Annotated in this window: 110 protein-coding genes, 1 other RNA gene and 1 pseudogene (2 of these 112 running past the window's edge); 50 read left to right on the forward strand and 62 right to left on the reverse strand. The window is 52.4% G+C overall.

The features are described from left to right. Together KU854_RS08410 and KU854_RS08415 are read right to left on the reverse strand one after the other, a co-directional pair. A protein-coding gene (locus KU854_RS08410) for a GGDEF domain-containing protein (RefSeq protein WP_218358002.1) crosses the window boundary here: on the reverse strand, positions 1-1,262 show its 5' portion. 43 nt of this gene lie to the left of the window's left edge; the window shows 1,262 of its 1,305 coding nt (coding positions 1-1,262); its start codon is at positions 1,260-1,262; the stop codon falls past the left edge of the window. A 9-nt stretch (positions 1,263-1,271) separates the two neighbouring features. After that, positions 1,272-2,273: an ABC transporter substrate-binding protein gene (locus KU854_RS08415; protein WP_218358004.1), complete on the reverse strand. Its 1,002-nt coding sequence runs from the start codon at positions 2,271-2,273 to the stop codon at positions 1,272-1,274. Between the two features lie 230 nt (positions 2,274-2,503). Between KU854_RS08415 and nadC the strand changes: the two genes are divergently transcribed. The 8 genes from nadC to yacG all read left to right on the forward strand — a co-directional run bounded on the left by nadC (position 2,504) and on the right by yacG (position 9,544). After that, positions 2,504-3,403 (forward strand): carboxylating nicotinate-nucleotide diphosphorylase, encoded by a 900-nt coding sequence (gene nadC / locus KU854_RS08420; protein WP_218358005.1) that lies wholly within the window; start codon positions 2,504-2,506, stop codon positions 3,401-3,403. A gap of 229 nt (positions 3,404-3,632) precedes the next feature. Next, positions 3,633-4,061, forward strand: a complete 429-nt coding sequence (locus KU854_RS08425) for a pilin (RefSeq protein ID WP_218358006.1) — start codon at positions 3,633-3,635, stop codon at positions 4,059-4,061. A gap of 5 nt (positions 4,062-4,066) precedes the next feature. Beyond that, positions 4,067-5,761: a type IV-A pilus assembly ATPase PilB gene (gene pilB / locus KU854_RS08430; protein WP_218358008.1), complete on the forward strand. Its 1,695-nt coding sequence runs from the start codon at positions 4,067-4,069 to the stop codon at positions 5,759-5,761. A gap of 11 nt (positions 5,762-5,772) precedes the next feature. Next, positions 5,773-7,002 carry a type II secretion system F family protein gene (locus KU854_RS08435; RefSeq protein ID WP_218358009.1) on the forward strand — a complete coding sequence of 410 codons (1,230 nt, stop codon included), beginning with the start codon at positions 5,773-5,775 and terminating at the stop codon, positions 7,000-7,002. 104 nt (positions 7,003-7,106) lie between these two features. Continuing rightward, entirely contained in the window at positions 7,107-7,976 is an 870-nt protein-coding gene (locus KU854_RS08440; RefSeq protein ID WP_218358010.1) for a prepilin peptidase, read from the forward strand. Then, the gene (gene coaE, locus KU854_RS08445; protein ID WP_218358011.1) at positions 7,977-8,600 is read left to right on the forward strand and encodes a dephospho-CoA kinase; all 624 of its coding nucleotides are present in this window, start codon (positions 7,977-7,979) and stop codon (positions 8,598-8,600) included. After that, on the forward strand, positions 8,590-9,330 hold the full coding sequence (zapD, locus tag KU854_RS08450; protein WP_218358012.1) for a cell division protein ZapD: 741 nt from the start codon (positions 8,590-8,592) through the stop codon (positions 9,328-9,330). The genes coaE and zapD overlap by 11 nt, the downstream gene beginning before the upstream one ends. 16 nt (positions 9,331-9,346) lie before the next feature. Next, entirely contained in the window at positions 9,347-9,544 is a 198-nt protein-coding gene (gene yacG, locus KU854_RS08455; RefSeq protein ID WP_054779414.1) for a DNA gyrase inhibitor YacG, read from the forward strand. A gap of 169 nt (positions 9,545-9,713) precedes the next feature. On the opposite strand, the gene mutT is transcribed toward yacG, so the two are convergent. Further along, complete coding sequence (mutT, locus tag KU854_RS08460; protein ID WP_218358013.1) at positions 9,714-10,118, reverse strand: 8-oxo-dGTP diphosphatase MutT; 405 nt, start codon at positions 10,116-10,118, stop codon at positions 9,714-9,716. A gap of 63 nt (positions 10,119-10,181) precedes the next feature. Beyond that, positions 10,182-12,902, reverse strand: coding sequence for a preprotein translocase subunit SecA (gene secA / locus KU854_RS08465; RefSeq protein WP_218358014.1), 2,721 nt, complete (start codon positions 12,900-12,902; stop codon positions 10,182-10,184). 441 nt (positions 12,903-13,343) lie between these two features. Between secA and KU854_RS08470 the strand changes: the two genes are divergently transcribed. Next, positions 13,344-13,802, forward strand: coding sequence for a DUF721 domain-containing protein (locus KU854_RS08470; protein WP_218358015.1), 459 nt, complete (start codon positions 13,344-13,346; stop codon positions 13,800-13,802). An 83-nt stretch (positions 13,803-13,885) separates the two neighbouring features. Here KU854_RS08470 and lpxC read toward each other — a convergent pair whose 3' ends face one another. From lpxC to rsmI, 17 genes are all read right to left on the reverse strand, one after another. Beyond that, a complete protein-coding gene (gene lpxC / locus KU854_RS08475) occupies positions 13,886-14,803 on the reverse strand; it encodes a UDP-3-O-acyl-N-acetylglucosamine deacetylase (protein WP_054779411.1) in 918 nt (305 codons plus the stop codon). 118 nt (positions 14,804-14,921) lie between these two features. Beyond that, the gene (ftsZ, locus tag KU854_RS08480) at positions 14,922-16,100 is read right to left on the reverse strand and encodes a cell division protein FtsZ (RefSeq protein ID WP_218358016.1); all 1,179 of its coding nucleotides are present in this window, start codon (positions 16,098-16,100) and stop codon (positions 14,922-14,924) included. Between the two features lie 33 nt (positions 16,101-16,133). Beyond that, the gene (gene ftsA / locus KU854_RS08485; RefSeq protein ID WP_054779442.1) at positions 16,134-17,390 is read right to left on the reverse strand and encodes a cell division protein FtsA; all 1,257 of its coding nucleotides are present in this window, start codon (positions 17,388-17,390) and stop codon (positions 16,134-16,136) included. 11 nt (positions 17,391-17,401) lie between these two features. Next, positions 17,402-18,172 (reverse strand): cell division protein FtsQ/DivIB, encoded by a 771-nt coding sequence (locus KU854_RS08490; protein WP_218358018.1) that lies wholly within the window; start codon positions 18,170-18,172, stop codon positions 17,402-17,404. Positions 18,173-18,381: 209 nt separating this feature from the next. Beyond that, positions 18,382-19,845, reverse strand: coding sequence for a UDP-N-acetylmuramate--L-alanine ligase (murC, locus tag KU854_RS08495; RefSeq protein ID WP_218358019.1), 1,464 nt, complete (start codon positions 19,843-19,845; stop codon positions 18,382-18,384). Positions 19,846-19,856: 11 nt separating this feature from the next. Next, a complete protein-coding gene (murG, locus tag KU854_RS08500; protein ID WP_218358020.1) occupies positions 19,857-20,927 on the reverse strand; it encodes an undecaprenyldiphospho-muramoylpentapeptide beta-N-acetylglucosaminyltransferase in 1,071 nt (356 codons plus the stop codon). Then, on the reverse strand, positions 20,899-22,110 hold the full coding sequence (ftsW, locus tag KU854_RS08505) for a cell division protein FtsW (protein WP_218358021.1): 1,212 nt from the start codon (positions 22,108-22,110) through the stop codon (positions 20,899-20,901). The genes murG and ftsW overlap by 29 nt, the downstream gene beginning before the upstream one ends. After that, positions 22,107-23,444, reverse strand: a complete 1,338-nt coding sequence (murD, locus tag KU854_RS08510; RefSeq protein ID WP_218358023.1) for a UDP-N-acetylmuramoyl-L-alanine--D-glutamate ligase — start codon at positions 23,442-23,444, stop codon at positions 22,107-22,109. The genes ftsW and murD overlap by 4 nt, the downstream gene beginning before the upstream one ends. Beyond that, on the reverse strand, positions 23,444-24,526 hold the full coding sequence (mraY, locus tag KU854_RS08515; RefSeq protein ID WP_218358024.1) for a phospho-N-acetylmuramoyl-pentapeptide-transferase: 1,083 nt from the start codon (positions 24,524-24,526) through the stop codon (positions 23,444-23,446). The genes murD and mraY overlap by 1 nt, the downstream gene beginning before the upstream one ends. Next, entirely contained in the window at positions 24,520-25,881 is a 1,362-nt protein-coding gene (murF, locus tag KU854_RS08520) for a UDP-N-acetylmuramoyl-tripeptide--D-alanyl-D-alanine ligase (protein ID WP_218358025.1), read from the reverse strand. The genes mraY and murF overlap by 7 nt, the downstream gene beginning before the upstream one ends. After that, entirely contained in the window at positions 25,878-27,377 is a 1,500-nt protein-coding gene (gene murE, locus KU854_RS08525; RefSeq protein WP_218358027.1) for a UDP-N-acetylmuramoyl-L-alanyl-D-glutamate--2,6-diaminopimelate ligase, read from the reverse strand. The genes murF and murE overlap by 4 nt, the downstream gene beginning before the upstream one ends. Beyond that, positions 27,377-29,128: a peptidoglycan glycosyltransferase FtsI gene (ftsI, locus tag KU854_RS08530; RefSeq protein WP_218358028.1), complete on the reverse strand. Its 1,752-nt coding sequence runs from the start codon at positions 29,126-29,128 to the stop codon at positions 27,377-27,379. Before ftsI ends, murE begins: the two co-directional genes overlap by 1 nt. Then, on the reverse strand, positions 29,128-29,439 hold the full coding sequence (ftsL, locus tag KU854_RS08535) for a cell division protein FtsL (protein WP_054779408.1): 312 nt from the start codon (positions 29,437-29,439) through the stop codon (positions 29,128-29,130). Before ftsL ends, ftsI begins: the two co-directional genes overlap by 1 nt. After that, positions 29,439-30,392 carry a 16S rRNA (cytosine(1402)-N(4))-methyltransferase RsmH gene (gene rsmH / locus KU854_RS08540; RefSeq protein ID WP_218358029.1) on the reverse strand — a complete coding sequence of 318 codons (954 nt, stop codon included), beginning with the start codon at positions 30,390-30,392 and terminating at the stop codon, positions 29,439-29,441. Before rsmH ends, ftsL begins: the two co-directional genes overlap by 1 nt. Positions 30,393-30,404: 12 nt before the next feature. Then, entirely contained in the window at positions 30,405-30,863 is a 459-nt protein-coding gene (gene mraZ, locus KU854_RS08545; RefSeq protein WP_054779406.1) for a division/cell wall cluster transcriptional repressor MraZ, read from the reverse strand. 252 nt (positions 30,864-31,115) lie between these two features. Next, positions 31,116-31,495: RNase P RNA component class A (rnpB, locus tag KU854_RS08550), an RNA gene on the reverse strand. A gap of 53 nt (positions 31,496-31,548) precedes the next feature. Further along, the gene (gene rsmI / locus KU854_RS08555) at positions 31,549-32,412 is read right to left on the reverse strand and encodes a 16S rRNA (cytidine(1402)-2'-O)-methyltransferase (protein WP_218358030.1); all 864 of its coding nucleotides are present in this window, start codon (positions 32,410-32,412) and stop codon (positions 31,549-31,551) included. A 55-nt stretch (positions 32,413-32,467) separates the two neighbouring features. Between rsmI and KU854_RS08560 the strand changes: the two genes are divergently transcribed. From KU854_RS08560 to KU854_RS08575, 4 genes are read left to right on the forward strand one after another with little or no spacing between them, the layout of a single operon-like run. Then, entirely contained in the window at positions 32,468-34,309 is a 1,842-nt protein-coding gene (locus KU854_RS08560; protein ID WP_218358031.1) for a penicillin-binding protein activator, read from the forward strand. Continuing rightward, entirely contained in the window at positions 34,293-34,661 is a 369-nt protein-coding gene (locus KU854_RS08565) for a YraN family protein (protein WP_218358033.1), read from the forward strand. Before KU854_RS08560 ends, KU854_RS08565 begins: the two co-directional genes overlap by 17 nt. A gap of 3 nt (positions 34,662-34,664) precedes the next feature. Continuing rightward, entirely contained in the window at positions 34,665-35,255 is a 591-nt protein-coding gene (locus KU854_RS08570; RefSeq protein WP_218358035.1) for a phosphoheptose isomerase, read from the forward strand. Between the two features lie 2 nt (positions 35,256-35,257). After that, on the forward strand, positions 35,258-35,818 hold the full coding sequence (locus KU854_RS08575; RefSeq protein ID WP_218358037.1) for a BON domain-containing protein: 561 nt from the start codon (positions 35,258-35,260) through the stop codon (positions 35,816-35,818). A gap of 45 nt (positions 35,819-35,863) precedes the next feature. Here the strand turns inward: KU854_RS08575 and sspB are convergent, their stop codons facing one another. The 8 genes from sspB to zapE form a co-directional block, all read right to left on the reverse strand. Beyond that, positions 35,864-36,334 (reverse strand): ClpXP protease specificity-enhancing factor, encoded by a 471-nt coding sequence (gene sspB / locus KU854_RS08580; RefSeq protein WP_218358038.1) that lies wholly within the window; start codon positions 36,332-36,334, stop codon positions 35,864-35,866. Continuing rightward, positions 36,334-36,969, reverse strand: coding sequence for a stringent starvation protein SspA (gene sspA, locus KU854_RS08585; protein ID WP_218358039.1), 636 nt, complete (start codon positions 36,967-36,969; stop codon positions 36,334-36,336). Before sspA ends, sspB begins: the two co-directional genes overlap by 1 nt. Before the next feature lie 86 nt (positions 36,970-37,055). Beyond that, positions 37,056-37,793, reverse strand: a complete 738-nt coding sequence (locus KU854_RS08590; RefSeq protein ID WP_218358041.1) for a cytochrome c1 — start codon at positions 37,791-37,793, stop codon at positions 37,056-37,058. Further along, positions 37,790-39,055, reverse strand: coding sequence for a cytochrome b (locus KU854_RS08595; protein ID WP_218358043.1), 1,266 nt, complete (start codon positions 39,053-39,055; stop codon positions 37,790-37,792). Before KU854_RS08595 ends, KU854_RS08590 begins: the two co-directional genes overlap by 4 nt. After that, complete coding sequence (gene petA, locus KU854_RS08600) at positions 39,055-39,645, reverse strand: ubiquinol-cytochrome c reductase iron-sulfur subunit (protein ID WP_218358044.1); 591 nt, start codon at positions 39,643-39,645, stop codon at positions 39,055-39,057. The genes KU854_RS08595 and petA overlap by 1 nt, the downstream gene beginning before the upstream one ends. A 380-nt stretch (positions 39,646-40,025) precedes the next feature. Beyond that, a complete protein-coding gene (gene rpsI, locus KU854_RS08605; RefSeq protein ID WP_218358046.1) occupies positions 40,026-40,415 on the reverse strand; it encodes a 30S ribosomal protein S9 in 390 nt (129 codons plus the stop codon). A gap of 12 nt (positions 40,416-40,427) precedes the next feature. Continuing rightward, entirely contained in the window at positions 40,428-40,856 is a 429-nt protein-coding gene (gene rplM, locus KU854_RS08610; protein ID WP_005502163.1) for a 50S ribosomal protein L13, read from the reverse strand. A 232-nt stretch (positions 40,857-41,088) separates the two neighbouring features. After that, positions 41,089-42,192 (reverse strand): cell division protein ZapE, encoded by a 1,104-nt coding sequence (zapE, locus tag KU854_RS08615; RefSeq protein ID WP_218358047.1) that lies wholly within the window; start codon positions 42,190-42,192, stop codon positions 41,089-41,091. Positions 42,193-42,372: 180 nt separating this feature from the next. Here zapE and zapG point away from each other — a divergent pair, with 180 nt between their 5' ends. The 3 genes from zapG (at position 42,373) to degS (ending at position 45,444) form a co-directional block, all read left to right on the forward strand. Continuing rightward, complete coding sequence (gene zapG, locus KU854_RS08620; protein ID WP_218358049.1) at positions 42,373-42,786, forward strand: Z-ring associated protein ZapG; 414 nt, start codon at positions 42,373-42,375, stop codon at positions 42,784-42,786. A gap of 87 nt (positions 42,787-42,873) precedes the next feature. After that, positions 42,874-44,241, forward strand: coding sequence for a Do family serine endopeptidase (locus tag KU854_RS08625; RefSeq protein WP_218358050.1), 1,368 nt, complete (start codon positions 42,874-42,876; stop codon positions 44,239-44,241). A gap of 141 nt (positions 44,242-44,382) precedes the next feature. Beyond that, the gene (gene degS, locus KU854_RS08630; RefSeq protein ID WP_218358051.1) at positions 44,383-45,444 is read left to right on the forward strand and encodes an outer membrane-stress sensor serine endopeptidase DegS; all 1,062 of its coding nucleotides are present in this window, start codon (positions 44,383-44,385) and stop codon (positions 45,442-45,444) included. A gap of 74 nt (positions 45,445-45,518) precedes the next feature. Here the strand turns inward: degS and murA are convergent, their stop codons facing one another. Genes murA through mlaF form a run of 7 tightly spaced genes read right to left on the reverse strand, consistent with a single transcriptional unit; the run spans position 45,519 to position 50,085 of the window. Continuing rightward, the gene (gene murA, locus KU854_RS08635; RefSeq protein WP_218358052.1) at positions 45,519-46,775 is read right to left on the reverse strand and encodes a UDP-N-acetylglucosamine 1-carboxyvinyltransferase; all 1,257 of its coding nucleotides are present in this window, start codon (positions 46,773-46,775) and stop codon (positions 45,519-45,521) included. Positions 46,776-46,792: 17 nt separating this feature from the next. Continuing rightward, complete coding sequence (gene ibaG / locus KU854_RS08640; RefSeq protein ID WP_255555476.1) at positions 46,793-47,056, reverse strand: BolA family iron metabolism protein IbaG; 264 nt, start codon at positions 47,054-47,056, stop codon at positions 46,793-46,795. Beyond that, positions 47,053-47,376, reverse strand: a complete 324-nt coding sequence (locus KU854_RS08645; RefSeq protein ID WP_218358054.1) for an STAS domain-containing protein — start codon at positions 47,374-47,376, stop codon at positions 47,053-47,055. The genes ibaG and KU854_RS08645 overlap by 4 nt, the downstream gene beginning before the upstream one ends. Further along, positions 47,373-48,020 (reverse strand): phospholipid-binding protein MlaC, encoded by a 648-nt coding sequence (gene mlaC, locus KU854_RS08650; protein ID WP_218358146.1) that lies wholly within the window; start codon positions 48,018-48,020, stop codon positions 47,373-47,375. Before mlaC ends, KU854_RS08645 begins: the two co-directional genes overlap by 4 nt. Positions 48,021-48,026: 6 nt before the next feature. After that, entirely contained in the window at positions 48,027-48,503 is a 477-nt protein-coding gene (gene mlaD, locus KU854_RS08655) for an outer membrane lipid asymmetry maintenance protein MlaD (RefSeq protein ID WP_218358056.1), read from the reverse strand. Between the two features lie 5 nt (positions 48,504-48,508). Next, entirely contained in the window at positions 48,509-49,291 is a 783-nt protein-coding gene (gene mlaE, locus KU854_RS08660) for a lipid asymmetry maintenance ABC transporter permease subunit MlaE (RefSeq protein WP_218358057.1), read from the reverse strand. Next, the gene (mlaF, locus tag KU854_RS08665) at positions 49,288-50,085 is read right to left on the reverse strand and encodes a phospholipid ABC transporter ATP-binding protein MlaF (protein ID WP_218358058.1); all 798 of its coding nucleotides are present in this window, start codon (positions 50,083-50,085) and stop codon (positions 49,288-49,290) included. The genes mlaE and mlaF overlap by 4 nt, the downstream gene beginning before the upstream one ends. A gap of 397 nt (positions 50,086-50,482) precedes the next feature. On the opposite strand from mlaF, the gene KU854_RS08670 reads away from it, so the two are divergent. From KU854_RS08670 to mgtE, 12 genes are all read left to right on the forward strand, one after another. Beyond that, on the forward strand, positions 50,483-51,445 hold the full coding sequence (locus KU854_RS08670; RefSeq protein WP_218358059.1) for a calcium/sodium antiporter: 963 nt from the start codon (positions 50,483-50,485) through the stop codon (positions 51,443-51,445). A gap of 11 nt (positions 51,446-51,456) precedes the next feature. Continuing rightward, positions 51,457-52,425: a KpsF/GutQ family sugar-phosphate isomerase gene (locus KU854_RS08675; RefSeq protein WP_218358061.1), complete on the forward strand. Its 969-nt coding sequence runs from the start codon at positions 51,457-51,459 to the stop codon at positions 52,423-52,425. Beyond that, a complete protein-coding gene (gene kdsC, locus KU854_RS08680; protein ID WP_218358062.1) occupies positions 52,425-52,982 on the forward strand; it encodes a 3-deoxy-manno-octulosonate-8-phosphatase KdsC in 558 nt (185 codons plus the stop codon). Before KU854_RS08675 ends, kdsC begins: the two co-directional genes overlap by 1 nt. Further along, complete coding sequence (gene lptC, locus KU854_RS08685) at positions 52,979-53,545, forward strand: LPS export ABC transporter periplasmic protein LptC (protein WP_054779396.1); 567 nt, start codon at positions 52,979-52,981, stop codon at positions 53,543-53,545. The genes kdsC and lptC overlap by 4 nt, the downstream gene beginning before the upstream one ends. Beyond that, on the forward strand, positions 53,526-54,044 hold the full coding sequence (gene lptA, locus KU854_RS08690) for a lipopolysaccharide transport periplasmic protein LptA (RefSeq protein ID WP_218358064.1): 519 nt from the start codon (positions 53,526-53,528) through the stop codon (positions 54,042-54,044). The genes lptC and lptA overlap by 20 nt, the downstream gene beginning before the upstream one ends. A 6-nt stretch (positions 54,045-54,050) precedes the next feature. After that, positions 54,051-54,776: an LPS export ABC transporter ATP-binding protein gene (lptB, locus tag KU854_RS08695; protein WP_054779395.1), complete on the forward strand. Its 726-nt coding sequence runs from the start codon at positions 54,051-54,053 to the stop codon at positions 54,774-54,776. 72 nt (positions 54,777-54,848) lie between these two features. Next, positions 54,849-56,324 carry an RNA polymerase factor sigma-54 gene (locus tag KU854_RS08700; protein WP_218358065.1) on the forward strand — a complete coding sequence of 492 codons (1,476 nt, stop codon included), beginning with the start codon at positions 54,849-54,851 and terminating at the stop codon, positions 56,322-56,324. Positions 56,325-56,350: 26 nt separating this feature from the next. Further along, positions 56,351-56,638, forward strand: coding sequence for a ribosome hibernation promoting factor (gene hpf / locus KU854_RS08705; protein WP_218358067.1), 288 nt, complete (start codon positions 56,351-56,353; stop codon positions 56,636-56,638). A 2-nt stretch (positions 56,639-56,640) separates the two neighbouring features. Next, entirely contained in the window at positions 56,641-57,084 is a 444-nt protein-coding gene (gene ptsN, locus KU854_RS08710) for a PTS IIA-like nitrogen regulatory protein PtsN (protein WP_218358068.1), read from the forward strand. 19 nt (positions 57,085-57,103) lie between these two features. Then, positions 57,104-57,955 carry an RNase adapter RapZ gene (gene rapZ / locus KU854_RS08715; protein WP_218358069.1) on the forward strand — a complete coding sequence of 284 codons (852 nt, stop codon included), beginning with the start codon at positions 57,104-57,106 and terminating at the stop codon, positions 57,953-57,955. Further along, complete coding sequence (locus KU854_RS08720) at positions 57,952-58,227, forward strand: HPr family phosphocarrier protein (protein WP_054779394.1); 276 nt, start codon at positions 57,952-57,954, stop codon at positions 58,225-58,227. The genes rapZ and KU854_RS08720 overlap by 4 nt, the downstream gene beginning before the upstream one ends. Positions 58,228-58,404: 177 nt before the next feature. Further along, positions 58,405-59,772 (forward strand): magnesium transporter, encoded by a 1,368-nt coding sequence (gene mgtE / locus KU854_RS08725; protein WP_054779393.1) that lies wholly within the window; start codon positions 58,405-58,407, stop codon positions 59,770-59,772. A gap of 187 nt (positions 59,773-59,959) precedes the next feature. On the opposite strand, the gene pmbA is transcribed toward mgtE, so the two are convergent. After that, positions 59,960-61,300 carry a metalloprotease PmbA gene (pmbA, locus tag KU854_RS08730; RefSeq protein ID WP_218358070.1) on the reverse strand — a complete coding sequence of 447 codons (1,341 nt, stop codon included), beginning with the start codon at positions 61,298-61,300 and terminating at the stop codon, positions 59,960-59,962. Between the two features lie 137 nt (positions 61,301-61,437). Here pmbA and yjgA point away from each other — a divergent pair, with 137 nt between their 5' ends. Then, positions 61,438-61,968, forward strand: coding sequence for a ribosome biogenesis factor YjgA (gene yjgA / locus KU854_RS08735; protein WP_218358071.1), 531 nt, complete (start codon positions 61,438-61,440; stop codon positions 61,966-61,968). Between the two features lie 52 nt (positions 61,969-62,020). Here the strand turns inward: yjgA and tldD are convergent, their stop codons facing one another. The 24 genes from tldD to csrD form a co-directional block, all read right to left on the reverse strand. Beyond that, positions 62,021-63,466 (reverse strand): metalloprotease TldD, encoded by a 1,446-nt coding sequence (tldD, locus tag KU854_RS08740; RefSeq protein WP_218358072.1) that lies wholly within the window; start codon positions 63,464-63,466, stop codon positions 62,021-62,023. Positions 63,467-63,547: 81 nt separating this feature from the next. Further along, positions 63,548-64,366, reverse strand: coding sequence for a carbon-nitrogen hydrolase family protein (locus KU854_RS08745; protein ID WP_218358073.1), 819 nt, complete (start codon positions 64,364-64,366; stop codon positions 63,548-63,550). Further along, on the reverse strand, positions 64,363-68,250 hold the full coding sequence (locus KU854_RS08750; RefSeq protein ID WP_218358075.1) for a YhdP family protein: 3,888 nt from the start codon (positions 68,248-68,250) through the stop codon (positions 64,363-64,365). Before KU854_RS08750 ends, KU854_RS08745 begins: the two co-directional genes overlap by 4 nt. A gap of 16 nt (positions 68,251-68,266) precedes the next feature. Then, positions 68,267-69,736, reverse strand: a complete 1,470-nt coding sequence (gene rng / locus KU854_RS08755) for a ribonuclease G (RefSeq protein WP_218358076.1) — start codon at positions 69,734-69,736, stop codon at positions 68,267-68,269. Further along, positions 69,733-70,320 carry a Maf family protein gene (locus KU854_RS08760; RefSeq protein ID WP_218358077.1) on the reverse strand — a complete coding sequence of 196 codons (588 nt, stop codon included), beginning with the start codon at positions 70,318-70,320 and terminating at the stop codon, positions 69,733-69,735. Before KU854_RS08760 ends, rng begins: the two co-directional genes overlap by 4 nt. 12 nt (positions 70,321-70,332) lie before the next feature. Further along, positions 70,333-70,821, reverse strand: coding sequence for a rod shape-determining protein MreD (gene mreD / locus KU854_RS08765; RefSeq protein ID WP_218358078.1), 489 nt, complete (start codon positions 70,819-70,821; stop codon positions 70,333-70,335). After that, the gene (gene mreC, locus KU854_RS08770; RefSeq protein ID WP_218358079.1) at positions 70,814-71,773 is read right to left on the reverse strand and encodes a rod shape-determining protein MreC; all 960 of its coding nucleotides are present in this window, start codon (positions 71,771-71,773) and stop codon (positions 70,814-70,816) included. Before mreC ends, mreD begins: the two co-directional genes overlap by 8 nt. Positions 71,774-71,813: 40 nt before the next feature. Continuing rightward, complete coding sequence (gene mreB, locus KU854_RS08775) at positions 71,814-72,857, reverse strand: rod shape-determining protein MreB (RefSeq protein WP_054779391.1); 1,044 nt, start codon at positions 72,855-72,857, stop codon at positions 71,814-71,816. A gap of 116 nt (positions 72,858-72,973) precedes the next feature. Continuing rightward, positions 72,974-76,018 (reverse strand): DUF6701 domain-containing protein, encoded by a 3,045-nt coding sequence (locus KU854_RS08780; RefSeq protein ID WP_218358080.1) that lies wholly within the window; start codon positions 76,016-76,018, stop codon positions 72,974-72,976. After that, positions 76,015-76,455 (reverse strand): MSHA biogenesis protein MshP, encoded by a 441-nt coding sequence (locus tag KU854_RS08785; RefSeq protein WP_218358081.1) that lies wholly within the window; start codon positions 76,453-76,455, stop codon positions 76,015-76,017. Before KU854_RS08785 ends, KU854_RS08780 begins: the two co-directional genes overlap by 4 nt. Continuing rightward, a complete protein-coding gene (locus tag KU854_RS08790; RefSeq protein WP_218358082.1) occupies positions 76,445-77,206 on the reverse strand; it encodes a PilW family protein in 762 nt (253 codons plus the stop codon). The genes KU854_RS08785 and KU854_RS08790 overlap by 11 nt, the downstream gene beginning before the upstream one ends. Further along, positions 77,206-77,814 (reverse strand): type IV pilus modification PilV family protein, encoded by a 609-nt coding sequence (locus KU854_RS08795; RefSeq protein WP_218358083.1) that lies wholly within the window; start codon positions 77,812-77,814, stop codon positions 77,206-77,208. Before KU854_RS08795 ends, KU854_RS08790 begins: the two co-directional genes overlap by 1 nt. Further along, complete coding sequence (locus tag KU854_RS08800) at positions 77,801-78,274, reverse strand: type II secretion system protein (protein WP_218358084.1); 474 nt, start codon at positions 78,272-78,274, stop codon at positions 77,801-77,803. Before KU854_RS08800 ends, KU854_RS08795 begins: the two co-directional genes overlap by 14 nt. Positions 78,275-78,280: 6 nt before the next feature. Continuing rightward, positions 78,281-78,736 carry a type II secretion system protein gene (locus KU854_RS08805; RefSeq protein WP_218358086.1) on the reverse strand — a complete coding sequence of 152 codons (456 nt, stop codon included), beginning with the start codon at positions 78,734-78,736 and terminating at the stop codon, positions 78,281-78,283. After that, positions 78,733-79,332: a hypothetical protein gene (locus tag KU854_RS08810; protein ID WP_218358087.1), complete on the reverse strand. Its 600-nt coding sequence runs from the start codon at positions 79,330-79,332 to the stop codon at positions 78,733-78,735. The genes KU854_RS08805 and KU854_RS08810 overlap by 4 nt, the downstream gene beginning before the upstream one ends. Beyond that, a complete protein-coding gene (locus tag KU854_RS08815) occupies positions 79,333-80,550 on the reverse strand; it encodes a type II secretion system F family protein (RefSeq protein ID WP_218358089.1) in 1,218 nt (405 codons plus the stop codon). Further along, the gene (locus KU854_RS08820; protein ID WP_218358090.1) at positions 80,550-82,265 is read right to left on the reverse strand and encodes a GspE/PulE family protein; all 1,716 of its coding nucleotides are present in this window, start codon (positions 82,263-82,265) and stop codon (positions 80,550-80,552) included. Before KU854_RS08820 ends, KU854_RS08815 begins: the two co-directional genes overlap by 1 nt. Next, the gene (locus KU854_RS08825; RefSeq protein ID WP_218358091.1) at positions 82,255-83,409 is read right to left on the reverse strand and encodes a tetratricopeptide repeat protein; all 1,155 of its coding nucleotides are present in this window, start codon (positions 83,407-83,409) and stop codon (positions 82,255-82,257) included. Before KU854_RS08825 ends, KU854_RS08820 begins: the two co-directional genes overlap by 11 nt. Positions 83,410-83,415: 6 nt before the next feature. Continuing rightward, the gene (locus tag KU854_RS08830) at positions 83,416-84,249 is read right to left on the reverse strand and encodes an ExeA family protein (RefSeq protein ID WP_218358092.1); all 834 of its coding nucleotides are present in this window, start codon (positions 84,247-84,249) and stop codon (positions 83,416-83,418) included. Positions 84,250-84,274: 25 nt separating this feature from the next. Then, positions 84,275-85,894 (reverse strand): pilus (MSHA type) biogenesis protein MshL, encoded by a 1,620-nt coding sequence (gene mshL, locus KU854_RS08835; RefSeq protein WP_218358093.1) that lies wholly within the window; start codon positions 85,892-85,894, stop codon positions 84,275-84,277. 8 nt (positions 85,895-85,902) lie between these two features. Beyond that, positions 85,903-86,241, reverse strand: coding sequence for an MSHA biogenesis protein MshK (locus KU854_RS08840; protein ID WP_218358094.1), 339 nt, complete (start codon positions 86,239-86,241; stop codon positions 85,903-85,905). Beyond that, positions 86,225-86,881 carry a type 4a pilus biogenesis protein PilO gene (gene pilO / locus KU854_RS08845; RefSeq protein WP_218358095.1) on the reverse strand — a complete coding sequence of 219 codons (657 nt, stop codon included), beginning with the start codon at positions 86,879-86,881 and terminating at the stop codon, positions 86,225-86,227. Before pilO ends, KU854_RS08840 begins: the two co-directional genes overlap by 17 nt. Beyond that, positions 86,878-88,332: a type IV pilus biogenesis protein PilM gene (locus KU854_RS08850; RefSeq protein ID WP_218358096.1), complete on the reverse strand. Its 1,455-nt coding sequence runs from the start codon at positions 88,330-88,332 to the stop codon at positions 86,878-86,880. The genes pilO and KU854_RS08850 overlap by 4 nt, the downstream gene beginning before the upstream one ends. A 141-nt stretch (positions 88,333-88,473) precedes the next feature. Further along, positions 88,474-90,426, reverse strand: a complete 1,953-nt coding sequence (gene csrD, locus KU854_RS08855; RefSeq protein WP_218358097.1) for an RNase E specificity factor CsrD — start codon at positions 90,424-90,426, stop codon at positions 88,474-88,476. A gap of 176 nt (positions 90,427-90,602) precedes the next feature. Between csrD and KU854_RS08860 the strand changes: the two genes are divergently transcribed. Further along, positions 90,603-91,481 (forward strand): LysR family transcriptional regulator, encoded by an 879-nt coding sequence (locus KU854_RS08860; RefSeq protein ID WP_218358099.1) that lies wholly within the window; start codon positions 90,603-90,605, stop codon positions 91,479-91,481. Positions 91,482-91,531: 50 nt separating this feature from the next. Here the strand turns inward: KU854_RS08860 and KU854_RS08865 are convergent, their stop codons facing one another. After that, positions 91,532-92,059: a single-stranded DNA-binding protein gene (locus KU854_RS08865; protein WP_218358101.1), complete on the reverse strand. Its 528-nt coding sequence runs from the start codon at positions 92,057-92,059 to the stop codon at positions 91,532-91,534. A 364-nt stretch (positions 92,060-92,423) separates the two neighbouring features. Between KU854_RS08865 and KU854_RS08870 the strand changes: the two genes are divergently transcribed. From KU854_RS08870 to galU, 20 genes and pseudogenes are all read left to right on the forward strand, one after another. Further along, positions 92,424-93,101 carry a LuxR C-terminal-related transcriptional regulator gene (locus KU854_RS08870; RefSeq protein WP_218358103.1) on the forward strand — a complete coding sequence of 226 codons (678 nt, stop codon included), beginning with the start codon at positions 92,424-92,426 and terminating at the stop codon, positions 93,099-93,101. 242 nt (positions 93,102-93,343) lie between these two features. Beyond that, positions 93,344-93,961: a calcium-binding protein gene (locus KU854_RS08875; protein WP_218358104.1), complete on the forward strand. Its 618-nt coding sequence runs from the start codon at positions 93,344-93,346 to the stop codon at positions 93,959-93,961. 280 nt (positions 93,962-94,241) lie between these two features. Further along, the gene (locus KU854_RS08880) at positions 94,242-94,859 is read left to right on the forward strand and encodes a calcium-binding protein (protein ID WP_218358106.1); all 618 of its coding nucleotides are present in this window, start codon (positions 94,242-94,244) and stop codon (positions 94,857-94,859) included. 141 nt (positions 94,860-95,000) lie between these two features. Next, positions 95,001-96,710: a type I secretion system permease/ATPase gene (locus tag KU854_RS08885; protein WP_218358107.1), complete on the forward strand. Its 1,710-nt coding sequence runs from the start codon at positions 95,001-95,003 to the stop codon at positions 96,708-96,710. Between the two features lie 44 nt (positions 96,711-96,754). Then, a pseudogene (locus KU854_RS08890) lies at positions 96,755-97,851 on the forward strand (HlyD family type I secretion periplasmic adaptor subunit); the annotation flags it as partial. Positions 97,852-97,857: 6 nt separating this feature from the next. Then, positions 97,858-97,986, forward strand: a complete 129-nt coding sequence (locus KU854_RS24830; RefSeq protein WP_255555478.1) for a hypothetical protein — start codon at positions 97,858-97,860, stop codon at positions 97,984-97,986. Positions 97,987-98,468: 482 nt separating this feature from the next. Continuing rightward, on the forward strand, positions 98,469-99,866 hold the full coding sequence (locus KU854_RS08895; protein ID WP_218358108.1) for an undecaprenyl-phosphate glucose phosphotransferase: 1,398 nt from the start codon (positions 98,469-98,471) through the stop codon (positions 99,864-99,866). Between the two features lie 10 nt (positions 99,867-99,876). Then, positions 99,877-101,085: an outer membrane beta-barrel protein gene (locus tag KU854_RS08900; RefSeq protein ID WP_336245238.1), complete on the forward strand. Its 1,209-nt coding sequence runs from the start codon at positions 99,877-99,879 to the stop codon at positions 101,083-101,085. Beyond that, positions 101,082-101,606 carry a polysaccharide biosynthesis/export family protein gene (locus KU854_RS08905; protein WP_336245239.1) on the forward strand — a complete coding sequence of 175 codons (525 nt, stop codon included), beginning with the start codon at positions 101,082-101,084 and terminating at the stop codon, positions 101,604-101,606. The genes KU854_RS08900 and KU854_RS08905 overlap by 4 nt, the downstream gene beginning before the upstream one ends. A 51-nt stretch (positions 101,607-101,657) precedes the next feature. Further along, positions 101,658-103,886: a GumC family protein gene (locus KU854_RS08910; RefSeq protein ID WP_218358109.1), complete on the forward strand. Its 2,229-nt coding sequence runs from the start codon at positions 101,658-101,660 to the stop codon at positions 103,884-103,886. A 22-nt stretch (positions 103,887-103,908) separates the two neighbouring features. Next, positions 103,909-104,880: a DHH family phosphoesterase gene (locus tag KU854_RS08915; RefSeq protein ID WP_218358110.1), complete on the forward strand. Its 972-nt coding sequence runs from the start codon at positions 103,909-103,911 to the stop codon at positions 104,878-104,880. Between the two features lie 14 nt (positions 104,881-104,894). After that, positions 104,895-105,812 (forward strand): sulfate adenylyltransferase subunit CysD, encoded by a 918-nt coding sequence (gene cysD, locus KU854_RS08920; protein WP_218358111.1) that lies wholly within the window; start codon positions 104,895-104,897, stop codon positions 105,810-105,812. A gap of 55 nt (positions 105,813-105,867) precedes the next feature. Then, a complete protein-coding gene (gene cysN, locus KU854_RS08925; protein ID WP_218358112.1) occupies positions 105,868-107,286 on the forward strand; it encodes a sulfate adenylyltransferase subunit CysN in 1,419 nt (472 codons plus the stop codon). Between the two features lie 63 nt (positions 107,287-107,349). After that, positions 107,350-108,402: a glycosyltransferase gene (locus KU854_RS08930; RefSeq protein ID WP_218358149.1), complete on the forward strand. Its 1,053-nt coding sequence runs from the start codon at positions 107,350-107,352 to the stop codon at positions 108,400-108,402. Further along, positions 108,395-109,648, forward strand: coding sequence for an O-antigen ligase family protein (locus KU854_RS08935; RefSeq protein ID WP_218358114.1), 1,254 nt, complete (start codon positions 108,395-108,397; stop codon positions 109,646-109,648). The genes KU854_RS08930 and KU854_RS08935 overlap by 8 nt, the downstream gene beginning before the upstream one ends. A 3-nt stretch (positions 109,649-109,651) precedes the next feature. After that, positions 109,652-110,467, forward strand: coding sequence for a putative capsular polysaccharide synthesis family protein (locus tag KU854_RS08940; protein WP_218358116.1), 816 nt, complete (start codon positions 109,652-109,654; stop codon positions 110,465-110,467). Next, positions 110,464-111,504 carry a glycosyltransferase family 4 protein gene (locus tag KU854_RS08945; RefSeq protein ID WP_218358118.1) on the forward strand — a complete coding sequence of 347 codons (1,041 nt, stop codon included), beginning with the start codon at positions 110,464-110,466 and terminating at the stop codon, positions 111,502-111,504. Before KU854_RS08940 ends, KU854_RS08945 begins: the two co-directional genes overlap by 4 nt. 2 nt (positions 111,505-111,506) lie before the next feature. Then, entirely contained in the window at positions 111,507-113,228 is a 1,722-nt protein-coding gene (locus KU854_RS08950; RefSeq protein WP_218358120.1) for an SLC13 family permease, read from the forward strand. A 9-nt stretch (positions 113,229-113,237) separates the two neighbouring features. Next, the gene (locus KU854_RS08955) at positions 113,238-114,548 is read left to right on the forward strand and encodes a flippase (RefSeq protein WP_218358122.1); all 1,311 of its coding nucleotides are present in this window, start codon (positions 113,238-113,240) and stop codon (positions 114,546-114,548) included. Between the two features lie 150 nt (positions 114,549-114,698). Continuing rightward, positions 114,699-115,343 carry the 5' portion of a UTP--glucose-1-phosphate uridylyltransferase GalU gene (gene galU / locus KU854_RS08960; protein ID WP_218358124.1) on the forward strand. Its footprint extends 222 nt past the window's final position, so 645 of the gene's 867 nt are visible here — the first part of the coding sequence; the start codon lies at positions 114,699-114,701; its stop codon lies beyond the right edge, outside the window.

Below are 115,343 nucleotides of genomic sequence, written 5' to 3' on the forward strand. Positions count from 1 at the left end.
TTCATCGACTTGGCTTTGTACATAGACTCGTCCGCCAGCTTCATCAGGCCGTCAAAGTTTTCACTGTGATTAGGGTACAGTGCGACACCGATACTCAGTTTCACACGAAGGGTATCCCCTCTCAGGGTAATGGGTTTATCAATATTCTGGACGATTCGTGCCACGGCAATGTCGACATTTATGTCTTCATCAAGCAGATCCAGCCAGACGATAAACTCATCACCACCAAGACGCGCGACCAAGTCGGTTTCCCGGACACTTTCCGTCAGCCGCTCAGAGACAGTTGTTAGCAACATATCACCCGCTTCATGACCATAAGTATCATTGATGGCTTTAAAGTCATTGAGGTCGATAAACAGCAGGGCGGCATGTGTGCCTGTCCGTCTTGCCCGAGCCATGGCACTTTTCACCTGGATATCAAAGGCGCGGCGGTTCAGCAGTCCGGTAAGGCTGTCAGTGTTAGCCAGTCTTCTCAGGGTGTCGTGTTGCTCTTTAAGCTGGCGGGTTTGTTTATCCACCTCACGCTGTAACCCATCGCGGGACACCATGGTCTCATTCAGCTTAAATTTCATGTCTGACAATTCGTCAGCGATCAACTGCAGTTCATCGTCATACTTTGCCTCAACCAGTCCGACTAACTCCCCCTGTCGCACTTTGCGGATACTTTCTATCAGGGATGCCAGCCCACCTTTAAAGCGGTGGCGGAACACCAACATTAAGGCGGTGACACTTAATGACAATAACGCCAAAGCAATTCCCGAACTCATCGAAAGCTTGGCCTGCACTTCATTCACATGCGCCTGCACCCGCTGGTGCAAAACCAGAACCTCTTCAGACATGGAGAGAAGCAACATATTGATGCGCGATGTCACCAGACTCTGGCTGGAATCCATGGAAATGTCATTGGGCTGGGAAATGTTTTTCTGGCTGAGGACCAACAATCTGTCTACTGCGCGCTGCATGTGTTGCAGGTTGGATATCGCCCCTTGAGAGGCGTCAGCAGACACAGAGGTATCCAGCGTGTCTTTCATTCGGGCGCTGGCGCGCTGACTCTCTTTTAGTGACGTTTCATCGTTGTAGCGTTGCAACAGCCACAGACGGCTTCGGAGCACATCAATCGAGCCCTGCACAGTCATGATGTAATTGAGTTGGGCGCGTGCTTCATCCTGCGCCTGCTTTTGAAACAACTGAAGCACGAGAATGGTTGCTGAAAGAAGCAAACTGCAGGCGACCAGTGCGGTGAGTAATCGGTTCAGTTTCATCTGCTTTCCTTACTGGGATGCCTGATTAGCAGGCACATGGGGAAGCAGGGGAGATGACGCAAACAAGTCCCGGAAATCCGGCGGTTCTGCCCGGGATGTTTTTCCTGAGCCGATCGCCCAGTTCGCCTGCATGGTCAGACTGAGGAACATCGCATCACTGATGGTCAGCCGGAAAGTGTAATCAGACCAGAGATACGCCAGTTGCGCCTCCGGCATGGAGAGAAAATCTGCCACCAGTTTTTTGGCCTTTCCCGGATAAAGGCTGATAAAACGGTTTGCCTCCTCCAATGCATCAATAACCCTGACGCTCACTTCCCTGTCAATGGTGCTCTCGCCGTTTTCATCTGTTCTGTGGCTGAGCAGGAAGTGGAGGTTATTGATACCGCGGGTTTCATAGCTGAATACCCTGTCAGGGTAATCACGCGACAACATGTAGCTGTAGGGCTCCCACACGGCTATGTAGTCCACCTCTTTGCGAAGCAACGCCTCGCCCAGTTTGTGGGGCTGATAGCCACGTTTTTCTATCCCTCGCGTGTTCATACCTTCCATTGCCATATAGGCATCAAGGAAAAACTCGCTGGCACTGTCTATGACAACCCCTGCCGTTCCATTTTCCAAAGCAGGAGACGTAGAATCCGGCGAGGCAGCAAGGGTCAGAATTTTCACGTCGTTGTCAGACTCAGCAAAACTGGTCAGCACACCAAAGTCGTCCCGTTCAAAGCGGGTAAACATCACCACGGAGTCAGACGTGGTTGCCAGGTCAACTTCATCGTTCAGCAGCATCTGCATGCAGTTGACGCCACCGCGCGCTTTGATCAGTTTGATCTTAAGGTCATGCTTTTGGAAATACCCATTGCTACTCGCAATGATCAAAGGGGCTGACAGCGGTGTTTCTGATACCGCAATACGTATCTCCGGCCACGACGTGCTCTTTGATGGCACAAACAATACCACCAGCAAGATACCGGTCACCGCGACCAAAGCAGAAACAGCGCGAACAGATACTTTCATTGCACACCTTGTCTTGTAATTAAGACAAGCATAGTCCGAAATATCTAACTTTTCACAGAGCGCAGTTTTAACTGTTTTTTCAAAGCCGAACCTGACACGCCGCCAGCCAGCCCAACCCAATCGGTAGATGCCTTTTGCCACTTTAGAAATGCGCGTAGAAGGGTTAGCTTTCTGTTACGACAACGGTATCATTGTCAGCAACTTTGGATCATGTGAATGGATTTTCCCTTATGACTTCATCTTCAAGCGGTGTTCATAACGCCGAAGAGCGCCGCCAACGCCTGCAGGAACTGCTGGGCGAAGACATAAAAGAGAGCGTTTCCCGCACCCTGAAAGAGGATTTAGGCGGCACACTGGATGCGTCCAGCGATATCACAGCGTCGCTTATTCCAGCTGAAACCTTGGCAGAAGCGACCATTATTACCCGTGAAGCAGGGGTATTCTGTGGCCGCGCTTTTGCGAATGAAGTCTTCCGCCAACTGGGCGATGTGGTGGCCATTCACTGGCAGGTTGAAGATGGCGATAAGGTGTCACCCAATCAGGTGTTGTGTGAACTGAAAGGCCCTGCGCGAACCCTGTTGACCGGTGAGCGCAATGCGATGAACTTTATCCAGACCTTGTCAGGCTGCGCCACTGAAACCGCACGCTATGTGGAAAAACTGGCGGGCACAAAAACCCGCCTGCTGGATACCCGCAAAACCATTCCCGGCCTTCGCAACGCGCTGAAGTATGCCGTCTCCTGTGGCGGTGGCTATAACCACCGTATTGGCGTTTACGACGCCTACCTAATCAAGGAAAACCACATTATCGCCTGTGGCGGCATTCAGGCCGCGGTAGACACCGCCAAGCGCCTTAACCCCGGCAAACCGGTTGAAGTGGAAACAGAATCCTTGGAAGAACTGCAACAGGCGATTGATGCCGGTGCAGATATCGTCATGCTGGATAACTTCACCACTGACATGATGCGCGAAGCGGTGGAACTGAACCAAGGTCGCGTTGCTTTGGAAGTTTCCGGCAATGTTACCTTGGATACACTGCGCGAATATGCCGAAACCGGTGTGGATTTTATTTCCGTCGGTGCGCTGACCAAACATATTAAAGCGATGGACCTTTCCATGCGCCTGAAATAAGTTGCAAAATAAGACCAAATAACAAATTTCACTACAGCAAATGCAGACAATAAGTCTGCATTTTTTTTTGCTTCACTCACAATCAATGTAACTGTCATTCATATCAATTACACAAATGACGATTAACCCCTCGAAACTCCAATTTTATCCACTATTTTCATTGGATTATCGGTCGTATCTTAGTGCCACTTTCAAGCCATGTTGGCAAAAACTTCTGGAGAGAATGGATATGAAAAAACAAAAGGGTTTTAGTTTAATTGAACTGCTGATTGTAGTTGGGATTATTGGTGCGCTAACGGCGATTGCTGTTCCCGCTTATTCAGAATACAAACGCCAATCTGACGTAGCAGCAGCAGTGGCTTCCGTTAAAACACTTCTGACAAAAGCAGAAGAACATCTATCAGAAAAAACTACTAACACCCTAAAAACATTTATAACTGCAGCAGATACAGCCGGTGGTCTAAATGCTCCTGCCACTGGATACGCTGTTGGAGAGCTTGGAGTAATAACTGCAGGCACTGACAACAGCTTAGTGTTCACTATGGGTAAGAACGTTTCATTCCCCGATGAGACTATCACTTACACAAGAACCAATGTTGTATGGGGCTGTGCCATGAGCGCTGGTATTACCGGTGTTGAAGTAAAAGGTTGTAATTAATAACAATGCAGACAAATCTTGCTGCAGCTTTGTGCCAGGCTAAATTTATTTCTCCGGCGCAAGAGCAAGAGGTCGTTCTAAAAACTAAAGCCGACGGGATTAATGTCCCTTCGGCTTTGCTTGCCCTGAATATATTTACCAGCGCTGATCTGGCAAAAATCATTGCCGAACTGTTCGGTGAGCCGTTAAGACATATCAAGCAATACCCCTGGGAAAAAACTAACGCCTTTATTAATCAACAGGATTTGGTGCTTTCGTCCCAGACGCTTCCCCTTGAGCTTCGCAATAACCAGTTGTTTCTCGGTATCAGCGATCCCACCCGCATCGACATTCAGGATGATTTCCAGTTCGCTACCGGGTATTCGATTGTGCCGGTATTGCTGGAAGTGGACCAAATTGAGGGGGCGATACGCCGCCTATACGGGAAAAACGTCACTGAAAACATACGCACTGTTAATGTTACAGATTCAGAGCTGGAAGCACTTGGCAACACCAACGAAGAAATCTTAGCCAGCGATGAGCTTTTTTCAGACGATGCACCAGTCAGCCGCTATATCCAGCAGGTGCTGTTAGAAGCCGTTCGCAAGCAGGCGTCAGATATTCATTTCGAACCGTTTGAGCAGAGCTATCAAATCCGATTTCGTCTAGACGGCATCCTGCAAACCCACAGCACGCCACCGGCGGGTATTTCACGCCGCTTGTCTACTCGGCTGAAAATCATTTCCAAGCTCAATATTGCCGAACGCCGTTTGCCGCAGGATGGTCGGATTAAGCTAAACCTTTCCGAAAACAAAGCCATCGATATGCGGGTGTCTACCCTGCCTACCTTGTGGGGCGAAAAGGTGGTGCTGCGGATATTGGATGGTGGCAGCGTTGCGCTGGATATCGACGCCCTGGGCTATAACGAAAAACAGAAAAAAGACTACCTCGAAGCCCTTGATAGACCCCAAGGGATGATTTTAATGACAGGCCCAACAGGGAGCGGTAAAACCGTTTCACTGTATACTGGCCTGAAATACCTCAATACTGCCGAGCGCAATATTTCCACCGCTGAAGATCCGGTGGAGATCAACCTGCCCGGCATTAATCAGGTCAACATCAACAACGATATCGGACTCGATTTTGCCAAAGCGCTACGGGCTTTTTTACGTCAGGATCCGGATGTAGTCATGGTAGGTGAGATCCGGGATTTGGAAACCGCTGAAATCGGAATCAAAGCCGCCCAGACTGGCCACCTCGTGCTGTCTACCCTGCACACTAATTCGGCGGCAGAAAGCATCACCCGTCTGGCAAACATGGGGGTCGCCCCCTACAACCTGGCTGCATCACTGCGCTTGATTATCGCCCAACGTCTGGCGCGCCGTCTTTGCCCGCACTGCAAAGTGCCACATCCAAGCGATGACCCGCACCTTGCGGCGCTGACCACCCACTACCCTTCGCTGAAAACCGACCAGGTTTTTAAATCTTCGTCTGAGGGGTGTGACCATTGTAATCACGGTTATCTGGGGCGCGTGGGTATCTACGAAGTGATGCCCATCGACCGTGAACTTGCAGAAGCAATTGGCAACGGCGCGGCAGCAATGCGCCTTGAAACCCTTGCCATGGGCAGTGGCATGTTAACCCTTCAACTTTCCGGTATTGAAAAACTGAACGAAGGCATCACCAGCCTCGCTGAATTACAGCGTGTGATCAGTCTGTAAAAGGAAATTTTATGGCTGCTAAAACCAATAAGAACAAGCTCTCTTCCTATCAGTGGCGTGGCACCACAGTAAAAGGCAAAAAAGTAAAAGGCCATACACTGGCGTATTCAGAGCAGGAAGCACGCCAGACACTGAATGAGCAGAAAATACGCCTCGAAAAGATAAAAAAACGCTCGCCCTCTTCCTGGGTTAAGCGCCGCAATGCAGCGACAGAAAAAGACATTACCCTGTTTACGCGCCAGATGGCCACCATGCTGGAAGCTGGCGTGCCCCTGGGGGAAACGCTCCAGCTGCTCAAATCCAGCGCCAAGAAAGCAGAAATGAAATGGATTGCCTCGCAGATATACAGCCATATCGAAGCGGGCTCTTCTCTGGCACAGGCGATGAAAGCAAGTTCCCATATGTTTGATCAGTTCTACTGTGATTTGGTGGCAACCGGCGAACAAACCGGTCGCCTTGAGCAAATCTTCGCCCGTATCTGTGTGTACCGTGAAAAAAGCGAAGCGACTCGCTCCAAAGTGATCAAAGCGATGATCTACCCGACTATTGTCTGCACCGTTGCTCTTGCAGTCACAATAGGTATGCTGATTTTTGTCATCCCCACATTTAAGGATGTTTTCAGCTCCTTTGGCGCTGAACTGCCCTGGTTTACCCAGAAAGTGCTGAACGTGTCTGATGCAGTGCAGCACTACGGCCTTTACATGCTGTTGGCCGTTTTCCTTGGCATTTTGATTTTCAAAGCGAGCATTGATAAAAGCTACAGCTTTCGCCGTAAGGTCAGTCACTACTCACTTCATATTCCTGTGGTCGGTGATGTATTGACCAAAGCCACGATTGCCCGCTTTACACGCACACTGGCGACTACCTTCAACGCCGGTATTCCCCTGTTAAGCGGCCTCTCTGCAGCAGGCAAAACGGCCAACAATACCCACTACAAAGCGGTCATTGAGGAGGTACACAAACAAACCGCCGGTGGCCGTCCGCTTCATCATTCCATCCGGGAAACCGGACAGTTCCCCGACATGATGATCCAGATGGTGATGATCGGCGAAGAGTCCGGTGCGTTGGATGACATGCTGAACAAAGTCGCAGGGATATATGAAGCAGACGTAGACAACACCGTCGATAACCTTGGCAAGATTTTAGAGCCCATGATTATCGTCGTGCTGGGCTTGTTGATTGGCTCTTTGGTTGTCGCTATGTACCTGCCGATGTTTAACCTGATGAGTGTAATGGGATAGTTCTTCGCCTTAAAAGGAATGTGCGCCGCTAACTGCTTCATTGTGCATGGAGCACAGCGGCGCAACTCGTTATTATACCTGCAACGAAATTACAGGATTTTCACATGGAATGGCTTTTTGACTCTCCGGGTCTCTACCTTTTTCTGGCATCACTGTTTGGTTTGATTGTGGGCAGCTTTCTCAACGTCGTGATCTACCGCTACCCAAAAATGATGGAATACCAATGGCGGGTGGAATGCCATGAATGTTTCCCGGACGAAATAGCAGCGCCGGAAAAACGTGAGCGATTCAACTTGAGCCTACCGGCGTCCCACTGCCCATCATGCCTGGAGCCCGTAAAGGCTTACGACAATATTCCCGTTGTCAGTTGGCTGCTGCTTCGCGGTAAATGCCGTAACTGTGAAACCAAAATCAGTGCCCGTTACCCGATCATTGAACTGCTGACAGCATTCATGGCTGGCAGTGTCGCGTATGTGCTTTCCGGCTACTGGTCGCTGGCAGTTATTGGTGCGACCTTTGTGTTGATCGCCCTTTGCTTTATCGACCTAGATACCATGCTGCTGCCGGATCAGATGACACTGCCACTGATGTGGGCAGGTATATTACTGGCCCTGGTTGGCATCTCCCCCCTTACACTCGAGCAGTCTGTCATTGGTGCCATGGTGGGATACCTGTCGCTGTGGAGCGTATTCCAGGTATTTAAAGTCATCACTGGCAAAGAAGGCATGGGCTATGGCGACTTCAAACTGCTCGCCGCGCTGGGCGCCTGGCTGGGCTGGCAACCCATACCGCTTCTTGTCCTTCTGGCTTCTTTTGCCGGCGCACTTGGCGGCATCATCATGATGCGGGTTAACAACTCAGGAAAAGACACACCGTTCTCATTTGGACCTTATCTTGCGATGGCAGGCTGGATCTGTTTGCTCTGGGGCAATAAGATCATTGACTGGTATCTGACGTCCTATCTGGGGTTCTAAATGACGTTTGTTGTAGGCATCACCGGGGGTATCGGTAGCGGTAAAACCACGGTAGCCAACCTGTTTGCGGAAAAAGGCATCGACATTGTTGATGCGGATATTATCGCCCGAGAAGTGGTCGCGCCCGGCTCTGAAGGCCTTAGAGCTATCATTGCCAAGTTTGGCAACGAAGTACTTTCTGCTGATGGCACACTCAACCGCGCAGTTTTGCGGGAAAGAATCTTCTCTAATCCGGATGACAAGCTTTGGCTGAACAGCCTGCTGCACCCTATGATCCGTGAACAGATGATTGCCCAAACCCAACAGACAACCTCAACATACTGCCTGCTGGTTATTCCTCTGCTGGTCGAAAACAAGCTTAACGCACTTTGCCAGCGCGTTTTGGTTGTCGATGTCAGAGAAGAAACCCAGATAGCGCGCACCACCCGGCGTGATGACGTGTCTGAGCAGCAGGTCAGGAACATTCTTGCCTCTCAGGCAACCCGCGCCCAAAGACTTTCAGTGGCTGATGATGTTATCCTCAACGAAGGTGACAGCGCAGCACTGAACAAAGACGTTGAGTTGCTGCACCGCCGTTATTTGGCCATGGCAACCCAATCGATCGAGAGTGACAATGAACAGTGAGACGCTATACGAACACCCGTTGAATGAGCAGGTTCGCGTCTACCTGCGTCTGGAGTTTTTGCTTGATCAGCTGACCCATTCAATGTCGTTCAACGATGATGTGCAGTGGCGGAACTTTTTCCGCAACCTGTTTGAACTGGTAGAAATCCTTGAACAGGTTCAGGTGAAAGGTGATCTGGTCAAAGATCTGGAAAAGCAGCGCACCAAACTTTCAGCATGGCTGGATGTGCCTCAGGTAGATACCCAGCAGCTCAATGCATTGCTACTCGAAAGCAGACAGTTGCAACAAAGACTGCTGCAAGCGCCAAGGCTGGGTCAGTCATTGCGTGAAGATAAATTCCTGTCTTCTATCCGCCAGCGCTTTTCCATTCCGGGAGGCACTTGCAGTTTTGACTTGCCAGCCCTTCACTTTTGGCTGAACTTGCCGCTGGCGCACCGACAGTCCAATGCAGAACAATGGCGAAAGCCCCTGGCAGCGCTCGATGATGCGCTCAGCTTTTGGCTCCGCTTAACCCGTGGCAGTGCGGTGATGCAGCAATGCGATGTCGTTAACGGCTTTTACCAACAAGACGTGGAAAGTGCCAACCTGCTTCGTTTGAAGGTTTCACCGGAGTACAACGTCTTTCCTTTGGTGTCGGGACATAAATCCCGTATTGCCATTCGCTTTATGCCATTTGATGAAAATCAGCCAGTACCTGAAAATATGTCACTGTCTCTGGCGGTTTGTTAGTTTTTGAGAGGTTTCAGTGAGTCAAGATAATCCAACCATCGTAAATTGCCCACAGTGCGGAATGCCGGTTGTTTGGGGAGAGGTAAGCCCATACCGTCCATTTTGCAGCAAAAAATGCCAGCTGATCGATCTGGGCGAATGGGCAGATGAAGAGAAGCGCATTGCCGGCGCACCGGATATGTCAGACAGCGACGGCTGGTCGGAAGACCAATAAGACGAGAGACGAGAGACGAGTTTTAGCCATTCACCACGCAATGCCACTCCTTGTCTCTTATCTTCTTCCCACTTTTTTCTCTTATCTTCTGTCTGCTATTTCTCTTATCTTCTATCTGCTCTTATCTTCTATCTGCTTTTATCTCTAATCTCTACTCAAGATTCCGCTGTTACAGCAATACTTCTCTGATTTTCGCTAACACCGGGTCGTTTGCTTCAGGGAAGGTGTAGTTCCCTAGCTCACAAATAGGTACCCAATTCCCCGGTTGCCCCTCTTTGCCAAACGGCTCACCGTTAAAGCTTTTCACCAGATAAAAATCGAACGACAGCGCTTTTTCCGGATACTCGTGGGACAAGGAAATGAAATGTTCCAGTTCTGTCGCTTCAATACCGACTTCCTCGTGAAGCTCTCGGATCGTCGCTTCTAGCGCTGACTCACCCAGCTCTACCTTGCCACCGGCAAATTCCCAGAAGCCGCCTTTGTGTGATTTGGCCAGACGCTGGGTGATAAAAATCTCGCTACCGTCTTGATTCAAAATGATCCCGGCAGCGATATGAATGTGTTTTTTGTTCATCGCGTTTGATTCTCTTATGCATAAAAAAGGCCGCTAAGCGGCCTTTTTCCGGAGTGCCGGTGATCAGTCGATCTTACCGTGGCACTGCTTGAATTTCTTGCCAGAACCACAAGGGCAAGGCTCGTTACGGCCAACTTTACGGCCGTCACGCACGACAGTTTCAGAAGCGTGTTCATGACCATCGCCCAGCTGGTTCTCTGCTTCAGCATGGTTCATCTGCTGACGACGCGCAGCTTCTTCAGCCAACGCGCGACGCTGCTCTTCCATGCGGTCTACTTCTTCCGGCTGCTGAACACGCACCTTGCTCAGGGTCATGATCACGTCCGACTTCAGCGCTTCCAGCATATCCTCAAACAGTTCAAACGATTCGCGCTTGTATTCCTGTTTCGGGTTCTTTTGTGCGTAGCCACGCAGGTGAATACCCTGACGCAGGTGGTCCATCGCTGCCAGGTGCTCTTTCCACAAGGTATCCAGCGTTTGCAGCATGACCGCTTTTTCGAAGTTGCGCAGGGTGTCAGCACCCACAGCCGCTTCTTTCGACTTATACACATCAATGATGTGGTTCAGGATGCGTTCACGCAGTTGCTCTTCATACAGCTTGTCGTCAGCTTCCAGCCATTCACGCAATGGCAGGTCTGCATCGAAATCCGCTTTCAGGCGGTTTTCCAGGCCTTCCACATCCCACATTTCTTCCAGAGATTGTGGCGGAATATACTGATCAATCACCGCAGCAACCACATCGTCACGGTTTTGTTCAATCATGTCGCTGATATCACTGCTGTCCATCAGCTCGTCACGCAGCTCGTACACCACTTTACGCTGGTCGTTGGCAACATCATCGAATTCCAGCAGTTGTTTACGGATATCGAAGTTGCGGCCTTCTACTTTGCGCTGTGCGTTTTCAATCGCCTTATTGACCCATGGGTGTTCGATAGCTTCGCCTTCTTCCATACCCAGTTTCTTCATCATGTTAGACACGCGCTCTGACGCAAAAATACGCATCAGTGAGTCTTCCATAGACAGGTAGAAACGGCTTGAACCCGGGTCACCCTGACGGCCTGAACGGCCACGCAGCTGGTTGTCGATACGACGTGATTCGTGACGCTCAGTACCGATGATGTGCAGACCACCTGCCGCTTTCACCGCTTCGTGGCGCTCACGCCACTTCGCTTTGATCTCTGCGATTTGATCGTCAGTTGGGTTTTCCAGCTTGGCAATCTCTTCCTGCCAGCTGCCGCCCAACACGATGTCAGTACCACGACCCGCCATGTTAGTCGCGATGGTCACTGCGCCCGGCGCACCAGCCTGAGCAACGATATCTGCTTCATGGGCGTGGAATTTGGCGTTTAGTACCGAGTGTTTCACACCGGCTTTTTTCAGCGCATTGGAAAGCAGCTCAGACTTCTCGATAGAAACGGTACCCACCAGTGATGGCTGGCCTTTCTCGCTGCGCGATTTGATGTCTTCAATGATGGCATTGAATTTTTCGCGCTCGGTCATGTAAACCTGATCCGCCATATCATCACGGACCATGGGTTTGTTGGTTGGGATAACCACGGTTTCCAAGCCATAGATTGACTGGAATTCGAATGCTTCGGTATCTGCCGTACCTGTCATGCCTGACAGGCGATCATACAAACGGAAGTAGTTCTGGAAGGTGATCGATGCCAGTGTCTGGTTCTCGTTCTGGATCTTCACGCCTTCTTTGGCTTCCACTGCCTGGTGCAGACCTTCAGACCAACGGCGCCCCGGCATGGTACGGCCGGTGTGCTCATCAACGATGATCACTTCACCGTCTTTCACGATGTAATCGACGTCTTTTTCAAACAGTACATGGGCACGAAGCGCTGCGTTGATATGGTGAAGCAGCGTGATGTTCGTTGGAGAGTACAGGGTATCGTGCTCTTCCATCAGGCCATTTTTCTTCAGCAACTCTTCCACAAACTCCTGTCCGGTTTCGGTCAGGTGAGCTTGCTTGGACTTCTCGTCAACGGTGAAGTGACCGTCACCGCGGTACTCTTCGCTGTCTTCTTTATCCTGACGTACCAGTTGTGGGATCAACGCATTAATGCGGGTGTACATGTCCGAGCTGTCTTCCGCTGGACCTGAAATGATCAGAGGCGTACGGGCTTCATCGATAAGGATGGAGTCCACCTCATCCACCACAGCGAAGTAGCGCTCACGCTGGACACGGTCTTCCGGGCGGAATGCCATGTTGTCGCGCAGGTAGTCGAAACCGAATTCGTTGTTGGTTCCGTAAAGGATATCCGCCTGATAAGCGGCTTTTTTGTCCTGAGGATTCATGTTTGGCACGTTCACGCCAACGGTCATGTCCAGGAATTCAAAAAGAGGACGGTTGGTTTCGGCGTCACGCTTGGCCAGGTAGTCGTTCACCGTTACTACGTGAACGCCCTTACGGGTCAACGCATGCAGGTAAGCTGGCAAGGTAGCGGTCAGGGTTTTACCTTCACCGGTACGCATCTCTGCGATTTGGCCGTTGTTCAGTACCATACCGCCGATCAGCTGCACGTCGAAATGACGCATGCCATAAACACGTTTTGAAGCTTCACGCACGGTTGCAAACGCTTCAGGAAGAATAGTGTCGAGCGATTCACCCTGCTCGATACGCGCACGGTATTCAGCCGTTTTGGCTTTCAGCTCTTCATCGCTCAGCGCTTCAAACTTTGGCTCGAGGCTGTTGATCTCATTTACGATTTTGCGCAGGCGACGCAGAGTGCGGTCATTGCGGCTTCCGATCACTTTGGTAATTAATTTCGATAACATGGCTTTGCCGTTTCTCTCATATTTTTCGCTTTAGCGTCTTGGCCAAAGCCTGGATACTGCGCAGCAGAGAGGTATCAGCAAATTCCCTCTGCCAAAAATTCTTTCGGAAGAATTAGCGATTTGATGTGTTGCTTTGATCTTGTGCCTGAAGCGAATAATTTCAAGGCCAGAGAATCAGTTATTCACACGACTGTGCGCTATGGCTGATTATGATAAGGCATAACCCTCACGCATCCCACCGCTAATCAAGCCTGAGCAGGCATGGTAACCAAAAAATTAGAACCCGTTCATTGACTGAGGCCATTTTAGTGCATTTTCTGCCCAGCTTTAGTGCATATCCAGCGTCTGTTTTCCTCGCCACAAAGCGAATTTTAGGGTGTCCGTGGTGATTGTGCGGAGGAATTGGTACTCTTACACAGAGTATTCAAGGGCAAAAATCATATGCGCGATCATCGACCTCAAGCCGCTTTGGATTTACTGGAAAACAGCCTTTCCGGTCAAATCCGCCAACGTGCAATGGCGCTCTCCCAGCTAAACCAACAAGTTCAGGCGCTGCTGCCACCGCAATCTGCCGCACAGTGCCGGGTTGCCAATTACCGCGATGGCATTTTGATCCTAGAGTGTGGGTCATCTTCTTGGGCGACTAGGCTTAATTACGATCGCCAGACGCTCCTCAGTGCGCTAAGACGCGGCCCGCTGCCTTCGCTGATGACAATTGAAATCAAGGTCAACCCTGCCCTTGCCAAAGCACAAGCCGAAGAGAAGGAAGAAGTCGCCCCAAAACCTGCGCGCCATTTAAGCTCGACCGCCGCACAGTATTTGGAAGCCATTGCGCAAGGTGCTCCAGACAGTGTGAAGAAGCGCTTGGAAGCCATAGCGGCCTTGGCAAAGGACAACTGAGACTTTGTTTCTCCTTTCACTCTTTGCCGAATTTCAGGCACAAAAAAACCGGAGCATGCTCCGGTTTTTCATTTGTTTGTGTATCAGGCCAATACCATACCTGGCTGGGCAAAAGTGACCGGCAGGGTTTGTTCGTTTTCGAACGTTGCCCATTCCCATGCTTCCTGATCTGCCAGAACCGCACGCAGCAGTTGGTTGTTCAGTGCATGGCCGGATTTATACGCACGCATTTCACCAATGATATTGTGACCGCACATGTACAGGTCACCGATAGCATCAAGCACTTTGTGCTTAACCAATTCGTTGTCGAAACGCAGGCCTTCTTCGTTCAGGATGCGATAGTCATCCAAAACGATGGCACAGTCGAAGCTACCACCCAGACACAGGTTACGTGACTGAAGGTATTCGATATCACGCATGAAACCAAAAGTACGTGCGCGGCTGATATCTTTGATAAACGACTGTGAAGAGAAATCCAACACCAGATTCTGGTGCTCTGACTCAATTGCCGGGTGATTGAAGTCAATGGCAAAGTCTAGGCGGAAGCCGTCATACGGCAACAGCTCTGCCCATTTGTCGCCATCTTCGATGCGAACAGGTTTCTTAATGCGCACAAAGCGTTTTGGTGCATTAAGGGTTTCAATCCCCGCAGATTGCAGCAGATAAATGAACGGGCTTGCGCTGCCGTCCATAATTGGAATTTCCGGTGCGTCGACTTCGATAATGACGTTATCAATACCCATACCCGCCAGCGCCGCATTAAGGTGCTCGACAGTAGAGATACGTACGCCTTCATCGTTGACCAGTGCAGTACACAGCATGGTGTCACGTACAGACGCCGGATCCGCCGGAAAGTCTACCGGTGGATTCAGGTCAGTACGGCGATAAATCACGCCAGTGTTAGCTGCAGCCGGGCGCAGGATCAGCGTGACTTTACGCCCAGAGTGCAAACCCACCCCGGTCGTTTGAACAATAGTTTTTAATGTTCTTTGTCTAATCATCTGCCATTCCCAACTGAATCAATGTTTTTGCGCCCCAAATCACCCATTACGGTGTCACAATAGGGCAAAACGCGCAGCATGATATCACGCCGCTGTACACAAACCAAGCACTGGAAAATTAATCTGCCTGCTTACGCAAGAACGCAGGAATATCCAGATAGTCTTGATCTTGCTTAGGCTTAGGGGCAACGTTTGAAGTCTGTGGTTGTACAGGTGCTTCTGCAGGACGTGTGCCCGTGACAGCCGTTGCCGCTTTAGTAGCTTCTTGCAAAGGTTGTGCCTTGTTTTCCACCGGTGCTGGTTTTTGCGAACCAGGAACCAAAGTGATATCTGGCTTACGCTCATTACCGATACCTGTAGCAACAACGGTAACACGCAGCTCGTCACTCATCTCTGGATCCATCGACGAACCAATAACGACAGTCGCGTTATCTGAGGCAAACGCTTTTACAGTGTTACCCACAGTCTCGAATTCATCCAGTCGCATATCAAAGCCAGCTGTAATATTTACGAGAACACCGCGCGCTCCCGCCAGATCGATGTCTTCCAACAGCGGGCTAGAAATTGCCATTTCAGCCGCTTCTTCAGCACGATCTTCACCGGTTGCGACACCACTACCCATCATAGCGTGACCCATTTCCGACATCACGGTACGCACGTCCGCAAAGTCGACGTTAATCAGGCCTGGGCGAGTGATCAGCTCAGCAATACCCTGTACCGCATTACGCAGCACATCGTTCGCTTTTGCGAAAGCGTCCAGCAGCGTAATACCGCGACCAAGCACTTTCAGCAGTTTCTCGTTCGGGATTGTGATTAGCGAGTCGACGTGCTTAGAAAGCTCCTCGATACCCTGCTCCGCAAACGCCATACGCTTTTTACCTTCAAAGCTGAATGGTTTAGTGACAACAGCAACGGTAAGAATACCCAGCTCTTTTGCCACTTCAGCGATAACCGGTGCTGCACCAGTACCTGTACCACCGCCCATACCCGCTGCGATAAATACCATATCGGCACCTTCGAGCTCAGCTTTAATGGCTTCGCGATCTTCCATCGCAGATTCACGGCCAACTTGTGGGTTTGCACCCGCTCCCAGACCTTTAGTGATATCACCGCCAATCTGAATAACAGTGCTTACCGCTGTTTTACGCAATGCCTGCGCGTCAGTGTTGATGGTGATGAATTCCACACCTTCAATTGACTCGCGTACCATGTGTTCAACTGCGTTACCACCGCCGCCACCAACACCAACGACTTTGATTACCGCGTCATTGGACATTTCCATAGTCGGTTCAAACATGTGTTCTCTCCGTATTTCCTGTTCGCATCAGGTTTAAAATTCTTTCTTAAGCCAGCCACTAAGCTTACTGAACATGCCTGATACAGTTCGTTTAGGCTCTGGCTCGCTCGATTCGTTCAATAGATTTTCTTTGCCATAATGCAAAAGTCCGACCGCTGTCGCATGGTAGGGCGCATTGACATAGTCAGTAAGCCCGGTGACACCATACGGAAGACCAATGCGGACCTGATTCTGGAATACGCGCTCAGCACACTCCACCAGGCCTTGCATCTGCGCAGCGCCACCGGTCAGGACAATCCCCGCCGCCAGCTGGTGTTTCACACCCTGCGCCCGCAGTCGCTCCTGCACACGTTCCAGTTCGTTTTGGACTAATCCCAGTAGCTCACTGCAACGTGGCTCAATGACTTCAGCCAATGTTTGACGCTGAAGGCTGCGCGAGGGGCGCCCACCTACGCTGGGAACATTGACCTTGGCATCTTTATTTACCAGTTCGCTTAACGCACACCCGTGCTTCACTTTGATTTTCTCGGCGTCGCTCAATGGGGTACCGAAGGCATAAGCGATATCACTGGTGATGACATTGCCCGCGTATGGAATGACTGCTGCGTGACGCAAAGCGCCACCTGTCCACACGGCAATGTCCATGGTGCCGCCGCCGATATCGACGACGCAAACACCCAACTCTCTCTCATCTGGCGTGATCACCGCATGGCTTGACGCCAAACCAGAGAAAATTAACTGATCCACCTTAAGTCCACAGCGTTCAACGGCTTTTTCGATGTTGCGCGCCGTGTCGTTGTGGCAGGTGATGAGGTGTACGCTGGCTTCCATACGCACACCGGACAACCCGACCGGGTTTTTAATCCCTTCCTGGTAGTCGATTTTGTATTCTTGCGGAATAACGTGCAGCACACGTTGTTCATCGCTGATTTTTACCGATTTCGCAGTATGGATAACCATATCGACGTCGTCTTGGGTGACTTCTTCGTCGGAGATAGGTCCCATACCACGCTCAGTCTGGCAGTGGATGTGCTTACCTGACAGGGAAAGGTATACCGCATTGATCTTGCAGTCAGACATCAGTTCTGCGCCATCAACGGCACGTTGTACTGATTTCACCACTGACTCAAGGTCGTTTACGCCACCTTTATCCATGCCTTGTGACGGGGTCGAGCCCACGCCCAGCACATTGATCGCGCCGTCTGGCAAAAGTTCACTGATCAGTACCGAGACTTTTGACGTTCCGATATCCAAGCCAACAATCAGTGGTCTGTCAGTTGTTTGTTTCATTCCAACCACTCTCAGTTCTCTTCCTCACCGTCTTCCGGGGCTTTCCAACCCACGGCAGCACCGGTGTCATAGCGCAAATCTACGTATTGCATCGCCCGACCTGTTGCTTTGATTTCGTCAAACAGATCCACAAAGCGTCTCAGACGCTCATCCCGCGATTCCCGGCCCAACTCGATACGGATACCGTCCCGGGTGACCACGCGCCAGGATCGACGCTCATTCAACGCCAGTGCGGCGATTTGTAATTCTGTGGGTGCCAGTATCCGTCGCATATCCCGCCACGCATCCAGCACTTCTTTTTCACTGCCTTCCGGGCCATGAAGCGATACCAGTCCCAGATTGCTGACTTCTTCCGGGCTGGCGTGAAATACCACCCCTTCGGTATCCAGTAGCAAAGATCCATTCCAGACTGCCTGTGGCTGGTATTCAGTCACATTCACCTTAATAGTGTCTGGCCACTGCTTACGGACTGCCACATTAGCAACCCAAGGCAGCGCTGAAATTGCTCCATGGATGTTATCCACATCCTGCAGCATGAAACTCTGTAAGCCGCCCAGCTTGAGCACGGAGTCCCGGACTTCTGTGGCGGTAAGATGCGTCAGCTCACCCTGTACAATAATTTGGGAAAGCGGCAACTGCCTTTCATCGCCCATCCAGGACAAAACACGAAGCAGCGACCACACCAACGCCAGAATGACAAATACCAAAAACACCAGCCCCCCCCAATGCGCTTTTGGCATTGAAGTCTGAGCCGGTATCTCGTCGACAGTCACGTTTGTCATAGCGAGCCATTGCCTCTTTAAATCTTCAGGCAACCTGCAGCCTTGCAATATGCAAAGCCGACCGATTATAACGGCCAGTTTGACAGGTCACCAACCCTTCTTGGCACTGAAGTGATGAAGCTGAGATCAAATACATGCAAAACCACCAAAATACGGTCAAAAGTTAGACATCGCCCACCTCTGACCCTTGGATTTACTTGTATCTGCGCTTATTTCTCCGCTTTCAGTGCCGCTTTATCCAGTTTCAACTCGGCCAGTTTTCTAGCCACTTTTCCGATATCCCCCGCGCCCTGGGTCAGCACCAGGTCACCCGGCTGGATCACGGCAGCCAGCGCAGCTGGCAATGCTTTAATATCCGGCACGAAGATCGGATCGATTTTTCCGCGGCCACGAATGGTACGGCAAAGGCTTCGGCCATCCGCACCGGCAATTGGCGCTTCACCGGCGGAGTAGACATCCAGCATCAACAGCACGTCCACCTGCTCCAACACGTTGGCAAAATCGTCATACAAATCACGGGTACGACTGTAGCGGTGCGGCTGGAAAATCATCACCAGACGGTTATCCGGCCAACCTGCACGTGCAGCCTGAATGGTCACGTCCACTTCACTTGGGTGATGACCGTAATCATCCACCAGCAGGGCATGACCCTCTTCAACCGGGAACAGACCCAGTTGGTCAAAGCGACGGCCCGTACCTTCAAAGCTTGCCAGTGCACGCAAAATCGCGTCATCTTCAACGCCATCTTCCGTTGCCGCGGCCACGGCTGCAGCCGCATTCAAAGCGTTGTGACGGCCTGGAATATTCAGCTCAATGTTCAAAACCGGCATGCCGTTGCGCAAAATGGTGAAAATGCCTTTCTGGCCTTCCTGACGGTAATCTTGCAGGCGTACATCCGCATCTTCTGAAAAACCGTAGGTGATGACTTGACGGCCAATGCGCGGGATCAATTCGCGGACAACCGGATCATCAATACACATCACTGCCTGACCATAAAAAGGCAACTGGTGCAGGAAATCGACAAACGTCTGCTTCAGGTTGTCGAAGTTACCGCCATAGGTGTCCATGTGGTCAGCTTCGATATTGGTAACAATCGCCACCATTGGCTGCAGGTGCAGGAAGGAGGCATCGCTTTCGTCAGCTTCCGCGATAAGGTAGCGGCTGCAGCCCAGACGCGCATTGGTTCCGGCGCTTTTCACCAGACCACCATTCACGAATGTTGGATCCAGTCCCGCTTCCTGATAGATCAGCGTCGTCAACGCGGTTGTGGTGGTTTTGCCATGGGTACCGGCAACTGCGATACCGTGACGGTAGCGCATCAGCTCCGCCAGCATTTCAGCGCGGCGAACCACTGGGATGCGGGCTTTTTTCGCCGCGACCAGCTCAGGATTGTCCTGTTTGATTGCCGTAGAGACCACCACCACACTCGCGCCTTCCACGTTACTTTCAGCGTGGCCGAAAAACACTTTCGCACCTTTGCTTTCAAGGCGCTCAGTCACCGGGTTCTCGGACAAGTCCGAGCCGCTGATTTCATAACCTTCGTTGATCAGCACTTCCGCAATACCGCACATACCGGCACCGCCGATACCGACAAAGTGAATGCGTTTAACACGGCGCATTTCAGGCACCATGGTTCGGATTTTTTCTAACTGATGACTGTCAAACTTACCCATCACTTCGTTCTCTACTTCGCTACTTCTTTGATGGCATTCGCCACACGTTCTGCTGCATCGGTAATCGCTGCCGCTTTTGCCGCCTTAGACATGGCCATCAAAGACGTTGAATTCTGTTTGTTTATGGCATCAGCCAATGTCTGTGCCGTCAGCTCTGGCTGCTCGATCATAATGGCTGCGCCACTGTCGACCAGATGCTCTGCATTCAGCGCCTGCTGGCGATCTTTATGCATGAATGGCACGAAGATCGCTGGAACGCCTGCGGCTGACACTTCTGAAACGGTCAACGCACCAGAGCGGCAAATGATGATGTCAGCCCAGCTATAGGCCGCGGCAACATCATCGATAAATTCTGTGACTTCAGCATTAGCCACACCGGCCTTTTGATAACGCTCGGCAGTGTCAGGTTGACTGCCCTTACCTGCCTGGTGTCTTACCACAACAGCACGGTCACAAAGGGCAATGGCTTCCGGCACCGTATGGTTAAGAATACGTGCCCCTTGGCTTCCGCCCATCACCAGCACGTTCAGCGGCTCGCCATCGGCATAGGTTGCATGCTCTGCCAATGCACATACGTCTTTGCGTACCGGGTTTCCCACCACCTGCTTGTTGGCAAATGCACCCGGGAATGCCTGCAGTACCCGTTTGGCAATCTTCGCCAACCATTGATTCGTCAAGCCAGCCACGGCGTTCTGCTCGTGCAGCACCACGGGGATGCCGCTCAACCACGCTGCCAGACCACCTGGCCCGCTGACATAGCCACCCATGCCCAATACTGCATTCGGTTGCCAGCGCTTGATGTGACGACGCGCCCGAAATACCGCGTTCAGCACCATCCAGGGGGCGAGAAGTTTACGCGCAAACCCCGCGCCACGCAGCCCTTTTACCTCGATAAAGTCGATCTCAATGCCATGTTTTGGCACCAGATCTGCTTCCATCCGATCCGCCGTTCCTAACCAGCGGATCTCCCAGCCTTCCTGTTGCAGCTCTTTGGCTACCGCAAGCCCCGGGAAAACGTGACCGCCGGTACCACCGGCCATCACCAACAGGCGTTTATTCTTTTGTTCTTTTTCGTTTTTCATGAGACACAATTCGTTGGTGCGCCTGCGCTGTTTTCATACGGTATTCATGATCAATGCGCAGCAGCAGGGCGACCGCAGTCGACATAATAAATAAACTTGAGCCACCGTAACTGACCAGTGGCAAGGTCAGGCCTTTGGTGGGAACAATACCCGCCGCCGCACCCACGTTGACCAGTGCCTGAAAGGCAAACCAGATACCAATCCCGAAGGCAAGGAAACCACCAAACAGCTGGTCGGCTTCCAGACAGCGCTTACCGATAAACAGAGCGCGGAAAACCAGCGCAAATACCATCAACAGTACTGCCGTTACGCCAATCAATCCCAGCTCTTCGGCCAGCACTGCAATAACAAAGTCAGTATGTGCTTCCGGCAGGTATTCTAGTTTTTGGATAGAATTACCCAGCCCTTGTCCCCACCAGCTACCGCGGCCAAAGGCCATCAGTGATTGCGTTAACTGATAACCGCTGCCAAATGGATCCTGCCAAGGGTCGAGGAATGAAGTCACACGGGCGATACGGTATGGCTCAGCCAGAATCAATAAGCCAACCAGACCAAGGCCAGTAAACAGCAAAGCACCAAACTGCCAAAGCTTGGCACCGGCAATAAACAGCATGCCTACCGTGGTAACAAACATGACGACCACGGAGCCGAGATCAGGCTGAAGCAGCAGCAAGCCGGCAATAATGACCAGCACAGCCAGAGGTTTCAGAAAGCCCAGGAAGCTTTCCCTCACTTCACCATGGCGACGAACCAGATACCCGGCAATGAACAGAAACAATGAGAGTTTGGCGACTTCCGCAGGTTGAAGGTTAATGACCCCCAATGGCAGCCAGCGCACCGCACCATTTACCGAGCGCCCCACCAACAACACTGCGACAAGTAAGGCGAACGAAATTAGGAGCATCGGAATGCTGAGCTGTTGCCAGCGGGCGAGCGGGATCTGCAGGGCAAATCCGGCAAGGATCAACGCACCAATCAAATAAAAGCCCTGACGCATAGCAAAGTGAAATGGCTCATCCACCAGACGCGTAGAAACAGGAATAGAAGCGGAAGAAACCATGATCAAGCCGACCATCATCAGGCCGAACGAAAGCCAGACAAGTTGGCGGTCGTACAGAGCCGTTGGCGCCGGATGTGATATCCAGCGCAGCAAACGGTTGTCTTCCCACTTCGCACTCATCATGGCGTCACCTGCTCCCCAGCACTTTGATCAGCCAGCGTTTTTGCATAAGCCGCAAAGGTGTCACCGCGCACCATAAAGTTGGTGAACTGATCCAGACTCGCGCAGGCTGGTGACAGCAACACCATGTCGCCACTTGCGACATTTTTAGCGGCAATATCCATTGCTTCTTGCATGGTTTCGGTGACAACCGGTGCATCCACCAGCGAGGTGAAAGCATTGCGGTCGCGGCCGAAGCAATAAAGGGTGACTTTCAGTTTATCCAGCACAGGTTTCAAGGCAGAAAAGTCCGCCCCCTTGCCATCGCCACCCACCAGTAGGTGAAGCCTGCCTGCCAGTTGCAGGCCATCCAGTGCTGCCAACGAACTGGCCGGGTTGGTGGCCTTGGAGTCATTCACCCACAACACACCTTCATGTTCCAGCACTTGCTGGCAACGGTGCGGCAGGCCACGGTATTCGCGCATTGCACTGCACTGTGCTGCTCGGTCAATGCCCGCTGCATCAGCCAGCGCCATGGCAGCCAAACAGTTCGCCACATTGTGACGCCCTACCAGAGCAATATCAGAAACCGGCATCACTTGATCGCCTTTCGCCGTCAGCCACTCTGCCCCCTCTTTCAGGGTCAGTGTGTAATCACCGGCGGCAAAACCAAAGCTCACGGCAGTGCCAGAAGACGGTTTGGTTTCTGGATCATCCTGGTTCCACACTGCCAGTTGGGTCTGGTCAAAGAGACGCAGTTTGGCGTCGCGGTAATCATCCATACCGTCGTAGCGATCCATATGATCTTCCGACAGGTTAAGGAATACGGCCGCAACGGTATCCAGCGAGGAGGTAGTTTCCAACTGGAAGCTCGAAAGCTCAAGGACATACAGGTCGTGATTGTTTGCCAGCATATCCAGCGCAGCAAAACCGATGTTGCCACCCACGCCGACGTTCAAACCTGATGCTTTGACCATTTCACCGACAAGGCTGGTAACCGTACTCTTACCGTTCGAGCCGGTAATACCAATCACAGGCGCGGTCACATCACGGGCAAACAACTCTATGTCGCCCACAATTTCAATGCCCGCTTCGGCTGCCTGTTGAAGTTCAGGAGTCGCCAAGGCAATGCCCGGACTTGCGACGATTAAATCAGCCGCCAGCAGCCATTCCATGTTCCAGCCACCAGCATGCAGCTCAACGCCTTCTGGCAATTGATCTGCACCCGGCGGGTTGGCACGGGTATCAATCACTTTCACCAACGCGCCATCGTCTTTTTTCACCAGATGACGAACGACAGAGAGCCCGGTCATCCCGAGCCCTATCACCACAATGTATTTCGCGGCTTCTGTCTTCATTAGCGCACCTTCAGCGTAGCCAGGCCAATCAACACCAGCATCAGGGTGATGATCCAGAAACGCACGATGACGCGCGGCTCCGGCCAGCCTTTTAATTCATAGTGATGGTGGATAGGTGCCATGCGGAAAATACGTTGGCCGCGCAGCTTGTAAGAGCCTACCTGCAGGATCACTGACAGGGTTTCCATCACGAACACACCGCCCATGATCACCAAAAGGAATTCCTGACGAACCAGCACTGCGATGGTGCCCAGCGCGCCGCCCAGAGCCAGCGAGCCCACATCGCCCATAAACACCTGAGCCGGATAGGTGTTAAACCAGAGAAAGCCCAGGCCTGCGCCAACAATGGCCGCACACACCACCACCAGTTCATCAGCGTGTTTGATATAAGGAATGTTGAGATATTCAGCGAAGTTCACGTTACCGGTCGCCCAGGCAATAAAGGCGAAACCACTGGCGACCATGACCGTCGGCATGATAGCAAGGCCGTCCAGACCGTCGGTCAGGTTGACCGCGTTACTGGTGCCCACAATCACGAAATAGGTGAAGACGATGTAGAACAGGCCAAGCTGAGGCATCACGTCTTTGAAAAATGGCACGACAAGCTGGGTTGCTGCCGTGTCTTTGCCGTGAGCATACAGGGCAAACGCCACTACCAGCGCAATCGCTGACTGCCAGAAATATTTCCAACGGGCAATCAGGCCATCGGTGTTCTTGCGCACCACCTTACGATAATCATCAACAAAACCAATCGCGCCGTAACCCAGGGTCACGAACATCACAGCCCATACGTACGGGTTGGACAGATCAGCCCAAAGCAGCACAGTGATCGTAATGGACGCCAGGATCATGATACCGCCCATGGTTGGGGTACCACGCTTGCTGAAGTGGGATTCAGGGCCTTCGTTACGCACCACCTGACCGATTTGCAGCATCTGCAGACGGGCAATCATGCGCGGACCGATCCACAGCGACAACATCAATGCGGTGAGCACACTCAGGATCGAGCGGAAAGTAAGGTAGTCAAACAGTCGGAAGAACGGAATGTACTGGGTCAGCACATCAGACAGCCAATCTAGCATGTTGCGGCCTCCTCAATTGCTGCTACCACTTCAAACATTCTCATTCCGTTGGCACCTTTCACCAACACAGACACGTCAGGTTTCGTATTCATCAGCTCTACTGCATGCGCAATCAATGCGTCTTTGTTATCAAAATGTCGGCCACCGCAATGGGCACTGATCGCCTCACTGGCAGGGCCGAATGTCAACACGGTTTGGATGGAAGCCTTCGCCAGATGCTCAGCCACCTCCTGATGGACAGCCGCACTGTGCTCGCCCATTTCTGCCATGTCGGCAAGAATAATGATTTTTTCGTTATCAAAACCGTCGAGCAGATCGACGGCCGCTTTCATCGCCGCGAGGCTCGCGTTGTAGCTGTCGTCAATCAGACGAAGCCCCGGACGCGGAAAGCTGATTGCGCCGCGGCCTTTTACCGGAGCAACGGCAGCAAGACCTGCCACGACATCTTCCGGTGTAATGCCTTCCACATTCAGCGCCGCCATGGCTGCCAATACCGCATTTGCCACATTGTGCTCGCCCGGCAGGCTCAGTGTTACCGGATAGACACCCTGAGGTGTTACCAGCTCAAAGACGTAGCAGCCGTTTTCGCCCTGACGGATATGCTGCGCACGGTAATCGGCATCGGCATCTTTCACTGTCATAGTAAGTACATGCTTACTTTCCAGTACGTCATCCCAAAACGCGCCGCCATTGCTCTCGCTATTGACGATAGCCAGTGCACCATCAGCAAGTCCTTGGAAGATTTCGCCTTTCGCCTTGGCAACGCCATCCAGCGAGCCAAAACCTTCCAGGTGCGCCGCAGCCAGATTGGTCACCAGTGCAATATCCGGTTTGACCAGCGCTGTGGTGTAAGCGATTTCGCCGATGTGGTTGGCACCCAGCTCAATCACCGCAAACTCATCGGCAGGTGTCAGACGCAGCAGCGTCAAAGGCGCACCGATGTCATTGTTAAAGTTGCCTGCCGTATAAAGGGTCTGCCCTTTACGGGACAAAATCGCCGCCAGCATTTCTTTGACTGTGGTCTTGCCACAGCTGCCGGTTAACGCAATGGTTTTGACCTTGCATTGGGTTTTCACCCAGGCACCGAGTTCACCCAGGGCAATGCGGGTATCTTTTACCACCAGTTGCGGCAGATCGACGTCGACAGACTTGGAAACCAACAGCGCACTGGCACCGTTCTCCTTTGCTGTCATTGCAAAATCATGCGCATCAAACCGCTCACCGACCAGTGCGACAAACAAGGCACCTTGGCCCAGTGTGCGTGTATCGGTAGATACTGCATCAATAACAGTGTCTTCACCCAGCAAGTCTGCCTGCAAAACCGATTGCAGCGTTGTTAGGGAAACCGGGATCATGCGTCTGCCTCCAGCAAGTGACGTACAGTGTCTCGATCGGAATAGTGCACTGTACCTGAAGCCAGTACCTGATAATCTTCGTGACCTTTACCTGCGATCAAAATCACGTCATTTTCTGACGCATTATCAAACGCATAACGACACGCTTGTGCACGGTCATGCAGCACAATCGCTTCATCAGCACGCTGCATGCCTTTCAGCATGTCTGCGACAATCGCCTGGGGTGATTCCGAGCGCGGGTTGTCGTCGGTCAGAATGGCTTTGTCTGCCAGTGATTCAGCAATCGCCGCCATCATTGGGCGTTTTCCGGTATCGCGGTCACCGCCACAGCCGAAAATGCACCAAAGCTGGCCGTCACAATGGCGGCGCAGCGCCTGAAGTGCTTTTTCCAGCGCATCAGGGGTGTGAGCATAGTCAACGACTAACATAGGTTTGTCAGGGCGGTGAAAAACTTCCATGCGTCCGATAACTGCTTGAAGTTTCGGCGCAAACGCCAAAAGCTGAGCTTTGTCGTAACCCAGTCCAAGCAAGGTGGTGAGACTGACCAACAGGTTCATCACATTAAACTCACCCACCAGCGGTGCAGTAAACACACCGTCGCCCCAAGAAGAGTCAAAGCGGATGGTCACGCCGCTGGTTGCGTAATCGACAGAGGTCAGCCACAGCTTGCGGCCCTGATGGTTTTCTACCGCGTCCGCCACCATAGACACCGCCACCGCTTCCGGCATATTTGCCAGCCACTCAGCGCCTACAGGATCATCAGCATTGATCACGGACACCGGTGAGCCATAGTGCGTAAAGAGACGCAGTTTGGCCTCTGCATACGCTTCCATGGTGCCGTGGTAATCAAGGTGATCGCGACTGAGGTTGGTAAAAATTGCCGCGTCAAAAGCGACCGCTTTCACCCTGTCCTGCACCAAGCCGTGGGAGGAAACCTCCATTGCCACATGGGTTGCACCATTTTGATTGAAGGCTGCAAGCTGTTGCTGGATATCCAGCGCACTGCCTGTGGTGTTCGGCGCAGGCTCTAACGCAGACAAAAATCCGTTGCCTGTGGTGCCCATCACTGCCGCTTTTCCGCCAACCAAATCAATCCACTGTGCCACCAACTGGCTGACCGTGGTTTTACCGTTGGTACCGGTGACACCAATCACCGTCATGTTCTGGCTTGGGGATTGATAAAAGCGATCGGCTATCTGTGACAGGTTGGATTTGAGGTGCGGGAACGCCACCACTGGTACGCCGCCCTGCATGGCCACATCGAACGGGCCATTGCCGTTGGAAAGGATATCGCCATCGTCAGAAATCACAGCAGCAGCACCCGCTTCGATAGCAGCAGGAATAAAACGGCGCGCGTCCAGGGCATGGCCCTGGACTGCAATAAACACATCACCGGGTTTTACCTGACGGTTATCCAGGGTCAAACCGGTAATGCGGGCGTCGGGAATGGCGTCATACCACGGCGCCAATAGTTCTCTAAAACTTGTGTTCGGCATCAGCTCTGATTGTCCGTTTTCGCAATCTGTAACAGGGGTTGCTGAGCGTCCGGTGCAATATTCAATATCTGCAACGCACTCTTCATCACGTCTGAAAACACGGGGGCCGCAACCTGACCACCGTAATATTTGTCGCCCTGGGGTTCATTGATCACCACCACCATGGCTATGCGTGGATCGCTAAGAGGTGCGATCCCCGCCGTATAACCGATATATTCATCGCCGTAGCCACCGGCTACCGCCACTTTCGCTGTACCTGTTTTCGCACCCACGCGGTAACCGTCAACCGCAGCACGTCTTGCACTGCCGCCTTCCTGGGTCACCGACTCCAGCATATTGAGCACCTTGCGGGTATTTTCACGCGACGCCACCTGTTTACCCGGCACCACGGTTTCAGTTTTCAGGATAGAAAGCGGACGGTTCACCCCTTCTGCGCCGAGCACGGCATAGGCACGGGCAAGCTGTGAAGGTGTGATTGACAGGCCATAGCCGAATGACAGGGTCGCGCGTTCAAAATCAGACCAGCGGCGGCGGCTTGGGAACAAACCAAAAGATTCACCCACCAGGTTTACACCGGTGGCATCACCAATGCCAAAACTGCTGTAAAGGCCAAGCAGGGCTTCTACCGGCATGGAGAGCGACAGCTTACTCACACCGATGTTGGAGGATTTTTGCAGAATTTTACGCAGGTCGGCTTTGCCGGCTTTGGAAACATCACGCACACGTGCACCGCCGATACTCATGATACCGTTGCCGGTATCAATGATGGTGTGCTCGTCTGCCACACCGTTTTCCAGCGCTGCCAGCACTACCAGGGGTTTGATGGTTGAACCTGGCTCGAACACATCCGTGATGGCGCGGTTACGCATCTTAAAGCTTTTCAGGTCGCCGCGGTTGTTGGGGTTGTAAGACGGTGCGTTGACCATGGCCAGTACTTCACCAGTGCGGACATCGACCATGACCAATGAGCCAGATGTTGCGCGGTAATCAGCAACCGCCTGCTTGATGGCACGATAGGCAATGGCCTGCAGTCGCTGATCGATACTCAGCTGCAACGGCTTACCTTCTTCACGGGCTTCTTTGGAAATGACTTCTACGACGCGTCCGTAGCGGTCTTTGCGAACGGTACGGCGACCTGGTTCGCCACTCAGCCAACCGTCATAGCCACGTTCGATACCTTCAAGGCCACGGCCGTCGATACCGGTTACACCTACCAGATGTGCACTAACCTCACCGGCGGGATAAAAACGGCGCGACTCATCTTTCATGCCAATACCGGGCAGGCGTAAGCGGCTGACGTAATCAGCCACCGCTGGGCCAACCTGGCGCTGAAGGTAGATAAAGCGTTTGGTTTTGTTACGCTCAATGCGCGCGAGCATCTGTTTGCGGTCAATCCCCAACACATCAGCCAGGGCATACCAGCGATCCTTTTCTTCCAGACCACCGTTTTTAAAGACAGTCACCGGATCCACATACACCGCTTCCACTGGCACACTGACCGCCAGGGATTCGCCATTGCGATCAGTGATCATCCCGCGTGCAGACGGCAATGCTTTCACACGTACCGAACGCATATCCCCTTCTTGTAAAAGGCGATCTGGCTCGATCACTTGGATATAGGCTGCGCGGGCGATCAGCGCCACCATAGCGAGGGAAATGCAGACGCAGACCGTCACGAAGCGCCACCTGATCAGGTTCGGCGCCGGTTTTTTCGCGCGATGGTTGCCCGGTTTGGTTTTCCCTTTCAACACTACTGGCTCACTATGATTTCACGTCGGCTGTCTGGACGGATCATGTCCTGCTCCTGACGCGCCATTTCCTCAACACGGCTGTGCTCAGACAGAGCATGCTCTTCTAAAAGCTGGTTGCGCCATTCCACTTCCAATTGCTCACGTTCGATCAACAACTGGTCGTGATGAGCAATGGTGGTGCGGCTTTGCTGGGTGATATACACCACGCCAAAAGCAGAAGCCAGAACCAAGACCAACAACACCAGCGGCACCCGACCGATAGTGGTCAGATCCCGCAATATTTGTTTGGTCAGTCCTGGATTGTCAGCCATCAGTCACCCAGCTTTTCTGCCACACGCAGGACAGAGCTGCGCGAGCGCGTATTGTCTGACACTTCCAAATCACTCGGTTTGAGCGCTTTGCCGACCGGCTTCATTTTTGCCTGTCCCAACGCACGGATTTGATCTTCTGTCAGTGGTACACCATGCGGTACGTCTGGACCTTTGCTTTGTTTGCGGATAAAGCGCTTAACCAGACGATCTTCCAGCGAATGGAAGCTGATAATTGAAAGGCGGCCACCGGGCGCCAGCACGCTTAGCGCACCTTGCATCGCGGTTTCAATCTCTTCCAGCTCGCTGTTGATATAGATACGGATGGCCTGGAAGGTGCGGGTAGCCGGGTGCTTTTTCTTGTCACGTGACGGTGACGCCTGCGCGATCAGGTTCGCCAGCTGCAGTGTGCGGGTCAGTGGCTCTTTGGTCTCGTCTTCACGGTGCGCGACAATGGCACGGGCGATACGCTTGGCAAAACGCTCTTCACCAAACTCTCTCAATACCCATGATATATCGTCAGCATCCGCTTCTGCCAGCCACTGGGACGCAGGAATACCCGACGTCGGATCCATACGCATATCAAGCGGGCCATCACGCATAAAGCTGAAACCGCGCTCAGGATCGTCCAGCTGTGGGGAAGATACGCCAAGATCCAGCAATACGCCGTCAATCTTGCCGCTTAGGCCACGTTCTTCGATATATTGTTGGATGCCGGAAAACGGGCCGTGAATGATGTTGAAGCGCGGATCGTCAATCTTGCCCGCTTCTTCAATCGCCTGTGGGTCACGGTCAATACTGTAGAGGCGACCGTTTTCGCCCAGACGACGTAAAATTTCTCGGCTGTGGCCACCGCGGCCAAAGGTACCATCGACATAGATGCCATCTGCCTTAAGCGCCAGGCCTTCGATGGATTCATGGAGAAGGACGGAAATATGTGAAAACTGCTCTGACATAATCTTGATTACCTAAAGCGAAAAGTTACTGAGCCTTTCACTCAACGCTTCCGCTGATTCGGCTTGAAGTTGAATATCCTGGTCTATCTGCTGCTGCCATCTGTCACTGTTCCACAACTCAAATTTATTGAGCTGTCCCACCAACATGGCCTTGCCATGCAGTCCGGCATAATCGCGCAGCGTTGGCGCAATCAGCAGACGCCCCTGTCCATCCATCTCGCACTCAAAAGCATGTCCGAGCAGCAATCGCTGCAAGCGGCGCTCTGCGGGGTTGAGGCTGGATAGGCGGGAAAGTTTGGCTTCGATACGTTCCCATTCAGGCAAGGGGTAAAGCAGCAGGCATGGTAACTGATGATCGATGGTGCAGACAAACACGCCATCGCACAACGTATCGAGTTCTTCCCGATATCGTTTTGGCAATGCCACCCGACCCTTGGTGTCGAGTGAAATGGCGCTGACGCCCCTCAACATGTCACTCGTATCCCTTTTTCACCAGAATAACCCACTTTCTTCCACATTTTCCCACTAATGAGTGTAAGTATCAGGCAAAAAGAAAGTCAAGCAAGCTTGAGGGACGACCTGGATCACGGATTCGCGAAGTGCATTCTATTTCAACAGCTTGCCAACGCCGTTTGTGTGCTGTTTTTTTCACCGTACGGCATTCCCGTATTTTGGTGACCCCAAAAACAAAGAAGGCGAGCTCAATGCTCGCCTTCCGAATAATGGGTGAGTCGGCCTATAAGCCGGGTTCTGTACCGTAAAAACGGCGGTAGCCATTCTTCTAGGCCTGCAATCGCTCACAGGCTCAAGCAACCTACCCGTTCCCAACGCGGGCCGCGCCATAGGGAACCTATTTGGTCTTGCTCCGGGTGGAGTTTACCGTGCCACGAACTGTTGCCAGTCGCGCGGTGCGCTCTTACCGCACCCTTTCACCCTTACCTGATCTCCGAAGAGCCATCGGCGGTTTGCTCTCTGTTGCACTGGTCGTAGGCTTGCGCCCCCCAGGCGTTACCTGGCACCCTGCCCTGTGGAGCCCGGACTTTCCTCCCCTCCGTCAGTCTCCCAAGGGACATCAACGAAGCAGCGGCTACCCGGCCAACTCAGGCGGCGGATTATATAGGGTTCACCGCCCGGGATCCAGCGCTAAAGCGCGCCATTATTCAGAGATATTCTCTAATCCCCACTTATACAGCGCATTTTTCTTCACACTGTACAGTTCTGCAGCAATGGCAGCGGCTTTTTTCAGTGGCAGTTCTTTTGCTAACAGGGAAACGGCTTTGGTCGCTTCGAGCGGCAGATCTTCTTTCTCTGCGCGGTGACCGGCAATCAGTAACACCATTTCACCACGGATACGGTTGCTGTCCTCTTTCAGCCATTCGATCAGCTCACCCAGTGGCGCACCATGAATGGTTTCGTAGGTTTTGGTCAATTCCCTTGCCAGCACGACCTGACGAGCTTCGCCCAAGACGGACAGCATGTCATCCAGCGTATCCATAATGCGATGTGGCGATTCGTAGAAAATCAGGGTGCGTGGATCAGCAGCAATCTCAGTGAACTTGTCGCGGCGGCCTTTACTTTTCGGCGGCAGGAAACCCTCAAAACTGAAGCGATCCGATGGCAGACCCGATGCACTCAACGCTGTGATCACCGCACAAGGCCCCGGTAAAGGAACAACTTTGACACCCGCCTGACGACAACGGGTCACCAAATGGTAACCTGGGTCTGATATCAAAGGCGTGCCAGCATCAGAAACCAGAGCGATAGACTGACCACTGGCCAGTTTTTCGATCAACATGTCTGCTTTTTGTTGCTCATTGTGGTCATGCAGGGCGAAAGTTCGGGTAGTGATACCAAAATGGGACAGCAGTCTACCCGTGTGGCGGGTATCCTCGGCAGCGATGATGTCGACCTGCTGCAAAATTTCCAGTGCACGTTGAGTGATATCACCCAGGTTTCCGATCGGTGTCGGCACGATATATAAAGTTGAGACGTCAACCATGGTTGAAGTTTCATCAGTCATTTGTTTCACAACCCTTCGGCGATTAATATAGAGGGCAACAAGTTACGGACAGAAGATGTTCATGCGTAAAATAACCCATAAGTGCAAAAGTGTATCACGACTTCTCTCGCCAATCGCGCTGGCTTTGGCGCTTTCGGCGTGTCAGACCACTCCGCCTGTCGAGCAAGGTCCTCAATATGACATCACCGCCCCGGCGCTGGAGTCATCTACCTTTTACTTGCTGAAAGCGGAAACCAGTCAGGGTGAAGAGAAAGCCGATTGGTATTTGCTTGCGCTCAAAGCGTTGATTGCGGAAAAGCAATACTCTCAGGCTGACGTGATTATCAACCGCCTGGCGAAGATGCCACTCACCCCGCTACAACTTTCCGAATGGCAGTTGAACCGTGCGACGCTTTTACAACAAAAAGGCGACCTGTCCTCAGCCGTTGAAGGCTTGAACTTCCAGCCATCCTGGGGATTACCAGCCAAGCAGTACCAGCGTTACCACCAGCTTAAAGGTGAGCTGTATGAAGCGTTGGGGAATATGCCTGCTGCGGTACTTTCCTATTCCGAGGGCGTGCCGTACCTGACGGACACTTATGAGAAACAGCAAGCCTGGAACCACATCTGGTCGATGTTGGTTGCGATGCCGGCTTCCGGACTCAACACGCTGTCAGCAAGCGGTAATACCACACTGACCGGCTGGGTAGAGCTGTTAAATTTGCTGCGCCGTTATTCCGGACACCCTGCCCAGCAACAGGAAGCCCTCTCCGAATGGTTAGCAGCGAACCCTGCGCACCCGGCCAACCGTTATCTGCCGCAAGATCTAAACGCGCTGCAGTCTATGGAAATCCTGCGCCCTGAACGTATCGCTGTACTGCTGCCTCTGAGTGACAAATTTGCAGCCCAGGGTGAAGCAATTCGCAATGGGTTGGTTCAGGCACTGTTGGATGATAACTCCGGCGCTGATGCGCCCGCGGTGAAGTTTTATGACACCAATGCCATGCCGATGGCTGATATCGTCAACACTATGCGTGCTGACAATATCGAATTCGTGATTGGTCCCTTGCAAAAAGACAAAGTGGATGAGTTTCTCTCCCTTAGCCAGAACAGTATTCCAACTCTGGCGCTTAACATTCCCGATGACGAAGGCGGCGAGGCCAATACCTGTTTCTTCACTCTGTCACCTGAGCAAGAAGCCGAACAGGCAGCTATCCATATCGCACAAAACAATCACCGTTATCCGCTGGTTATTGCCCCAGACAGTGGCTTTGGCCGTCGCGTGAGTGAAGCGTTTGACAAGCAGTGGGAAAAAGAGACAGGTGAAAAGGCTGAAGTAGAGTACTTCAAAAACCGCGCTGAAATGCAAAAGACCGTGCAGCGTGTTTTCGGCCTGACCGAAAGTCAGGCGCGCATTCAGCAAATGAAGCAGTTACTGGGCCTGGACATGGAAGCGGAGCAACGCAGCCGCCGCGACGTTGACGCCGTTTATCTCGTTGCCAATGCGGGTGAGCTGACACTGCTAAAACCATTTATTGAAGTGGCTATCAACCCGGATGTCACGCCACCAAAACTCTATGCCAGCTCGCGCTCCAACAACCGTGTTAACGGCGTCGGCGAAATTGGTGAACTTCGTGGTATTGAGTTCAGCGATGTACCATTGCTGGTCGATGCCAGTAACCCTGCAGCGGCTCGCTTCAACCAGTTGTGGCCTGAGCTTGATAATGGCATGACCCGCCTTTATGCATTGGGGATGGATGCTTACGCGCTTATCGAAGCGCTGCCACAAATGCAGGCGCTGCCAAGCTATCGTTTCGAAGGCCTTTCCGGTGAGCTATCCCTTGGTGATTACTGCACCGTTAACCGTGCCGTTTCATGGGCAAAATTCGGGGATCAGGGGATTGTTTCTGTTAAATAAGAAACAAACCGGCGATTACTACGAACAGCAGGCTTGCCGCTATTTAGAGCGGCAAGGTCTCACACCTATCGATAAGAACGCCCGCTTTAAAGCGGGCGAACTCGATCTGGTCATGCAAGATAAAAGCTGTATCGTCTTCGTTGAGGTGAAGTTTCGCAAACAAACCCACTTTGGCGGCGCAGCAGTCACCATCTCCGCCTCGAAAAGACAAAAGCTGTTAAAAGCAGCCTATTTATGGCTTAGTCAGAAAGGGCTTTCCGCGACCCATACCGAATTTCGATTTGATGCCGTCACTTTTGAAGGCGACGCAAACTCGGTAAACTGGGTGAAGAATATCGAAATTGAAGGTTAATCAATGCTAGAGAGCATCAAAGAGAGCTTTACAGAAAGCATCCAGACTCAAATTGCAGCCGCGGAAGCGTTGCCAGAGCAAATTTCCAAAGCATCGATGTTACTGGTGCAATGCTTACTGAACGGCAACAAAATCCTCTGTTGTGGTAACGGTGGCTCTGCGGCAAACGCACAACATTTTGCATCTTGTCTGCTCAACCGCTTTGAAACCGAACGCCCTAGCTTACCGGCTCTCGCGCTGACAGCGGACACAGTCACACTGACCGCAGTCGCCAATGACTATCACCACGATGAAATCTTCTCCAAGCAGGTGCGTGCATTTGGGCAAGGCGGTGATGTGTTGCTGGCGCTTTCTACCAGCGGCAACAGTAAAGATATCATCAAAGCGATGGAAGCTGCGGTTACCCGTGATATGACTATCATTGCCCTGACTGGCAAAGATGGCGGTGAGATGGCAGGCCTTTTAGGGGAGCAGGATGTTGAAATCCGCATTCCTTCCCAGCGCACCGCACGTGTGCAGGAAGTACACCTGATTACCCTTCACACCCTTTGTGATTTGATTGACCAGTATCTTTTCCCTACACACGGAGAGTGATAATGAAAAAGGCGCTGCTGCTTGCTGCCATTTTGGGATTAAGTGCCTGCTCCACGATCTATGAGCAGGATACGCGCACTGCAAAAGCAGAGTGGCAGGATACCCGGATAGCCATGGAAGTGGCGGGTATCGTCAATAAAGCCCCGTTTAAAGGTGACGTACGTATCAACGCCGTCTCTTACGACGGAAAGCTGCTTTTGATCGGCCAGGCTGACAACGAGTCGCTGAAAAAGCAACTGGTGACACAAGTACGTGAGCTGGACGGTATTGCCACGGTGTACGATCAAATCCGTATCAAGCCCCCGCTGTCACTGGGCGATGTCAGTAATGATACCTGGCTCACCACCAAAGTGAAATCAGCCCTGATCGGCAGCAAAAAGCTCAGCAACGTCAACATCAAAGTGATCACCGAAGACAGTGAGGTGTTTTTGCTTGGCTATGTTACCCGGGAGCAGGCTGAAGAAGCGACAGAAATCACCCGCAATCTCAGTGGCGTGAAGCAAGTGATTAAAGGGTTTCAGTATGTGGAAAACCCACCAGCTGACGCGCAGCAAAATCAGTAGCAGTAAAACCATTGAGACAAAAAAAGCAGCCTTTGGCTGCTTTTTTTATTTTACGACGGTCAGTGTCGGGCGGCCTTTAGGTTTCGGCTCTTCATCCCCTGAATCATCAGGCGATTCAACACTGGCACTTGGCGTGTCTAGCGTGTCGATTTCCGGCTCAGACTCAATGCGCTCAAGTTCTTCATCATACGCTGGCTCTGGATCGAACATGGTACCCGCACCGTTTTCACGGGCGTAAATTGCCATGACCGCATACAGCGGAACAGTCACCAGCATTGGGCGACCGCCAAAGCGGGCATTGAAGCTGACTTCATTGTTGCCAAGCTCCAGATTCCCAACGGCACGTGGCGCAATGTTCAGAACAATTTGTCCATCCTGAACATACTCAAATGGCACGTTCACGTATGGCATAGTCGCATCAACCACCAAATGTGGTGTCAGGTCATTGTCCAGTAGCCAATCGTAAAACGCCCGCAACAGGTACGGGCGTCTTGGCTTGAGATTCATCTCGCTCATTACTGCGCCAGACGCATCTCGCGCTCAGCTTCGGTCAGCGACGCGAGGAATGAATCACGCTCGAAAACGCGAGCCATGTAAGTTTTCACTTCTTTCGCACCTGGGCCACTCAGCTCAATACCCATGATAGGCAAACGCCACAGTAGCGGAGCCAGGTAGCAATCAACCAGGCTGAACTCTTCGCTCATGAAAAACGGGTACTCAGCAAATACCGGTGCCAGAGCCAGCAGCTCTTCACGCAGTTGACGACGCGCTTTGTCCGCCTCTTCTGCATTGCCTTTCTCGATTTTCTCAGCCAGGGTGTACCAGTTACGCTCAATGCGGTACATCATCAGACGGCTGTTACCACGTGCAACCGGGTAAACCGGCATCAGAGGTGGGTGCGGGAAGCGCTCATCCAGGTATTCCATGATGATATTCGCGTTATACAACGCCAGTTCACGGTCAACCAGAGTAGGTACCGAGTTGTACGGATTCAGATCAAGTAAATCCTCTGGCAGGTTATTTGGATCAACAAGCTCAATCTCATAGGTCACACCTTTCTCTGCCAGAACGATGCGAACCTGATGGCTATACATGTCTGATGCGTCTGAATACAACGTCATCACCGAGCGTTTATTGGCAGCAACAGCCATTAACCCCTCCAGAATGTTTCATCAATAGAAAAAACAATGGGAGCACCTGCCCCCATTGTGGATCAGCAACTCACTAGATTAACCGATCAGTGAACATCACGCCAATACTCTTTCTTGAGCAAAATGGCAAGGATAAGGAAAATGATTATAAAGCCAATTACCCAATATCCCATTTGCTGACGCTCAAGTTTCATTGGCTCGCCGGAATACTCCAGGAAGTTGACCAGATCACGAACAGCTTCGTCATACTCTTCAGGGCTTAATTCACCGTTGCCCAACGACGTAAGACCAACCAGCTCCTGAACTTGTTCGCCATCGACCATGACAGTTTTGAACTCTTTAACCGGCGTGCCCTGCAACTCTTCAAGAACATGCGGCATACCAACGCTAGGGAAAACAACGTTGTTAACGCCAAATGGGCGGCTTGGGTCAGCATAGAATGAACGCAGATAGGTATAAATCCAATCCGTACCCCGAACACGTGCAACCAGCGTCAGATCCGGTGCAGGCGCCCCGAAGAAGGTTGCTGCATCGTCCACAGTGATGGCATTGGTGATCAAATCACCAATCTTGGCGTTTTTATCAAACACCAGATTTTCCATCATCAGCTCTTTCGGAATATCCAGATCGTCTGCAATACGTTCATAACGTTGGTACTGGGTAGCATGGCAACCCAGACAGTAGTTCATGAACAGTTTGGCACCACGCTGCAATGATGCTTTATCAGACAAATCATTGTTCGCTGCGTCCAAATGCACATTCCCACCGGCAGCCATCGCGAGAGAAGGCAGGAATGCGAACAACATTACAATCCATTTTTTCATTTGAAATTCACCCTCTCCGGTAGTGGCTTCGTTGCTTCATTCTTGCTGTAGAAGAACAGCAGCACGAAGAACATGAAATAACCAAAGCTAAAGATCTGCGCCATCAGCGTGTAAGTAGGCGTGGCAGGCAATGCCCCCAAAATACCCAGCGCGATGAACGAGACGGTGAACATAGCAATATTTGCCAGATGAATTTTGCTGCGGTAGCGGTATGAACGGACCTTACAACGATCCAACCACGGCAACAGGAATAGCACTACAATGGACAGCCCCATCAGCACAACCCCTGCAAGCTTATCCGGCACCGCACGCAAAATGGCGTAAAACGGCGTGAAGTACCACACTGGCGCAATGTGCTCAGGAGTCTTCAGCGGGTTAGCTGCTTCAAAGTTAGGTGGCTCGAGGAAGTAGCCGCCCATCTCTGGGTTGAAGAAGATGACATACGCAAACAGGATACCAAATAAACCAACGCCTACGAGATCCTTCACCGTGCCATACGGATGGAATGGGACAGAATCAATGATGTCGTATTTCTTGGTGTAGTACTCATGGAACGGGAACTGTGTTTTGTAGTCCTCGCCCTTGGTGCCTTTAGGCAGTTTGGTTTCGATACCATCCGGGTTATTTGAGCCTACTTCGTGCAATGCCAGGATGTGCAGAACAACCAGCAGCAAAAGTACGATTGGAAGCGCAACAACGTGAAGCGCAAAGAAGCGGTTCAATGTCGCACCGGACAGAACAAAGTCACCACGAATCCACAGTGTCAGGTCATCACCGATAACCGGAATAGCACCAAACAGGGAGATGATTACCTGTGCACCCCAGTAAGACATCTGACCCCATGGCAGCAGATATCCCATGAAGGCTTCAGCCATCAGCACCAGGAAGATCAGCATGCCGAAAATCCACAGCAGCTCACGTGGTTTTTGGTATGAGCCGTAGATCAGTCCGCGGAACATATGCAGATAAACCACGACGAAGAAAGCTGATGCGCCGGTGGAGTGCATATAACGCAGCAACCAACCGTATTCCACATCACGCATGATAAATTCAATGGAAGCAAACGCACCTTCAGCAGAAGGGTTGTAGCTCATGGTCAGCCAGATACCTGTCAGTAACTGATTGACCAACACCAGCATCGCCAAAGAACCGAACAGATACCAGAAGTTAAAGTTCTTTGGCATCGGGTATTCGGACAAATGCTTTTTATAGGCATTCATCACTGGCAGACGTTTTTCAAACCAGTTAAGCAAGTTTTCCATCATGCTTCTCCCTCGTCTGCACCCACCAAAATGCGCTTGTCATTCAGGTACGTATAAGGCGGAATAACAAGGTTCAATGGCGCTGGAACCCCTTTAAACACACGTCCTGCCATGTCGAACTTAGAACCGTGACATGGACAGAAGAAACCGGACGTGACGCCCTCAACTTGCTCACCAAAACTGTCAGGTAAATAGGTAGGTGAACAGCCGAGGTGGGTACAAATTCCCACGGCGACAAAAAGTTCGGGCTTAATGGAGCGGTACGTATTTGTAATGTATTCGGGTTGCTGAGGTTCTAAAGACTCAGGGTCACGAAGTTGCTCACCGATGTCATTGAGCGCTTCAACCGTTTGATTGCTGCGGCGCACAACCCATACAGGTTTACCCTGCCAAACTACCCTGATTAACTGGCCTTCCTCAATCTTGCTGACATCGACTTCGACCGGGGCACCGGCAGCTTTTGCTTTGGCGCTTGGGTTCCATGACTTGATAAAAGGCACAGCGACTGCTGCAGCCCCTACACCACCAACCACAGCGGTTGACAGAGTCAGGAAACGACGTCGGCCGGAATTCACTGGCGCATTGCTCATCCAACATTCTCCCATGTGCTCCCGCATGGATTTTTATAACTTTCCTTATGCGTCCCTGGAGCGTACGGCTAACTCAAAATAAGAATTTTTCTCACGTAGAACTGTGCAGATTATCTAACAATAACCTACTAATACGTCGCCTAAATGATAAGGAAAACCCCACTTTTTGACAAGATAAAGCTACTTTTTTGTAACAAATGTGAGGTATACACCGTTTTTTTATCTAACGGTCAAAAAAGAAAATTTTGAGAAAAGTTCAAAATGGGGAGAAGCGCACAGAATAGGCGGATATTGCCGCCTTGATGCGAATTTCAGGCAAGAAAAAGCCCAGCATATGGCTGGGCTTTTGGACCAAAATTCCCGGGAGTCCCGGAAGCGAATTAACGCTTAGAGAATTGTGGACGACGACGTGCTTTACGCAGACCAACTTTCTTACGTTCAACGCGACGTGCGTCACGAGTAACGAAGCCAGCTGCGCGCAGTGCAGGACGCAGAGTCTCATCGTATTCCATCAGCGCACGGGTGATACCGTGACGGATAGCACCTGCTTGACCAGAGATACCACCACCGGTAACGGTGATGTACAGGTCCAGCTTCTCAGTCATTTCCACCAGCTCAAGTGGTTGCATAACAACCATGCGAGCGGTTGGACGACCGAAGTAGGTTTCCAGTGAACGCTTGTTAATTACGATGTTACCGCTGCCCGGCTTGATGAATACACGAGCTGCGGAGCTTTTGCGACGACCTGTGCCGTAGTATTGTTCTGCCATTTTAAAGTCCCCTTAGATGTCCAGTACTTGCGGCTGTTGTGCCGCGTGCTTGTGCTCAGCGCCCGCGTAAACTTTCAGTTTACGGAACATTGCACGACCTAGAGGACCGCGTGGCAGCATACCTTTAACAGCAAGCTCGATAACCATTTCTGGTTTCTTAGCGATCAGTTTGTCGAAGCTGATTGACTTGATGCCACCCATGAAACCAGTGTGGTGGTAGTACATCTTGTCAGTAGTTTTCGCGCCAGTTACTTTAACTTTTTCCGCGTTGATAACTACGATGTAGTCACCAGTGTCAACGTGTGGAGTGTACTCCGGCTTGTGCTTACCACGTAGACGAGATGCGATTTCAGTTGCGATACGACCCAGAGTTTTACCTTCTGCGTCAACAATGTACCAGTCGCGTTTTACAGTTTCTGGTTTAGCAACGAATGTTTTCATGCTAATAATTACCCGATAAATTTAGATTTCACTTAAGGAGCTCTCGCTCCCACTGTTAAGAGCCCATGCAGCACCCCTTCGAGTGGTGTACCCTCGGCCAAAGCCTTTCAACAGTAACGGTGGGTCGCAGGATTATAAGGAAGGGTGGAGAAAAAATCACCTTTTTTTCGAAAAAATTCCTGACTTTTTCTCCAGTCGATCAATATCAATACTATCAGTTAGTACGGATCGTTTATGGAAGATGCTCTAACGCCAGATAATCATGGCTTTGCATCTCCTTTAAACGGGATATACAGCGTTTGAATTCGAAATTCAGCCTGCCGTCCGTATACAGTAATGGCAAGGGAACCTCGGCGGAAATGATGAGTTTTACGTGTCTTTCGTAAAATTCATCCACCATTGCAAGAAAACGCCTTGCAGCGTCATCTTTAGCCAATCCCATTTGTGGCACTCCCGCCAGCAATACCGTGTGATAAAGCCTCGCCAATTCGATGTAATCAGACTGACTTCGCGGACTGTCACACAAGGTGGCGAAATCAAAGTGTACGACGCCTTCCGCCTCACGCACTGTTGTCAGTTTACGGTTGTTCACTTCTATATCATGGCCCTCAAAACAGGGCTCAGTGGCGAGCTGATAGAAATACGCTTTAAGGTTGGTATCGGCCGCTGTATCGAGAGGGTAATGGTAGATTTCAGCCTGCTCGAGCGTGCGCAAGCGGTAGTCGGTACCGGCGTCAACATTGACCACATCGCAATGCTGGTTGATAAGCGCAATCGCGGGCAAAAATCGCGCTCGTTGCAACCCATTCCGGTAAAGCTCATCCGGCACAATGTTGGATGTCGCCACCAGGCAAATCCCCCGGTCAAACAGGGCTTCCATCAACGTGCCAAGTATCATGGCATCAGTAATGTCGGAGACAAAAAACTCGTCGAAACACAGGATGTAGGTTTCGCTGGCCAGCTTGTCAGCGATTTTCTGCAACGGATCCTGCTCGCCATCGAGTAAACGTAACTCTTGATGGACACGGTGCATAAAACGGTGAAAGTGCATGCGCAGCTTTTTATCAAAAGGCAGGCTTTCGAAAAACGTGTCGACGAGATAGGTTTTCCCCCTACCGACACCTCCCCAGAAATAGAGTCCTTTTTCCGGTGGACGTTTTTCTTCTTTTTTCCCAAGTAACGACTTAAGAAAACTGGTTTTTTCAGATGGCGTGTTCGCTCTGGCGATCAAGCGGTGATAGAGATCTTCCAGACACTCAACAGCATGTTTCTGCGAAGGGTCTTCATAGAAATCGGGGCGCTGAAGATCTTTTTGGTATTGCTGTAGTGGCGTCATCCTTACACCTAACTTTCCCTGTGACATCATCGTTCTCAAAATCAATAGTACCACGCGTCAGAGTTGGCATGTATAGTGTTCACATGCATTAAGGGGTTTGCAGTTTTCTATTTTTTCCGTCTCCGTTATGGGTAAAAATTGCAATACATCCAACCCGTTGGAATAAGTTAAGGAGCACTTATGGCTTGGATCAACACATTAGTATTTGTGGTCATCGGGGTTGTTATTGGTTTCGTTATCGCCCGTTTGACAATGCGCGACAACACACAACAAAAAGACCTCAAAAAAGAGCTCGAAAAATCGCGCTATGAACTTGAGCAGTACCGCCAGGAGTTGGTCGACCATTTCGCGCAAAGTGCCGAACTGCTTGATAACATTTCCCGAGACTACAGCAAGTTGTATCAACACATGGCGAATACTTCGGCAGAACTGATGCCAAACCTGCCAGAGCAGGACAATCCGTTTGCCAAGCGTATCAGCAAGCTGTCTGAAGTCACCGAAGAGGCAGAAGACGACCAGACACCGCCGCGTGATTACTCTGACGGTGCCTCCGGTCTTCTTAAAGATAAGACGGAAACCAGTAAAGCAAGTTAACTCCGTCGCAATTCTTAGCCACATGGGCATTGAACTTTTCTTACACACCCCCACTCTTAAAACGTACCAATTGTGGGGAGTGTGTTTATGAAAAAAAGGTCTTTGCTTACTCTGAGTGCGATCGCACTCGCCGTTAGTACTTCTATTACTGCTTTACCAGCCAGCGCTGCACTGCCAGTGGCTGTTTCCGGTGAAAGCCTGCCAAGTCTGGCACCCATGCTGGAAACCGTCAGTCCCGCTGTTGTCAGTATTGCCGTTGAAGGCAGCCATGTCTCCAAGCAACGCATTCCTGAATCTTTCCGCTTTTTCTTTGGCCCGGATTTCCCGTCCGAGCAAGTCCAGGAGCGTCCCTTCCGTGGCTTAGGCTCTGGCGTCATCATTGATGCCGATAAAGGGTATGTGATCACTAACCATCATGTGATTGATGGCGCAAACAAAATCCGCGTTCAACTGCATGACGGCCGTGAATATGACGCCGAATTGATCGGCAGTGACGGCATGTCCGATGTAGCACTGCTGAAACTGGAGAAAGCGGGTGATCTCACCGAAATCAAACTGGCGGACTCTGACAGCTTGCGCGTTGGCGATTTCGCTATCGCTATCGGCAACCCATTCGGCCTCGGCCAGACAGTCACTTCTGGTATTATTTCTGCGTTGGGCCGCAGCGGCCTGAATGTCGAGAACTTTGAAAACTTTATTCAAACCGACGCCGCGATCAACAGTGGTAACTCCGGTGGTGCATTGGTGAACCTGAACGGTGAGCTGATCGGGATCAACACCGCTATCCTGGGTCCAAACGGCGGTAATGTGGGGATCGGTTTCGCTATTCCGGTCAACATGGCAAAGAACCTGGTTGAACAGATCCTGGAGTTTGGTGAGGTTAAACGTGGCGTTCTGGGCGTACAGGGCGGCGAGCTGACTTCAGAGTTGGCAGAGGCATTTGGCTATGAAACCAACCACGGCGCATTTGTGAGCCAGGTTGTGCCAGACTCAGCGGCAGAAAATGCCGGAATCGAAGCCGGAGACATCATCGTTTCAGTCAATGGTAAAGAGATCCGCAGCTTCGGCGAACTGCGCGCAAAAATTGCCACACTCGGTGCCGGCAAAGAAGTGAAGCTTGGCATTATCCGCGATGGTAAAGACAAGACCGTCACGGCGAAATTGAAAGAAGCCACCATGGCCAAAGCCAATGCTGAAACCCTTCATGAAGCCCTGAAAGGTGCCGAACTTGAAAACTATGCAGAAGGTAAAGTGGCTGGCGTACGTGTCAGCAGCGTAGAGAAAGATTCGATCGCTGCCCGTTACGGACTGAAACAAGGTGATGTCATTGTAGGCATGAACCGTCACAAGGTGAAAAACCTCGGCGACCTGCGCAAGCAACTGGAAAGCAAACCTGCGGTTCTGGCACTGAACATCGTTCGCGGCGACTCTACCATGTACCTGGTGATCCGCTGATCCAGATAGCGAACAAGAGTTTTGAAATCAGGAGCCTGACATTGTCAGGCTCTTTTTTTATTGCGCGTTGTTACCTACTCATGACCCCTTTTCAATGCTATCCTCATCGCTTCGGAAAACGGCGATTAGTAAGGGAGTCTCATGCTCGCAATTTTGGCACGCTCAGTGGTTTATGGCATTGCTGTCGCCGCTGTGCTTTTGGTTGCCATCCCTTCACTCCGAAACAGTCAGCTCATTCCAGAGGCAACCCTCGCCCAGTTTGAAACGGGCAACGAGTTGCTCTCATACAACTATGCTGTCCGCCGAGCTTCGCCTGCCGTCGTCAATATTTATACCCGCCGCTACAGCAGCGAAAACCGCCTGCAGTTAAATGCTGAAGGATTGGGATCCGGCGTGATCATGAGCGACAAAGGCTATATTGTTACCAACTATCATGTTGTTGCGCGAGCCGATCAGATCATCGTGGCACTGCAGGATGGCCGGATAGACACCGCCCAACTCATTGGTAAGGATCAGCGCACCGATCTGGCGGTACTGAAAATTGAGCTCGACAGCCTGCCAGTGATCCCCTTTAACGACAGTTATGATCCTGCCGTCGGTGATGTGGTTCTGGCAATCGGGAACCCCTACAATCTTGGGCAAACCACCACTTTCGGCATCATCTCAGCCACTGGGCGCCCAGGCATGAGCTTTAACCGCCAGCAGGATTTTCTTCAGACAGATGCGGCAATTAACAAAGGAAATTCCGGTGGGGCACTGGTAAATAGCCGCGGTGAACTGGTAGGGATCAACACCGCCTCTTTCCAACAGGCGACAGATATAGAAACCTATGGCATCTCCTTTGCAATCCCCTACTCCCTGACCGTAAAGATCATGCAAAAGCTGATCGCTGATGGCCGGGTGATTCGCGGTTACATTGGTGTAGAAGGACGCGAAGTTAACCCGGTGATGGCGCGCCTTCTGGATGCAGAGCAACTGCGCGGCGTGCTGATCGCCGGGATGGATCCGAATGGGCCCGCGGCGCAATCTGGCCTGAAAGTGAATGACTTGATTGTCGGTATCAACAACCAACCTATCAGCAGTTTCCGTAACGCGCTGGATCTAGTCGCTGACACGAGACCGGGAACCAAAATCCCCTTCCGCGTGATCCGCAATGGTGAGCCGCTGGATGTGACCGTCACTATCGGTGAAGACCCCAGTTAAGCGTTTAAAACGTTATTTCCACAGATACAAAAAAAGGTCACACAACGGTGACCTTTTTTACGCATGTTCGATGCTTACTCGCTGAAACGCTCGATGTTCACACCCAGTTTTTGCAGCTTGTCTTCAATGTGCTCGTAACCACGGTCGATGTGATAAATACGGTCAACAATGGTTTCGCCTTTTGCGATTGCACCTGCAATCACAAGACTTGCAGAGGCACGAAGATCGGTCGCCATAACCTGGGCACCGCTCAGGCCTTCGCAATCACCACACACAACGGTGTTACCTTCGATTTCTGCATGTGCACCCATGCGCTGAAGCTCAGGCACATGCATAAAGCGGTTTTCAAAGATGGTTTCGGTGATAATACCGGTACCTTTTGCAATCAGGTTCAGCAGGGTGAACTGAGCTTGCATGTCAGTCGGGAAACCCGGGTGCGGAGCAGTGCGAATATTCACCGCTTTCAGCTCGCGATCTGTCATATCCAGAGAGATCCAGTCATCACCGGTTTCTACCAGTGCGCCAGCATCTTCCAGCTTCGCCAGTACCGCTTCCAACAATTTTGGCGAGGTGTTGCGGCAAACAATCTTACCGCCAGACACTGCTGCTGCTACCAGGAAAGTACCGGTTTCAATGCGGTCTGCAACCACTTCGTGGTAGCCACCACCCAGACGCTCAACACCTTCAATGGTGATTGCGTCAGTGCCTGCGCCAGTGATTTTCGCACCTAACGCATTGAGGAATTTTGCACAATCGACAATCTCAGGCTCACGTGCAGCGTTTTCAATCACTGTAGTGCCTTCTGCCAGCGTTGCTGCTGACATGATAGTTACCGTCGCACCCACGCTCACTTTGTCCATGACAATGTGTGCGCCTTTCAGGCGGCCGTCAACGTGCGCTTTCACGTAGCCTTCGTCCAGCGTGATTGTCGCGCCAAGTTGCTCCAAACCGTGAATGTGCAAGTCAACTGGACGGGCACCAATCGCACAACCGCCTGGCAGGGATACCTGACCCTGACCGAAACGTGCAACCAGCGGACCCAGTGCCCAGATTGATGCACGCATGGTTTTTACCAGATCGTACGGCGCACAATATTCAGTGATATCGCTGGCATCCACATGAACGGAACCATTGCGTGTTACCTTGGCACCCAAACGTGACAACAACTCCATCGTGGTGTCGATATCGCGCAGTTTTGGAACGTTGGCAACCTCTACCGGCTCTTCAGCCAGCAGAGCAGCAAACAGGATTGGCAGGGCGGCATTTTTTGCCCCTGAAATTGTGACTTCACCACGCAGTGGGCCACCACCGTGGACACGGAATTTTTGCATGCTGTTCCTCGTGAGCGTTAAAGCGGTTGCATCAGCTTTTTGTCGCGTGCCCACTCTTCCGGGGTCAACGCTTTGATGCTAAGCGCATGGATGGCGTTCGTTCTGATGTGCTCCATCAATGGCCCATAAATTGTCTGCTGTTTTTTAACGCGAGTCATTCCATCGAACAGTGCGCCGACTGCAATCACTTCAAAGTGGCTGCCATCACCTTTTACATGCAATTCATCCAGTGTGAGTGCTTGTTCAAGAATGGCTTTGATTTCTGTTGGTTCCACAATCATTCCCCGTCAACCGATGACTTATCATCAGTAAATAGTTCTTCGATATTGCTCAGTTGTAAAAGCACGCGCAGTTGCGCGGGTATCTGGCTCAATACGAGCGTTTGCTGGTTCACAGTGAGCTGTTGCTGAAGGTGCAGCAACATTGCCATGCCTGCCGAGTCCACCCGTTTTACCTGGGAAAGATCCAGTAAAACTTGCGGCTCTTTTGGGAGCCACTCGACACGCCGACGCCAAAATGGGGGCACTGTGTCACGATCAAGCTCGCCTGACAAGCAGTAATGCCCATTTGTGTGTTTTTGAAGTGATAAAGGCTCACTCACGATTTTGTCTCTTCACGGGTGATTGGAGTCTTGGCGCGTTCAATCAGTTCCGCTGCGACTGCCTCAATGCCGTTTTTACGCAGTTGGCCGCTCCATTCGCTGGTTTTGGTATCCAGCATGCTCACGCCTTCAACCTGTACGTCAAAGCCCTGCCACTCTTCGGTCTTGCCATTTTTACGCAGGGCAAAATCCAGTCGGATTGGTGGACGAGCAGTATCGAGGATATCGACGCGCACAGACACCACCTTGCGCTTATCGTCCAGCGACTTCAGAGGCTCAATCTCAATTTCCTGGTCAGTATATTGCGTCAGGATTTGCGCGTAGGAAGCCACCAGATAATCATAAAACGCATCAGTGAACAGGTCGCGCTCTTCAGGGGTCGCTTTGCGCGCCATTGGCCCTAGTACTTTCATCGCTGCGTAGCGAACGTTGATGTAAGGCATCAACTCTTCTTTCACTACCACGCGCAGCAATTCTGGATTGGCGAGGTAAGTTTCCTTGTCGGCTTTCAGGCGGCTGAATGCGTTTTCTGCGACGCCGTTGATCAGGGCATAGGGGTCTTTGGTGTCAATTGTTGCTGCCGGTGCCAGTGATGAAAATACCAGTCCCACCACTGCAATAAGGGAGAGCATCCACTTTTTCATCATTTATTACTCCTTTGAATCGCCCACGCTGTAAAGGAACTGGCCAATCAAGTCTTCCAATACCATCGCGGAGCGTGTGTCTTCCAACAAATCGCCGTCTTGCAGCTCTTCAATACCTTCATCCATAAAGCCTGGACGGATACCGATGTACTGCTCGCCTAAAAGGCCAGAAGTTAAAATAGCGGCCGAACTGGTTTCCGGAAAATGGCCAAACTGGCTGTCAATTTCCAGCGTCACTGTTGGGATGTATTCCGGAGCAGACAATGTGATATCGCTGACACGCCCTACCACGACGCCGCCCACTTTGACTGGTGAACGCACTTTCAGGCCACCGATGTTGTCGAACTGCGCGCGCAGCGAATAGCTTTCTGACTGAGAAAAACTCTTCACGTCAGCCACCTGGAATATCAGCAGCAGTACCGCGGCGATCGCCGCCAGAACGAACGTGCCTACCCAGAATTCTGTTTTACGGTTTTGTTGCATTGAACTTAGCTCCCAAACATCAGCGCGGTCAGGACAAAATCCAGCCCCAGCACTGCTAAAGATGAATGCACAACAGTACGTGTTGTAGCGCGGCTGATCCCTTCTGACGTAGGAATGGCATCATAACCGTTGAATAGCGCAATCCAGGTCACCGTAATGGCGAACACCAGACATTTAACGAAAGACTGGCCAATGTCGTACCACAGCTCGACGGACGATTGCATCACCGCCCAGTAGCTGCCGTAATCGATGCCTTTCCAGTCGACACCGACAAGCTGGCCGCCATAAATACCGACCATCATAAAAATCATCGCCAGCAATGGCATGGAGATCACACCGGCCCAGAATCGCGGAGCAATCACACGGCGCAGCGGGTCGATGGCCATCATCTCAAGACTCGACAACTGTTCAGTGGTTTTCATCAGGCCAATTTCTGCTGTCAGTGCAGAGCCAGCGCGCCCGGCAAACAAGAGTGCCGTGACCACAGGTCCCAGTTCACGCAACAGCGACAGCGCCACCATTTGCCCCAGTGAGCTTTCTGCGCCAAAGTCTGCCAGCACCAGATAGCCCTGCAGGCTCAGCACCATGCCGATAAACAAGCCGGATACCACGATAATTGCCAGTGAGCGCACACCCACCGAATAAATCTGCGTCATTAACAGCGGGAACATTTTCGCTGGCTGGGGTTTACCCATCAGCGCCCCCAACAGCACAAACGTCGCGCGTCCCATCGTCTGGGATACCGACATTGCGCGGGCACCGACTTTTTGAACCAGATTGACGATCACGAAAACAGCTCCTGTTTAATGTCGTTGGCCGGATAGCGAAACGGTACCGGCCCATCAGCATGCCCTTTAAGGAATTGACTGACACGCGGATCGGGATTGTCACGTAAAGATTGCGGCGAACCTGAGGCTATGATTTTTCCGTTCGCCAATAGATAGACCTGATCAGCGATGCTCATTACTTCAGGGACATCATGGGAAACAACAATGGAGGTCAGACCCAGCGCCTGATTAAGGTTGCGGATCAGTGATACCAGCACCCCCATGGTAATAGGGTCCTGACCAACAAATGGCTCATCGTACATGATAAGTTCGGGGTCAAGGGCAATCGCACGTGCCAATGCAGCACGCCGTGCCATGCCGCCAGACAGGCTGCTCGGCATCAAATCCGCCGCGCCACGAAGCCCAACGGCTTCAAGCTTCAACAGTACGATTGTTTTGATAAGTGCTTCTGAAAGCGCTGTGTGCTCTCGAAGCGGATAGGCGACGTTTTCAAATACCGTCATGTCTGTGAACAGCGCGCCGGATTGAAACAGCATACTCATGCGTTTACGCGCTTCGTAAAGTTTACTGCGGGAAAGAGCGGGGATATTCTGTCCAGCGAACATGATGGTGCCACTGTCTGGCGGCAACTGACCACCAATCAGCTTTAACAGCGTGGTTTTGCCTATCCCGGAAGGCCCCATAATGGCAGTGACCTTGCCGACAGGCACGGTCAAACTGACGTCATCAAAGATCACCCTGTCGCCACGGGAAAAAGTCAGGTTGTTGATCTCAACCAAATTGTCTGTGCTCATGCGGGCCTTTTGCCGTTGCTCATCCTGATCCGTTTGTGTGCCTGATCTTAGAGACGCGAGACAGACAAAACAAGTAATTGTACGCCATTCATTTGCAAATTTCCCATCAGAAAACCATCAAATTTCAGACAGTATCTGCCTTTTATTGCATGCAGGCGCAGTAAGTAGAGTCACTTCCAAAAGGCTAGGAAAAAGTGACCTGAAACGCCCGTTTTCTGTCTTTTTTTTCACCGTTATGTGACTCTGCGAGCGGGAAGGCCATACCCTACAACGCGAGAGGGAGCACTTTTGTTGCATCGGGCCTGGAAACTCATCCGCCCTTTTTCTTCACATTTACTCAATTAGCGGTCAAAATTGCCCTTTTGTATCCTTCGCCCTCTCTTTTTAAGGAATATAAATGTTTGAAGCGACCGCTATTCTCGTCGTCGGCCTGTGTTTGTTGGTCTGGAGTGCTGACAAGCTGGTCTACGGAGCCGCCGCAATAGCCCGGAACGTCGGTATCTCCCCATTGGTGATTGGTATGACTATCCTTGCGATGGGCAGCTCTGCACCTGAAATGGTGGTCTCCGCGACAGCCGCATTGAGCGGAAAAACCGACACTGCGGTCGGTAACGTTCTCGGTTCAAACATTGCCAATATCGCTCTGATTCTGGGCGTGACTGCACTGATTAAGCCCCTTGCCATCAGCTCCGGCATCCTACGCCGTGAATTACCACTGATGCTGGGTGTGACTGTCGTGGCCGGTATTATTCTGTGGAACAATCACCTTGGCTTCGGTGAAGGCATATTGCTGTTGGTGCTATTTGCCGGCTTCTTGCTGACTATGATGAAATTTGGCCGTGAAAGCGGCGGCCAGGACCCAATTCTCCAGGAGCAGGAGTCAGAAATACCTAAAGATGTCAGCAACACCTCTGCTGCCATCTGGGTCGTAGTGGGTCTGGTGCTGCTGATTTTCAGTGCTGATATGGTAGTTGATTCAGCGGTAATTATCGCCAAAGCCTTTGGCATGAGCGACTTGGTGATCGGTCTGACTATCGTTGCCGTCGGCACCAGCTTGCCAGAGCTTGCTGCCTCTGTTGCCGGTGTACTGAAAGGTGAAGATGACCTTGCCGTCGGGAACATCATCGGTTCCAACATCTTCAACATCCTGGCTGTCATGGGTATCCCGGGTATCCTGGCACCATCCAGTATCAACCCGCTGGCAATGGAACGTGACTTCTTCGTCATGCTTGCCCTGTCAGTGCTGTTGTTTTTGTTTGCGGTGGGTAAATCGCGCACCATTAGCCGCTGGGAAGGTATTGTATTGCTTGTCTGCTTTGCTGGCTACCAAGGCTACCTGTTCACTCACCTTGCCGCTTAATCGGGACATTTATGACTGACTTTAATTTTCGCCAGGCGGGTCTGACAACCCTCAACACTGAGCTGGACGCTATCGCGCAACTGGCCCAGTACATCAATGATGACTTCACCCAAGCCTGTGAGTTGATTGTTAACGCACAAGGTAAAGTGGTGGTCATGGGGATGGGCAAATCCGGCCATATCGGAAACAAAATTGCAGCCACCCTCGCAAGCACGGGTACCCCGGCCTTCTTCGTCCATCCAGGCGAAGCGAGCCACGGCGATTTGGGCATGATTGAAAAAGGAGATGTCGTCCTCGCCATTTCCAACTCCGGTGAAGCGTCAGAAATCCTGACCTTACTGCCGGTAGTGAAACGCCGCGGTATCGCCCTGATTGCGATGACAGGCAACCCATCATCTACTATGGCGCGTCTGGCACAAATCCACCTGTGCATCAAAGTACCGAAAGAAGCCTGTCCGATTGGCCTGGCTCCAACTTCCAGCACCACCGCTACTCTGGTGATGGGCGATTCGCTGGCAGTCGCGCTGATGCAGGCTAAAGGCTTTACCGCGGATGATTTCGCCCTCTCCCATCCAGGTGGCGCATTGGGCCGCAAGCTCTTGCTGCGTATTTCAGATGTGATGCATACCGGCGAAGCACTGCCAAAAGTTTTCCCTTCAAGCACAGTGCGTGATGCCCTGTTGGAGATCTCTGCCAAAGGGTTAGGCATGACCGCCGTTGTTGATGCCGATAACACCTTGCTGGGCATCTTCACCGACGGCGACTTACGCCGCCTGCTCGACCAGCGCCTTGACCTGCACACCACCGAGATTGGTGATGTTATGGGCAAAAAACCAAGCACTGTCGACGCCGACCTGCTGGCCGCAGAAGGGCTGAAAATGATGGAAGAAAAGAAAATTAACGGTCTGTTGGTCACCGAAAATCAGACCCTGATTGGCGCATTGAACATGCACGATCTGCTGAAAGCCGGGGTAATGTGATGACAGCGATGACAGAAACCCTCTATGGCCCGGTAGCCACCGAACTGGTTCAACGCGCGGCCAATATCAAACTCTTGATTTGCGATGTTGACGGTGTGTTTTCTGACGGACGCATCTACATGGGCAATGACGGGGAAGAGCTCAAAGCCTTCCACACCCGTGATGGATATGGCGTGAAAGCGCTGATGAATGCTGGTGTAGACATTGCCATTATTACCGGCCGTAAATCCGCGATTGTGGAACGCCGCATGTCTGCACTTGGCATCCAGCACATCTATCAGGGGCAAGACGACAAAGCCGCTGCCTATGACGATTTGTGCCAACGTCTCACTATTCCGGCGTCGCAGACTGCGTATATCGGCGATGATTTGATTGATTGGGCGGTCATGTCCCAAGTGGGACTGTCCGTGTGCGTCAACGACGGACACCCGCTATTGGCAAAACGCGCCGATTTGGTGACCCGTACGCCAGGCGGTTATGGCGCAGTGCGTGAAGTGTGTGACCTTATTCTCGAAGCGCGCGGTGAACTCGATGCGCACAAAGGGCTCAGTATATGATGTTGCAACGGCTTGGTATTCTTCTCCTGCTGGTCGCGTGTGGTTTCACCGGTTATTACCTGGTTGAGCGCCACTACTGGCAGGAAGATGAACAAGTTGCACCGGATGCAGAGAAGCCACTGTTCACCGCGGAAAATGTGGAATCCACCAGCTACAACGCAAAGGGGATCCGCAGCTACCGCCTGGAATCGGAACACATTGAACATTTCCAGAAAATCGACGAAACCCACTTTAATGAACCGGTGCTCTGGACCTACAGTGACGGCAAGGAAGAAGAGTGGCGTGTCAGTTCCAATTTCGCCGTACTGGAAGGTAACCGCACATTAGTGATGACAGGCAAGGTCAGGATCTTTAACCTGTTGCCAGATGCCCAGATAAAAGTCGTCACGACAGAACAGCTTACACTGGATCTCGTGACGCGGGATTTCTGGTCCGACACAGAAACAGATATTACCGGTGTCTCCCTCCAGACACGCGGCGAAAAATCAAAAGGGAACTTTGGCACTCATCAGATGGAACTGATTGATCAAGTGAAGAGCAGGTATGAACCGAAATCGAAATAAATTCTTTGCTGTGCTGCTGATGGTGATGTCAGGTAGCGCAATGGCCCTCTCGACCGACTCGGAGCAGCCTATCTACATCGACTCTGACTCTCAGAACCTCGACATGAAAACCAACACCGTCGTCTTTACGGGCAACGTATACCTGCGTCAGGGCTCAATCCGCCTGAATGCGGACAAAGTGGTGGTAACTCGCCCAACCGGTACTGAAGGTGTTGAAGTCATTGATGCCTACGGCAAACCGGCAACATTCCAGCAAACCATGGATGACGGCAAGAAAATCGACGGCAAAGCCAACGACCTGCGTTACGAGACCGGCATCGGTTTTCTGACCATGACCAACAACGCCGTGCTGACCCAGGAAGGCGGCAACGTGATTGAGGGACAGAAAATCACCTACAACATCAACAAACAGTTGTTGGTGGCTGAAAGTGATAACAACTCACGCGTTACCACTATCCTGCAACCGCAGACCAAACAAGACAAACAAGATAAGAACTGATAACGCATGGCTACTCTGACCGCTCAAAACCTGGCGAAAAGTTATAACGGCCGTAAGGTCGTAACCGACGTCAGCCTGGAAGTGAAATCCGGCGAAATCGTTGGCCTGCTTGGCCCTAACGGTGCGGGGAAAACCACCTCGTTTTACATGATCGTCGGGTTGGTGGCGCGTGATACTGGCACCATCAAGATTGACGATACCGATATCAGTATCCAGCCAATGCACAACCGTTCCCGCATGGGGATCGGGTATCTGCCTCAGGAAGCGTCTATCTTCCGTAAGCTCAGCGTTTACGACAATCTGATGGCAGTATTACAAACCCGCTCCGACCTGACCAAGGCTGAGCGTCAGGACAAAGCCGAAGACCTGCTGGACGAATTCAACATCCAGCACATCCGAAACAGCATGGGCATGGCATTGTCAGGTGGCGAACGCCGTCGCGTGGAAATTGCCCGCGCTCTGGCAGCCAACCCGAAATTTATCCTGCTGGATGAACCTTTCGCCGGTGTTGACCCGATTTCGGTTATCGACATCAAAAAAATCATCGAACACCTGCGCGATCGCGGATTGGGCGTTTTGATCACCGACCACAACGTTCGTGAGACACTCAGTGTTTGTGAGCACGCCTATATTGTGAGCCAAGGACACTTGATTGCCCATGGCACACCTGATGAAGTGCTGAACGATGAGCACGTAAAACGAGTCTATCTCGGCGACCAGTTCAGGCTATAGTTAAAGAGTAAGGTTGGCGAACCGCTCTCTATGCACTGATAAAAAGATAAAAGGAAAGGTGCCTGTATTACTATGAAACCCTCGCTTCAGCTAAAGCTTGGTCAGCAACTTGCAATGACGCCCCAACTGCAACAGGCAATCCGCCTGCTTCAGTTGTCGACGCTTGATTTGCAGCAGGAGATCCAAGAAGCACTCGAAGCAAACCCATTGCTCGAGCAGGATGAGTCCAATGACGACATACCTGACAGAGACCAGTCGCAAGATTACGAGGGTGACGAAAACATCAGCGCCAGCGCCGACAACCATGATGATTTGGATACGTCTGATGCGCTTGGTCAGCAGGAGATGCCTGAAGACCTGCCGGTAGACACTACTTGGGATGACGTATACAGCGCCAACACGGGCAGCACCGGTATATCAGTGGGCGATGACATTCCTGTCTATCAGGGTGAAACCACCGAAACCCTGCTCGATTATCTCAACTGGCAACTCCAGCTCACCCCTTTCACTGAAGTCGATTTGGCCATTGCCACCGCCATCATTGATGCGGTAGATGACAAAGGCTACCTCACGGTGACCGCCGAAGATATCCTCGAAAGCCTTGGCGCTGAAGAAGGTGAGGTGGAACTTGACGAAGTGGAAGCGGTGCTCAAACGCGTACAGCAATTTGACCCACTCGGCGTCGCATCCCGCTCATTGCAAGAATGCTTACTTATCCAACTTGCTGCATTTGCGCCTGATACCCCGTGGCTAGAAGAGGCTCGCATGGTACTGCGCGGCCACATGGATTTGCTGGCCAACCGAGACTACCGCCAGTTGATGAAAGAGACCAAGCTCCGCGAGCCTGATCTGAAAGAAGTGATGCGTCTCATCCACAGCCTTGAGCCGCGTCCAGGCAACCTGATTGTTACCAACGAAGCGGAATACGTCATTCCGGACGTCTCTGTGTTTAAAGACCGCGGCAAGTGGGTCGTGCAGATCAACCCGGATGCCGTGCCGCGCCTCAAAGTAAATCAACAGTATGCCGCGCTGACCAAAAACGGTTGCAGTGCCGCAGACAGCCAGTTTATCCGCAGTCACCTGCAAGATGCCAAGTGGCTGATTAAAAGCCTGGAAAGTCGCAATGAAACCCTGCTAAAAGTGGCGCGTTGTATCGTTGAGCACCAGCAGGATTTCTTTGAATACGGCGAAGAAGCCATGAAACCGATGGTTCTCAATGACATCGCACTGGCGGTGGACATGCATGAATCCACCATCTCCCGTGTTACCACCCAAAAATACATGCACACGCCTCGCGGCATCTTTGAACTGAAATACTTTTTCTCCAGCCATGTCAGTACCGACAATGGCGGGGAATGCAGCTCTACGGCAATCCGCGCGCTGGTCAAAAAACTGGTCGCCGCCGAAAATCCGGCCAAGCCACTCAGCGACAGCAAGATTGCCACACTGCTGGCGGAGCAAGGGATCCAGGTCGCTAGACGAACGATAGCCAAATATCGTGAGTCACTGGGTATTGCACCGTCTAATCAGCGCAAACGCCTTATCTAGGCGTCTCAACCAGAAGGAAGATGTTTATGCAAATCAATCTATCCGGTCACCACATCGAAATCACTGACGCCCTCAGAGATTACGTGACAACCAAGTTTGATAAGCTTGAACGATTTTTTGAACACATCAATAACGTTCATGTAGTGCTTAACGTCGAAAAACTGCAGCAGATTGCCGAAGCGACCCTGCATGTCAACAATGGCGAGATCCATGCCAAAGCGGATTCTGAAAACATGTATGCGGCGATCGACGCGCTGACCGACAAGCTGATAAAACAGTTAACCAAACACAAAGAAAAGATGAACAGCCATTAATCATGGAACTTAAAGACGTACTCAAACTGGACTGCACCAAAAGTGCAGTCCTTTGTTCTAGTAAGAAACGTGCACTGGAACTGATCAGCGAACTGGCTGCAGAGCAACTGGATCAGAACCCACAAAAACTGTTCGAGTGCATGCTCTCGCGCGAGAAAATGGGCAGTACCGGTATTGGTAGTGGTATTGCTATTCCCCATGGAAGGATCTTTAACAGCGATCAGGCTGTGGGGGTTTTTATCCAATGCGCAGAGCCGATCGAGTTTGATGCCATTGATAACCAGCCCGTCGATTTGCTCTTTGCCCTTTTGGTGCCGGACGATCAATGCAAAGAACACCTCAAAACCCTGTCTATGATCGCGCAAAAGCTTGGAGACAAACAAATCTGCCGCCAGCTACGCCACGCCGCTTCCGATCAAGAACTGTTCGACATCATCACCGGCTAATCAGACAGGACTTTCCATTATGCAGTTGAAAATCGTCAGTGGTCGCTCAGGTTCAGGTAAATCCGTCGCCTTACGCGTACTGGAAGATTTAGGGTATTACTGCGTTGATAACCTTCCCGTGACATTACTGCCGCAATTTGTCGCAAGTCAGAATGGTGACGAAGCGAATATCGCCGTCAGTATTGATATCCGCAACATGCCCGCCGATCCGGACGAGATCACTCATACCCTGGCGAAACTGCCTGATGATCTTGATATCGATATCTTCTTCCTCGATGCCGATGACAGTGAGTTGGTCAAACGCTTCAGCGAAACCCGCCGCCTGCATCCTTTAAGCCGCGACAACCTGACGCTGGAACAAGCCATTGAGCGCGAAAAGCAGATGCTTACGCCACTCAAAGAGCGCGCGGACAAAGTCATCAATACCTCGAAACATTCAGTACACGATCTCAGCGAAGCGGTTCGCTCTCTGGTGTTGGGACGTACCAACCGGGATCTGGTGATGGTCTTTGAATCCTTCGGCTTCAAACACGGTTTACCGTCCGATGCCGACTACGTATTCGATGTTCGCTTTCTGCCAAATCCACACTGGGAACCCGCACTTCGTCCTCTTACCGGGCTCGATGAGCCAGTAAAAATGTTCCTCGCCGCCGAGCAAGATGTCGCCATGCTGATAGCCCAGATAAAAAGCTTTCTGGAATCCTGGTTGCCATCGCTGGAGAAAAACAACCGCAGTTATCTCACCGTCGCCATCGGCTGCACCGGTGGCCAGCACCGCTCGGTTTATATCGCGCAGGTTCTTGGTGACTACTTTGCAGCGACCGGACATCAGGTTCAAATTCGCCACCGCACCCTTGAAGGAAAAGTATGACGTCTCTCAGTAAAGAGGTGCTGATCCGCAATCGCCTCGGCCTTCATGCCCGCGCCGCCGTTAAACTGGTCGAGCTGGCACAGAGTTTTGATGCCACTGTAATGCTGAGCAAAGACGAACAATCCGTGACCGCCGACAGCGTCATGGGGATCCTGCTGCTCGACTCCAGCCAGGGCGAAAAGATCACTGTTTCTGCCGAAGGTACACAGGCTGAAGAAGCCTTTGATGCCATCACGGCTTTGATCGAAGCGGGCTTTGACGAAGACAACTGACCGCTTCGCCAAACAACCTGAAACACGCCTGAATCAGGTTGTTTGGTGCCAGTCTCAAAACTCACCCACATCAAATCCTTCTCTCGCCCCACCAGCCACCAAATGCCCAAAGACACTACGGGTCGTTTACGTTAATATTCATGTCATTACAAAGCCCGCTGTTGTTCGGACATATCCATGGCAGAGAATTACGAAGTAGAACAATCCAGCCAAACGCATCAGACGTTGCAGGAGGTCAGCCGTGCGCTTGAAAACGGCATGTTCGTGCATGTGCGTCGTCTTCTTGAGGACATGGAGCCTGAAGACATTGCACACCTGCTCGAAGCCTCCCCGCCGAAAAGCCGTCTGGTACTTTGGCAATTAACCGACCCTGAAGAACAGGGCGAGATCCTCGAAGAGCTTTCCGAAGATGTGAAAGACGGCATCATGGTGCGTATGCAGCCGGAGCAGCTTGCCGCTGCAACGGAAGGCATGGATACCGATGATGTCGCCTACCTGCTGCGAAGCTTGCCAGACAACGTTTCACAAGACGTACTGGCACAGATGGATGCTCAGGATCGCGCCCGCGTAGAACAGGCACTGGCTTATCCGGAAGATACTGCCGGCGGCATGATGAACATCGACGTGGTGACCATCCGCTCGGATGTGACCGTCGATGTGGTACTGCGTTATCTGCGCATGCGCGGCGAACTGCCGGAAGCCACTGACGCCCTTTATGTCGTCGATGAAAACAGCCGCCTCATCGGTGAGCTGCCTATCACGGTACTTTTGACCTCCCAGCCGGACACCGAAGTGCTGGAAGTGATGGAAGACGTTGATGACGCAATCCCGGTCGAGATGGAAGACAGCGAAGTCGCTAGCCTGTTTGAGCGCCGCAACTGGGTTTCAGCGCCCGTTGTTGATGAGGAATACCAGTTGGTTGGCCGTATCACCATCGATGACGTGGTCGATATCATCCGTGAGGATGCCGAGCACTCTATGATGAGTATGGCCGGTCTGGATGATGAAGAGGACACCTTCGCTCCGGTACTGAAATCAGCCAAAAGCCGCAGTATCTGGCTCGGTGCCAACGTATTGGCCGCCTTGGCTGCTGCGTCCGTTTCGAACCTGTTTGAACACACCCTGGATCAAATGGCGGCCATTGCGGTATTGATGACCATCGTGCCATCAATGGGCGGTGTGGCCGGTAACCAGACTGTCGCGCTGGTGATCCGCGGTCTTGCTGTAGGCCATATCGGTGAGTCCAACACCCGCTGGCTGCTGAACAAAGAAGCCTTGGTTGGACTACTGAACGGCGTGCTCTGGGCCTGTATTATCGGCGGCGTGGTTGTGCTGTGGAAAGGCAACCTGATGCTGGGCGGTATTATAGCCGCCGCCATGCTGACTAACCTGGTGGTTGCCGGTGTTGCTGGTGTGACTGTCCCTATCCTGCTGAAGAAGATGAAAGTCGACCCTGCCCTTGCTGGCGGTATGGCACTCACCACCATCACAGACATGGTTGGCCTCTCAGTCTTTCTTGGCCTCGCCACCCTCTTCCTCGTATAACGAAAAAAGGCTTTCAGATGAAAGCCTTTTTACTAAATATCAAATTGATACTAGGTATTTTGTGCTAAGCCAATTTTGCTGTAGCTAGGCCTCAAGCTTTTGAATCCCCGGGAGCTTAGTTCACTAAGTGACTGGGGTGAAAAAGCGTAGAGAACAACGCTACAGCGTAATTGGCGACGCACAAAAGTTATTCGCCGCCAACTTTCAGTGACTCGATAAGAATCGACCCCGTTTGGATTTGGCTACGAAACTCAGTGTCTGCACCTACGGCCACGATCTGCTTGTACATATCGGCCAGGTTACCTGCGATGGTAATTTCGCTCACTGGGTATTTGATTTCGCCGTTTTCAACGTAGAAGCCTGCTGCGCCTCGGGAGTAGTCACCTGTCACCACATTCACGCCCTGTCCCATCAATTCAGTTACCAGCAGACCGGTACCCAGCTCTTTTAGCATCTGCTCGAAAGACTGGCCGGTGTTTTTGATAAACCAGTTGTGGATACCACCTGCATGGCCGGTTGGCTGCATGCCAAGCTTACGCGCGGCGTAGCTGGTTGCCAGATAGGTTTGCAGGGTACCGTCTTTGATGATTTCCAGATCGCGGGTGATCAGACCTTCGCTGTCAAACGGTGCACTCGCCATCCCTTTCAGGATATGCGGGCGCTCGCTGATCTCGAACCACTCAGGCAGGATCTGGTGACCCAGCTTATCCAGCAGGAAAGAAGACTTGCGGTACAGGTTTGAGCCACTGATCGCCATTACCAGATGTCCCAGCAGACCGGTTGCCACATCCGCGGCAAACATTACCGGCATCTGACCGGTTGCCAGACGGCGGGGTTCCATGCGGGCGATGGTTTTTTCCGCCGCTTCAATACCGACACGCTCTGGCGTCCACAGTTCGTTTTTGTCACGCGCCACTGTGTAGCTGTAATCGCGCTCCATGCCTTTGCTGTCTTCGGTAATCACGCTACAACTGATGCTGTGTCGGCTGGAAGCATAGCTGCCGAGCATGCCGTGGCTGTTACCATAGACGCGCACACCGTAGTGGCTGTCGTAGCTGGCACCGTCACTGAATTTAATGCGCTTGTCGTGTTCCAGTGCAGCGCGTTCTGCAGCAATCGCTTTTTCGGCGGCGTGATCCGGCTCTGGCTCATCCGGGTAGAACAGATCCAAGTCCGGGTATTCATAGGCCATCAGCTCAGCTGGTGCTGGTCCGGAAAACGGATCTTCCGAGGTGTAGTTGGCGATATCCAGCGCGGCTTCTACGGTCTGGGCAATCGCTTTTTCAGAAAGATCTGAGGTTGACGCACTGCCTTTACGCTGACCACGGTAGACAGTGATCCCCAGTGCGCCGTCGCTGTTGAACTCTACGTTCTCGACTTCACACATGCGGGTAGAAACACTGATCCCGGTCGTTTTGGTGATTGCCACTTCTGCGGCATCCGCCTTTTTACCGGCCAGTTCCAGCGCACGGCTTACTGCCGCTTCCAGCTCAGCGCGTTGCTGAGCAACCTGTTGTTTCACGTCCATAAGATCTTCAATCAATGAGTGTTGTCGCTAAGCATACCATCCGAGTAGAGGTCTATGCTTAAAAAACACCAGCAAAATTCGACATTCTTGATAAGATACGCGGTTATCGAAACCGTTAAACAACCTCGGGAAGCATTATGGCCCGCAAGAACAAACGAGAGCCTTGGGAAGAGGAAGAAGAGATCATCTGGGTCAGCAAGTCCGAGATGAAACGCGACATGGAAGCGCTGCAGAAACTGGGCGAAGAGCTTGTTGCCCTGAAACCCGCTGTTCTGGCGAAATTTCCGCTGGACGAAGACTTGCGTGAAGCGATTGCTGACGCGCAGCGTTTTGAAAAAGAAGCCCGTCGCCGCCAACTGCAACGCATTGGTAAGTTGATGCGCGCTGTCGATCCTGAGCCAATTCAGGCTGCGCTGGATCTGCTGAATAACAAGCACAGCCAGCAGTCTATTGAGCTGCATAAGCTGGAAAAAATGCGTGACCGCGTGGTTGCTGAAGGCGACAAAGCGATCAACGACGTGATGGCACTGCATCCGAAGGCGGATCGCCAGAAGCTGCGCCAGCTGGCTCGCCAGGCGAAGAAAGAGCAGGAAGGCAACAAGCCACCTAAGGCTTACCGCGAGATCTTCCAGTATCTGAAAGCGCTGAAAGCCGAATCTGAAGCGTAAAAAAGCCGGGGAAACCCGGCTTTTTGTTATCTGGTATCTGCTGGCTACAGACTTATTCCGTGCCGCCCACTGTCATTGCATCCAGCTTCAGGGTTGGCTGGCCGACACCGACGGCGACACTCTGGCCTGCTTTACCACACACGCCCACACCGCGGTCAAGTTTAAGATCGTTACCCACCATAGATACCTGCTGCATGGCTTCGATGCCGCTGCCGATCAGGGTCGCACCTTTGACTGGCGTGGTCACTTTACCGTTTTCAATCAGGTAGGCTTCGCTGGTTGAGAACACAAACTTGCCCGAGGTGATATCCACCTGACCGCCACCGAAGTTTGGCGCGTACAGGCCATATTCCACGCTGCTGATGATCTCTTCCGGCGTGCTTTCGCCAGCCAGCATGTAAGTATTGGTCATGCGCGGCATAGGCAGGTGTGCATAGGATTCACGGCGGCCGTTACCGGTTGGCGCAACGCCCATCAGTTTGGCATTGTGCTTGTCCTGCATGTAGCCTTTGAGGATACCGTTCTCAATCAGCACGTTGTACTGACCCGGTACACCTTCATCATCGATATTGAGCGAACCGCGGCGGTCTTGCAGCGTACCGTCATCGACGATAGTACACAGCGGAGAGGTCACCTGCTCACCAATCTGACCGGTAAAGACAGACGACTCTTTACGGTTAAAGTCACCCTCCAGACCGTGACCTACCGCTTCATGCAGCAATACACCCGGCCAGCCTGCACCAAGAACCACTGGCATAGTACCCGCCGGTGCTGCCTTGGCATGCAGATTCACCAGCGCCTGACGTACCGCTTCATCGGCATAGTTCATTGCCACGCTCTTGCCGTTCTCTTCCGACGCAAAGTACTGGTAACCGAAACGGCCACCGCCACCGGCAGCACCACGCTCACGACGGCCATCTTTCTCTACCAGCACGCTGACAGAAAAACGCACCAGTGGTCGCACATCTGCCGCATAGGTGCCATCGGTTGCTGCAATCAGCACCTGCTCGTAAACACCGACAATGCTGACAGAGACTTCCTGCACCAACGGCTCTTTGGCACGCACATAGGCATCGACCTCTTTCAGCAGGGCGATTTTTTCCTGCTTGGTCATGCTTTGCAGCGGGTCAACAGCCTGATAAATCATTGGATACTGGCGGGTTGCAAAGGCTGACACTTTCAGCTTGCCACCTTTGTCGGCAATGCCGCGCGCAGCCGTTGCGCTTTGCATCAGGGCATCGGCATTGATTTGGTCAGAATAGGCAAAACCGGTCTTCTCTCCGCTGATAGCGCGCACGCCCACACCGCGGTCGATGTTGAATGAACCGTCTTTGATAATGCTGTCTTCCAACACCAGAGATTCATGCCAACAAGACTGAAAATAGACATCGCCGTAATCGATATTGCGGGCAGCCAAATGCTCCAGCGTGTGGCTGAGTTGATCTTTACTGACACCGGACAGGTGCAGCATCGTTTCTTCGACGTGTTCCAGACTCATGAATTCACTGCTCTTTAGCGCTGAAAAAGGGATGTCCCGCAATCAACTGCATTGCGGGAACGATATGGATTTGAGGTTGCGCTATTTCATCGCGCATTGCAACCGGGCGTGTTGCAGGACGGGCATTTTACTGCGAATTGCTTTGTTAGAGGCTAAATCGACATCAACGCACACGGAGCCTATCTCATCTGCAAGCTCGCCAGAGATTTGTCCCCAAGGGTCGACAATCATGGAATGGCCATAGGTTTCACGGCCGCCCTGATGAATGCCACACTGCGCGGCAGCAAGCACCCAGCACTGGGTTTCAATCGCACGGGCACGCAACAGGATTTCCCAGTGCGCCACACCGGTGACTTTAGTGAAGGCGGCGGGGATAACAATGATGTCCGCCCCACGCTGGCGAAGCGCGGCATAAAGCTGCGGAAAACGAATGTCGTAGCAAATCGATAAGCCAAGCGTGCCAAAGGGCGTATCCACCAACACCAGATTATCACCGGCGCGGAAGGTGTCAGACTCTCGGTAGCTGCGGTGGTTGTCCGCGATATCCACGTCAAACATATGCAACTTTTCGTAGGAGGAACGCAGATTTCCCGCCGCGTCATAGACCAGACAGGCAGTACTCAGGGTGCCATCGTTGTTGCGGATAGGAAATGAACCCACCACCAGCCAGATCCCCAACTCGAAGGCGAGTTGGGACAACTTTTTCTGCAGCGACCCGTGCCCCATTACCTCTGCGTGTTTTTCGTAGTCTTCCTTACTACCAAACACCAGAGAATTTTCAGGGGTTAAGACCAGCCTTGCACCTTGTTCACGCAGATGCTTGAGTTGCCCCTCAAGCATCTCCAGGTTGTCATCTGGATTCATCCCTGAATTCATTTGTACAACACCAAACTTGGTCATTCTGATTTACTCCTTTGCTGCTCGCGCAGGCGTTGGGTCGCCTGTTCCGGTAATGTCACTTCGCCCGTACTGCGCGAGACTTCCCTGACAACGGGATCATCAATGGTCCCGGTTACCTGATAACGAACCTGGGTGAATGCATCAACGACCGGGGACAGCACAGTGGTAACCGCCAGCACGTAGAGCGCCGTTTGGGGCGTGACCGCAAATGCAGTGAAAACCGGAATGCCGGAAGTCAGGTCCGGTACGAAACGTACATCAACATTGACCTGATTTTTCACAAGATTTGCGATGCCTTTTATAAACATATCACCTGCCAGCGCGTTCATCTGGATATTATCCGTGACAACCACCCCGTTAGTGATTGAAGCGCTGCCGCTGATCTCATCAAAAGCAAGACCGTCCTCAAATACGCCGGTAAAATCGAGCTGCATCTTGCGCAAGATAGAATCAAGGCTGAACAGCCCCAGAAAACGCCCTGCACCGCCAACACCACTGATGTAACCATTTTCAATCTTGGTTTCCACCATACCGTCGAGCGAAGCCAAATCCATTGCCCACGGCGTACTGTCGAAGCTGATATCGCCTTTAGTTTGCGCCGTGGCATCCTGAATACCGCCAGTGACTGAAAAGCGTCCCATCAGGTCGCTGCTGTTTTTCGCCGTGACATCAAAGTTGATGGCAGTGTGGTTCAGCCCTTTGGCATCAATAGACCAGTCACCGTTGGCTTTGAGGCGCAGGCCACCACTGTCGATGGCAAACTTGGTCAGTGCCACTTTGTCTTTTGATTTCAGCAACTGGGCTTCCAGTTTGCCGAGGCGGTAGCCCTGCAGCCAAAGCTCCTCAATCACCAAATCCGTCGATGGGATGTTCGCCATCATGGCGCGATCGGCTTTCGTCGCAATGCGGTGGCCGGAAATCAAAGCCTCTTCGACAGTCGTCTGTTCCTTTTCTGTGTCGAGATTGAGGTACATGTGCTCGATGGACACGGTCAGTAATTTATTGGCATCCCACCATGCATCACCGGAAAGCTCTTCACTGCCCACCAGCAGATGGAAACCGTCATTTTTCTCCCGCGCCGCCAGTGAGAATTTGTTCAGCACGAAGTCATCAGCAAGCAGTTTGTTGGCTTTCACATTGATGCGTGTCGGCGGATGCAGGATAAACGGCAACTCACCTTTGCTGCCTTCAGATTGCATAAAACGCTCATACACGCCGTTCCACGCCATCACGTCCAGCTCAGGCACATCAATGCTGACACCGTTGCCCGCAAGCGGCTGCAAAGACAGTTCGCCGTTACCAATCACCAAACGGCTTTTGGTAACATCAGGCAATTCGCCCCGGATATCAATGTCGGCCTGGTACTTCAGGTTTGGCAGCTCGACCTGCGCCACAATACGCTGTGCATCACCGGAGGCTTTCAGGTGGCCTTGGGCTTTGGTGCTGACCGGTTTGGTCAACGGTGCCGGCAGGTTTACGGCAATTGGGTTGAGATTGGCGTCCAGACGCACATCATAGGTAAAACCGACGTCTTTGAGCGCTATGCCCACATCCAAGTCCCAGTTCGAAGACCCTTCAATCAGCGATAAGTCCGGCAAGTCGAGCGCCGACTTCAGGCTGTCTGCCTTCCACTTGCCCGCCATGCCGATATTGACCAGATAGTTATCCGATTCTGTTTCACCGCGAAAATCAATCTTCACCGGCTGGTTGAGCAGGTCGGCATTCAGCCTCTTGCTCCAGACAATGTCGTTATCGAACTCGACGGTGCCCTTCACGTTTTTGAGCGTCATCTCTGGTGTCATGATCGCCACCGTATTGCCGCCCAATGTGGCGCTGCCGGTCGCGGAAACATCATCACCGTTAAGCGGAATATTGAGCGAAATTGCCCCGCTGACATCACCGTCGACCTGAACATGGGTCAGGGCAGCACCGACAGAGTCCACTAAAGGTGTCGCCAGCATGTAATCACGCAACTCCGTACCGCTGGCGGCGATCTTGCCATCAAGCAACAACACGCCTTCGTCTGCGCTGAGAGACGGTATTTTTCCCTTAAGATCGTAGCCGCGTGCGCCCATCAAACTGACACTGGATGCATCCAGGTACATGAGATCATTTTCAAACAGCAGATCCAGCTGAAGATCAGTCAGCGTCGGCCATTGGGTGTCAAAACTGAACTGGCCATTTTTCAGGGGCACATACGCCTGGAATACCCCTTCGTGATTGAGGTACGGGAAGGTATCGAAGTCGCCATACCACAGCAGCTTGGCATTCTCCGCGTGACCACCACGGATAGCAGCCGAAAGGTAATCTGTCAGCTCTTCACCCAGCGCCAGTGTTGGCAGGTAGCGCCAGGTTTCACCCGCCTTGTACGCATTGGCTTCAGCATAAAAAGATAGCCAGCCATTGTTCTTACCGTCAAAGGGCCAATCGAGACGGAACTCCCCCACCACATCCAAATCCGGCGAGCTGACGGCCACTTTGTCTGACCAGATGACAAAACCGTCTTCATCCACAACCCAGTAGGCTGTGACATCGCCCTGTTTGACCGGCAATGGTGCCTGGAAGAACTCGCCGTAAGGCAGGCTGTCGTCGGTCATTGAAAGGACAGCTTTCCCGCTTGCACCAACGCCCAGCGCTTTGACCTGCAGCTTGTGCACTTCCGGCAAATAGCTCCAATGCTGGAACCCGACATTTTCGAGTGCCAGCGAATACGCCACCTCACCATTCACAGGCTTAGCGACGCGAATATCATGAGCAAGACCAACCGGATTCAGAGCGCGGATTGCGCCGTCTACCCCCTCGGGCAAGGTGACCAACTCACGCAATGGCAATAACAGAGATAGGTCAACTTGCGACAGGTTCAGCGTCAAGCCCTGCTGATTCAATTCGGCACGAAGAGAAGGCGATGGCCACAGGCGTTGACCGGTTTTGATTACGATGTCTTCTGTTGCCAGTTGCCATCCAGACTGCGCTGAGTGGGCAAGCTTGATCACGCCCTGCTCAATTTTCAGTGACTGGGTGTTACTTGATGATGCCTGCAGGACAGGCTTAGCCGGGAACCAAGCCAGCGCACTGTCCTTGAGACTGACCAGCACGGAATTGGGCTGCCCCTTTTCCACTGTCAGCCAGACTTCACCGCCAATGCTGGCTTTTGCCAGGGTGATATTGGGGTCGACAAATTTCGATACCCAGTCTTTGACAGAGACATCATCCGCGCTGAGGTAAAACTCCCCGTCGAGCGACTCAATGCCATCAGATTCTGTAAATACACCCTGGATGCCGATTTTGTTCAGCGATGTGCCCTGAACACTCACCACGCCCTGAACATGATGGGTGCCGGACTGGTTATCCCAGCGTAGCGAACTGATATCGACAGTTTTTCTCTCACCAGCCAGAGACATCACGGTGACGCTGGCATCCTGAATAGCAAAACGCCCCAGACCAACCAGAAACAGGTTTTCCAATTGGTCGCCAAGGCTGGTTTCCTGCGCATTGTCGCGTTCAGGCAGTTGGGTTAAATCAACATTCAGGCCACCGATGGTGACATAGGAAAAAGTTGGCTCGAGCTGGCGGACACTGGCCAGCAAGTCGAGCTGCATTTCAATGCTTTCTGCGGTAAGAACTTTGAGGTTGGAAGCCTGCGTTGAGAGAGTCAGATCGTGTAAAGACACAGAGGGCACCAGATAACGCCAGTGCCCTGTAAAGGATTCGAATTCGACATGGAAGCCGGTGGCATCGCTGGCCCAACGCTCGAGTGGCGTTTTCACCGTGTCGAGATTAGGCAGAACCACACGCATCGCCGCGGTAATAACAGCGGCGCTGATCACCAAGATCAGCACCAGCCATTTTACAAATACCGCAAGGCGCCGTACAAATTTGGTCATGAAAAGAACAGTCTCACTACATCATTACGACATCGAACTGCTCTTGGGTGTACAGCGGCTCTACATGCACTTTCACTTGCTTGCCGATAAACACTTCCAGTTCGGCAACGGCGTGGGACTCTTCCCCTTCCAGTGCTTCACCGACAGACGGTGAGGCATACACCACGAATTTATCCGCATCGTAAGCACGGTTAACACGGGTAATCTCGCGCAAGATTTCATAGCAAACCGTCTCGATGGTTTTCACCGAACCACGCCCTTCACAGGTCGGACACTGACCGCACAGCACGTGCTCAATGCTTTCGCGGGTACGTTTGCGGGTCATTTCCACCAGACCAAGCTGGGTGAAGCCATTGATGTTGGTCTTCACACGGTCTTTCGCCAGAGCCTGTTCCAGTGACTGCAACACACGCTGGCGGTGTTCGTCAGAACTCATATCGATAAAGTCGATAATGATAATGCCGCCCAGGTTGCGCAGGCGCAGCTGACGCGCGATAGCTCGGGTCGCCTCGATATTGGTGTTGAAGATGGTCTCTTCAAGGTTACGACGGCCAACAAACGCACCGGTATTGATGTCGATAGTCGTCATCGCTTCCGTCTGGTCGATGATGAGATAGCCGCCGGATTTGAGCTCGACCTTACGATCCAGTGAACGCTGGATTTCGTTTTCGGTGTCGTACATATCGAAAATAGGCTGCTCACCGGTGTACAGTTCCAGCTTCTCAGTCAACTCAGGTACGAACTCTTCGGTAAATTCGCGCAGGGCATCCATCGCGGCGCGAGAATCGACACGGATGGTATCCAGTTCAGTTCCGACAAAATCACGTAGGATGCGTTGCGCCAGCCCCAGCTCACCGTAAAGCATGGACTTGGACGAGCGCTTACCACGACGCTCCAGTACCTTATTCCAAAGGCGTTTTAGGAACGCAGCATCCTGTGCCATTTCAGCGTCTGATGCACCTTCGGCCGCGGTACGGATAATAAAGCCGCCCAGGTCATCACAGTAATCCGACACCACACGCTTAAGGCGCTCGCGCTCTTCTTCACTCTCAATACGCTGGGAAACCCCTACGTGGGCAGCGCCTGGCATAAAGACCAGATAACGCGACGGCAGTGTAATGTCCGTGGTCAGTCGCGCACCTTTGGTGCCCAGCGGGTCTTTCACCACCTGAACCACGATATCCTGCCCTTGGCGAACCAGCTCAGAAATATCGCGCACCTGGAACTGCTGCTTCTCGTTTTCCGACACACATTCGGTATGCGGCACAATGTCGGATGCGTGCAGGAATGCCGCCTTATCCAGACCGATGTCCACAAATGCCGCCTGCATGCCCGGCAGCACACGGCTCACTTTGCCCTTGTAAATATTGCCAACGATGCCTCGTTTGGCTTCACGCTCGATGTGAATTTCCTGCAGGTTGCCACCTTCAATCATGGCGACACGGGTTTCCGTCGGCGTGACGTTAATCAATAACTCTGCGTTCATTGCTGATCACCACGTAATTTTTTGAATTCTTTTAACAGCGCGTCAGTTTCATAGAGAGGCAAACCCACCACCGCATGGTAGCTGCCATCAATGCGGGTCACGAAGCGCCCGCCCAGTCCCTGAATCGCGTAGCTGCCCGCTTTGTCGCACGGCTCGCCACTGTGCCAGTAGGCGTCAATCTCTGCGATATCCAGCGGTTTAAACCACACATGAGTTGTGACCAGTGTAGTCAATGAATGGTTCCGGTCAGCCAGCGTGACGGCAGTCATCACCTGATGCTGTCGGCCTGACAGCATGCCAAGCATATCGCGTGAAGCATTAAGATCCACTGGCTTTTCAAGCACATGACCATCACAAACCACAATGGTATCGGAACCCAGGACAGGTAAGTCAAAGGCTGCCACAGCGACGCCCGCCCTGGCTTTATCTAACGACAAACGGCGGACATAGTCCGCCGCTTCTTCGTGGTGTTGACGCTGCTCTTCAACGTCAACACGCAATATTTCAAATGGAACCGATAACTGTTCCAGCAGCGCCTTCCTGCGAGGAGAGGCAGACGCGAGATAAAGTTGAAGATCTGCCATGGTTTCTCCAGATCACTTGATCGAAAACTGACGGCGAACCCGTCGAAGCAGTAAAAACAGCCACGGCCACAACAGGAAGTTCAGCAAGCCCGCCCAAAGCTGGATGGGATCGAACTGCACATTCGAGACCAGATATTCTGCCCAGAACTCCAGTACCTTACCCGCAAGGGTAAGCAACGAGAGAATTGCAGCCTGTTGCCACAAGGACATGTTGCGCAGCACCTGAAAGTTCAGTGCGACCAGATATACCAGCACAGACATCATCAGCCCGCGCACGCCCAGTGTTGAGCCCAGCATCAAATCCCAGAGCAGGCCTACCACCAGCGCCGTACCCACGTTCACGCGGTGCGGCAGCGCCAGTACCCAGTAGAAAGTCACCAAAAGCACCCAGGATGGGCGAAAAGGCGCAAGCTCACCCGGCCAGGGCGCAGCCTGAAGGATAAGGGCAATAATAAACGACAGCCAGATAAGTGCGCGGCCACGCATGCTTGAATTAGCCATTAGTGACCTCTTTTTTCGTTTCTGCCGCAGGCGTTTCAGCAGCAGGCTGCTTTACATCGACTTCCGGTGCTCCGGCTTCAGACTCTTCGCCGGTTGCATCCAGCGCCTCTTCAGCTGCCTGTTTCTTTTCTATGTCGGTAGGCCACACCAGCAGCAGGTAGCGCAGGCGGTCAAACTGTACTTCCGGTTTGGCATCAACCTGTGCAAACGGACGTTTGTTATCAAAGGAGAAAGAGGTGACTTTGGCAACCGGATAACCTTCAGGGAACACACCGCCAAGACCCGACGTCACCAGCATATCGCCCGGTTCAATGTCCGCACTGCTTGGAATATTTTCCAGCTGGATATTGTCCATCTGACCACGTCCGGAAGCGATAACACGGATATCGTTCCGTACCACCTGAACTGGGATCGCATGGGTTGGGTCGGTGATCAAAAGCACCCGGCTGTTGTGCGCCCCCACATAGGAGACCTGCCCCACGATACCACGCTCGTTAATCACCGGCTGGCCTTCATAGACGCCGTTCGTCCGCCCTTTGTCGATCATCACCTGGTGCTTGTAGGGATCAGAATCGACCGCCATCACTTCCACTACCATCTTGCGTTCATCACGCACAAACGGTGAGCCCAACAGTTCACGCAGTCGCTGGTTTTCCTGCTCCATCTGATCAAACAGAAGCTGGCTGCTTTTCAGCATCAGCACTTCTTCTTTCAGTGTCGTGTTCTCTATCAGCAGCTTTTGGTGCGAAGTGAACTGGCGGAACGTGTTGTCCAGCAGATCACGGGGAACATTAGAGGCGTATTGGAGCGGCGCAACCAGGGAGTTGAGCAGATAACGGAAGTGGGTAAAAGCACCCAAACGGCTATCAGCCAGCATAAGGCTGGCTGATATTAAAAGAGCAAAGAACAGGCGTAATTGTAGAGATGGCCCACGGCCAAAAATTGGTTTCATTCAGTTACAACCTGTTTGAACTTTGAATTCTCGCGAATGATCAATCTTCGCTGAACAGATCGCCACCGTGCATGTCGATCATTTCCAGTGCTTTACCACCACCACGGGCAACACAGGTCAGCGGATCTTCAGCCACAACGACCGGAATACCGGTTTCTTCAGTCAGAAGACGATCCAGATCGCGAAGCAATGCACCACCACCGGTCAGTACCATACCGCGCTCTGAAATGTCAGACGCCAGTTCTGGTGGACACTGTTCAAGCGCAACCATCACCGCTGAAACGATACCGGTCAGCGGCTCTTGCAGCGCTTCCAGGATTTCATTTGAGTTCAGGGTAAAGCTGCGTGGCACACCTTCAGCAAGGTTACGGCCGCGAACTTCAATTTCACGTACTTCATCACCTGGGTACGCAGAACCGATTTCGTGCTTGATGCGCTCAGCAGTCGCTTCACCGATCAGGCTGCCGTAGTTACGACGCACGTAGTTGATGACAGACTCATCGAAACGGTCACCGCCGATACGGACAGAAGAAGAGTAAACCACACCGTTCAGGGAGATAACCGCTACTTCAGTGGTACCGCCACCGATATCGACCACCATAGAACCGGTTGCTTCCGACACTGGCAAGCCTGCACCGATTGCCGCCGCCATTGGCTCGTCAATCAGGTACACTTCGCGCGCACCTGCACCCAGTGCAGATTCACGGATTGCACGGCGCTCAACCTGGGTAGAACCACATGGAACAGCAACCAGCACACGTGGGCTCGGACGCATAAAGCTGTGGTCGTGAACCGATTTGATAAAGTGCTGCAGCATTTTCTCGGTGACATAGAAGTCAGCGATAACGCCGTCTTTCATTGGACGGATAGCTGCGATGTTTCCTGGCGTACGGCCCAGCATTTGTTTTGCTTCATGACCGACTGCCGCGACGCTTTTTGGGGAGCCTGCACGATCTTGACGAATAGCGACAACGGAAGGTTCATCAAGAACAATTCCCTGTCCTTTTACATAGATGAGAGTGTTAGCGGTTCCTAGATCGATAGACAGATCGTTAGAGAACATGCCACGAAGTTTCTTAAACATAATCTTCGGTTAATCCTGCAAGCTTTAAAATTCTTCAAATTCCGCTAAATGTACCAACGCTGACGGGGCGCGGCAAGGTGATGATCTACAAACCTGAAAGAGATCAGTCTTTTTTTTCATTCCCCTGTCAATGTGATGTTTTTTTCACCTTTATAGATAACCCGATCACTTCCCCGGTAAACCCCGAAGGTACCCACTGCACTCGGATCATCAATAAACTGTCCCCCTTGCCAGTTGTGTTGCAGCCAAGGTTGGGGCAAAACACCATCTTCCGTTTTACCCAGCAACTGCCAGTAACGGAATTGTTCCCGGTTCAGCTTTGCACCTTGTTGCGGTGCAGTCACATGGAAAGCCGAAGTACCATTTTTAACCCGCAAGGTCTGAACCGTTTTCCCGTCTTCACTTTTCAGCAAAATCTTGGCCTGTAGGTTGGCATCATCAGTGCTGCTGAAAAGTATGTCTTTCTGGCCAATCAGGGTCGAAACCACAGAAGCATTGTCACGATCATTGGTGACAAATTTTCCGCCGTCGAAGACTTCGACTGCCACTGGCATGATTTGTTCAGTAAACGGTGGCTTGGTATCGGTAAAACCTTCCATACGCATACGGCCAAACAGGAATTCGCCTTTAGCGAATTCTGCCCCGTCACTTCTGCCGTTTGGCGCGGGCAGTTTGGTATTGCAGTTTTCGGATAAGTTCTTATCACAATATTTGAAATCGGTACCGTCTGTGTCGGGTTTAGCGACCCCAACAGCAAACTGCAGATTATTAAAAGGCCCATCTGGCTCTGCGCCTTTTTCTGCCATCATATTGCCGCTCACCTCATACTCGCTGTAGCCATCTGCATCTTCACCCCAAGTGCCGACAAGCCTTGCATTTGGATGTAACCAGCGAGAGGTAAAGTCAGCAAAGCCTGACCGGGAAAGTGGGGATGGGTACACCGCCCAATCGTCAAATAGCGCGACATTATCAGTCAGGTGATAGTTTTTTAACTTCTGATTATCGACGGACATTGCGTGCACAGTGTACTCGCCTGTAAATGGCTGGTTGAGGTAGGTAAAACCGCGTCCGAATGTGTCATCTTTAGGCTTGATTCCTGGCTCGATACTGCCTTCCACGAGGAAGTGAGAAGGGTAGAAGCGCCCAACCTCTTTCTCATTGGGATTAACCGCCATATGCAGATAGGCGCCCTGCAGGCGAGAGCGGATAGCAAACACCCCCACTTCACCAATGCGTAATTGGTTAAAACTGTAACGTGCCTTATCCGGTGTATCACCCAGAGTAATCTTTGTATTTTCCTTGTATAGGATACCATCCAAATACGCAGAAATTCCCCCTGCAGGGCGCAAGAGTTCGGCCCTCTCATCCAGGGAAACAAACGCCAAAGGTGCGTGGTTGTGCCAGAAGTTAGGTGTCATCTCCCGGCTACACAAATTCTGGCTAAAAGGTACTGTACCGCCATTTTTCAGGGCATAGCCTGTTAAATCAGAACCGCCCGTCCAAATCACTGGTTTCAAATTCAGGGCAAAGGGCTCGCCTGCTTTCTTGAAGGCAAGATCGCTTTCAACATTGTTGGCCGTGGGCTGGCCACAAATGGCAAGTGTGTAAGGTCTGGAATAGAGAAAAGCTGTCGACGTTGTCTCGTCTATATCACCACCGGGTTTTCCTTTGAAATTATGATTCTTGTTTTTATTGTTTTTAAAATTATCTTCGGTGTGCAACGTAAATGTAAGAGCTAAAGAGCCTGCGTCATTGTAACTAACAGGTATATTTGCGGCTCCCCCTTTGAAATCAATCACCATTTCGCTGGATGTGACAACATCCACGCCATTTAGCACTACCGGCTTCACTCCCACATCAGGTGATATATTTTCACGTGTAACAGTGAATTTAACTGCACCATCTAAATTTTTTATATCGCAAAACTGGCTATTACCCTGCCCGATGGACTTGAGAAATTGTATTTTTAGGTTTTCAGGCTTTCCTGCAACAAGCTTTATATGCTCACCATCATTAAAACTAAAACCTAGCGAACCAAAGTTGTAAGGTCCAGCCGATGCTTTAAGTGGCTTAATTTTATTTTCACGCTCATGAAAGACAGCAGAAATATATACATCACCTATCCCTCCCCCTAGCCATGCATAGGCGACACCGTTTACAACATCAAGGGTTATTGAATGGTTTTGCTTACAATCTGCATCTGGATCTTCACTGGTAGCAAAGCAACCTTTTGGCGTGGTTACATCGGCTATTAACGTTCCATTTAGAGGTTGTGCCTGGCCGGAGCTATCCTCTACGGTAAAAGTAAGGGGTACACGTTCACAGCCAACTTCTTTTGAGTTTTCTGGTGTAATCGTTAATTGATAAGAACTAAAACCACCACCGTAGTGGATTTCAGAAAGTTGGTTCATGTTTATTTGTTGGGCTGTTACTGCCCCCCAAATTATTGCTCCGTGATGAACTGTTGTAGTCGGGCCGGATAATTTTACCTTTCCCTGGGAGTAGATATATGCTCGAGTTTCAGATCCAGCGCCCATTTCAACCGAGAATTCACTTTCAGATGACATAGCCTCATGCACAAAGAAAACTGCGTTTTCAGTCTTCCCAGACATGTTAACTCTTGAAAGAGAAGAAGCCTTTAACTTATTTACGTGAATTTCCACTTTCCCATCGAAATGTAATTCAGCATTTTCACCAACAACAAACTCGCCAAAATAGTATGTTCCTTCAGAAAAATATGCTTTTCTATTTTGAAGTAATCTAATCGACTTGTAGTTTGGTGAGGATGCATCGAAGTAGAACTCATATTGTCCCCAGTCATTCACTCCTGGAATTACATCATTGCTTAGATCATCATATCCAGCACCTAATACTAGCTTTTTCAAATTTAGGTTGTCTGGCCTATCATTTCCCTTTTTACATTCAACGAATTGGCTACCATTATTGCAGTGAGGTCCATTCGACAAAGCCTTGATGTCATCAAATCCAAGTTCAACATAACCTTCACTTGATTCTTCTACAATTTTTGAGCGATCGTTCAGTGTAATTACCGAGCCACCTCCTTTCGGTGCTTGTGCCGGCCCTGGAAAATAAGCTGTATTTGAAGCCAAAGCATTCGCACAAAACATAAAAGCAATTGCTAACAAACTGCGGTAGATCATTGCTCCAGCCCCCTAGCCCAACTTTCCTGCACACGAACCACCTTGTGTGCGCCTGAACCACACATACCTTTACTCTCCACGCGGTACTGCGCCAGCTCACCTGTACCTTCAACCTGGCAAGTAACAGACACCGAGCAACCACTCAGCCCTTTATCATTGAAAGGAACAATTACTGGCGTCGCACTGCAATCGGCGCTTGGTATTGGTGATTCTGCTGTCACCAGAGGAAATAGCCTCGCCATTGCCATTTCTGTGCCGCTGTTGGCGGCCAGCCAGGCGCGGGTACCGAGCACTTCACGGGTGGTGGTATCGCTTTGCGACCAGCTGATTTGCATCAAGGCTGCGCCTAACGCTGCCAAGGCAGTAATGGCAAACACCGCAATAATCAGCATGCTGCCACGCTGGCGGTGCAAGGAAGAATAGGATTTAGGGTGCATTAAGTACCTGCACTTGTTGGTTATAAAAAGACGTTTCGCCGGATTGCTTAAAGGCATAGGCGATATTAATCAGGTTACCGCCGGAAAGCGTTTCATCGCCCACGGTAAATCCGCTGGCGGCTGCATCCAGATTTTTTGCCAAGGTGACGGGTGAGCCCGATGTGTTGTCCACTTCACGGGTCAGCTGGCTTCCTTCAAAACAGAAAGTGACCTTATCGCTGTAGAGATAAAAACGGTTGGAAGGCGAGGCTGATGGCCATAGTTCGCCAATCGGTTTGTTGGTCCCAAGTTCGCTGCTGGAAGCCCCTGTGACCGCCAGACTGTTCGCTGAACCTGCATTTAAATCTGAGGGTTTGGACGGCATAAACACAATACGGTGTTTACCGTCAGCCACCTTGGTTTGCCAATCAGCATCATCCGTCGCCAGTGCGACGGTTAGTGTGTTGCTGTTCTTATCACGCGATGCACTGAATCCGGTGTAACTAATGGGAAAATAGGACAGGCATTTGCCGTTATTTGAGGTCGAAACGCTGTTGGGCACAGCATGGCGAAGCTCCCGCCCCAACCGCTCAACCGCGAAACGCGCCTGGGATTGCAAGGCCTCGCGGTCTTTGGACTCCACATAGCCGCTGGTGCTGGTTTCAATAAAGCCAAAGATGCCGATAGAAACCAGGGATAAAATCGTCAGGGTCACGATCAATTCGACCAGGGTGAACCCCCGCTGCAATTTCCCATTTCGCGCAGCAAACATCAGAAATTGCTCCGGTAGGCCGTAAAGTCATAGCGACCAAATTTTCCGGTATCGACAGTGACATCAATGCGCTTATAGAGCCTGTCGTTGTCAGTCGTATCGGGAAAAGTAGCCTTGTCATACGTCACATGGATGTCGACGGAAAAGTTCGGGTAGTCATGGCTTTCACTGCCGGCCAAATTCGCCAGCGATCCTCGATAGTCCCCGTTGCATGCAGATTCCTCTCCCCAGCAGCCCATATAGTCTTCAACGGCATTAAAGCTTTTCGCATCAGCTACAAGCGGATACGAGCAGGCGGGAATGGGACTCGGCGACAGGATACCGAGTTTTTGCACAGCTTCGGCGTCTTCACCGCAACGCCAACGGCTGCCATCGGTGTCTGAGTTGATATCAAATGGCCGCGCCAGAATCTGGTTCATCACGGCTTGACCAAGAGCCGCAGCCCGCGCTTCGTAATGCGGGTTGGCTGATTTGGCGAACATGGGAAATAAGGTGGTGCTGATAAGCACCAAGGCAACGCCGAATACGACGATACCAATAACCAGCTCTACCAGCGTAAAGCCACGCTGATAGAAAGAAATGTGTTGTGAGTTGTCAACGGCAGGCATCAATAAACCCTTCGCTATTCAGGCAGATGCTGGCCGTGCTGTCACCTTGTTTAAAGGTGAACTTGCAGTCTCCTGTGGTACATAGACGCTTGTTGTTTGCGTCAACCGGGCGACCCAATAAATCAAAATACAGGGTTTGCTCAGGCGAAATGCGGACGGATGAATTGGAAAGGTCAACCACATCGCTGCGGTTCTCATCCTCTCCCAACTTACAGTTTTCTGAGGCGACACTGCCCCCTAGACGGGAGGCAGTGATCACCAGGGCATTGCAACCAGCAGAAGTGTCCTCCTGCTGCATTGCCCTGAGCTGGACTTGCCTGGCAACAGACAAGCCCGTATCCCGCGCACCGGTCACTGAAAACGCTTCAGCTCCCGACAGGCGCGGTACGGCAAACACACTAATAATACCGAGGATCATCAGGACAGTGATCAGCTCGATTAGGGTGAAGCCTTTAGACATTTTGATTTAGCCTCGTGATGCTGCACAAGCTTCAATCGTCACTGTTGGAGCGCCATTTGCTGCTGCTGGTGTAAATACTACACACTGTTCAGACGCCACAAATTCACGACCCTTCAGTGTAAATTTGGCTGCACCAGAAGCATTCGCTCCGTATTGTGTTTGCCAGTCATTGTTTAAGCCCACAACTGCCGCACCGATACCACTAGCGGTGCCATCTGGATAGCCATTGATAATAGCAATGTTATCAACATTGCCAGCACCCGCAGTTACCCCTTCGATTGCAGCACGGCCATAAACGATCCCATTGGCACTATCGATTGCACCTTTAAGACCTTGCAATGCAGCTGTACGTGCATCATCTTGGAAGTTCAGGAACTTAGGTGCCGCTGTTACCGCCAGAATACCCAGGATTACAATTACTACGATCATCTCGATCAGCGTAAAACCGCCTTGACGTTTCATTTTACTTCTCCAGTTTCTCTCAATACTTCTACACGGCCCGATGCCGGGTAGTAAGCAAAAACATGACGCGCCACCATTGACGAGTCATCTCCCCAAAAACCGGCGCGTACCGGTCTTTCAAATCGGCAGTAGGGAGTCAAACCATGGTCAAAAGCCACCACTGCACGAATCTTTGGTTTTGGCAGCGAAAGCGCCTCAACCTCTTGTTCTCTTCCCAGCCAGTAAGATTGGCCGGTAAATTGTTTTAACAACTTGCCGCAATCCTGCGCTGATAAATCGGCCAGTTGTCTGGCCCCGTTTTCCAGCGCAAAGGGATAGCCGATTTCCTGTTTATTTTCCTGCGTCAGTCTGTAACTGACATCATCCACAGTAACGATACCGCCCTGTTTTTCATCATTTTTTAATGTCACTCGCAATTGCAGGTTGTCGACTGAGCCCGCAAAGGCGTTGGCGAGATAACGGAACTCGACTCTGTCAGCAAACTGCACGATGCGCTCAAACGCCGGAATGGCCGAAAGCAGTAAAATGCCGATAATCAGGATTAGCAGCCCCCATTGGGCAGCACTGCTTTCCCTGAACCTTAAAAGCCAGTGCATCTAACCGCCGCGGATCAAATCGAGCATGTTCCACATCGGCAGGAAGATACCCAGCGCCAGGATCAGCACCATGCCCGCCACAATCATCAGCAGGATAGGCTCCATGCGTGCCGACAGGGTTTTCAGGTCGTAATCCACTTCGCGATCGTAAAAATCACTCGCTTCGAGCAGCAGGTTGTCTATCTGCCCCGTTTCTTCACCTACCTGGATCATCTGGTGTACCAGCGGGGTAAACAGTTTGCTGTCGGCCGTCACTGAGCTGAGGTTCATCCCCGACTCAATGGCGGTTTTCATCTTCTCCACTTCCAGTGCCAGGAAGCGGTTATCCAGTGCTTCACCTGCCATATGCAGCGCGGTATTGAGAGGCACACCGGCACGCAGCATCAGGGCGAAAGTGCGGGAGAATCGCGACATCAAGGCGCGGTTCACCAGGCTGCCAATCAGCGGGATCCTGAGCTTGAAGCTGTCCCACTTCACCCGGCCTTCATCGGTGTTTTTCCAGGCATGCCAGCCCGCGAGCAGGCAGACGCTGGAAATCACCAGCAACCACCAGAAATCGACAAAGAAATTCGATGTCGTCATCAGGATCTTGGTCGGCAACGGCAGATCAGAGCCAAATTTGGCAAACATACCGGCAAACTGCGGGATCACTTTGACGTTCAGAAACGCCATTGCCGCCACGATCACCGCCAGCACAAAAGAGGGATAACGCAGCGCCGATTTAATACGGCGGCGGGTCTCCATCTCCTGCTCGTAATATTCAGAAAGCTGCAACATAGCGTCATCCAGGCGGCCGGTGTTTTCACCCAGCTGCACCAGCGATACAAACAGATCGCTGAACACCTGCGGAAAATCGCGCATGGCTGACGACATCGGGCGGCCGTTGGAAAGCTCCGCCGCCACGCTGTCGAGCGCCGCTTTTAACGGTTTGTCATTGCTGCTTTGTGCCAGGCCTTTGATAGCACGCATCAAAGGCACGCCTGCTTTTATCAGGCTGTATGCCTGGCGGCAGAAAATCACCAGCGCGTCCATTTTCACGCCTTGCTGGAACAGCGGGCCTGAGGATGTTTTCGCGCGGGCTTGGGTGATTTCCAGTGACAGCAAAACCGCGCCAGATGCCGATACATTGGCAATAGCATCGCTTTCGCTGGCAGCCTCAATCACCGCTGAGATGCGTTTACCGTTCGGTTTTCTGGCGGTGTAGCGATACCTTGGCATCAGGCACCTATCAGCGTCATCGACGCCGCTTCAGAAAGCTTCATCGCTTCTTCCAACGTGGTCTGCCCCTGTTGGGCAAAGTCCATTGCACAATGCACCAACGGTTTGTATCCCGCCTGCATTTCAGCCAACGCTGCAAACTTCTGGGTATCGTTAGCGCGCAGTGCATCCATAAGATCCGGCGTGATCTCCAGCAGTTCAAACACGCCGATACGGCCTTTGTAGCCGGTGAAGTTACAGCTCTGGCAACCGCGCCCCTGATAGAAACCATGCCCTGCCAATAGCGGAGTGGTGGCATCCAGCCAGAGTTTTTCCACTTCGTCCGTAGTGTGCGGCACTTTGCAGTCCGGACAGATACGGCGGATCAGGCGCTGCGCCAGTACCGCGCGGACAGAGCTTGCGACCAGATACCCCGGCGCTTCCATGTCGAGCAGGCGGAGCGCACTGTCGACAGCGTTGTTGGTGTGCAATGTTGACAGCACAAGGTGACCGGTCAGCGCCGCGCGAAGACCGATTTCCACCGTTTCAAGGTCACGCATCTCACCCACCAGGATGATGTCCGGATCCTGGCGCAGGAATGTGCGCAGCGCGGTAGAGAATGTCAGGCCGATCTTGGGCGCGATCTGCACCTGGCTGATACGCGGCAGGCGATATTCCACCGGATCTTCCGCAGTCAGGATCTTTTTCCCCGGTACGTTGAGTTCATTCAGCGCACCGTAAAGGGTCGTGGTTTTACCCGAACCGGTCGGGCCGGTAACCAGGATCATGCCGTGCGGGCGGCGAAGCTGGTTACGAAAACGCGCCAGCATCTGGGCGTCCATCCCCACATCTTCCAGACGCAACACGCCTGCGGACTGGTTGAGGATACGCATCACCACGGATTCGCCGTATTGCACCGGCAACGTTGATACACGCACATCGATGGCGTTGCCACGGACATTCAGGTTAAAGCGTCCATCCTGTGGCAGGCGGCGCTCGGAAATATCCATGCCGCTCATCAGCTTCAGGCGCAGCACCAGTGCCGAAGCGATAGCACGCTCTTTCAGCAGGGTTTCATGCAGGACGCCATCAATACGCTGGCGGATGCGCAGGGCATCGGCGTCTGGCTCGATGTGGATATCCGATGCATTCATCTGCACCGCATCTTCAAACAACGAGTGAATAAGCTTTACGACGGTGACTTCTTCAGACTGGGCGTCTTCCGTACCGAAATGCTGCTCCAGTTTCACGCCATGCTCGGCCTGCAAACGCTCTGCAAATGAAGCAATGTCGCTGGTGCGGCGATAGTAGCGGTCGAAGGCATCGATGAGCGGCTGTTCAGCACTGATCAACAGCTCAACGTGATACTCCCCCAGCAGGTTGAGCACGCTCTCCTGCGCCGCCAGATCTGCAGGATCGGACATAGCGACACGCACTGTGTCTCCAATCCGGCCAATTGCCAGCGCACGCAGGCGACGGGCATGGACTTCCGGCAACAGGGAAACCGCATTCGGATCAATCTGGGTCAGGTTGAGATCGATACGCGGCACACCCAGCTGTCTTGCCAGGAAGTTGAGCATCTGATCTTCACTCAGGATCCCCATTTCAATCAGGGTGTCACCGAGCTTGCGGCCAGTCAGGGACTGGCGCTGCAGTGCAGATGTTAGATCGGCTTCCGCGATGATCTGCTCTTCAACCAGCAGATCGCCAAGACGTTTTCGAAGCTTAACGGCCATTGCCCGCTCCTTGTTTCAGGTTGTCCAGATACGTCAGGCGATCACGGGCAAACTTCACCGATGCCGCACTCAGGCCACCGGCCTGCACCGCTTGGGTATAAGCATTTTTCGCTATATCGTGCTTGCCGCTACGCTCTGCGGAAACACCGAGCCCCAGCCACCAGCGGCCATCCGTCGGTTCATGGGTGGTCAGCCATTGGTAACTTTCGCGGGCAGTCGCGTTGTCACCCAGCTTTTGCGCCAGAGCGGCGCGCATAGCGATGACGCGGTTTTGCTCACCATCCAGTGACTCCACCGGGACGGACAAAACACTCAATGCCGATTCTTCTCGGTCACTTTGCTGGTACATACGCGCCAAAGTGAGCTTGAGCGACGCGGAATGCGGATTGGCGCTGATGCCTTTGCGCAGCACGTTCTCAGCGTCACGCAGTTGGTTGCGGCCAAACAGCATGGCGGCCAGTTGGTTGGTCGCCACTACATGGTTCGGGTTGTACTGCACCGCGTCACGAAGATGGGCAATCGCTTTCTGGTTATCGCCGGCTTTGGCGCGCTTCTGCGCCTTGTCGTAAGCGATATCCGCCAGTTGTTCACCGGTAAATTCCACGGTTTCCACGGACATCGAGGCTTCTGCGACGTCCACTGTTTCCGGCACCGAAACGCTGACCTTGGCAACCACAGTTTCTGCTTTTGGCTCAGCTTGGCTGACCGTTTTTGGCATAGCTTGGCTGACCGTGTTCACCTCAGCCTGGGGCTGGGCTGTCTTCTCTGATTTTTTAGCTGTCACTACCGGTTCAACAGGCGCCGCAACCATCGCAGTTTCAATCACTGCCGGCGCGATTTCTTTTGCCGGCGTCAGTGCCACGTAACGCACATCCGAAGACACCACTTTCTGGGTTGGCGACGGTAGGGAAACCGGCGTGGTAACAGACTGCGCAATGTCAGGCTGCTCTGCGACAGTCACCGCTTTTCCATTGCCCGCAGACAGTGCCCAGGCAATGCCTGAAGCCCCTGCTAAGGTGGCAAACAGCGCCAGTGCGACACGCGCAAGACGAAAGCCCCAGCGCGCAGGGATTGCTGCAGTGGCAACGTGTTGTTGTTCTTGCTTGGGCGTCAGTTCGCTCAGCATTCTGTTCAGTTCACTCATGATGTCCTAGCCCCACAGTGCCTGCAGCGCGTTGTGCGGCCGGGCAAGAGGTGTGTCTTTGATGGCAAGACGAACCGCGCGGGCGGTCACCCGGCGTTTCCCCTGACCAAAACTCAGTAACAGTGCTTTGTGACAAAGCTGATGGATAAGCCTTGGGATCCCCTGGCTTGCCATCCAAATACGGCGTTTCGCCCAGGCAGAAAACAAAGGCGATGTCGCGCCTTGCTCTGCCAGACGATGTTCAATGTAAGCGGCAGTTTCGGCATAGCTCAGCGGCGTCAACTCTGCACTGAAGCCAATGCGCTGTAAAAGCTGGCGCATGTTGTGCTGTGAAAGGCGCGCATCCAGCTCAGGCTGGCCAAACATGATCAACTGGATCAGCTTGCGCTGCTCGGTTTCCAGATTGCCCAACAGGCGGATAGCTTCCAGTACGCTGTCCGGCAGGGTCTGCGCTTCATCGCACAGGATCACCACTGGCTTGTCGTTCGCTGCCGCTGAAATAGCTGCCTGCTGAATAGCCCCCAACAGGCGGTCTTCTGCCAGCGAATCATCCACACCCAACTCGCTTGCAATCATGCGGTGCAGACTCGACACGCTGTGAGCCGGATTGGGCAGAAAAACCAGGGTAAAACGCCCGCCCAGTGCATTGAGCACCATGCGGCAAACCAGGGTTTTCCCCGTGCCAACTTCACCGGTCACCTTTACCAGTCCTTCGCCCATCGACATGGCTGACACACAGGTATTTACCGCGTCCACGTGGGAGCGCACGCCGAAAAAACAGCGTGTGTCCGGTGTCAGACTGAAAGGCGCGGCCTCAAGACCGAAATGCGTCAGGTACATGGATGGTCAACAGTGTCCGGCGTGATTAGCTTTCCGGGAACCAGTCGTTCAGCAGTTGGCGTGAACGGTTGATCTCTTCCTGCCAGGTTTGCTCACCCACCACAGAAGGTTTCAGCAAGATCACCAGCTCGGTCTTCTGTTTCATACGGTTCACGTTGCGGAACAGGTGGCCAAGCCCAGGGATATCGCCCAGCAGCGGCACCTTGGATACCATCTCGTCGTAGCTTGATTTCATCAGGCCACCAATCACCACCACATCGCCGGAGCGGGCGTGGATGATGGAATCCGATTCGCGGATCGAGGTTTTGGCCAACGGCAACACATACGGTTGGGAGGTTGAGCCCAGCTTGATGGTTTTCTCTTCGGTCACCACATCGATAACCGCTGGGTGCACATGCAGCAAGACGCCGTTGTCGTCGTCAATCTGCGGCGTCACGTCCAGTGAAATGCCTGAGAAGAAAGGTGTCAGCTCGATATTCGGGCCTGAATCTGAGTTATCGCCCGAAGTGTCGCTGGAAGAAATGTCCGTCACAAAGTACTCGTCGCCACCGACTTTGATCACCGCTTTCTGGTTGTTAGCAGCCGTCACACGAGGGCTGGACAGCACGTTCACGTCGCCCTGGGTGTCCAGGAACTGAAGTACAGCATCGAAGTGGCCGTCAGTGATAGTCAGGTTGGTCTGGCCGCCAATCACGTTGGAAATGGCATTGCCCACCAACGCGGTTTCCGGACGGGAAACAGACACGGCGCGGTTGCCCACGTTGTTGACGATATTGTTCCAGTGGATGCCCTGCTGGTAGCCATCGCTCAGGGTCACTTCCAGAATTTTGGCTTCCAGGATCACCTGGCGCTTCAGGCGCTTTTGCGATGCTTCGAGGAAGCGCTTCACTTCGCGAAGCTCGTTCGGGTACGCCTTCACCGTGATCAGGCTCGCCTGCGGAGATACCACAATGCTGCGGCCATCGCCGCTGCCAATCATGGCCGCTACGGCACGCTCAAGCTGCCCCCAGAAACTGCTCTCGGAGCGGGTTTCAATCACGGTACCACCGGTCGACACACTGGCTCGGTCTGTGGTGTCCGTATCGCCATTACTGGTGGTGGACTGCTCTGACATTGCACCCGTGCTGATCGAAGTCAGCGACACACCGGAGCGTTGCAGCTGCAGGTAATCAACCGGGAAGGTTTCGGTGCGCAGTTCAGCCGGGAAAACCTGGATCAGGTTGCCCTGGCGCTCAATGTTGTAGCCGTAGATATCAGAAACCACGTCCAGCGCTTCCGGCACCGTGACATCTTTCAGCGAAACCGTCACCTTGCCACTGACATTCGGGTGCAACACCAGATTGAACGGCGTGCCCTGTACCAGACTGCCAAAGAAGGTTTTTGCATCCACATTGTTGGCATTGATGCGCAGACGCTTTTCGGTCAAAGACGCGCTGCCCGCAGGCTCTGAGTAATCGCCCATCAAATCCTGGGTGACCGCATCCGGCAACTCAGTCAGTGGCTGTGACGCACTTTGGGTGTAGGCTTCGTTCAGTGCTTCCTGCACTTCAGTAGGTTTTTGGTGGCCTACGCTCTGGCATGCAGCCAGCAACAGGGTCGCTGCGCCGACAATCAGCCCTTTGCCGATCAAAGATTGGGTTTTCACTGCACGCCTCACTGTACTAGCTGCGAGTTGAATACGGTCAGGGTCCAGCGCTTTCCACCGCGCTGAAGCTCCACGTGGCTGTCGTCAATTTTGCTGACCACAAAGCCGTTAATATGCTGTCCTTGTTTGCGCGAAAGGCCATTTAAAATGGCAGCGCATTGTGACTGGCCGTCACACAAAATAGCCTGAAGCCTTGGCAGGCGCGGCGCTTTTTTAGTGGTGCTTGGCGTTGCCGGAGTAAAGCCCAGCGGCGCGGTCGGGTCACTGTTTGCGAATGCACTTACAGAGACCATCAGTGCACTGATAACAACTGCTCTCCGCAGCAGGCGGTTAATGGCCGAATGCATGTTTGCCCCCGATAAACTGCGCGCTTTCGCCCAGGGTATAGACCTGAAGTGTCACTTCCGCCCACGGATATTCCGTCACGCGGTAATTCACGTTGCGCCAGTAGTATTTCACCGGCAGCGCTTCAACGGCTGACAGGTAATTCACAATGCCGAAATAGCGCCCTTTGAGGGTAATTTCGACCGGATGGATGTAATAACTGGACTCATCGTCGTTGGTCAGCTTTTGTGGCGGCAATGAGCGCATCGACAGCAGGGTCAGGCGATCAGACTGCTTCAACACGCTTTCCAGCAATGCTGACATTTCAGGTGCCGTCACCAGGCCCGCCACTTTGGACGCCATCTGGCTGTCCAGCTCAGACAATTCATGCTGCAGCGATACCAGCTTCTGGTTTTGCTCTTTGTCCGGCGAAACACGCAGTTTTGCCTGCTTGAGCTGGTTCAGGGTCAAGATATCCTGGGTGTTGGCCTCGCTTTGGGCGATCTGGCGGTTCACGCCGGACAGGCTCTTCGCCATCGGCTCAAGGAACAAAAACACCACCAGCGCCACAATCGCAAACCAGCCAGTAAGGGCAATCATCCACTGCTCGCGTGAACTGAAGCCCTCAAAACCCTGACGGGCACGCTCAATCAGTGCGTTCATTGCGCCACCTCCTCTTTCTCGCGACGGGAAACCAGCGAAAATTGCAGACGGTTTTTCTCGTCACGGGTCAACGCCATTTCTTCAAAGGTGCGTTTTGCCAACGGAGGATGGGTTGAAAATGTCTGTAGCCACGCAGGCACGGAGGACGGCGTCGATGCGAGACCTTTGATGTCCATGGCTTGCTGGCTGACAGCGATTTCAGACACCGACACATCCGGGCGCGACAACGCTGCCAGCGCGCGGAACGTATCGGCATAACCTTTTTGCAGCGACGCATCGTGTTGCCTTACGGCATTCAGTGCCTGCCGCTTAGAGACCAGCGCGGCTTCCGCATCACGGATGTCATTTGCCAGTGACGGCGACGGCAGGTGGAGTTTCAACTGCGCATTGAGTTCATCAGACAGTCGCTGCGCCGCCTGAAGCTCGTTGTTGGCTATCTTCAACAACTGCTCAGATTGAGTGTGCTGCCACTGTTGGTAAGCAGCCACTAACACCAGCAGGAGCGCAGTCAATCCCCACACCAGCAGCATTTTGTCAAAGGTCAGCAGAGGCGCTTTCGGCGCCAAATCATCGTGGAACAGATTGATATCCGGAGAGATATCCCGCCCCAACGCTGTCTTGGCAATATGTTCGTAATGGTTGCCCTGGCTGAACATTTGCTGTGGACGAACAGTGACAGACAGGCGGCTCGACAACTGGAAGGCCAGTTCGGTGTCATCAATGCCTTCAACACTGACCACCAGTGCACTCAACTGTGCGGCTTTCAGCTGGGAGCGCAGGTAATCCAGCGAGCGCTGGATTTCCAGCGCCAAATCGTCCACCACCAGCGGCAGCATCTGCATGCTGTCGAGCATCAGTCCGCGGATCTGGCGTTGGAAGCAAAGCTTACCCTGATGGAAAACCGCCAGCTGGATCAGGCCATGGCAATCACGGCTAAGCACCATCTCGGTTTTGTCCAACTGCGTCCAGTGACGCAACACCACATCTTCCAGCGACACCAAGGTCAGACGGCACTGGGATTTCTCCAGTGCCTGGCTGAATTGGATCAGCGGAAGCTTATGGCAGACAAACGCCTGGAAACGGTTGGCGATGGGCAAACTGAAGCCGTCGGCAACCACATCTGATGGCGTGTCGGCAATGAAATCTTTGAGTTTGAACGGCAGTGCGGCGCGCTTGTCTTCATCGGATAGCCCCGGCTCGTCAATCAACAGGGATTGATAGAGGCCATGCCCCAGCACCAACTGCACATCCGTTTTGGTGATGCCATGGCGCTTGAGCAGCTGTAGCGCCGTTGTCCAAGGGTCGGATTGAGTAACCGACAGGGTATCTATCTGAGCATGTCCCTGCTCGTCCCGGTACGCGAGAACCACCTGATTTGCAGAAACGACAAAGCTGACAACATCTCGTTGCCGGACGGGGGTAAAACGCGCCAGAAAAGTTGAAACTGCCATTAACGACTTAATAATGCCCAGAAAAGTGAATATTGCGCTTAAAGTGCACAGTATTCTATCAATATTTCCGCCAAAAAAATAAGTTATCTACGACAGTTTTATGACGCCATTGAGTGTTTTGTAATCGTTACAGTTTTTGCACTATTTCTTTCGCCAGCGCTGGCGTTTTAACGTGGCTGGACTGGAGGATAATTCCGCTCCCAGAAAACGCCCCTGTCCGCCCTGGACGCCCAGTTGCAACAACACTTTCCATTCGGCTTGCGATTCAACCCCAACCGCCAGTACCTGGGTCGGTGTCGGGTCACAGGCACCGAGCATGCTGCGCACATAAAGCTGGTTTTCAGGCCGCTGGTGAATATCCCTCACCAGACTGCGGTGCAGCTTGATGTACTTAGGCTGGATTTCTTTGATGTAGTGGGTACTCACCACAGAGCGCCCCGCTTGATCGACCACAACCGGACAGCCCAGCGCCCGCACCATCCTGAGTGTCGGCCTGACGGAATCGAAATGTTTAACCAAGGGACCTTCCGAGACTTCAAACTGCAGCCGGTTAAGCACACTGCGCGGGGTTTGCAGTAGGGCGTCACGCAACCAGAGCATAAAGGCGCGCTGGCGCAACGAATCGGCACAGACATTAACGGACAACACCTCGCGCCCATCACCGGTGCGTAACTGGTGCAGCGCTTTACTGACCACAGAGCGATCCAGGGTATTGTTCATCCCCACCAACTCAATCCCATTGAGGAAACGGGAGGCTTTGATGATCAGGCCATTTTCGTCTTTGATGCGGGCGAGCAGTTCTACGTGCAGTTCATTGCCTTGGGTATCCTGCACTGTCTGGCGGTATAAATCCGGCCCGCCATTTTCAAACACTCTGGATAACAGGGTACGCCAGCGCACACTGCCACGGGACTCATCACCAGTCACCTCTTTTTTGAATGCAAACCAGCTGTTATTCGCCTGCAGGATGGCGCTGCGCTTGGCCATTTCAGCCTCTTCCATCAGGCGTCCACGGCGCTCTCCGGTAGTGAAAAATGTCATTCCGAGGTGAGCCCAGTTTTCCTCTTCCAGCGCCGATGGCGGTGTCAGCCTGGCGAGAGATTTCATTAACTGGGTGGCAAACAAACGTGCATCTTTACCAGACTGGTGAGTCAGCAAAATTGCAAATTCGGTGTCAAAGTAACGCGCCAAGACGGCATCAGGAAAACGCTGGATAGCATTCGACAACACATTGCCGACTTCTTTGACCCAGTCATCGGCGGCAGCCTTGCCATTTTCCTGCACCATAGAGTCCCAGTCACCGATGCTGAGCATCAGCACCGCACCCTGTGCACCTTTGTCCTGCAACAGAGTTTGCAGGCGGTTATCAAACATCACGCGGTTCGCCGCACCAGTCAGTTTATCGAGGAAGGTATTGGTGCGGATAAAGGTGTCAAACCGGCTGCGCTCCTGCCGGGCATCACGAAGCTCGGCGATCATTTGGTCAAGGGCAATGCTCGCTGTTGACGGCCATTCCCTGTCATCACCGGTTTTTACGTCTTCTGAACGTCCCGCCAGGATAAGCCGTCCCCGGTGCTCAAGAAGCTCCGCCCCCAGAAGCTGGGTGCGCAACCATTTAATGCCCCACGAAAGCGCCAGGACAATGACTAAAACGGCTAAGGATAACGATGACAAGGCGCCAATCGAGTAGGCAAAGTTCGCATATGGCGGGACAGATTTAATGGTGATAAAAAAACCGGGATTGCTGGGCAGCGCATAATGGTTTTCAATCAAATCGAGAGGACGTGCCATGGTATTGATTTGTTCATAGCGGTACAAAAGGCCGGTTTTGCTGGAGATCTCCAGTTCGACGATGTCACTGGCTTTGAGTAATTGGGGCAGCCAAAGGCCGATATTTTCATTGGAGATGGGATTTGCCATCGAACTGTCAATCTCTGTCACTACCTTACCCAGATAGTGAGAAAGGAAATCCGTGCCAAGTTTACGGAAACTGACCGCTCCGCCTATAAACAGCACGAATATGGCACAAACAACAATTAACGTTACGAAAGCGACCAGGCGATTGGTCAGCTTCATCCCTGCAACTTTTCTCATTCGATATCCAATGGCAGAGTTTTATTTTGCCCTGCACGCTAAAAAACCGGGTGATACACCAAGCAAAACGGCAAACCGCTTTATTCCATGGGTTAATTGGTTATTATCGTTGCTCCATGGTGGAAAGTGAACGCAAAGTCGATACTCAGTTGATAAACATTGGAAAGCATCAATAAATGGATTGGATAACCTGCGCGAAAAGTTATGTCACGGTCGTCGATATGGGCTCACTGGCCCAGGCAGCGACCAAGCTCAACACCTCCAGTTCGGCGTTATCCAAGCGTTTGGCATGGCTGGAAAACCAGCTGGGAGTGCAACTGTTAAAACGCACGACCCGCACCCTGACCATGACCGATGCCGGCCGCCTTTTTTACCAGCGCGGCAAGCTGTTGTTGGACGACTGGACCCAGCTGGTTTCAGAAACCACGTCCACCTATGGTGAGGTCAGTGGCGTGTTGCGTATCGGTGCCCCGCTGGCCACCGGCAGCCGCCTTCTGGTCAGCAATATCGGCGAGTTTCTTTCAACGTACCCGAACATCCAGGTCGAGCTGCATACTCTGGCACCGGGCCAATTGCCTGACCCTCATCTGGATGTGGTGATCACCCGCGAACTGGCGGATTTCAATTCAGCGAGCTTTATCGCCACCAAACTGTTTGATTTCCAGCCGCGTTTTTTTGCCTCACCGGCTTATCTGGCGCAGCATCCACCGATTGTGGAGCCTGAACAGCTGCTTCACCACAACTGTCTGCTGTTTGGCTCGACCAGCCTGCCGCAGGAACATGAATTTGAGCACGGCCGCCGTCTGCGCCTGAGCGGGAACTTTGTCTCGCCAAACCCTGAAGCCCTGGTGAATGCCGCCGTTGCCGGACTGGGCATCATTCTGGTCGGGGATGTGACGGTAAGGAAGGAGTTGGATCAGGGGCTGTTGGTCCCTGTGCTGCCCGAAGTGCGCCAGCCGACCAGCGCGGCGTATGCTTATTATCCCAAGCTGGATTATCACCACACAAAAACCCGCCTTTTCATCGACTTTCTCAAACAGAAAGTCGGGCGCTAGAAAAAACAAAACCCCGCATAAGCGGGGTTTTTTGTCTGTCAGCGTACTTCTTAGAACGGAATGTCGTCGTCGAAGTCTGGCAGATCGTTGTACTGCTGAGGCGCCTGCTGCTGTGGCGGAGCCTGATGGTGTGCAGGTTGCTGTTGCTGCGGCTGGTAAGAAGGCTGTTGCGGCTGACCCCAACCACCTTGCTGTGGGTTTTGCTGCATTGGTTGGCCTTGACCCGCACCACCACTCGCACGACCGTCCAGCATTTGCATTTCATTAGCAATGATTTCGGTAGTATAGCGATCCTGGCCATCCTGACCCTGCCATTTACGGGTTTGCAGACGGCCTTCTAGGTACACTTTTGAACCTTTTTTCAGGTATTCACCGGCGATTTCAGCCAGACGACGGTACATCACCACGCGGTGCCATTCCGTCATTTCTTTGTTCTCGCCAGTGTTCTTGTCGCGCCACGTTTCTGAGGTCGCAACGGTCAGATTGGCAACCGCACCGCCATTTGGCAGGTAGCGAACTTCAGGATCGTTGCCCAAGTTGCCAATCAAGATAACTTTGTTTACTCCACGGCTGGCCATATTTTGCTCCCAAACCTTTTACATTGCATCATCAAATTCGTGGATGACATTTAAACGGCGATAATAACAGAAGCAAAAAAGTTCGTCACAGGCTTTAGAGCAGACCGTGCTGCTGCAAGCCCCAACGCTGAAAACAGCATCACTTTGGTGATAACTCCCCCGCAGAAATCGGCGGCACAACATAATTTGTATTAGACTAACAATGAGTTTGCCAACGTGTTGAGTTGTAACGCTTCAAGCAACAGTTCTAAAAATGATACGAATAAGAAATTCAATGCGCTTTAGAATGCTGCCATTGTGGCTTACCGTACGTCGCACCAAGATGCAAAGATAGCAGCCAAAACCAGAGCATTTAGGGATACACATGCAAAACATCGAAACCACCTCAGATGACTACACCATACTCCTCGTGTCCGAGCCGAGCATGACGATCACCGCGTTGATTTCGTGTCTGGAGCAGGTGACCAAAAGCTCCGTTTCTTTGGTGGAAAAGCAGCAGATCAACGAAAAGCTGGCTACGGCATCGGGTCTGGTGTTGATCGATTTGAGCGCCTTTGAAGGCGACAATGTCAGCTTTGTAAAACAGAGCTTGGCTCCCTTCAGCGACCAACATGTGTTTGCCCTGTTCAATGCCCATGATTTATCAGCGAAAGAGCTGGCAAGCTGGCCCTTTATCAAAGGGGTATTCAAAAAAGAAGACGATCTTGAACACCTTTGCCACGGCATTGAGAAAATGCTGTCCGGTGAATACTGGCTGCCACGCCAGAAACTGGCTGAGCTGATCCACTACTACCAACAAAACAACAACAACACGATCGACTATTCCGAGATCTGCCTGACTAACCGTGAACAGCAGATCCTGCGAAAACTGGTCACCGGCGCTTCCAACAGCGAAATCGCTGACAGCCTTTTTGTGTCAGAACACACAGTAAAATCTCACCTATACAACATCTTCAAAAAGATTAATGTCAAAAACCGCGTTCAAGCCGTATTCTGGGCCAAAAACAACTTGTCTGTGATAGGTCTGGACTATCAAGGTTAGTCACTGCTTTAGCACCTCCTGATATAATTCGTCACTAATGAGACAACATTCGACCCGCAAATACTTCAGAGTATTCAGTGCGAAGCGTGGGTCAGGTCAATTCTAATACTTCTTACACACACGCCTTTCCCCGCTGCAGGACGCAATGATGCGGGGGCGGACTTTTGGTTCGCTGATGTTTCGCATCCCTCAACGTTAATTGGACAAAGAAATCACTAAGAAAAGGAAAGAGGGTTAGCTATATGGCGAATATAAACGGCTCAAAAATAGCCGATGTACTGGATGGGACATCAGCACCGGATACTATCTATGGTTTCGGTGACAACGATGAGATTGTCGGCTTCGGTGGCGATGATGTGATTTATGGCGGTAAAGGCAACGATCGCTTGATTGGTGGCGCTGGCAACGATTTTCTCAGTGGCGGCGAAGGTGACGATATTGTCAGAGGCGGCAGCGGTGACGACATCCTGTTCGGTGGTCCCGGCAACGATATTTTGCTAGGCGGCATTGGCAATGATTTGCTTTATGCATCCGAAGGCAACAATGTGCTTTACGGTGGTGACGGGGATGACTGGCTGGTCAGCGGCTCCGGCAACGATTTTCTGGTTGGTGGGAATGGCGCAGATGTATTCCTGTTTGACCAAATTCTTGGCACCGGTACCGGTAATGACCGTATCGTCGATTTTGAAATTGGCACCGACCTTATCTGGATCCGTGCAAGCGGTGATACTGATTTTGCGTCACTGAGCTTGACTCAGGTAGGTATCAATACCGTGATAGATCTGGCAGACGGTTCAAGCATTACGCTGAACAACATTACTGCAACCGACCTCTCTGACAGCGATTTCCAAATCGTTTAACAGCGGTCGTATCGCTGCGGCTCTCCGAGCCGCAGATTTCAGACTCCCCTTCCCGACAACTCACACCCTCTCAAACTTCTGTCTTTGAACGTCTCATCATTTTTTACCAATTTCTAATGATAATTCAAAAGCGAGACACAAATGCCCCCGCAATTGAGTCAGAGTATATCCGCCATTTGGCAGGCTTTTTTCTGGCCGTATTGCAGCTTGCCTGATGGTGGTACCCGATTTCATAAGGGTATTTGGCTAGGGAAAAGCAAACTCAACAAGGAAATAAAACATGGCTGCAGTGATTGGAACAGCAGGAAATGACAACCTTGATGGCACATTGGATTCTGAGGTGATCAGCGGGCTGGGCGGCGATGATCGTATCGTTGGATACAGCGGCGACGACCTGATCTTTGGCGGAAGTGGCAATGATTACCTTATTGGCAGTGGTGGTAATGATATTCTCAGCGGCGGCAGCGGCGATGATATCGTCGGTGGCGGAAGTGGTGATGACACCCTTTACGGTGGTGCCGGGAATGATGACCTTTTAGGTGGTATCGGAAACGACAGCCTCTACGCCATTGCTGGTAATAACCGGCTGTTTGGCGGCGAAGGGGATGATTGGCTGGTCAGCGGAACCGGTGACGATTTCCTTATCGGCGGCAGTGGTGCAGATACCTTCCTTTTCGACAATATTCTCGGCAATGGCACCGGTAACGACCGTATCGTAGATTTCGACATCGGGGTTGACCTTATCTTTATCCGCGCCACTGGCGATGAGGGGTTTGACTCATTGGATATCAGCCAAAACGGGATAAACACCGTCGTCGGACTGGCCAATGGATCCAGCATTACAATCAACAACATCGACAGCACTCAGCTCTCTGCTGATGACTTCCATATTGTCTGATGTCAGCAAGCTATACTCAAAACAACCAGCATCGAAACCATGCTGGTTGTTTTTTTGGGGTAAGTAACAGCCAGCCAGACTTTCAGCCTTTGCTTTATGGCGACCAGAATAAAAAAGCAAAGCAACGTCACCGGATTTAGCATGTCTTCAACAACGGAAAAACGTTTAAGCACCACGCTTGAGCAATGTAAAAAAGCACTGATGTTTGTCGTTGCTTTCAGCTTTGTCATTAACCTTCTGGTACTTTGTGTACCCCTTTATATGCTGCAGATTTACGACCGGGTGATCAGCTCGCGTTCGGTAGATACCTTGCTGCTGCTCACCGTCATTACCGTTTTCGCCCTGTTTACCATGGCGGTGCTTGAAAATATCCGCACCCGCATCATGGTAAAAATTGGTGCCTGGTTTGATGAAAGCCTGTCGGCCGATGTGCTGGCTGGTAGCATTGCACTGCAATTACGCCAGGGGTTATCCGCGTCTGTGCAAAGTCTTCGTGACATCGCTGCTATCCGCGCCTTTATTGGTGGCAATGCCGTTATCCCCGCGCTGGATGCACCATGGACACCTGTCTTCCTCGGCTTTGTGTTTTTGCTCCATCCCCTGCTCGGTATCATTGCCACTGTCGGGGCACTGGTGTTATTCGGCATCGCTATCCTCAACCACACCGCCACCCGCAAAGCGCACAAAACCGCCAACGAAGCATCGATTCAGGCCATGCAGCAGGCAGAGTCCGCCGCACGCAATGCCGATGCAATTGAAGCGATGGGGATCATGCCCAATTTCATCAGAGCCTGGAGTGCCCTGAATAAAGAAAGCATCGACGGTCAGGTCGCCGCCAATTCAAAAGGTGCCTTGCTCACCGCGACCTCTAAATTTATCCGCATGTTGCTGCAAATCGCCATGCTGGGTGTGGGCGCCTGGCTGGTAATAGACAATCAGGTTTCCCCCGGTGTGATGATTGCCGGTTCCATCCTGATGGCGCGGGCACTGGCACCGGTGGAACAATCTATCAGTGCTTGGGGTACGGCGGTTTCAGCACGCCAAAGCTACCAACGGCTTAAAGAAAAGATCCCCGCTTTTCCAGAGCGCGCCAAATCCATGCCGCTGCCAAAACCCAAAGGGCTGCTGTCGGTGGAAAAGGTCACCTATTTCCATCCCGGCCAGGGAGAGCCCGTGCTGCATGCCATCAACTTTAAGCTCAATCCCGGCGAAGCGCTGGGGATCATTGGCCCATCCGGCACCGGCAAATCGACGCTGGCAAGGCTAATCCTCGGTAACCTCAACCCAACCGCCGGTACGATCCGTCTCGACAATATGGATGTGTCGAAATGGGATCCGGACGATCTTGGGCCCCACTGCGGTTATCTTCCCCAGGATGTCGAACTCTTCCCGGGCACCATACGTCAGAATATTGCCCGCCTGTCAGATGGCGATCCGGAAGAAGTCATAAAAGCCGCGAAACTGGCCGGTTGTCATGAGCTGATCCTGCGCCAGCCACAGGGCTATGACACCGTCGTCGGCGAGCGCGGACTTGGTCTTTCCGGCGGCGAACGCCAGCGTATTGCCCTTGCCCGAGCGCTGTATGGCGAGCCGAGCCTGGTGGTGCTGGATGAAGCCAACGCCAACCTCGACGGCGTTGGGGAAGCCGCATTACAGCGTGCGATTGCTTATCTCAAGTCGCGCCAGACCACCATCATACTGGTGGGTCACCGCCCCAGCATGATGCAGTCGATGGACAAACTGATGGTATTACAGGATGCCCAGATCCGCGCCTTTGGCGACCGTGACGAAGTGTTGAAACCCCTACTGGACCAAAGTGCTGCCATTGCCGCGAAAGGAGGCCAGAAATGAATGACTCCCCCTCCATCCGCCGCCTGGTTATTGTCGGCTTTGGTATGATCGCCCTGTTTCTCGGTACCTTTGGTATCTGGGCGATTTTCAGCCCCCTTGAAGGGGCATCTATCGCGCCCGGCGTCGTCACTATCGACAGCCAGCGGAAAACCGTGCAACACCTTGAAGGCGGTATCATTGACAAAATACTGGTCACAGAAGGCGCGAGGGTCGACAAGGGCCAGCCGCTGATTTTCCTCGACAAAACACAGGCGCAGGCACAACTTGAACAGCTCCTCACCCGCCAGCGCAACGCCCTGGCCAGAGAATCCCGCCTGATTGCCGAGCGGGATAACCTTGATGCGATCGCGTTTCCTGAAGAACTCGAAGTCGTGCGGGAAAGCCTCAAAGTCGGTGAATTGCTCACCAACCAGGAGCGGATCTTCACCGCGCGGAAAGAATTCTATGCCTCCCAGCAGGAAATCATTCACAAGCAATTGGCGCAAAGCAACGCAGAGCTTACCGGCCAGAAACAACGAATCGGCATCGAAAAACGCCGTCTCGCCATTATCGGCGAGGAAATTGCCGGTAACCGCCAGCTGGCGGAAAAAGGCTATGTCAGCAAAACCCAGTTGCTGCGCCTTGAGCGCGAGGAAACCCAAATCCAGAGCACGATCAGCCAGCTGCAGGCCAACGCCAGCCGCCTTGAACAAAACGTGGCAGAAAACCGCGCCCAGCTAAAAGAGCAGCAACTTGAGCGCATCAAAGAAATCGTCGAAGAGCTGCGTGAAAGCCGTGAAGCCCGCTATGAACTGGATGAGCAGATTGCCACCGCCCGTGATGTGCTGGAGCGCACCACCATCAAGGCACCGCTTTCGGGCACGGTCCTTAACCTGCAGGTGTTTTCTGAAGAAGGGGTGATTGGCCCCGGGCAAGCATTGCTGGATCTGGTGCCTAACGACGAAAGTCTGGTAATTGAGGCGCGGGTTGACCCTTCAGACATCGATCAGGTCAACGCAGGCATGAAAGCACAGATACGGCTGACAGCGCTGAGCATGCGCAATGTCCGCCCAATTGACGGTGAACTGCTGACCGTCTCGTGGATGAACAGTCCGGGCTTGCCTACTACCTTGCCCGGGTTAAGCTACTCGATAACGTCGCCGACCTGATGAATGGCGTAGAGCTGTATCCGGGTATGCAGGCCGAAGTCATGTTGCTGACGGAGCCACGCACGCCAATCGAATACCTGCTCAAGCCATTGAGTGAGAGCTTTAACCGGGCATTTCGCGAGGAATAGCGTGCTCAGGAAGCACACACAACGCCTTCTGGCGTGACCAAAACTGAGAATGCCCCGATCTGGGGCATTTTTATACCTCATGCTTTTTTGCCACCATGGTATGGGTAGCTAGTCATTCTTTCTATTTTTGACTGAACTGAAAGCGTAAAAAGTGTCTCGTAAGTTCTTGAACACGAGACGATACAGACAGCCATTTGAGATCAAGATCACCTTTTTGGAGACTAGCCAGAAAGTCCTACAAGTGCGTAAAAATAGTGTCATCGTTCAAATCCGCGTAAGTCTCAATTAAAAATCGGACAAACTTCATCTTTCTCTAACCCGCCTCATCCTGTTTTACTATCCGCGCTGATTTTACCGACCATAAATATCCAAAAAATCAACCTTGCCTAGCGGGGTTGAGATGTGTGGTTTACTTTTTAAGTACAAGAAATGAAAAAGATCAGCACCCTTTCAGCCCACTTCACAGTTGAGAAGCTTTCATCATGGACAGTCGAAAAATCCGCACACATGGAACTGAGTTCGCCATTCTCTATAGACTGTGTGATCTTGCGGTAATTGGTGGGTCGATACTTGCTTCTAGTTACCTCTACCTCGGTTATCCCTGCGACAACTGTCTTCTGTTAGCGACGATCACGGCAGTGTTCTATCTGTTGTTTGCCGAAAGTTCACATCTTTACCGATCGTGGCGGATCAGCAACTTCCAGGGACAAATGATCGCAACACTGATCCCTTGGGTAGGTGCCTGCCTGGCATTAATAGCAATTTTCTACTTTACCCAGCGAGGTATTGAGTTTTCCCGTGTGGTCATGGCGTTGTGGTTTTCCACCACGGCGGTAGGTCTGGTGCTATGGCGCTATCTGATGCGTGCAGCGCTCAGCCGCTTACGTAACCACGGCATCAACACCCGCCGCGCAGCGATTATTGGCACCACGGCCAATGGCATTGAACTGGCGCAGGAGTTTCAGCGCAACCACGCCCTGGGAATCAGCCTTGTAGGCTTTTTCGAAGACAGAAACCGCGACCGCATTGAAGACAGCCTGCCTGCCCCAATGTTGGGCAAGGTGGATGAAGCACTGGAGCAGGCCAAGCAAGGCAAAATCCAGCACATCTACATTGCGATGCCAATGCATGCCAAAGACCGTATTGCGCGATACCTCAACCAGTTTGCAGATACCACAGCCACCACTTACTTGGTGCCGGATTTCTTCACCTACAACCTGCTTCACAGCCGCTGGCAGACCATTGGTCATGTGCACACCCTGAGTGTCCATGACACGCCGTTTAATGGCATTGCAGCGTGGGCAAAACGCCTTGAGGACATCATTCTCTCCCTCATCATTCTGGTGCTGATTTCACCGATTCTGTTGGCAGTCGCTATTGGAGTTAAGCTCTCTTCTCCCGGCCCGATCATTTTCAAACAGCACCGCTACGGATTGGACGGCGGCAAGATCAATGTGTGGAAATTCCGCTCTATGTCTGTGATGGATAACGGCGATGACGTCAAGCAAGCCACGAAAAATGACCCACGTGTGACCCCTTTCGGTGCTTTTATCCGCCGCACATCGCTTGATGAGCTGCCGCAGTTTTTTAACGTGCTGCAAGGCAGGATGTCGATTGTCGGCCCGCGTCCTCATGCTGTGGCGCACAACGAACAATACCGAGCCATCGTGGACAGGTACATGCTGCGCCATAAGGTTAAACCGGGTATTACCGGCTGGGCGCAAATCAACGGTTACCGTGGTGAAACGGACACCCTCGATAAAATGGAAAAGCGTGTTCAGTTCGACCTGGAATATATCCAGAACTGGTCTTTGTGGATGGACATTAAAATTGTGTTTGCCACCATTTTCAAAGGCTTTGTCGGCAAGACGGCTTACTAGGGAGAACGGCGTGAAGCAAAGGAACCCGTGGTTGTACATTCTGTTTTTGGTGCCGGCATCAGCAATGGCCGTAGAGCCTCTTGCCTACCAGACAGAAAACGGCATCGATATCATTCCGACGGTCAAAGCCAGTGTCGGCCATGACGACAATGTGCGGCGTACGGAAAACAACCCGGTCAGCTCACCTTTTTATGCCTTGTCGCCAAAAGTCATTGCTCAACTGGAAACTGATCGCGGCGCCTACCAATTTGACTACCGTCTGGATGCGGTCTGGTTTTCCGACAGCAGCGACGACGACTATTTGGATCATCGTGCCCATGCCTCTGCGTTTTGGGCGTTTGATATCCGCAACCGCCTGCGTCTTGATTATGCCTATGAGATCACCAATGAGCCACGCGGTACCGGCCTGACCGAAGGGATCAGTCTGGCGGTCAGTAAGCCCTTGCGTTACCACCACCAGGATCTGAATGCGCGCTACACCTATGGCGCAGCTGGCGCCCAAGGCAAGCTGGTCGGGATCCTCGGTTATGAAAGCAAGGACTACAACGAAGAGAGTTTTGTCCGTAACGGCCAAACCCAGCAAACCCGTTATTTCAACTGGGAGCAGCCCTATATCGGCGGCGAATTCTATTACGCACTGTCGAGCTACTTTTATGCCCTGATCACGGCGCGCTATGAAGACCGCTCCTACACCCATACCGACCCGAATTCCGTCGGTACCCGAGATAACCAGAACACCCTGCTCTACGGTGGTTTGGAATGGGACATCACGGGTAAAACCCAGGGCCGTTTGTTGCTGGGTATACAAGACAAAGATTTCAAAGACAGCCGCCGTGCGGATTTCCAGGGCTTCAGCTGGCGCGCAAACCTGAGCTGGTCACCGACCAATTACAGCACGTTGAGTCTGGAAGGCCGGGATTACGCCCGCGACCCGGATATCAACGGCAACTACGTGAAAGACCGCTCCATCCAGTTTGACTGGGAGCACAGCTGGACACCACTGTTCAGCTCTATCGCCACGGCGCGCTACGGCACCAACGATTACCCGGGCGATCTACGCAAGGATGATGACACCCTGTTCGAAGCAACCCTTGTCTACAGCCTCGCCCGTTGGTGGGACATATCCGGTGGTGTGGGCTGGTTTCGCCGCGACTCAACGTTTGCTGGCTTTAGCTATGATCAAACCCAGTTCTTTATCGGCACGGAGGTGAGCCTGTGATCCAACGAATTTGTCTCCTGTTATTGCTGTTGCTGCCCATTAGCGCCATAGCGGCAGCCTCCAGTGAACAGTACGTTCTTGATGACGGGGATCGTATCTCGATCAAGGTCTATGGCGAGGACGATCTTTCCATGGACATTCTGCTCAGCACCCGCGGCAGTTTCGACTACCCCTACCTTGGCAGGCTAGAAGCGGCCGGTAAGTCTGTGGGGCAGTTGCAACGCATCATCGAAAAAGGGCTGCGCGGTGACTATCTGGTCGATCCCAAAGTCACGGTTAACGTGATCCAGTTTCGCAAGTTTTATGTCAACGGCGAGGTGAACCACCCCGGCGGTTATGACTTCCAGCCGGGGCTGACTATTGGCAAGGCGATTGCCATAGCAGGTGGTTTTACCGACCGCGCCTCCCGGAACAAGATCCAAAAGACAGATGCCAAAGATGGATCCACACAAAAAAATGTTGGCCTGTCACAAGCTGTTGGTCCCGGTGACATCATTGTGGTTGAGCAGAGCTTTTTCTGATCCCCGACAGGCTTGTTTTTTGCGCACAGAACGAACAAGGATTTTCACGACATGAAACTCATTGAGCCCAATCCGGTAGCGGATCAGACCGCCCGTTTAGATTTGAAACGCTATCTCGGCGTGATTGGTCGGTATTGGCTCCCCATTGCCCTTTTTGTGTTGGTAGTCACTGTGATTGCCACCGTTTTTGTGTTGGCGATCACCCCGGTTTACCGCGCCACGGCTACGTTGCTTATCGAATCGCAGGCAAATAAAGCGGTCTCTATCGAAGAGGTGTACGCCCTCGATACCAGCAAGAAAGAGTATTACCAGACCCAGTTTGAGATCCTGCGCTCCGACCATATCGCTGAGAAAGTAATCGACCAGCTGGGTATCGCTGAAGTACGGGAATTCAACAACACGATCGGTAAACTCTCTGCCCGTGATCAGCTGCTGACCGCCCTGTACCGGATTGAACCTCTGCAACAGTTTCTGCCCGCACCCGTCTCGCCTTCTTCTGTGCCGGACAGTGAAGCAGCGCGTCAGGCTGTGCTGAATAAATTCAAATCGCACCTGGCCATTGAACCTATCCGCAATACCCAGTTGGTGAATATCCACTTTGGCTCAGCCGACCCCGCACTGGCAGCAAAGGTGGCCAATGCGATCGGCACCGCTTATATCGAGTCCAACCTTGAAGCGCGTCTTGTCGCGACCCAAACAGCCTCTGTCTGGATAACCGACCGTCTTGGCAAACTGAAAGACAACCTCGACAGCGCCGAAATGATGCTGACGGAATTCCTGAAAGCGGAAGGCCTGATTGAACTGAGCGACATTGACGAGCTGGCAGGCACTGAGCTGACCAACCTGACTATCCGCGTTGCAGAAGCGCGGGACCGCCGAGTGGCCGCAGAAGCACTGTATGCACAGCTTCAGGACAAACGCGGGCGCACCAGCGGCTTACTCTCGGTACCGGAAATTTCCAATCACCCGCAGGTGCGTGATTTGAAAAATGCGGAAACCGATGCCCAGCGCCGCGTGTCGGAGCTGGCAAAACGCTACGGCCCGAAACACGACAAGATGATCCAGGCCCAGGCGCAGTTGGATGCTGTGCGTGCCCGTACCTATTCCGTGATCAATGACCTTGCCAGCGGTATCGAGAAAGAACTCAACAGCGCCCGCGAGCAGGAAGCGTCCCTGATCGCGACGCTGAATGACAAAAAAGGCGACTATCAGGACATCACCTCCAAACGCGCCCAGTACGAATCCCTGAAGCGCGATGTGGATGCCAGCCGCCAGCTGTATGAAATGTTCCTCAACCGCCAGAAAGAAACCACAGCCACCAGCGACTTCGAAGCCGTCAACGCCCGTTTCACCGACAAGGCTGCCACACCACAGGATCCGTTCCGTCCACAGACCACAAAATTAATCGTGATCAGCGCCGCATTCGCCCTTCTCCTCGGTATTGTCGGTGCACTTTTAGCGGATGCTTACCGCAATACCATTGAAAAACCAGAAGATGTTGAGGAGAAACTGGGGTTGCAGCACTTAGGATTTTTACCCCGCGTGAAGGCGAAGCGCTTTAAAAACACGCCACTGGATCACACCCTGTATCTCGATCCGGATGAGGTACTGTTTGCCGAATCGGTCAGGACGATCCGTACATCCATTCTGCTGACGATGACCAACAGCCAGCGCAAGATCCTGTCTGTCACCTCATCACTGCCTGCGGAAGGAAAAACCACGGTCGCGATCAACCTGGCTCAGTCACTGGCCAAAATGGAGCGCACCCTGATCATCGACTGCGATCTGCGCATGCCTGCGGTTGGTCAGCGTTATGGGCTGCCACGCAACCAGGCAGGTTTGACCAACGTACTGGTGATGGGTGCGCCGGTTTCAGATTGCATCTATCACGATGATGAAACCCAGCTGGACATCCTGCCAGCCGGGCTATTGCCACCCAATCCGCAAGAGCTGTTGGCATCGCCAAAATTTGCCGCGCTGCTTAACCAGCTCAAGCAATCCTACGATCGCATTATTCTCGATACGCCGCCGGTACACGTGGTGAGTGACAGCCTGATCCTCGGCCGTCTTGCCGGGGGCATGCTGTTGGTGGTGAAAGCGGAAAGCACGACAGAGAAGCAGGTCAACCAAACTGTCGCCCAGTTGGTGCGCCATGACATTGCTATCGACGGCGTGGTACTCAACCAGCTCGCCGCCAAATATGCAGAGGAAAAATACAAGCTGCACTATGGTTACTATAAGCCTCAAAACCAAAAAGATGACACCTTAGAAGCCAGCTGAATAACACGGAAAGATAAACAGAATGAAAACAAGTTTTGATGTTTTTAACGGCGATGCCGACGGGATTTGCGCCCTGATCCAATTGCGACTTGCTACCCCGAAAGACAGCAAATTGATCACCGGGGTAAAGCGGGATATCGCCCTGCTCAAACAGGTTGATCCTGCCATTGCGCAGGACGTGACTGTGCTGGATGTGGCGATGGAGAAAAACCGCGCCGCGCTGGACAACCTGCTTGCCGAAGGCGTTCGGGTGTTTTATGCCGACCACCACAACCCGGGCGAGATCCCTGCCCATTCCTCGCTGACCGCACATATCAATACTGCGGCAAACACCTGTACCAGCCTGATTATCGACAAGCTGTTGGAAGGCCGTTACCGCGAGTGGGCACTGGTTGGCGCTTATGGCGACAACATGATTGCCACTGCCGACACGCTGGCAAATAAAGCCGGTTTGAGTGAGCAGGACCGCACCAAGCTGATGCAGTTCGGGACCTACCTCAACTACAACGGCTACGGCGCATCGCTGTCGGATCTGCTGTTTCCACCCGCAGAAATCTTCCGCCTGATGGCGCCCTACCCGTCACCGTTCAACTTTATTGCTGAGCGCCCGGATATATACGCCACATTGGAAGAGGGCTTCCTTGGCGACAGCGAGAAAGCCACCGCAGTCACCCCCCATTCCGAAAGACCGGGATCACGGGTATTTATGCTGCCGGATGAAGCCTGGGCGCGCCGCATCAGTGGTGTGTACAGCAATGATCTGACCAATCGCGACCCGGATACCGCCAATGCGGTGCTGACCGAAAAGCCGGACGGCAATTATGTCGTCAGCATCCGGGCGCCACTCAACAACCGCACCGGTGCGGACGAGCTGGCTGCCAGCTTCCCAACCGGCGGCGGACGAAAAGCCGCGGCAGGGATTAACGCCTTGCCAGCAGAACAACTCAATGAATTTATCGATGCGTTCCACCAGCGTTACCAGCTGGCAACGTAGGAAAAGGACAACCCATGGTGGATATGATCTCCCTTAACCAGACCCATCTCAAACAGCTCGAAAACGAGTCGATTCACATCATCCGTGAAGTGGCCGCAGAGTTTGACAATCCGGTCATGCTTTACTCTATCGGCAAGGATTCAGCGGTCATGCTGCACCTTGCCATGAAAGCGTTTTACCCGGGTAAGCCGCCGTTTCCGCTGCTGCACGTCGACACCACGTGGAAGTTTCAGGAAATGATTACCTTCCGCGATCAGATGACCAAAAAGCTCGGCCTCGACCTCTTGGTTCACATCAACCAGGACGGTGTTGATATGGGGATCGGCCCATTCAGCCATGGCAGTGCAAAACACACTGATGTGATGAAAACCCAGGCGCTGAAACAGGCTCTTGATAAATACGGTTTTGATGCTGCATTTGGTGGCGCCCGCCGTGACGAAGAGAAGAGCCGCGCCAAAGAGCGTGTCTATTCATTCCGTGACAAGCACCACCGCTGGGATCCGAAAAACCAGCGCCCGGAGCTTTGGGATATCTACAACGGACGGGTTAACAAAGGGGAGAGTATCCGGGTGTTCCCGCTCTCTAACTGGACAGAGCTGGATATCTGGCAATACATCTACCTGGAAAACATCGACATCGTACCGCTGTATTATGCCAAAGAACGTCCGGTCGTTGAGCGCGACGGTACCCTGATCATGGTCGATGATGACCGCATGCCACTGGAAGACGGTGAAGTGCCACAGATGAAATCCGTGCGCTTCCGTACCCTTGGCTGCTACCCGCTGACTGGCGCTGTGGAATCCACCGCTGCCACGTTGCCGGAAATCATTCAGGAGATGTTGCTGACCAAAACCTCAGAACGTCAGGGTCGGGTGATAGACCACGATCAGGCAGGCTCCATGGAGCAGAAAAAACGCGAAGGCTACTTCTAAAAACTCAAAGCCTCGGACATTTAACCCCATTTGCTTGCTGCACAAGGAGTGACCCATGAGCCACAGCTCATCGCTGATCGCGACAGATATCGAAGCCTATCTGCATCAGCACGAAAATAAGGATCTGCTGAGGTTGTTGACCTGCGGCAGCGTCGATGACGGCAAATCCACATTGATCGGCAGACTGCTGTTCGATACCAAACTGATCTTCGAAGATCACCTCACCAGCCTGCACAAAGACAACGCCCGGGTCGGTAACGCCGGTGAAGCGCTCGATCTGGCACTTCTGGTTGACGGCCTGCAATCTGAGCGCGAGCAAGGCATCACCATTGATGTTGCTTACCGCTATTTCTCGACCGAGAAACGCAAATTCATCATTGCGGACTGCCCGGGACATGAGCAATACACCCGCAATATGGCGACCGGCGCATCCAACTGTGAGCTGGCCATTGTGATGGTCGATGCCCGTAAAGGGCTTCTCACCCAGACCCGCCGTCACAGCTATATCGTGAGCCTGCTCGGTATCCGCCATGTGGTGGTTGCTGTAAACAAGATGGATTTGGTCGGCTTTGACCAGACCGTGTTTGAGGCCATTCAGGCGGACTACCAGAAGATGGCTGAGCAACTGGGCATTCCGGATGTGCGTTATGTGCCGATTTCGGCTCTGTCCGGTGACAACGTGGTTTCCCACAGTGAAAACACGCCTTGGTACAAAGGCCCGTCCCTGATGGGTTTGCTGGAAGGCGTGGAAATCAGCCGCGACAAAGACCTCGACCGCCTGCGCTTTCCAGTGCAGTTTGTGAACCGCCCTAACCTCGATTTCCGCGGTTATTGCGGCACCCTCGCTTCCGGCATTTTACGCAAAGGCGATACCGTGATGGCGCTGCCGTCCGGCCAGCAAAGCACAGTGGCTTCCATCGTCACCTACAACGATGAACTGGACGCCGTTGCTCCGGGTAACGCCATTACCGTCACCCTGGCCGATGAAATTGACATCTCACGTGGTGACATGCTGGTGCATGCCGATACCGCACCAACTCTGACCGACAAGGTTTCTGCCAGCCTGGTATGGATGTCTCAGGATGCCCTGAAGGCGGGCAAAGATTACGACTTTAAGTTTGCGACCCATAACGTCACCGGCCGCATCACTGAGCTGTCGCATAAGATTGATATCAATAACTTTGCCACCCTGCCGGCCAATGAACTCCAGCTCAACGAAATCGGCCTGGGGGAGCTTCGCCTGAATGCCCCGGTTGCGGTTGACCGCTACCAGGACAACACCAAAACCGGCGCTTTTATTGTGATTGACCGACTGAGCAATATCACGGTCGGTGCCGGTATGGTGGAAACCCTGCACGCACCTCATGATGCCGTTGTCAGCCGCCACTATACGGCCGCTGAGATCGCCCTTAACCGCTACATCCGCGAACACTATCCGGAGTGGGAAACCAAGCCGATTGACCCGATCGGTTGACCATAAGGTAGCAATAAGGTGGATACGCTGACACTGAATAACGAGGGAGAGAAGACCACGGTTATGGCGGTGAAGATCCTGCATATCATCAACGACCTGTCCCGCAACGGCGGCGCACAGCGGTTTGTGATTGACTTGGTCTGCCCGCCACCGCAGGGCTACGACATCCGGGTCATCACCTTGGATGATGACAATGACTTCACCCGTGAACTCACCGAAGCCGGGGTGCCGTTTTATGTCTGGAATAAACTGTCACTAAAAGAAAAGTGGCAGTTGCTGCGTTGGCCGGATGTGGTGCATGGTCACCTTTTCCCATCAATTTATATTGCGCTCGCTGCCGTAGGGAAAAGACATATCCAGACAGAGCACGCTACCCATAACCGCCGCCGCGACCATGGATGGATGAAACCGTTTGAATGGTTACTTTACTGGCGTTATGACGTGACCGCCTGTATTACCGGACAGGTGCGTGATGCACTGACGGATTTCCTTCCGCACTGGAAAAAGCACTACCGGGTGATCCTGAATGGCGTCGATCTGAGTAAATTCTCCCTCAGGGAAAAAGCTGCGCCAGCAGAGAGTAACACCGTGCGTATCGGTATGGTCGGGCGATTCCATACCTACAAAGACCATCCCACCCTGTTCCGTGCTCTGACCCATTTGCCCTCCCGTTTTGAGGTGCACCTCGCCGGCGACGGTGATCGCAGGGAAGAGTATCAGGCGCTGGCAGCGTCACTCGGTATTGAAGACAGGGTGGTATTTCACGGTGTGCGTGCCGACATTCCCGCGTTTCTCGATTCGCTGGATATTTATGTGCAGAGCGCGGTTGTCGAAGGCTTTGGCCTAGCTGCCGTGGAAGCTATGGCCGCCGGGTTGCCGGTACTGGCTTCCGATGTGCCGGGCTTGAGTGAAGTCGTCGAGCGCAGGGATTACCGCTTTCCTGTCGGGGATGACAACGCGCTGGCGGGAAAAATTCTGGCCCTTTGCGATGATACCGACGCCTATGCGAAAGCCTCTGGCTACGCGGTTCAGCGCTGTCAGGACTTTACCCTGAAAACATTTCGCGACCAGTACTACCGCACGTACCGGGAACTTGCCGGAGCGGTGGATGAATAGACCGCTAGAGCATGCCGCCGCCTTTGCCATTGCCCTGTTTTTTGTCCCGCTCAAAGCAAATGTGGCCGGGGTATCCGTCTATTTAGCCGATCTGATTGGTATCGCCTCACTCGGCTTTATGGGTATCGCGCTGGTGCGCGGCCGCCTGATGCCTTCTACCCTCCAGGGTGCCAGCTTTATCCTGGTATTTGTGCTCTACATTCTTATCAATGGATTGTTGACCAGTGTGCCCGCCAAACTGGTGGTGATCGAGATGATCCAGTGGCTCTCTGTGGCCGCATTCCTTGGCATGTTGCATCAGGCTGGCCTGCTGGCGTCCCCGCGCTTTCTGTCTTTGGTCGCGCTGTACACGTTCGCCGGCGCACTCTATACCGCTGGCTGGCATTTGATGCAGCCACAATTCTCTGACTTCAAACACCTGGGTAACACCAAGTACTTCTTCGGTTTTACTTGCGCCCTGATCTACCTGTTGCGCGATCACCTGCGCTTCAGCCACCTTCTTTTGGCAGCCGCACTGGTGATGCTCTGGATGTCAGGCGAGCGCAAAGCTCTTCTGGGGATAGGGCTAATGATCACCTGCGACCAGCTTTTGTGCCGGGAAATGCTCCATCAACGTTCGCGCCAGACGGCGGTCGCGCTGGGTGTGTTCTCTGTCGCCGGTGTAGCGCTGGCACTGGTTTCAATTTGGTACCTGTTCGGGCTTCCCGCCATCCTCGACCATTTTGAATTTACCCGTTTCGACATCCTGTTTGCCGACCAGCAAATGGCGCGCTGGGATTCGGAGCTATGGCGAAAACTGCTGCTTGCCAATGGCTTCTCCCTGTTTCTGGAACACCCGATATTCGGTGTGGGGCCGAAAATGCTGCCCCAGTACATCGCCCCCTATTTCCAGAATCAGGAGTTGGTGGTTTATACCCACAACTTCGCCCTAGATGTTGCCGTTGAGTACGGTTTGGTCGGCTTGGCTATTTTGTTTGGCGGCTTTTTCCTGGGTATGCACCGCCTGTTTCGCCAGCGTATGACCAATCCTGTCGCCTTTTTGCTGTCGGTCTACATCATCGCGCTGGTGCTGTTTGTCGCCGTAAACAGCACCATCATGCTAATGCTGGTGTTGCCCTTTTTCATCAATACCCGTGCGGCTGTCTCACCGGAGCCTATTCCCGACACCGGGAATGCCACCGCCGCCAAACAACGCATTAAAACCTCGGTTTCTGTAAAACCGCTACCCCATTCAAAGAGAGGATAAAAAATGAAGTTCAGCCTGGCCCGACAACGTGCATTCGACGAGATCCTGAACGCGCCGGATTTTGTGTTGGTCTATCAAATGGGCAAGGTGGGATCGTCCTCAATAGAGGTATCGCTGGAGCAGGCAAACATCCCGAGCTGGCACATCCATACCTTTGATGATAATGAAGAATTCCAGATGTACCGTAACACGGCGGACGTTGCCTGTTTCTTTGACTGGCCTGTCCGCACGGCTTACAAACTCACACTGGCTCACCGTAAGCGCATTCTGCAAAAGCGCGATCACCTGAAGATCATCACCCTGGTTCGCGATCCCATTGCGACTGTGGTCTCACGCTTTTTCCAGGATCTGCATATCCAGTTTATTGCCGGTAAGAAGAATGAAGCGATCCATGGCGACATGGACGCAACGCTGCGCCATTTGACGGATGCCTTTGAAACCCAGCTACGTCTGGACTATTTCACCGGCTGGTTCGACAGGGAGATAAAACGCCAGTTTGGTGTGGATGTGCTCGCCCATGTCAAAGACCCGGGCCAAAGCCACTGGCGTATCGAGCAAAACGGCTGCGATATCTTGCTGCTCAAGTGCGAAGCGATAAACCAGTCTGCCGATGTACTGGCGGGTTTTTTTGATATGCCCGGCTTTACGCTCTCGTCCAGTAATGAAGCCTCCAATAAATGGTATTCCGCGCTATATCAGCGCTTTAAAGAAACCTATCCATTCGAGCGTTTATTCCATCTTTACGATGCACCGCTTTACCGTGCCGTCTACAGTGAAGAGGAGATTGCACGGTTTAAACAAAAGTGGGGGCAGCGATGAAAACCGTTCTCCATATCACTGAAGCGTTTGGCGGCGGTATCCAGACGGCGCTTTGCAGCTATGCCAAAACAACAAATGGCGACCCTATCCGCCATTTGTTGTTGGCACGCCTGCGTCCGAAAGACGACACCGGTATGGCCGTTAACGCCCTGTTTGATGAGGTGCATACGGTAGAAGGCAGCCTGCTGAACTTTTTCCTTGCTGCCCGGAAAGCGGTGTTAGACATTCAGCCTGACGTCATCCACCTTCACTCCAGTTTCGCCGGTTTCCTTGGCCGTTACTTGCCTAAAGGCAAAGCGAAAATGGTCTATACACCACACTGCTATGCCTTTGAACGCCGTGACATACCAGAATGGAAGCAAGATATTTATTTGCGCCTTGAAACGTTTGGCCTCTCACGCATTGACGTCATTGCAGGTTGCAGTGAGCGGGAGTGCGATCTGGCCGGAGCGTTGGGTGCTAAACGTACTATACACCTCAATAATTATGCCGATTTAGATGATGCTGTCAGTAAGCAGCCTCTGAACACTGACAGTGAGAAAATCAACGTTGTATTGGTCGGGCGAGTTTCACCGCAAAAAGATCCGCATTTTCTGCTCGAGACACTAAAAAGTCTCAAGGCTTATCCTGAGTCCGATAAAATCAACTTTCATTGGTTGGGCGGGGGTAATGCTGACATGGAGAAAGCGCTGCGCGAGGCCGGCGTCGAGGTATCAGGTTTGATCCCACATGCCCAACTACTTGAAAGGTTTAAGCAGGCTGATTTGTATCTTCATACTGCCGCCTGGGAAGGTATGCCGTTGACCATCCTGGAAGCGGCGAGGCTTAGGGTACCTATGATCCTGCGCATTATTGGCGCCACGCAGAACTTGCACTATCCGTTTCTGGTTAGCACTCCGGACACCATGGCTAAACAGATCGTAAGATTTTACCAAAACCGCCACCATCCGGATTATCAGGACTCGATCGAAGTCTTCAACCGCGAGTTCAGTGCTGAAAAGCAACGTGAGGCGTTACACCTGATCTACGGGAGCTAACCATGATGTGGGTGGTCGCTCTGCTGATTTTCGGTCTGTTGGCAACCCTGTTGCTGACAAACCTGCGCCCGGCATTGGTCTTTGGCTCCGTGTTTACCGCACTCTTGTTGCTGGACATTGTTCCCGCTGAACAGCTTTTTCACAACTTCACCAATACCGCACTGATCACTCTGGTGCTTTTGGTTCTGGTGTCTGTGGTGCTTGAGCGCACCCCCTACATTTCATTACTTGGGCTTTGGTGTACAGAGGGAGCGCTCCGCTCTGTGGTGCTGCGCACTACCCTGTCTGCCGGTTTTCTCTCTGCCTTCATTAACAATACCGCCGTGGTATCGACCCTGATGCGCAGCCTGACCCAAAGCGCCCATCCCGCCAGCAAATTGCTGATCCCCTTGTCCTATGCCACCATCCTCGGTGGAACCATGACCCTGATTGGCACATCCACCAATCTGCTGGTCAATGGCTTCGCCCTCAATGCGGGTTTGCCCGGCATTGGCTTTTTTGATTTCACCCTGATCGGGGTGCCGATATTCATTGTTGGGCTCGCAGTGATTGCCTTTATCTCACTGCGTTTTTTGCCCAACAGACAAAGCGGCGACAACACCAAAAGCCAGAGTTATCTGCTCGAAACCTTGCTGGATGAAACCTCCCCGCTGGTCGGACAAAGCGTTGAAAAAAGTGGCCTGCGTCATCTTCAGCGTTTGTTCCTAGTGGAAATCATCCGTGGTAACCACATTCTGTCGCCGGTTTCACCATCAGAAGTGTTGCAGGGTAATGACCTGCTGGTTTTTTCCGGCGATCTGGACGCCAGTAGCTTGCTTGAACGGTTTAAAGGACTGTCACTGACGGCGCAAGGTGAGCAGCTTCCATCCGACAACCTGATTAAAGTAGTCGTGACGCCCCACGCCACCATTGTTGGGAAGAGTATTAAATCGCTGAACTTTCGCGCCCAATTCGGCGCTGCTGTAGTAGCAGTGAAGCGGGGAGAAAAGCGGCTGGAAGGTGGGCTTGGGCGCATCCAGCTGCAAGGTGGCGACTTGCTGGTTCTGGCCGTGGGTCAGGATTTTTTCCGCCGGGATAATCTTGCGCGCAATTTCATTTTGGTTGGGGACAAACCAAACCATTCCTTGCTCTCCCCGAGCCAGTCTGCCAGCTTCTGCCTCGGTGCACTGGTGGCAATCCTTGCCAGCGTCATGGAATGGCTACCCCTCTACAAAGGGCTTGTCGTCCTTCTCGCGGTATCAATCGGTGCACGATTGGTTTCCATTCATGACCTTCGCCGCCGCTTTCCGTTTGAACTGGTGCTGGTCATTGGCGCAGCACTGGGACTTGCCCAGGCCATCAGCCAAACCGGTCTTGCCGATACACTGGCAAACACCATGATTGTCCTCAGCCAGTCCGGAGGCCCCTGGGGCGCATTGGTGATTCTGTATCTGGTGACTTGGTTGATGACAGAGCTCATCACCAACAATGCGGCAGCAGCCATCAGTTTCCCGGTAGGACTCGCCCTTGCATTGCAGTATCAGGTTGACCCTATGCCTTATGTCATGACAGTGGCCTTTGCTGCCAGTGCCAGCTTCCTCTCACCGTTTGGTTATCAGACTAATTTGATGGTTTTTACTGCCGGTAACTATGTGCCCCGTGACTATCTCAAAGCTGGCCTTCCCCTGACCTTGGTTTACGGGCTGGGGGTGATTTTTTTGGTTCCTCTCATTTTTCCCTGGTAAGGCTTACGGATGATCTCTTCCCTGGTTTCCCGATTTCACACCATGCCGGCCGAGCGACGCCAGTTTCTGCTCCATGCCGCCCTTGCTGCGCTGTTTCGCGTGTTTTCTGCTGCGGCTGCTTTTTTACTTAGCGTCGTTGTCGCAAGGGAGCTTGGCGCCGAACAATCCGGGCTGTTTTTCCTTGGCCAGAGCATGGCAATTCTCTTGGGTACACTCTGCCTTTTCGGTATGGACAATGCGGTATTGCGCTTTATCGGTCATAGCGATAACAGTGAATCCGACTATTCAAACCAGGTGTTCACCAATGCCTATACCGTTGTGTTGCCGGCCTCACTGGTTGTCGCTGCCGTCACCTTCACCGCAGCGCCCTGGCTTGCACAGCACGCATTCAACGAACCCCAAGCTGCGGGTTCACTCAAATGGTTTGCCGTTGCGACGCCATTTGTCAGCCTGTTCTTCCTCAATGGCTATGCGTTACAGGCGACGAGGCGGGTGATTGCCTCAGTTTGTTCTATGCAACTGGGCGTTACCGTGCTGGCCCTGCCGGCATTATGGTATCTCGGTCAGGGAGCGTCGATGCCAACCGCAGATGATGCGGCCCTACTTTTTGCCTTGGCATCGGCACTGGTCGTTGTCATTGGCCTCTGGCTATGGTTTCGGGTGCCGCAACACCACTGGGATAGCAGCAACCGAAAAATGCCGGAGCTTTGGCAGGCAGCCCCTCACTTTTGGCTGATCACTGCGACAGGCCAGGCGATTCCCTGGGCCTCTGTGGTGATTGTCGGGTTGTTTGTTTCAGCTGAAGAGGTGGCTTTCTTCTCCGCCGCCCAGCGCACGTCATTGTTGATTAGCTTTATGTTGATGGTGATAAATTTTGTTGCTGCACCACGTTTTGCCAGCCTGCACAAAGCCCAAAAGATGGACGAACTAAAAACGCTGGCACAGTTTTCCACCCGTCTGATGATAGGCTTTTCATTGCCCGTACTGTTGGCAGTACTGATATGGCCAGACACCATCATGGCGCTGTTCGGCAGGGAGTTCAGCCAAGGAGCCATGCTGCTGGTGATTCTGGCGATTGGGCAGACCATCAATGTTATGACGGGCTCTGTCGGCTTTTTGCTGACCATGTGTGGTCATGAAAAAGATTTAAGAAATATCACCCTGACGGCAGGCATCCTAACCGTGACTTTGTTGCTCATTGCAACGTCAATATGGGGCATCACCGGCGCAGCAATTGCTGTCAGCATCGGGGTCAGCACCCAAAATTTGCTGGCACTGCACAAAGTCAAACAAAGGCTGGGGTTCTGGCCAGTCGGCTGAGAACATCTTTTTCAGCCTTAAGATGGAGACAGGCTACAATCAAGTTCAAATTTTTCGCGATAATTTTGTAATTAGTTAGTGTTATGATCCCTTTGCCCAACTAGATGTACAAGGGTGTGCACAATTCGGATAACCCACAAAGGACAACTCATGATCAAGAAGTGCCTCTTTCCGGCAGCCGGGTATGGAACCCGTTTTTTACCTGCCACCAAATCCATGCCTAAAGAAATGATGCCTATCGTCAACAAGCCACTGATTGAATACGGCGTCGATGAAGCGCTGGAAGCGGGAATGACAAGCATGTGCATTGTGACCGGTCGTGGTAAACACAGCCTGATGGATCACTTCGATAAAAACTACGAGCTGGAACACCAAATCAGCGGTACCAACAAAGAAGCCTTGCTGGAAGATATCCGCGCCACCATTGATGCCGCTTCATTCACCTATATCCGCCAAAAAGAGATGAAAGGTCTGGGTCATGCTATTTTGACCGGCCGTGATTTGGTGGGTGATGAAGCCTTCGCTGTGGTACTGGCAGATGACCTGTGCGTCAATCAGGATCAGGGCGTATTGTCACAAATGGTTGCTCTGTATAAGCAATTCCGTTGTTCTATCGTTGCGGTAGAAGAAGTGCCGGAAGACGAGACCCACAAATACGGTGTGATTTCCGGTCAGGAAATTAAAGACAACCTGTTCCGCGTCGACAATATGGTGGAAAAACCGGAACCAGGCACTGCACCCAGCAACCTGGCGATCATCGGCCGCTACATTTTGACACCGGATATTTTCGATATC

The sequence above is a fragment of the Enterovibrio paralichthyis genome (assembly GCF_019209835.1).
Taxonomy (GTDB): domain Bacteria; phylum Pseudomonadota; class Gammaproteobacteria; order Enterobacterales; family Vibrionaceae; genus Enterovibrio; species Enterovibrio paralichthyis.

Coding starts and splice junctions, on each gene's coding strand:
- KU854_RS08415 (WP_218358004.1), bottom strand. CDS start 2,273: ATGAAAGTATCTGTTCGCGCTGTTTCTGCTTTGGTCGCGGTGACCGGT.
- nadC (WP_218358005.1), top strand. CDS start 2,504: ATGACTTCATCTTCAAGCGGTGTTCATAACGCCGAAGAGCGCCGCCAA.
- KU854_RS08425 (WP_218358006.1), top strand. CDS start 3,633: ATGAAAAAACAAAAGGGTTTTAGTTTAATTGAACTGCTGATTGTAGTT.
- pilB (WP_218358008.1), top strand. CDS start 4,067: ATGCAGACAAATCTTGCTGCAGCTTTGTGCCAGGCTAAATTTATTTCT.
- KU854_RS08435 (WP_218358009.1), top strand. CDS start 5,773: ATGGCTGCTAAAACCAATAAGAACAAGCTCTCTTCCTATCAGTGGCGT.
- KU854_RS08440 (WP_218358010.1), top strand. CDS start 7,107: ATGGAATGGCTTTTTGACTCTCCGGGTCTCTACCTTTTTCTGGCATCA.
- coaE (WP_218358011.1), top strand. CDS start 7,977: ATGACGTTTGTTGTAGGCATCACCGGGGGTATCGGTAGCGGTAAAACC.
- zapD (WP_218358012.1), top strand. CDS start 8,590: ATGAACAGTGAGACGCTATACGAACACCCGTTGAATGAGCAGGTTCGC.
- mutT (WP_218358013.1), bottom strand. CDS start 10,118: ATGAACAAAAAACACATTCATATCGCTGCCGGGATCATTTTGAATCAA.
- secA (WP_218358014.1), bottom strand. CDS start 12,902: ATGTTATCGAAATTAATTACCAAAGTGATCGGAAGCCGCAATGACCGC.
- KU854_RS08470 (WP_218358015.1), top strand. CDS start 13,344: ATGCGCGATCATCGACCTCAAGCCGCTTTGGATTTACTGGAAAACAGC.
- lpxC (WP_054779411.1), bottom strand. CDS start 14,803: ATGATTAGACAAAGAACATTAAAAACTATTGTTCAAACGACCGGGGTG.
- ftsZ (WP_218358016.1), bottom strand. CDS start 16,100: ATGTTTGAACCGACTATGGAAATGTCCAATGACGCGGTAATCAAAGTC.
- ftsA (WP_054779442.1), bottom strand. CDS start 17,390: ATGAAACAAACAACTGACAGACCACTGATTGTTGGCTTGGATATCGGA.
- KU854_RS08490 (WP_218358018.1), bottom strand. CDS start 18,172: ATGACAAACGTGACTGTCGACGAGATACCGGCTCAGACTTCAATGCCA.
- murC (WP_218358019.1), bottom strand. CDS start 19,845: ATGGGTAAGTTTGACAGTCATCAGTTAGAAAAAATCCGAACCATGGTG.
- murG (WP_218358020.1), bottom strand. CDS start 20,927: ATGAAAAACGAAAAAGAACAAAAGAATAAACGCCTGTTGGTGATGGCC.
- ftsW (WP_218358021.1), bottom strand. CDS start 22,110: ATGATGAGTGCGAAGTGGGAAGACAACCGTTTGCTGCGCTGGATATCA.
- murD (WP_218358023.1), bottom strand. CDS start 23,444: ATGAAGACAGAAGCCGCGAAATACATTGTGGTGATAGGGCTCGGGATG.
- mraY (WP_218358024.1), bottom strand. CDS start 24,526: ATGCTAGATTGGCTGTCTGATGTGCTGACCCAGTACATTCCGTTCTTC.
- murF (WP_218358025.1), bottom strand. CDS start 25,881: ATGATCCCGGTTTCCCTAACAACGCTGCAATCGGTTTTGCAGGCAGAC.
- murE (WP_218358027.1), bottom strand. CDS start 27,377: ATGCCGAACACAAGTTTTAGAGAACTATTGGCGCCGTGGTATGACGCC.
- ftsL (WP_054779408.1), bottom strand. CDS start 29,439: ATGGCTGACAATCCAGGACTGACCAAACAAATATTGCGGGATCTGACC.
- rsmH (WP_218358029.1), bottom strand. CDS start 30,392: ATGTCAGAGCAGTTTTCACATATTTCCGTCCTTCTCCATGAATCCATC.
- mraZ (WP_054779406.1), bottom strand. CDS start 30,863: ATGTTGAGGGGCGTCAGCGCCATTTCACTCGACACCAAGGGTCGGGTG.
- rsmI (WP_218358030.1), bottom strand. CDS start 32,412: ATGACTGATGAAACTTCAACCATGGTTGACGTCTCAACTTTATATATC.
- KU854_RS08560 (WP_218358031.1), top strand. CDS start 32,468: ATGTTCATGCGTAAAATAACCCATAAGTGCAAAAGTGTATCACGACTT.
- KU854_RS08570 (WP_218358035.1), top strand. CDS start 34,665: ATGCTAGAGAGCATCAAAGAGAGCTTTACAGAAAGCATCCAGACTCAA.
- KU854_RS08575 (WP_218358037.1), top strand. CDS start 35,258: ATGAAAAAGGCGCTGCTGCTTGCTGCCATTTTGGGATTAAGTGCCTGC.
- sspB (WP_218358038.1), bottom strand. CDS start 36,334: ATGAGCGAGATGAATCTCAAGCCAAGACGCCCGTACCTGTTGCGGGCG.
- sspA (WP_218358039.1), bottom strand. CDS start 36,969: ATGGCTGTTGCTGCCAATAAACGCTCGGTGATGACGTTGTATTCAGAC.
- KU854_RS08590 (WP_218358041.1), bottom strand. CDS start 37,793: ATGAAAAAATGGATTGTAATGTTGTTCGCATTCCTGCCTTCTCTCGCG.
- KU854_RS08595 (WP_218358043.1), bottom strand. CDS start 39,055: ATGGAAAACTTGCTTAACTGGTTTGAAAAACGTCTGCCAGTGATGAAT.
- petA (WP_218358044.1), bottom strand. CDS start 39,645: ATGAGCAATGCGCCAGTGAATTCCGGCCGACGTCGTTTCCTGACTCTG.
- rpsI (WP_218358046.1), bottom strand. CDS start 40,415: ATGGCAGAACAATACTACGGCACAGGTCGTCGCAAAAGCTCCGCAGCT.
- rplM (WP_005502163.1), bottom strand. CDS start 40,856: ATGAAAACATTCGTTGCTAAACCAGAAACTGTAAAACGCGACTGGTAC.
- zapE (WP_218358047.1), bottom strand. CDS start 42,192: ATGACGCCACTACAGCAATACCAAAAAGATCTTCAGCGCCCCGATTTC.
- zapG (WP_218358049.1), top strand. CDS start 42,373: ATGGCTTGGATCAACACATTAGTATTTGTGGTCATCGGGGTTGTTATT.
- KU854_RS08625 (WP_218358050.1), top strand. CDS start 42,874: ATGAAAAAAAGGTCTTTGCTTACTCTGAGTGCGATCGCACTCGCCGTT.
- degS (WP_218358051.1), top strand. CDS start 44,383: ATGCTCGCAATTTTGGCACGCTCAGTGGTTTATGGCATTGCTGTCGCC.
- murA (WP_218358052.1), bottom strand. CDS start 46,775: ATGCAAAAATTCCGTGTCCACGGTGGTGGCCCACTGCGTGGTGAAGTC.
- ibaG (WP_255555476.1), bottom strand. CDS start 47,056: ATGATTGTGGAACCAACAGAAATCAAAGCCATTCTTGAACAAGCACTC.
- mlaC (WP_218358146.1), bottom strand. CDS start 48,020: ATGAAAAAGTGGATGCTCTCCCTTATTGCAGTGGTGGGACTGGTATTT.
- mlaD (WP_218358056.1), bottom strand. CDS start 48,503: ATGCAACAAAACCGTAAAACAGAATTCTGGGTAGGCACGTTCGTTCTG.
- mlaF (WP_218358058.1), bottom strand. CDS start 50,085: ATGAGCACAGACAATTTGGTTGAGATCAACAACCTGACTTTTTCCCGT.
- KU854_RS08670 (WP_218358059.1), top strand. CDS start 50,483: ATGTTTGAAGCGACCGCTATTCTCGTCGTCGGCCTGTGTTTGTTGGTC.
- KU854_RS08675 (WP_218358061.1), top strand. CDS start 51,457: ATGACTGACTTTAATTTTCGCCAGGCGGGTCTGACAACCCTCAACACT.
- kdsC (WP_218358062.1), top strand. CDS start 52,425: ATGACAGCGATGACAGAAACCCTCTATGGCCCGGTAGCCACCGAACTG.
- lptC (WP_054779396.1), top strand. CDS start 52,979: ATGATGTTGCAACGGCTTGGTATTCTTCTCCTGCTGGTCGCGTGTGGT.
- lptA (WP_218358064.1), top strand. CDS start 53,526: ATGAACCGAAATCGAAATAAATTCTTTGCTGTGCTGCTGATGGTGATG.
- lptB (WP_054779395.1), top strand. CDS start 54,051: ATGGCTACTCTGACCGCTCAAAACCTGGCGAAAAGTTATAACGGCCGT.
- KU854_RS08700 (WP_218358065.1), top strand. CDS start 54,849: ATGAAACCCTCGCTTCAGCTAAAGCTTGGTCAGCAACTTGCAATGACG.
- hpf (WP_218358067.1), top strand. CDS start 56,351: ATGCAAATCAATCTATCCGGTCACCACATCGAAATCACTGACGCCCTC.
- ptsN (WP_218358068.1), top strand. CDS start 56,641: ATGGAACTTAAAGACGTACTCAAACTGGACTGCACCAAAAGTGCAGTC.
- rapZ (WP_218358069.1), top strand. CDS start 57,104: ATGCAGTTGAAAATCGTCAGTGGTCGCTCAGGTTCAGGTAAATCCGTC.
- KU854_RS08720 (WP_054779394.1), top strand. CDS start 57,952: ATGACGTCTCTCAGTAAAGAGGTGCTGATCCGCAATCGCCTCGGCCTT.
- mgtE (WP_054779393.1), top strand. CDS start 58,405: ATGGCAGAGAATTACGAAGTAGAACAATCCAGCCAAACGCATCAGACG.
- pmbA (WP_218358070.1), bottom strand. CDS start 61,300: ATGGACGTGAAACAACAGGTTGCTCAGCAACGCGCTGAGCTGGAAGCG.
- yjgA (WP_218358071.1), top strand. CDS start 61,438: ATGGCCCGCAAGAACAAACGAGAGCCTTGGGAAGAGGAAGAAGAGATC.
- tldD (WP_218358072.1), bottom strand. CDS start 63,466: ATGAGTCTGGAACACGTCGAAGAAACGATGCTGCACCTGTCCGGTGTC.
- KU854_RS08745 (WP_218358073.1), bottom strand. CDS start 64,366: ATGACCAAGTTTGGTGTTGTACAAATGAATTCAGGGATGAATCCAGAT.
- KU854_RS08750 (WP_218358075.1), bottom strand. CDS start 68,250: ATGACCAAATTTGTACGGCGCCTTGCGGTATTTGTAAAATGGCTGGTG.
- rng (WP_218358076.1), bottom strand. CDS start 69,736: ATGAACGCAGAGTTATTGATTAACGTCACGCCGACGGAAACCCGTGTC.
- KU854_RS08760 (WP_218358077.1), bottom strand. CDS start 70,320: ATGGCAGATCTTCAACTTTATCTCGCGTCTGCCTCTCCTCGCAGGAAG.
- mreD (WP_218358078.1), bottom strand. CDS start 70,821: ATGGCTAATTCAAGCATGCGTGGCCGCGCACTTATCTGGCTGTCGTTT.
- mreC (WP_218358079.1), bottom strand. CDS start 71,773: ATGAAACCAATTTTTGGCCGTGGGCCATCTCTACAATTACGCCTGTTC.
- mreB (WP_054779391.1), bottom strand. CDS start 72,857: ATGTTTAAGAAACTTCGTGGCATGTTCTCTAACGATCTGTCTATCGAT.
- KU854_RS08780 (WP_218358080.1), bottom strand. CDS start 76,018: ATGATCTACCGCAGTTTGTTAGCAATTGCTTTTATGTTTTGTGCGAAT.
- KU854_RS08785 (WP_218358081.1), bottom strand. CDS start 76,455: ATGCACCCTAAATCCTATTCTTCCTTGCACCGCCAGCGTGGCAGCATG.
- KU854_RS08790 (WP_218358082.1), bottom strand. CDS start 77,206: ATGTTTGCTGCGCGAAATGGGAAATTGCAGCGGGGGTTCACCCTGGTC.
- KU854_RS08795 (WP_218358083.1), bottom strand. CDS start 77,814: ATGCCTGCCGTTGACAACTCACAACACATTTCTTTCTATCAGCGTGGC.
- KU854_RS08800 (WP_218358084.1), bottom strand. CDS start 78,274: ATGTCTAAAGGCTTCACCCTAATCGAGCTGATCACTGTCCTGATGATC.
- KU854_RS08805 (WP_218358086.1), bottom strand. CDS start 78,736: ATGAAACGTCAAGGCGGTTTTACGCTGATCGAGATGATCGTAGTAATT.
- KU854_RS08810 (WP_218358087.1), bottom strand. CDS start 79,332: ATGCACTGGCTTTTAAGGTTCAGGGAAAGCAGTGCTGCCCAATGGGGG.
- KU854_RS08815 (WP_218358089.1), bottom strand. CDS start 80,550: ATGCCAAGGTATCGCTACACCGCCAGAAAACCGAACGGTAAACGCATC.
- KU854_RS08820 (WP_218358090.1), bottom strand. CDS start 82,265: ATGGCCGTTAAGCTTCGAAAACGTCTTGGCGATCTGCTGGTTGAAGAG.
- KU854_RS08825 (WP_218358091.1), bottom strand. CDS start 83,409: ATGAGTGAACTGAACAGAATGCTGAGCGAACTGACGCCCAAGCAAGAA.
- KU854_RS08830 (WP_218358092.1), bottom strand. CDS start 84,249: ATGTACCTGACGCATTTCGGTCTTGAGGCCGCGCCTTTCAGTCTGACA.
- KU854_RS08840 (WP_218358094.1), bottom strand. CDS start 86,241: ATGCATTCGGCCATTAACCGCCTGCTGCGGAGAGCAGTTGTTATCAGT.
- pilO (WP_218358095.1), bottom strand. CDS start 86,881: ATGAACGCACTGATTGAGCGTGCCCGTCAGGGTTTTGAGGGCTTCAGT.
- KU854_RS08850 (WP_218358096.1), bottom strand. CDS start 88,332: ATGGCAGTTTCAACTTTTCTGGCGCGTTTTACCCCCGTCCGGCAACGA.
- csrD (WP_218358097.1), bottom strand. CDS start 90,426: ATGAGAAAAGTTGCAGGGATGAAGCTGACCAATCGCCTGGTCGCTTTC.
- KU854_RS08860 (WP_218358099.1), top strand. CDS start 90,603: ATGGATTGGATAACCTGCGCGAAAAGTTATGTCACGGTCGTCGATATG.
- KU854_RS08865 (WP_218358101.1), bottom strand. CDS start 92,059: ATGGCCAGCCGTGGAGTAAACAAAGTTATCTTGATTGGCAACTTGGGC.
- KU854_RS08870 (WP_218358103.1), top strand. CDS start 92,424: ATGCAAAACATCGAAACCACCTCAGATGACTACACCATACTCCTCGTG.
- KU854_RS08875 (WP_218358104.1), top strand. CDS start 93,344: ATGGCGAATATAAACGGCTCAAAAATAGCCGATGTACTGGATGGGACA.
- KU854_RS08880 (WP_218358106.1), top strand. CDS start 94,242: ATGGCTGCAGTGATTGGAACAGCAGGAAATGACAACCTTGATGGCACA.
- KU854_RS08885 (WP_218358107.1), top strand. CDS start 95,001: ATGTCTTCAACAACGGAAAAACGTTTAAGCACCACGCTTGAGCAATGT.
- KU854_RS24830 (WP_255555478.1), top strand. CDS start 97,858: ATGAATGGCGTAGAGCTGTATCCGGGTATGCAGGCCGAAGTCATGTTG.
- KU854_RS08895 (WP_218358108.1), top strand. CDS start 98,469: ATGGACAGTCGAAAAATCCGCACACATGGAACTGAGTTCGCCATTCTC.
- KU854_RS08910 (WP_218358109.1), top strand. CDS start 101,658: ATGAAACTCATTGAGCCCAATCCGGTAGCGGATCAGACCGCCCGTTTA.
- KU854_RS08915 (WP_218358110.1), top strand. CDS start 103,909: ATGAAAACAAGTTTTGATGTTTTTAACGGCGATGCCGACGGGATTTGC.
- cysD (WP_218358111.1), top strand. CDS start 104,895: ATGGTGGATATGATCTCCCTTAACCAGACCCATCTCAAACAGCTCGAA.
- cysN (WP_218358112.1), top strand. CDS start 105,868: ATGAGCCACAGCTCATCGCTGATCGCGACAGATATCGAAGCCTATCTG.
- KU854_RS08930 (WP_218358149.1), top strand. CDS start 107,350: ATGGCGGTGAAGATCCTGCATATCATCAACGACCTGTCCCGCAACGGC.
- KU854_RS08935 (WP_218358114.1), top strand. CDS start 108,395: ATGAATAGACCGCTAGAGCATGCCGCCGCCTTTGCCATTGCCCTGTTT.
- KU854_RS08940 (WP_218358116.1), top strand. CDS start 109,652: ATGAAGTTCAGCCTGGCCCGACAACGTGCATTCGACGAGATCCTGAAC.
- KU854_RS08945 (WP_218358118.1), top strand. CDS start 110,464: ATGAAAACCGTTCTCCATATCACTGAAGCGTTTGGCGGCGGTATCCAG.
- KU854_RS08950 (WP_218358120.1), top strand. CDS start 111,507: ATGATGTGGGTGGTCGCTCTGCTGATTTTCGGTCTGTTGGCAACCCTG.
- KU854_RS08955 (WP_218358122.1), top strand. CDS start 113,238: ATGATCTCTTCCCTGGTTTCCCGATTTCACACCATGCCGGCCGAGCGA.